We start from the raw sequence: 115,343 nt of genomic DNA on the forward strand, positions 1-115,343 counted from the left end.
TAATCAGCCGTCGGGAATCCGCGCGCAGATGGGGTTAGTGGCTGCGTACAAAGCAACCGGTAATGTGAAAGAGGCGATCGCCCTGTGCTCTTCCCTCGCCAAAAGTCCCAACTCTCAAGTCAAAACTTGGGCCGATCGCGCTTTAAAAGAATTAACCCCCCCTCGCCCCCCAAAACCACCGGCAAATAAACCAAAATCCGCAGAAACTCCCCCCGAAACAGGGTTTGTCGCCTTTGATGCAGGAACTAAATCAGCGAAAAAATCGATTGGGGGCGATCGACCAACCGTAGACAAAAAAACAGGATTTTTACCTTTGGAGTCGGCTGTAGAGCCAGAGAACGCCAAATCGCAACCGATTTCCCCGCCACCTCCACCCCCCAAACGCCCGACTTCTGAACCGGAAAACTCGACCGAAACCGCACCCGATACCGCAGAAATTAGCGGCGAAAATAGTTCCGGTTCCCCAACAGATATCCCCGGAGTCGCCAGCCCAGATACTTACCAACTCACTTGGCGCGAAGCAGGGCGCGCCAAAAGCCCGCGCCCCCTCAAACCGCTGAAGTTGCTGGAGTTCCGGGTGCAAGCCGTTGCAAGTGCGATCGCCCTATTTTTCCTAGCCCGGTTTGTCCTGCAATTCCTGCTGACAAACACTAATTCTCTGTTGGTTCAGCTTTACATATTCACTAGACTGCCTATTTTCGCGCCGATTCAGCTTTTTTACCGCGATCCAACTCCGTTTGTTCAGATGGTTTTTGGATTGCTTTTGGCTTCGTCTCCCTGGCTGATAGACGCGCTGCTGAAACTGTTTTGCGGCATCGAAACTCTGCGCGGGTCAGTTTTATCGAAGCACAGCAAGGAAGCTAGTCGGGTATTGCGAAGTTATTGTACCAAGCAAAATATGCCTGTGCCGGTGCTGAAACTCTTGCCGCTGAATGTTCCTGTAGCTTTCAGTTACGGCGGTTTGCCCCGTTTTGCTCGGATTGCTGTGAGTCGGGGGCTGTTGGAACAATTGACGGATGATGAAATTGCCACTATTTTTGCGCGGGAGTTGGGCCATATCTCTCACTGGGATTTTGCGCCGATGTCGCTGGCGCTGCTGGTGATTCAGATTCCTTACTTGATTTATTGGCAGGTGGCGCACTGGCAAGAGCGGTTGTGTGATTTAATGACGATCGAGTTTTTGCGTTCTGCTGTCAAATTTGTGGTCGCTGCAATTTCTGCTATTAGTTACGGGATTTATAAGTTGTTGCGCTGGCCGATGTTGTGGGTGTCGCGCCGCAGAGTGTATTTTAGCGATCGCACTGCTGCAGAAATTACGGGCAATCCTAACGGTTTGACGCGGGCACTGGCTAAAATTGCGATCGGCATTGCTGATAATATCGAACAGCAAAAACAAACTAGCTTTTTTCTGGAAAGTTTCGATCTATTGTTACCTGTAGGTGTTGGACAAGCTGTAAGCCTTGGTTCTGCTGCATTACACGCGCCGCTAGAACAGATTTTGCTGTGGGATGTCAGCAATCGGGAGCGCAACTGGTTGACGGTTAACAGCGCGCATCCTTTGCTGGGAGAGCGTTTGAAGCTGTTGGCTCTTTATGCTCAATTTTGGCAACTGGAGACAGAGTTAGATTTGGCAAACGCGGGAGTGCCAGAACAACCCAGGAAAGGAAAATTGTCTCTGTTTAAGTCAATACTGGAATTTAAAGATTCAAAACTATTTTTACAGGGTGCGCCGTTTTTTGGAATTCCGATGAGTTTGGCGATAGTCGGGGTGCTGTGGCTGATTGGCTGGATTTTTTCGAGGACGAGTTTTTGGCAGTTGGATTGGCTTTGGGGCGATCGATCGATTATCTGGGGCTGTTTGCCGATCGGATTTAGCATCGGTACTTTGATGCGGATCAATTATTTCTTCCCGGACATTACACCCCGAGAAACCGCTTCGCCGAGTTTGCCGGAAATTTTGTCAAATCCCGAGAGTTTGCCGCTGGATGCTGAACCGGTGCGGCTGGAAGGCCAACTTTTGGGTCGATCGGGTATGAATAATTGGCTGGGACAAGATTTGATTTTGCAAACGGCGACGGGTTTGGTGAGGTTGCACTATGTTTCCAGGTTTGGCTACATTGGCTCTTTGTGGCCATTTTTGTTCAAAGAGACTACTCGCCCCAGCGATTTGATCGGAACCTCTGTTGTCGCGACTGGTTGGCTGCGCCGGGGTGCTACTGTGGCGATCGACCTTGAAAGTCTCCGCAGTCAAGGAGGGAGGGTTAGTGACAGCGGACATCCGATTTGGTCTGCGATTTTGGCTTTTGCTGCTGCTATTTGGGGCGCATACATTATTATCCAGGGCCCAAGGTGAGGAATAGCGATCGGATTGCTGCACGAGTCGCGAACAACAACGCGCAGCCTCGATCTGTTTTGAATTAAACAGCGGAGGGGCGATGTTCTCGGTGCTGGTGGCGCACCCTACTATTCATTGGTGTCAACGTAACGTCAAACGTAGTACCCGTCTGCTGTTTGACGATTAGGGTTCGATCCCCCCTAGCCCCCCTTAATAAGGGGGGGACAAGAAATATGCTCAAAGTCCCCCTTATTAAGGGGGATTTAGGGGGATCTAGACGTAGGTAAAAGCGAGATTTGTTAGGGGTTTCAGGCGATTGTTGTCCCGAAAGCCTACACTCTTGTTCCTTGTTCATTTGTAAAGAAAAGTTGCTTTTTTGCCAGCCCTCTGTTACATTAGTTCACAGGAATTGGATTGAACCAAATTGCGCGATAACTTCAGTTGGCTAAAATCCCTTAAGGCATTGCGTAAAAATTGTCAACATCCCAACACAGCAAGTACAGCCAGCCGCTTGTCGGCTGTTTTTTTTCAACCGCTATTTTTGCTGTGGGGGATGAATTCTCAAAAGTGATTGAGATGTGGTTTCCGTTAAATTCAGACTGAAATCTTCCTAAATAACTAGCTCTGTTACCAAGGCTGTGATACCTTTAAAGAATGCTCGGACTCTGCCGGGCCTGATTTAAGGGATAGCGGGTAAGTGAGTAGTTCTCAGCATTAGGAGCGAGATTAGGAACGAGGTAAGATTACTGGCTGAAAAAATGTTAGCCATTTTATCCATCACTGTATTAAACTGAATACTGGCATTCCGATCGCTTGCAATTGACATCCTTGGACATAAATTTCTAGACGGCGCTGGCTATAAACATTCTGAATCAAAACCGGAAGCAAGTAATACAGAATAGCCAATAGCCTAAACATTTGAGTGATGACTAAAAGTTTACACAACAACCTGAGATTTAAAAGCTCTCTGCATCGGCGGTTAAGTTCCGGCCTTATCAGAGTAAATCATCTTTTTGTTCTAAAAGATGGGGGGAGCTGTCAAGGTTGGTGGGAGGAATGCGCCAATTCTCGGGTTATGTGGTGTTTGCCTGAAGTCGATATTCAGTTGACTTCAGGTAATTCTGTTCGAGCAAATTAATTAAAATCCAAGTCGGGAGGACTTTTTCATGTCTATTCGTCTTTATGTTGGCAATCTACCGAAGGAACTCGATCGCCTAGAATTGCAAGAAGTTTTTGCACCGGAGGGCGAATCTGTTACCACAAAGGTAATTACCGATCGCAAAACTGGTAAATGCAGAGGCTTCGGTTTTGTGACGGTGCTAACCGACGAACAAGCCGACCAAGTTATTGAGAAATACAATGGCTTGATGTTCAAAGAAAACCCCCTGAAAATAGAAAAGGCACTGCCCCGTTCTAAGGGTAAATCTGAGAAGGGCGAAGACGATCAGCAGCAGTCGCCGCAGTCACCGCAATTGGTGTCGGCATCGGCGTCTGTGCCTATGCCTGTGCCTGCGCCGCAGCAACAGCAGCGCTCGGCTTCGGCTCCTCCTACCCAAGGTGGAGGCGGTTCCAGCAAAAGCAATCGCCGTCGGGGTGACAACAACAAGTCTCGCCGCAATCAGTCAGCAACAACGGTGTCGAGCGCTGATGCCGGCTCGGTGCAGCCAGATCCGCGCTGGGCGAGTGCTCTGGAAGAACTCAAGCAAAGATTGGTGGAAGCTCAGACTACTAATTAGTCGCAAAGGGCCGCTAATTGCTGCTGTCTCTCGACTATGGTTGACTGAATGTATCTGGAAGTGCGATCGAGAATCGGTCAAAAAACCCTGTTCTCGATCGCACTCTTTTATGGTAAAAAACCTCTAATATCTAGCAGTGCGGTAAAATAAGCGCGATCGGGCAAGTAATGAAAACTCAAGTCTTCACTACCAACCAGTTGGATTTTGGTCGATCGACCGGACACGATGTTATATCCTGAGAATGGTTGACAAAAAAAACCGGTTTCTCTGAAAATAGAGGGTTGAGCAGCGAGACATCTAGAAAGAAACCAGGTTTTTAGCCCGTCTAAACAAGTCATCTTTATTCAATAGCCCCGAATTCGATTGTCTCAATAAACTCAAAAATCTTGTTCATAATTCCCTCAACTTCAGACTCCAGGGAACCCAATTCATTCCCCTCCTGATAAATTCGCTGACAGCTTACCGTGTAGCAAAAATCGTCAGCAATAAAAGCCATAAGTCCCCGATAAGCATCCAGTCGAGTCAGAGGGCCATCGTTTTTCTGCACGCTGAGAGTTGCACCCCCAGGCAAATCTAAAACCACGAAATAAGCTTCTTCATCTTCTAAATATTCTGCGTGGAGTAACTTAGAATTGGGAACATTAGCAAGAATTGCCTGAGAAACAAAATTGTCGAGAAAAGACTTGAGATAACCTTCTTCGCCAACCGACTCGATTGTTTCTTCCACTTCACCAGCAACAGGGAAATAATCAATTTTCAGCAAAACGCCAAAGTCGTCTGAAAATGCGACACAACCTTCTTGATCATCAATTTTACCGCCTCGTTGATCGTCAACTGGAATGGGTACGCTAAAATTGCCTTCAGGAGATACGTACCATGCCGTATCGAAATCAGACTCTTCGCCCTCTACTTCCGAGTAAGCAGCAATTACATCCTCAATAATTTCTGCTGCTTCCTCATCTTCCACACCTAATGCTTGCTGGAATTCTTGGAGAAAAGCCTCGTGCTTCTGGGATATTTCGCCATCTGCGACAAACATTGCTACAGTTATTGCAAAAGTATCCAAAACTAACTCATCTGGCATGGATTCCCAAGCAGTATTAAATAATGCTCCTAAACCGTCTTGGGCGACAATACCCTCGAATCTTTGAAACATTGCGGACATATCATCTTCCGAGTATTCAGCAAAGATTTCTGATTCCCAAAGTATGCTTTCTAAGATATCAGCATCCGTGTCAGGGGAATTTGCCTCCGCTGCCACAAGTGCTACCGCTGCTACGGATTCTTCTAAAGTTAAGCTTGCTTCGGATTGGTCTTCTGAATTGAATATTTTATCAAACTTGCCCACAGGTTTTGCCCCGCTAGTGTTTAGTTTTGCTATTCATAGCAAATTTATGACATAAAAAGATAGTAGTCAGGGATACATTTACTTTTTGCAAAATCCTACCAGTCAATGTAGGGTGCGTCTAGCCTTACACCTTACCACTGGTGAATATCAAATCTCCAATTAATTTACCAAGGACTGCCAATTATTGTGAATCCGGCCCAAAACTTCGGGTGTTAGAAATCTGCATTTGGTACTTGTGCCGATTGAGTAAGGTCGATCGCACCTTGAGTTCCCCGCAATTGACCGTTTTTAACTAAAATTTGTTTGTGGATCATTGCCAGTTGAGCTTTTCTGAGCGCTTCAGCTTTAATTGGGGCCGATCGCAAATTGCCATAAAACTCAGTCATCAGCGTTCCCGTGGCGACATCCTTAATGCTCTAAGGTCGATCGCCCTTAAATCCTATAGTCCTAGACGCATCCAAACCAAAAAAACCGGGTTTTTTGCAATGTTTGGTGTTAGTCAGCCAAATAACACGACTACCAAGCCAGCAAATCTCAGCTTACAACCATCAACCGCAGCGACTAATCCAGATAGTTTGACAGTAAATTCTGCCAATACTATCCCCGACGATATCTTGCTAAATGGCGGTGCAATCCCAACCATGATGACCTTTAGCGAAACCAAGGATGACATCCTCATCTACGACAAAAACAGCTTGTGGAGTTCTCTAACCAGCGCTCAAACTCAGCCAATTATTCCTTTCAACGCCACCACTGTTAATAGTGCGATTTCCCCAATAGCTAATACTTCTGCTAAGGACAACAGCCTCTTAATTAATCCGCCTGCCACTCCCAGCAACCTACTAACAATTAGTGATTCCCGTGGCATTCCTAGCTTGAATTAATCGCCGAGGGGTGGAAATCGAGCGAATACATAAAAACCCGGTTTATTCAAGCAACCGGGTTTTTGTTTGTGGATGTTTTTATTTAATATCAATTCCGGTTGCACTCATAGGTCGGAGACGCCAATGCCGTCTCCCTACCCAAAAAAATATTGTAGGGAAACGGCACTGCCATGTCCTGACTTTGGGTAACTGAATTACTCACCAATGTAAAATATTGTAACAAGTGACTTGACACCAGCAATCAAATCTATTCACCAATGACTATAATAATTGGGAAAACGTAATTCTGTCATTCGCAAGTGTTGCGAAGAATCTTAAACCCTTGCAAAACCCCCCTTGAGTGCGTCAGTCCTGACTATAAACAACTCAGAAAATTCCATGCAGAAACTAACTAGAATTTTATTCACTACAGCTTTAACCCTAACTATCTTATGTTCTCCCACAACAGCTTTCGCTAAAGCAAAAATTCAGATAGCCATCCTTTTAGATTCTAGTAATAGCATGGATGGACTTATTGACCAGACTCGTACTCAACTTTGGCAAATTGTTAATTTTTTAACTAAAGTAACCAAAGATGGCGAAGTACCCGAGTTAGAAGTTGCCCTTTACCATTATGGTAATGACACCTTACCTTCCTCAGAAGGTTTTGTCAGATTATTAACTGGATTTACTCCTGAATTAGATTTAGTTTCCGAAAAGCTATTTAGTATCAAAACCAACGGCGGTCAAGAATATGCTGGCTGGGTAATTCGCTCAGCAATGCAACAATTAAACTGGAGTAAAAATCAGGAAGATTTTCGCGTGATTTTTATTGCAGGTAATGAACCATTCGATCAAGGCCCAATAGTTTGGAATCAATCTGTCAATCTCGCTGTCAAAGGAGATACCCTCGTTAATACAATTTACTGTGGTTCAGCCGAAAGTCAGGAGCGACAACTTTGGGTATCAGGAGCTAATTTAGCAAAAGGCAGTAGCTTCAACATTAATCAAAACCAACAAACTGTGGTAATTAAGTCCCCTTACGACGACGAAATTTCTATTTGGAATACTAAACTCAATCAAACCTACATTCCCTACGGTAGAGAAGGAAGAATAGGACAACAACGTCAGGCTGTTGAAGATAGCAATTCTGGCACCAATTTTGCTTCGCGTAGTGCGTCCAAAGCTTCTGAATACTATGATAATGCTTCTTGGGACTTGCTGGATGCTCTCGAAAACGGAACAGTTAAACTAGAGGCAATATCAGATGATAGTTTACCAGAAATCATGCGAGGGATGACGCTAACAGAAAAAAGAGCATATGTAGCTGGAAAGAAAACCGAAAGAGAGGCGATTAAAAAGACGATTCGCGACTTATCTCAAAAGCGTACAGCATATATTGAACAACAGCGGAAATCTAGTACCAATAGTGGCGAAAATACTGTTGATTACGTAATGATTCAGAGTCTCCGCCAGCAATTAGCCGCTAAAGGATTCAAGCTTAATTAAAAGAACGCAGACGAAATTTCATCTGCGTTCATCTGTGTTTATCTGCTAATATCTGCGGTCAAAAAAACTCCAACTCCAACTACTTGGCCCTCGGCAAAGACAACTGAGGCGAAGTTTTAACATAGCTTCCATTCTCGGGAAGCGCTGCGGGTTCCTGCGAAAGCAAAAACTCACGAATTACCCTAGCAACTGCTCTTTGAGCTAAACCGCCGACTACTTTCTGCCCCATGTTCTGCACTTCCGGTTTCACCAACAACTGCGGAAGTAGCTGCAATACTTTCGTCCCGTCAAAACCGGGAGTTGATTGCAAAATATCCCAAATCCGTTTGATGTGTTCTAGATTATTTTTTTCTGTTTGTGAAACCACAGGTTGATTTGCCTTGACTCCAAACCATTCGCCGACGACTGCTTTGGCGTTAGCAAAAGCATTGCTGGAAAGTGTGTCGAGACTCTTGACTAATTCCAGGACAATACGATCGCGAATGAAATCTCCTCTTTCGGAAAATAAATATTCTAATGCTTGGTTCAAGATTTTGCTGACATCGTAATCGTCGCTCTCGCGGGCATTGTTGAGCAAGTTTTCTAAGCGGTTCCACCGGAATTCGCCTTGTTTGAACAGCAAATCTTGCAGCGATGCTCTCAGTTCCGGTGCAGGGTCGCTCAACAGCCGTTTTGCTACGTAAGGATAAGCTTTGCTCAGCACTTTGAATTCTGGATCGACATTAATTGCAATCCCTTCTAACGTGACGAGCGATCGAATAATCAAAGCGTAGTAAGCTGGAACCCGGAAAGGATATTCGTACATTACCGCCGAAAGCTCGTCAGTAATGCTTTTGAAATTGAGTTCCGCAACGCTAGCACCCAAAGCATTGTTAAATACGCCCGCCAAAGCTGGAATAATTGGCGTTAAATCGGTGTCGGGAGTTAAAAACTCCAACTTCACGTAATCTTTTGCTAAACCTTCAAAGTCGCGGTTCACCAAATGCACCACAGCTTCCAACAAGCCGTATCGCTGATAAGGTTTAACTTCGCTCATCATCCCGAAATCGAGATAAGCCAACTGACCGTCAAGAGTTGCCAAAAGATTGCCGGGATGCGGGTCAGCGTGAAAGAAACCGTGTTCTAGCAGTTGTCTGAGAGAACACTGCACCCCCACTTCAATTAAGTAAGGAGCGTCAATTCCTTGAGCCTTGACTGCTTCTAAATTAGTGAGTTTGACCCCGGTGATCCACTCCATTGTTAAGACTCGGCGACGGGTATATTCCCAGTAGATGCTGGGAACGTAAATGTCTTTGATGTGGCCGTATAGTTGGGCAAACCGTTCGGCATTTTGACCTTCGTGGGTGTAGTCCATTTCTTCGTAAATTCGCTCGCCCAACTCGTCCATAATGCTTGCGAGGTCACTGCGAATTATTTTGAAGTTGTTTTGTGCCCAAACTGCAACTCGCCGGAGGATGTAGATATCTAAGCCGATGTTCTCAGCTAAACCTGGTCGCTGCACTTTGATTGCGACTGTTTCCCCGGTTTTGAGTTTGCCTTTGTAGACTTGTCCGAGGGAAGCTGCGGCGATCGGATCGGGGGTGATTTCTGCGTAGATGTCTTTGGGGTGGGCGCCCAATTCTTCTTGGATGAATTGATATGCTACTTCGTTCGGAAATGCTGGCAATTGGTCTTGCAGCGTTGTTAGTTCTTCTAAATATACTGGCGGTACTAAGTCGGGCCGTGTTGAAAGTGCTTGTCCGATTTTGATGAAAGCTGGGCCGAGTTGGGCGAGAATTTCTGTCAGCCGGGCGGCGCGACGCTTTTGGTTCCTGACGGTGTTGCCTGTTTTGCCGTCCAACCACACACTGAAGGCAAAGCTAAAAAATGTCCAAACAACGCTCGACAGCCGTCCCCAGACTTGTAGAGGGCGATTTCGGTACAGGGCTGCGATCGCCACTGGATCGTACCGAACAGCATCTCCGGCCAACTCGAAAGCTATGTCTCTGGCTGATTTGAGCCGATCGTCCGTTACGACCTCCGTCTCTAGTGATACTGGTAGTGCTTGCAGGGGAATTGTATTTGCATCTTGGAGATTGCCGAGTACAGCCTGAGTCCCTGAATTCACATAAGTTTGCGGGGAGGCTGGCGATACTGTCTTGACATTCATAAATCAGACCTAGTGTGAAGCATTGTAAATATATTGTAACAATTTAAGGAAGAAGACCCTTCTTCCTTCTTATATACTTACTCGCTGCTGGAGCTTTTGAGTCGATCGCGAATCCCTGATAGTTGCGATTGGCTGCTGACGGGCGATCGGGGTTGGGGCATTTCGGTATCGGGCCAGTTCGGTAAGTCGTTACAGGGACAGAACTCCGGGGGCATCCCCGTTTGTTGGAACACTACGGGCATAGCGCAGCGCGCGCAGGGACTGATTTCCCAAGCTGGTGTCAGCAGTTGGGCAATTGTTTCGTTTGTGCCTTCGAGGTAACAGTCTCCGCTGTCGCGGGAGATGATTTTTTGCCAGCACTCTTCAAATTCCTGGCTGTAGCGATCGCCCGCATTTACCGATTTGGGCAGCAGCGCTTCGGAACCGTTGCGAATTAATACTTTTTTGCCTAACTGAAACCAGTAAGCAATATATTTTCTTACTTCACCCTCTGATGCCATAATTTTTAGTCAACCCTTCAACTAATTGGTGATTTTAGACTTTCACGTTGAAATTTGCACTCTCTCTCAAGAGACACTTTATATTTTACATTATTTTATAATTTGGCTACTTCCCGTATCAAATTGTTGTGCTGGTTGCCCGATGAAGTATTTTTTACGTATTTTTTACGTATTTTTTACGACTAATTTATGTGAGTTTTGAGGTTTCAATCTTAGTTAGGATTCTACCTGATTTTGAGTTAAAATTGTTCGTCGGGAAACCGATATTTTTTTCTCCCCAGTCGATCGCGACTCCGGCTGTTAATTTTTCGCAACAGGCGGCAGCGGCGTACCCAGATCGGTGAGATTCAAGGCGTAACCTCCGGTGACGAGATAAACATTATCGGCGATCGCCCCGATGTGGCGGACGAGAGTGCCGAGGCGATCGCGAAACAGCCGCCCCGCCGGATAAGCAGGCACAACGCCCCATCCGGTTTCTTCCCCTACCAAAATTACATCGGCCGCCGCCGACTTCAAACTAGCGAGCAAATCTTGCTGCGTAGTCGCCCAAACAGCAGATTCTTGCTCCAAAAGATTTGCCGTCCAAGTTCCCAGGGAATCAATCAACAAGCAATCTGAGGGCTTGCCTGCTCGAACAACTGCCGATAATTCGATCGGCACTTCTAGAGTTGTCCAATCAACAGGACGACGATTTCTGTGCTGATCGAGGCGACGAAGCCACTCCAAATCGGCTTCATCAACCTGGCCGGTAGCCACATAGATTACTTGTTTTCCCGAACCCGCCGCCAGAGTTTCGGCCCATTCACTTTTGCCGCTTCGGGCCGGCCCAGTTACTACGATTAATTGTCTAGATGTGGTGGGTTCTGAGTTAGTCATTAGTTATTAGTCAGCAGTCATTAGTCAGCAGTCACATACAAAGGATTAAACACAATTACCAATTACCAATTACCAATTACCCATTACCCACTATGATTTAAACTGCCAACTACCAAATGCTTTTTAAGCGATAATAGCATTGATGAGACAATATTAGAGTAAGTCGCTCGATCTCCCAGCATTTGCCAAGCTGTTATTTATGCCACAACATCCTCAGATATCAGCGATAATTTGCACCCACAATCGTCACACCTATCTAGGTGCAGCGATCGACAGCTTGCTGCTACAGGATTTTCCCGACAACTTTGAAGTAGTAGTAGTGGATAACGCTTCTAGCGATTATGCGAGCCCGGAAAGTCCCACTTCGCGCACCCGCGAGGTGGTAGAAGCAAGACAGGGCGATCGCCGCCTCAAGTACGTCTGGGAGCCTGAAATCGGTCTGTCAGTGGCGCGGAACACCGGCGCAAAGGAAGCTGGCAGCGAAATATTAGCTTATCTCGACGACGACGCTATTGCTGAGCCGAATTGGCTTAGGGTGCTGCACAGCGCTTATCAAAGCAATCAAAAACTCGCCGTAGCTGGTGGCAAAGTCAATTTGCTCTGGCCTTCTGGAGTCAGCCCGCCCGAATGGCTGTCACCCGGATTGGCCCAGAACCTGGGAGCATATAATTTAGGCGATACTTGGCTGTACGTGACTGCTCCCGGTTTGACTCCCAGGGGGGTAAACTACTCGATCCGGCGCGCTTTTCTCGAACAAATTGGCGGCTTCGATGTCAAACTCGGTAGAGTCGGCAAAAAGTTGCTGTCAAATGAAGAATTGCGCGCGACAGAATTAGCATTAGAGCTAGGTTGGCAAGTAGTTTATCTGCCCGATGCCCAGGTGCTGCACAATGTCGCCAGAGAACGGCTTAACAAAGCTTGGTTCTTAGAGCGCGGGTGGTGGCAAGGCATCAGCGAGTGTTATCGCGAACAATTGTCTGATCGAGCCGGTATTGCTCAGCTTGGGTGGGGGGGTGAAAGAATCTTGAGGGGTGTCTGGAAGTCTTTTAAATATATTAGAGATCCGGCGCTGCGCTTTGAAAATTTCGTTTTTGCCTGGGGTCAAATCGGTTATTTGAGCGCAGCCATCCGCGGCCTGATTTTTGCACCGAAATCGACCAGCAGGCATTAGGCTATAGGCAATATCCCTCGCAGCTCCAGTCGTCGGCCCTGCTGTGCCGATCGCATTTCATCCACCAAAACTCGACCGCATTCAGGTTCAAGCACTCGATTATGACATCTAGTTCATCCAAGATTCCGGTTTCAGTTCTCATTCCGGCAAAAGACGAAGAACTTAATCTACCTGCGTGTCTGGCCAGCATTGCCAGGGCGGATGAAGTTTTCATGGTTGATTCCCAAAGTAGCGATCGCACCGTAGAAATTGCCATCAGCACCGGCGCAAAAGTAGTACAGTTTTACTTTGACAACCGCTGGCCGAAAAAGAAAAATTGGTCTTTAGACAATCTGCCCTTTCGCAACGAATGGGTATTAATTGTCGATTGCGACGAGCGCATCCCGCCGGAACTTTGGGACGAAATCGCACAGGCGATCGAAGACCCCAATTTTGACGGCTACTACCTCAACCGCAAAGTCTTCTTTTTAGGTCAATGGCTGCGTTACGGCGGCAGATATCCAGACTGGAATTTGCGTTTGTTCAAGCATCAAAAAGGCCGTTATGAAAATCTCGGCACTGAATCCGTTCCCAATACTGGCGACAACGAAGTTCACGAACACGTCATTTTAGCCGGTCAAGTCGGCTACTTAAAAAATGACATGATCCACGAGGATTATCGCGATTTATTTCACTGGATAGAACGGCACAACCGCTATTCTAATTGGGAAGCTCGTGTTTATTACAATATTATTGAAGGGCGCGACGACAGTGGCACTATTGGCGCTCACCTATTTGGAGATGCAGTGCAGCGCAAACGCTTTCTCAAAAAAGTTTGGGTGTGGCTGCCTTTTAAACCAATGCTCAGATTTATGTTATTTTACTTTATTCAGCTAGGCTTTTTGGATGGAAAAGCTGGCTATATTTATGCAAGGTTATTGAGTCAATATGAGTATCAAATTAATGCAAAACTTTATGAGTTGCGTTGTTGTGGCGGTCAGTTGAATGTGGCAGAATCTGAGCCTACTCTGTCGCCACCAGTAGTTATCACTCAAGAGACAGAAGTGAAATTGCCGTGAGAGTCGCTCTTAGTCCGCGCACCCTCCGGACGAAAGTTTGTGTAGATAGGGTTTCAAACACCGACTCCTTCTTAGTCTTTTAGAGAGAGACTGCGTTTGACAAGAGGCGATTTTAATCGCCCGGTTTCTTGACCTAATTAATACTTAAGTTCATGCCACTAGCTAAGATACCTAAAATTTTACCTAAATCGTTGATAAAATATTCGACTAAATCAATTTCGAGCGTCTGGTTGGTTAATTTCATAAATTTCCAGTTAGTGCCGGTGGTAACAGTACCATAAATCACAGGAATTTCGTTGCCTTCATTTTCATTAAAAATTTGCGCTGCCAACATTTCCGCTACGCATTGTCCCAAGCCAGCCAAAATATTTTCTTTTTTAGCTTCGACGACGGTAATAACTGGCGCCGTCACAAATAAAAGTTCAGGTGATTGACTGATGATAAAATCACAACTGCCGTTTAATCCTTTACTGGCATCCACACTAAAGTCAATGCCGGAAAACCAGCTAATTTGATAATTTAATTGTTTTCTGAGTTCGACGAGAATGGGAGCAATAATTAATTCCGATCGCGCTTTTTCTGTATTGCTACCAAGGGCTAAAGCTAGATTATCCCGCAGGGTTTCTTGGAGAAAATCGCTTGGTGTTAATGCGGGAATTTCTGTGAAAATATTAGAGCGCTCTGAAATAGTTAAATTAAAGTCCTTGGTAACTCGACTTAAAGTAAAATCACTGTAGGACATTAGTTATCTATTTCTATGGTTGAGTTTTATTGTGGTTCGGGAGGATTCGTTAGGGAAGCTTGCCGTAGGCATCGCACTTCTTGCGGTTCGTGCAAAATATGATGAACTGGTTGACTTTGGAAAGTGGGTCAACAGAGTGGCACAATATCAGTCACTAATGTTGACCCCTTACCCCCTAGTTAAACAACGAGACAGCCTTCAGTTATTCGTCACCCTCAAGAAATTGTCTAGCCACCCGTCCCCAATCAACACGAGCATCCTGTGCCTTATTGCGTCGGGGGCCATCAGGTTGCTCATCTTCGTATCGCGCCCAAGCCATCAGTAACAATTTCAAACCTTCAAGAGAATTGGTTAGACGAGATCGAAGTGTTTCAGGATCTACGCCTTCTACCTCTTCTTCTAACACTTCGACAAGGTTTTTGTAGGCAGGATGGATTGTGTTTAAAGTTATAATAATTGTACCCGGTTTAGGATCAACAGAAAAGAAAGCAGATTTGTCTCCTAGAGATGCCTTAGCAAAAACATACTTTAAGCCATCGGATACTGTTTTAGCCGCCAACTCTTCAGCGGTAATTTGCATAACGCCTTTATCTATTAATGTGGTTTCAATGATTTCCTTTCGCTCTTCTGAAGGGAGTGACTCATCCTTGTCGCTTTGCCCGTAGTGTCCTTCCTTCTTTCGATCCTCTGTCACCTCAGTAGCCACTTTCTCGGCAGAGGAGACATTGTGCCGTTTCGGGGTACTTCGAGAGCCTTTGGTTTGTGCTTCCAGCAAGTTACGCATAATTTTCAGTTGAGTATTAATCTTGTGAGCAATTTCTATTAATGGCCCTCTAGGGTCTTCATCTTGGGTTAGTTCTTCTTTGAGCTGACTGATTGTTTTTCCATCTTTTAGCAGAGATTCGATATCTACATTCGCCAGTTCTGAGAAGTTACGAGCAGATTGCTTATTGTTAGTAACCCCAAACAAGTCATCAAGTGCCGGGGGAAATTCTATCTCGACCCCCCACCATCGCTCTGTAGCTTTCTTCTGTGCCCAAGACTGGTCTAGTTCCAATTCACGCCCTGCACGAACGACGGAAACTCCTACATTTTTTGCCGCGTGCTGTCCATGAGAAAGGCTGCCTGGGTTATTGCCAGGACGTGCTTCTTCTTTTGCATAAGAAAAGCGAATTTTTACCTCGTGTTTCTGGCCACGAAACTCAATAGTAAAGGTGGCTTCATAGTCATTTTCTCCATCCCACGGCCGAAACATTGGCGTTTTGTCGAAGGGAGAAGGGCAAGAAGTCTCTGTCATGAGATAACCCGGATCGTTCGGCTTTGCAAATTTCTCTACCATAATTTTGGTAGGTTCATCAATATCAAAAGCTGCCATACGAATCACAACTTTTTTAGTATCTAAAAATTTTCGATACATTCGCCCAATTACGAACTCTGAATTTTCGATAATTGTTTTGCCAGTCTTCCACATACAGCGATCGATATCTGACCAGACAACTAATGTTCCTGTCCTCCCAAAACCTGTTGTGACTTTTTCCCAAATCACAGGTATCTTGCGCTTCTCAGGTTCGGGAACTTCAGTAAGCTCCTGTTTTTTTATTGCATTCAAATCTAGGTATGTGTAAATTGCATTTTCTACACCACTCTGCCAAGTCCAAACCTCCACCCGCTGACACTGGGAAATAGAAGAGCATGGCAACCCCATACCAAACCGCCCCATTCCTGTATGTTTGTCTTCTGCTAGATAAGTTCCGTTGCCGAACTGTAAAGCCATTCGCAAAACAGTGGAATCCATTCCACTGCCATTATCTAAAACAGCGATTTGATGAATGCGAGAACGGCAACGCTGTTCTAGCTGAGTTTCTTTCTCAGCACAGAGAAGTTCTACCTCAGTAGCTCCCGCTTGAATGGAATTATCTATTAGTTCGGCTAGTGCATAGGCTGCGTTTTTATAACCGTTGTCACGCATTGCCTGAACAACTAAATGTACCGGAACGATCTCATGTGGTTTTGTCATTTTAATCTCCAAATGTCTTCCCAATTGTTAAAGGCATCGGCAACACTGCCAAAGCCTGGTAAATCTGTGTCTACTACAGTAACAATCTCAGCTTTTTCATTGCCACCTGCTTTAAGCCCACGAATAGTACGTCCAACCATCTGGCTGTATAAAACAAGCGACTTGGTGGGACGTGCAATCACGGTGGCACTGGTTCGCGGGGCATCAAATCCTGTTGTAAGAACGCCATAATTACAGATAATTTTAGTTTCGGGATTGTCATCTTTAAACCTCGCAATGATTCGCTCTCTTTCTGAAGCAGGAGTTTTGGCAGTTACAGCAGATGCTTGCCAACTTCTAGCTTGCAGCACAGCAGCTAGAAGTTTTGAGTGTTCTACAGATATGGCAAATACTAAAATACGCTTGTGATGCTTAGCTAAATCTTCAATTTCCAAAATAATGCGGAGATTGCGCTGTTCGTTTTCAGCTAGGCGAGTCAGGATATTTTTTGGTAGCTCTAACTCTTCTTCAATACGCTTCAAGTCGTTATTAGATAAATTCAATCCACTCTGGTGTAGCAAAGATCGGTATTTTACTCGTGCCAAGTATTGCTCTGATACTAGGTATTCTACTGGATTCTCGTAGCCAGGAACCTCCAAAGTAACCTTGCGCTGTGCAAAAAATTCCGCTAACTCTTCGTCAGCACTAATGTCGGCCCAAGTGCGGCCGGGTGTAGCTGTTAACCCAAGCAGTGCCGTGTTTTGGTATGGTAAAACAAGAACATCTAAGACTAGCTGGTAAGTTTCTGCAATTGCTTGATGGGCTTCATCAATAATAACAAGAGAAGAACGAGAGCCTAATTGGTTAATGAATTGGATGCTACGTTTAGCACGACTGTACAGCTTGGAAAGACCTGCAACTACTAAGCCGTCCCGCACCTGATCAAGATCGAGTTCGTGGTTTCCCCAGAAACGATAGATGGATAAATCTCGATCGCCTAAGTATTTCCAGGCGCGTTGAAACTCGGCGGCGGCTTGTTGGCAAAGTTCTTCACTGTATGCCAACCAGACGACTAAAGTAGGCTCTTGCGAGCGCAGGCGATCGGCGATAATGTGCATTGCCGTGCGTGTCTTTCCCGAACCGGTGGGCATATGAAGTAGAACACGCCGAGGTTCTTTTTGGAGCAACTGTTTGACTTTGGCTGCTGCACTACGCTGATGAGCAAACAAAGCGTATTGAGGTGCAGCCAGATCCGATGAGAATGTTTCTTCAGATTCCTCAGTTGATGGTACAACCAATTCAAAAAAGTCGAAAAGGTTACGTTCGCGTTCCGATCCGCGACGTATTTTGACTTCTTTTAGCGCTTGAAAGACATCTTCATGGTCTGAAGCTGACAAAATTGTAGCGAGAATTTTAGCTTGTTTGGGTAGTAATAATTCAAATAGGATAGTGCGAGTGTCTTTTGATAAAAGCAAGCTTTCACGAGAATAAATACTCACCAAAACTTCACGCAGATTAGTGGGAGTTGCTAGGCGACTATCTAGAAGCTTCACTAAACGGAAAGCTGAACTACCCAATAGAGTTTGTAGCGTTTCTTCATCTGCTCGTGACAGTAGATCATCAAAATTCAAAGGACGCACCCCTCGTATATAATCGTCATAGCTAACAAGCTAAGCAGGACAGCTCATCATCTTCGCTGTCAAGTAAGTTCTCTAGTGCTAGTTTGCAGAAACCCCCTATTCAGCAGTTCTGAGTTGCCTGTCAAATCTGGGTTTCTTCACCGTTGAGGCAATTCAGCCGAGTGTTAATTAATGGCAGATAGGCTTGAGCGCGGTTTTATTTTATTGTGAGGAGTTGTCAATAACACCAATGGTTATCTTATCATAATTAGGGGAAGGTTCTTCAGCTCACTTCACAAAACTTTGATTTTTACCGCAGATATACGCACATGGACGCAGATGAAGAGAGATCATTTGATCAGTTCTTCGAGGGATGGAAAGAGCAATTTTTCCGCGCTGAGTTTTTCGCAGTCGCAAAGTTGTTGAGTTGCGGATATTGCTGATACTTTTCCCAGCAGTAATTGGATGCTTTCGATTAGCAATGGTAGAGTTAATAAAATAATTGATGCCGACACCAGCAAGCTAATTAAGCCGTCAGCCCAATTCCAGTGCAGCCACGCCACCGCGATCGCCGCTAAAATTACTCCAACCGACGAAAATATGTCGGCAACTGCGTGCAGAAACGCGCTTTTGAGATTCAAGTCGCCGTGACAGCAGGAATGCAAGCAACAAGCATTAATCGAGTTGATGCTTAAACCGACTATGGCGGTAATTAACATCGGGAGCCCTTCTACTTCGGGGGTTGGGGACTGCAAACGGGCGATCGACTCTGCTGCAATCCAAAGGGCGATCGCAACTAAACTGATACTATTAATTAAAGCAGCAATGATTTCCCCTCGTTCAGGGATTGACGATTGTGCGATCGCACAATCTACAGGTTTACTTCTTTTTAGTGAGGAGTACCAAGTGGCGGTTAAAGTTATTGCTAAAGCTGCCACATCAGAAAAAACGTGACCCGCATCTGCTAATAAGGACAAACTATGAGAATTAAGTGCGGCGATTAACTCTGCTACAAAAAAGCTGCTCAGCAGTACCAATGCTGTTTGTAAAAGTCGAACTTTGCCAATTCTTGGATTTGAATTATCGCATTGTGCGATATCCTTGGCGTTTTCCGAGTCAAAATTTTCCCTAACTAGAAATGTCATGCAGCAGTCCTTAAGGTTAAACTCGATTTTAAATTAAACATTAAATTAACTATCAATGACCGATTATATACCACATCCGAACCAATATCCGGAAAATCCGATCGCCAATTCCCCAAATCCTGAAACAAACGATCGTCCAATTAGCGACAATCACGCAAATATTTTAGCAGGGGAATCTTTGGTTGATTTGCGGAAGTACGATCAATCAAAGTTTGATCGAGGAAAGCCTACTTGGGTAATTTTGGTTTGGTGGTTCGTGCAGGCGATCGCATTTCCCCTCACTCCACACCCTTTTAACGGCATCAGAAGCGGCTTGCTGCGGTTATTTGGAGCGAAAATAGGTCGCGCTGTGATCATTCGTCCCACGGCTCGTTTTACCTATCCTTGGAAAATTGAAATCGGAGACTACAGTTGGATCGGAGATGATGTTGTATTGTACAGTCTCGATCGAATTGCGATCGGCAAACACTGCGTCATTTCTCAAAAAAGCTACCTCTGCACGGGCACTCATAACCCTCAAGACCCAGCCTTTGGCTTAATCACAGCACCTGTGATCATTAATAACGGCGTTTGGATTGCCGCCGACTGCTTCATTGGCCCTGGTGTGGAAATCGGTGCTAACGCTTTAATCGGAGCTCGCAGCAGCGTCTTTAAAAATATGCCTGCAGGCTTTGTTTGTATTGGAACACCCTGTCGTCCCCGCTGTCCGCGAGAAATTAACCAAAGTTCGTAAGAGACATTGCACCGGGAAACTAAGCAGCTTTACAAGCTTGCTGCCGAATAGGAATTTCAATGACGAATTCTATTCCCTTTCCTAATCCAGGCTGGCAGTATAATCTGCCCCCATGCTTTTCAACGATAATTTGGTAACTGATAGATAACCCCAACCCAGTTCCTTTACCGATAGGTTTGGTAGTAAAAAAGGGGTCAAATAGCTTGGGTTGTAGAGTTTTGCCAACTCCCAGACCGTTGTCACTAATATGAATAGCCACCCAATTCTCGTCAATTAATTTTGTAGAAATTTGAATGCGGTTCGGGTGTTGCTTGATTTCTGCAAACGAACGCTGCTGATTAGATTCATCTAAAGCATCAATGGCATTGGAAAGAATATTCATGAACACTTGATTTAATTGTCCGGCATGGCATTCTACTGGTGGAATCTGACCGTAATTTTTTATTATTTCAATCTCAGGATGCTCTGGTTTTGATTTTAAACGATGATGCAGGATGGTGAGTGTACTATCAATTCCTTCATGAATATTTACTGCTTTCACGTCTGCCTCATCTAAGCGAGAAAAGATTCGCATAGACTTGACAATCTCTTGGATGCGCTGCGTTCCTAAGTTGATTGAGTTAAGAACTTTTATAAAATCTTCCTCCACAAATTCTAGTTCTATTTCATCCATTGCTGCTTGAATTCGAGGGGTAGGATTTACATAATCTTCTTGATAGAGGTGTATAATTTTTAGTAAGTTATGAGCGTACTCTTGGGCATAACCCAGATTGCCAGATATGAAATTTATAGGGTTATTTATTTCATGAGCAATCCCAGCAGCCATTTGCCCTAAGCCGGACATTTTCTCGCTTTGGATTAACTTAAGTTGCATTTGTTGTAAATCATCGTAGGCTTGGCTGACTTCTCTAACTTTTTCCTCCAATAAAATGTTTTTTTCTTCTAATTTATCAGCTAGAACATGAAGTTTTAAATGCAGCTTGACGCGAGCTAATACTTCCTCCTGTTGGAAGGGTTTGGTAATATAATCTACAGCCCCAAGCTTAAACCCTTCAACTTTATTAGCTGTATCCGATAGCGCAGTCATAAATATAATGGGAATCTGTTTAGTTTCTGGATTAGTCTGTAATCGACGACAGGTTTCAAATCCATCAATCTCTGGCATCATGACATCTAGTAAGATTAGATCTGGTAGAGCATATTTAACTCGCTCTAGTGCCATTTTTCCAGATTTCGCAACCCGAACTTCAAATCCTTCTTGGCTTAAGGCATCCGATAAGACACCTAAGTTAGCTGAATTGTCATCAACTATAAGAATCGTACCATGTGCTTGAATTTCTGAATTCATAAACCTTACTTGTAGGACTGAATAAACGTTAAAATCTCTTCGTCTTGAAAGTCCTTTGCCATCTGATGCAATATTTTAGCAAAGGGAATGTATTTGGGGTCTAGTGCTTCAAGTAATACCGCCTGCTTAACTATTTCTAGGAAATTTCCTTTCATAGCCAGCTCGTATAGGATGTCCATTTCTGTAGCAGGCGGGGCAATTAGCTCATTGGTGTCTGAACCGATCGCAAGTGCATCTTCATTAGCTTCATAAACCCATTCTAAATCAAGATACTGTTGTAATTTTTGCAGGAGTTCCGTGGCTTGAACAGGTTTGGGAATAAAAGTGTTGCCTCCTGCTTCTAAACTTCTGTATTGATCGGCTTCAAATACGCTGGCAGAAGAGACAATAATGATGATGTCTTTGAAGTTTTCCGATTCTCTAACCCGCTTAATTAGCTCGAAGCCATCTAGTTCGGGCATTAGTAAGTCGGTAACGATTAAATCTGGTTCTACCTCCAGAATTTTTTCCCAGCCTTCCTGCCCATCGTTGGCTTCAGACACCTCAAAGCCGATCGGACTGAGCAAATTGCTAACTACCGAACGGTTAGCCCATTTGTCATCAATAACCACAATCTTAGGTTGGCGGTCTTTGATGCCGATAATCTGCCCGCGATGGTCAACTTGAGAAGTTTTCACCCATTCATCGGCTTGAGATAGATTGACATCAAACCAGAAAATACTGCCAACATTCATCTCACTTTTAACCTGAATGGTACTGCCCATTAGTTCTACAATCCTTTGGCTAATTGCCAGTCCCAATCCGGTGCCCTCGGTCTGCCGTCGGCGATCTCCTACCTGCTCGAAGGGCTGAAAGATAGCTTGAAGTTGATCTTGGGCAATGCCGGTACCTGTATCGCGTATTTCAAAGCGAATTTTTTCTTCTGTGGCAAAACTGACTAAAAAAGTAACAGTGCCCTCATCCGTAAATTTAATAGCATTACTTAAAAGATTAATTAACACTTGTCGCAAGCGTTTTTCATCCGCACGAATACCGATCGGGAGTTCGGGGCTTGATGGAAAATGAAACTGAATTCCCTTAATTTCAGCTCGGATGCGACACATCTCTGCTACACCTTGCAGGAACGCTGGGAAATGAAAATCCGTGGGCTGGAGTTCCACTTTCTGTGCTTCAATCTTCGACAAATCGAGAATATCATTAATTAAGGTCAGTAAATGGGAACCGCACTGATAAATGATATCAATGCGCGATCGCTCTTCTTGATTCAAAACTTTGGAACGCTGAAGAATCTGTGCGTAGCCCATGATGCCATTAAGGGGAGTCCGCAACTCGTGGCTCATGTTGGCAAGGAATTCACTTTTAGCCCGACTAGCTGCTTCGGCTGCTTCCTTAGCTTTTGCCATTAGGAATTCTGCTTGTTTGCGATCGTGGATATCGATGCAAGTGCCAACCCACTCCCGGATGCTGCCATCTTCATTCAGAATGGGTACGCCTCTAGCTTGGAAATAACGATAGTTTCCATCCGCTCCGCGCATTCGATATTCCATCTCAAACAGGCTTCTCGTTTGCACTGCTTCCATCCACACCTGAACTGTTCGTTCGCGATCGTCTGAGTGGATTGTATCTAACCAGCCAAAACCAACCACCTCAGCTTCCGTTTGTCCAGTGTAAGCTCTCATACTCGGTGTATCCTGGCATCTTCCTTCAGCATCCGTTGTCCAGACAATTTGGGAGATGGCAAGGATTAGCGATCGATAGCGTTCTTCGCTTTGTTTGATAGCATCTTCGGCTTGTTTGCGATCGTGGATATCGCTACAAGTGCCAACCCACTCCCGGACGCTGCCATCTTCATTCAGAATGGGTACCCCTCTAACTTGAAAATAACGATAGTTTCCATCCGCTCCCCGGATTCGATATTCTATGTCATACAGGCTTCTCGTTTGCACTGCTTCCATCCACACCTGATTCGTTCGTTCGCGATCGTCCGGGTGAATAGCATCTAACCAGCCAAAACCAACTACCTCAGCTTCGGTTTGTCCGGTGTAAGCTCTCCAACTCGGTAGATCCGGGGCTCTTCCTTCAGCATCCGCTGTCCAGGCAATTTGGGATGTGGCAACTATTAGCGAACGATAGCGTTCTTCGCTTTGTTTTAGAGCATCTTCCGCTTGTTTGCGATCATGGATATCGCTACAAGTGCCAATCCACTCCCGGATGCTGCCATCTTCATCCAGAAGTGGTACCCCTCTAAGTTGAAAATAACGATAGTTTCCATCCGCTCCCCGGATTCGATATTCTGTCTCATACAGGCTTTTCGTTTGCACTGCTTCCATCCACACCTGAGCCGTTCGTTCGCGATCGTCCGGGTGAATTGCATCTAACCAGCCAAAACCATCAGCCATCTCAGCTTCGGTTTGTCCGGTGTAAGCTCTCCAACTCGGTTGATCCACGCATCTTCCCTCAGCATCCGCTGTCCAGACAAGTTGGGACGTAGCAGCGATTAGCGAACGATAGCGTTCTTCGCTTTGTTTTATCGCATCTTCGGCTTGTTTGCGATCGGTAATATCTCGTGTTGTGGCGATGACGCCGAGGATATTGCCATTAGCATCCCGCCAAGGAGCCTTGGTAGTGAAAAAGGTCCTAGTGGTTTCAGAATGAGAAGAGATATCTTCCTCGTAAGTGTCAATGATTCCGGCTGCCATGATTTGGCGATCTTTTTCCATAACTTCACGGCCAATGTTAGGCGGCAGTATTTCCAAATCATTTTTGCCGATGACTTCTTTAATTGGCTTGCCAAAGAAGTTTGCCAAATTGGAGTTAAGGGCAACATAACGCCCTTCCCGGTCTTTAACGAGAATGAAGTCTGGTGTACTTTCCAAAATAGAGTTTAGCAGTGCATTACGATCGCGTAACTCTGCTTCGATTTGTTTGCGATCGCCAATGTTTCGTGCTATGGCGATAAGGCCGATAATATTGCCCTGAGCGTCCCGCCAAGGGGCTTTTGTTGTTAAAAAAGAAGTGATGCCCTTACCATTAGAAACATCTTCTTCGTAGCTTTCAGTAGTGCCTGCTTCCATGATCTGGCGGTCTTTTGCCATTATTGGAACGGCAGCAGCAGGGGGAAGGAGTTCCGAATCATCTTTACCCAGGATCTCCTCAATGGGTTTACCGTAAAAGGAGGTTGCCCCATTGGAATTAAGGGCAACATAGCGGCCTTCCCGGTCTTTGACCACAATGATGTCTGGCGTACTTTCCAAAATAGAGGTCAGCAAGACGTTGCGATCACGCAGAGCTTCTTCAGCTTGTTTGCGATCGGTAATATCTGTATTAGCCCCAATCCATTCCCGAATTGAACCATCCGCGTTCAGAATTGGTACGCCACGACAACTCATGTACCGATATTCGCCGTCATAGCGGCGCATACGGGATTCAACTTCATAGAGCGAGCGATTGATCAAGGCAGCCGACCAGACGCTAGCAATATGAGCGCGATCGTCTGGGTGGCTCGTGTCTAGCCAGCCCCATCCCTTGTACTCATCAAATGTCTGTCCTGTAAATGCACCCAAAGTAGGTTGCTCGCTAACCACTTCGCCCTCGGCATTGCAGCTCCAAATAATTTGAGCGGTGGCTTCCATCAAAGAACGAAATCGTTCTTCACTTTGCTTGAGGACATCTTCTGCGTTTTTGCGATCGCGAATATCCCGCGTAATAGTGGCAATCCCTACCGGTTCATTAGTCTCTGGATGTCTAATCAAAAATAGGGTGTAATCTACCAGGATGGGTTGACCTGTCTGGAAATGTCTGAAGCGGAAATCACCCCGCCAACTTCCCTCTTGCATTATTGCCGGCATAATAGACTGCTGTACGAAGTCCAAATCTTCTGCCATAAAGAAGTCGGTCATGTGTTTGGTTCTGGCTTCCTCCAAACTACTGAGTCCCACCAAATCCAGACCCGCCTGATTCACCAGTATAGGGCGACCATCCATTGATGCCACGCCAATAAAGTCACGGCTATTCTCGATCGTTGTAGCAAGTAATTGCCGTTCTTCCTCTGCTTTTTTGCGATCGCTAATATCCCGCGCAATATTGGAAATAAACTCGACTTCACCCGCTTCGGTTTTGTGGACGATCAAAACCTGGGAGACGGGAATTTCTTCCCCATCGTGTGACAAAAATAGGATTTCACCAGCCCACCTACCCTCTCGCAAGGCGGTGGGAGTTATTTCGTTGTGGAACTTTGCTTTTGCCGAGGGAGCTAATACAGAATCTATAGTAAACGGCGATCGTGCTTCTTCTGGGGACATCCCCAGCATTTCCTGTCCGGCTTTGTTTAGGTAGACGTTATGTCCACTGGCATCCGCAACTCCTACTAAGTCGGAAGTTGCTTCCAAAATTGCCGTCAGTCGTGCCTGCTTTTGTTCTGCCCGCTTGCGATCGCTAATTTCAATCACCAGGCCACCAACACCAAAAACCAAGCCATTTTCATCCCGCAAAGGATAGTAAGATGCTTGCCAGTAGCGCAGGATGCCCGGTTGTTTCGGCGTTTCACCCATTACTTCATAGTCGAGAATGGGCTTACCCGTAGCCAGAATGCCTTGCAGAATTGGTCCCAGAGTCGCAGCCAATTCTGGCAGAACTTCACACAGCGACCTACCAATATGGTCGGCCACACAAATGCCATTGAGCTCTGCCATAGCTTGGTTAATTTGCACGTACCGGAGTTGGCTGTCTAAAATCATCAGTCCGGCATTCGCTGCCGCAAAAAAAGCCTCGAAGTGAGCCTGTCGCAGTGCCTGTGCTGTTGTGTTCTCTTGCTGTGGCGGTTGGGTTTTCTCTGGTGGGAATTTGGTCATGTTAAATCGTGCATTTCAGCTATAATTCTAGAACTTCTTTTCAATGGGGCGATCGCAAGGTTTTCGTTTTCACCTATTGGGGTACTTAATAAAACGTTCAGTAGGGCGACCATTCGGTTTTCAATTGGCGATATATGTATCCCTTGCGACAATATTTCCGTTAATTTTTCGGATGTATCGCCAAGCAGTTCTATTTCTCATCAATTCTATTCCTAATCAATCCTATTGGTAGAACATTGGTGACAACATAAGCTAGGGAAGCGTTTGTCAATCAGCAATTATGCTCAGAATTTACTCAGGTTTGGGGTGGAAAACTTAGATTTGGGCGATCGACCAATCATGCCTCGCGCCCTATTTATGCCCACTCACCCCCAAATCCCAAATTTTCCACTCGTCAACAAGCAGTGTTTTCAGTAATTTTACTGATTGACAAATGCAATTAAGTTTTGATTTGTCTGCAAGGTCGGTAGAATGCCAACTATTCTGGGAAGGTTCTCAATTTTAGCTATATCCGTTAAATTTTTAGTTAGATATTCTTAGATATACACAATACGGACTCAACTGGTACAGTAACTGGTACAGTAAGAGAAATATTTCTCCCAGCAGTTAAACTCATTGTAATATAGGCCTATTTGACTTGTCCACTTAAACAGTCATTTCATAATACCTGCTTAATTTTATAACGGGAAATTAAAAAACCTTTAGCGAAAAGTATGATAAAATCCCAGAGAGTTAACGTTGACTAAAGTTAGTAGGGGGGTTGACATTAATAATAGATGATTCCGCTATTGTGAAAAAGTGGCCCGCTAACCGCAGGCATGGGAAAAAAATATATCCGAAAAATTGGCCAGACTGATAACGGCCTAGTCTGAGTAACCACAGATATATGTCAGCAATTCAGTTTTTTTACCCTAAAAATAGGTCAAGAATTCGTAATAACGAGTTCAATATTATATTTTCTTACCGGGAAGCAATGACTTTATTTCTTACTGCCAACGGCTTAAAAAATGGAAACACAAACAATATTATTTACTGAATTTAAGTTGAACGCAATCCCAGAAGAATTATTAACAAGACTCTCCCAACTGTTTACAGCAACCCTATTTAAAATAGGTGATAATCCTGTATCCCTGCAGTCACTGGTGGAACTGATTGTATTGTTTATGGCTATCCTTGTCATAGCACGCTCTTTTACGAAGTTTCTTAAGGAAAGCTTGCTTGTCAGACTGGGAATTGACGAGGGAAATCGGGAAGCAATCGCAGTAATTATTGGGTATTTAATAGTAGCTTTGGGGGTGATACTCGCCATCCAAAGCATCGGCTTCAACCTCGCTTCTTTTGCAGTAGTTGCGGGGGGATTGGGCGTCGGAATTGGCTTCGGAATCCAGGATTTAACAACTAATTTTGTCAGCGGCTTAACGCTGCTTTTAGACAGGCCTGTGAAAGTCGGAGACTTTGTGGAATTAGAAGGAGTAATGGGAATAGTCAAAAAAATCTCGATTCGATCGACCATCATCGAAACAACTGAGGACTCCAGCGTCATAGTTCCCAACAGCAAAATGATTAGCAACAAAATTGTTAACTGGAGTTACGAAAACTCGCTACTATGTATGCGAGTTCCCGTAGAAGTAGCCGAGAATAGTAACCCGCTGTTAGTGACAGAAACTCTGTTAAATATTGCTTACGCGGAAGCGGGAGTTTTGTACGAACCGAATCCGAAAGTATTGTTTGTCGAGTTTGGCGATGATAGTTTTAAATTTGAACTTTTAGTGTGGACGGACAAGCCGACTGAAAGAGAATTAATTAACAGTTCTTTAAATTTTGCAATTGAATACAATTTCCGCCAGCAAAAAATCGACTTCCCCTTCAATGACCGAGAAATTTATTTGCAAAACCCCGAAGTTCTGTTGTCAATGTTCAACAAAAAAGAAACGGTAATTGACATCACGAACAGTTCGTCTGAAAGCAAGAAAAAAAGACCAATTTTTGCCGAGGAACTGAAAAAGCCGTCCTCCCTTAGCTGTTTGCTGCGAGAGGTGGAATACTTTGAAAATCTGACGGATCTCGAATTGCGGCAATTAATTGAAGTTGGATACCGCCAACGGCTGCGACCGCAAGAATTTTTATTTCACGAAAACGACCCGGGAGATGCTTTTTACATGATTCTTTCAGGTTCAGTCGAAGTTTTTGTGGAAGCTATTGACAAACACCTGAATAACCTCGGCACTGGTCAGTTTTTGGGGGAACTTTCTTTAATGTTGGGAATACCGAGAACTGCTTCGGTGAGAGCTTTAGAAGAAACAATTTTGTTTGCGATAAACAAAGAAGGTTTCCGAAAAGTTTTAACTGAACAACCTGATTTATCTGAACAGATTATTAAAGAAATAGTCAAGCACAAAGAAGAACTCAGCGAGAGACAGCAATTATTGCGAGAAATGGAATTAGTAGATGCAGCAGAAGAGGATGAAAATCCTGTAGAATGGGTAAGAAAACGGCTAAAAAATCTATTTAGTGTTTGAAATAATTTCTTATGACGCGATTTATTCACGATCTCTTTGCCAAAGAATACCTGGAGGAATTGCTGTCGCCGATCGGAACGGTTAATATCGGCCGCGATGTGACTTCCGAAGTCCGAGAAATCGATGTTTATTTCACTCCCAGCACCGCCATTCCCCAATACTCAGAAACCCTGGGCTTGTTGGGAAAAATGGCAAATACAACTGCAATTTTTGAACCGTTTCGCAATCCGGCCAACGTCAGCGAAATTTGTAGCTGTCTGGGCAAGTTATTGGACGTGCGAGGTGAGTTGGAGCGAAAATTCAGGAGAGAAAATACTCGTTATGATGACGCTCAGTTACCCAAACTGTGGATTTTGATGCCCACAGCATCGAAAGCATTGGTAGATAGCTTTAATGCGATACCAGACACAGAAAATTGGATGCAGGGAATTTATTTTTTGGGTGAATCTTTGCGAACTGCAATTGTGGCGATTCACCAGTTGCCAGAAACTCCAGACACCCTGTGGTTGAGGATTTTGGGCAAAGGGGGAGTGCAGCAAAGGGCTATTTCCCAATTAAGCGCTTTAGCTGCGGACGATCCGTTGCGGATTATCGCGCTAGAATTGCTGTATCGGTTACAGTCAAATTTAGTAACCGATGCGCCACAAGAATTAGAGCCAGAAGAGCGGGAGTTAATTATGGCCATTGCACCACTTTTTCAACAACAAATACAAGCAGCACAGCAACAAGCTAGAGAAGAAGGACTCGAACAAGGACTAGAACAGGGACTCGAACAAGGACTAGAACAAGGGCTAGAACAAGGACTCGAACGAGGCAGACAAGAACAACAGCGCTTAATCTTAGAAAACTTCCTGCGAGTTAGATTTGGAGAATTAAGCCCCAAAATGACAGTTTTTCTCTCTCCAATATCCAAGTTGGCTGCGGCGGAATTTACAGTGCTGTTGCTGGCAATATCGATGCTGACAGTCGATGAAGCGGGGCGGGAAGCAGCGGTTAAATTGTTAGTTGAAAGTGTGTTGCAAGCGCGATCGCCTGAATTGGGCGATATTATGCCTACAGCCGTTACTAATTTATTGGCATTGCCTGTGGCAGAATTGACATTGTTTGTAGAACAACTGCCACAGTTATCGGCTGATGAATTGAGGGACAGGTTAGGAAAAACACCTGACTAAAACCTGCGATCGCAGCCATAAAGGGAACTCGCTCTTTATGGCATTTAAATAATTATCAAAGAAAATTCCTAGATTCTGTCGATCGCACTTAGGAATTGGACTGCGGGGATAAAATCAAGTGGAGCAGACTGTCGATCAATCGATCGCGCTCCATTGGGATAATATCTTTGCCGTGCATCATATGCTGCGTTAACTGGAAATATACCAGCGAGCCAATAAAAATCCGCGCCGTTGCCTCCGCATCGGGCAATTTTAACTCTGGATGCGATGCGAAATATTGAGTAAGCCGCTCGATCCCCGGTTTAGCTAAGTTTTTCACAAAAGTCTGCGCTAGCTGGGGAAAACGCCCCGACTCCGCAATCACTAACCTCACAAAATTGAGATATTCTGGTTCGTGGCTCGCCTGATCCAATATAGTTATGGCAACGAATCGCAGCGCTACGGCCGGTTCTTCATCCAGAACTGGAAAATGAACTTTTTTTCGCGCCAGCCGCTGTACCAAGGCCACGAATAATCCTTCTTTATCTGCAAAATAGCTGTAAACCGTGGCTTTGGAAACTCCCCCCGTCTTCGCTACCTTGTCCATACTCGTGCCCGCGTAGCCGTGGGCTAAAAATTCTTGCATCGCACCTTGCAGGATTTGCTCGGTTTTGTCACTTCCTGCTGCGTCTGGTTCGCTGGGTTTTGTCCTGGCCATCGCTTGTCTTTGTAATTCTTGCTTCGGGTCTTGACATCATTATACTGAACGGTTTAGTATTTAAATTAGAACTAAACGGTTTAGTTTTAGCAACCTAAATGATGAGGTGTGTCATGGTACACCGAGCAACAGCAGACAGCTTATCCTCAACTCCATCCCTAGTTAAACAACTCCTAGTTGTGGCAGCAGTAGCAACCCTGGCTGCAGGGGGAACCACAGGCTACACGATCTGGCGATCGCGCATACCCGATCCCAACGCAGTAGCAGCAGCAGCAGCCGTCACAGCCTCCCAATTAACAACAGTTACAGCCTTGGGGCGACTGGAACCCAGAGGAGAAGTAATTAAAGTCTCCGCCTCCGGTGCAGCGGAAGGAAATCGGATCGATCGACTTTTGGTAAAAGAGGGAGACAGGGTGAAAACAGGCCAGGTGATCGCAATTTTGGACAGCCGCGATCGCCAGCAAGCCGCCCTCGACCAAGCTCAAGAACAGGTGCGCGTCGCCGAGGCAAACCTAGCACAAGTCAAAGCTGGAGCCAAAAACGGCGAAATTCAAGCCCAGAAAGCCACCATTGCCCGCTTACAAGCCGATCGCAGCACCGAAATCACAGCGCAACAGGCGATCGTCAGCCGCCTAGAAGTCGATCGCAGCACCGAAATTGCAGCACAACAAGCCACAATTGCCCGCATCAGGGCCGAACAGCAAGGTGAAATTCAAACCCAACAAGCCACAATTGCCCGTCTACAAGCCGAACTCCGCAACGCCATAAGCGAGGATCAGCGCTACTCCCAACTGTATGAACAGGGAGCAATTTCCGCCTCAACTAGCGACAGCAAAAGCCTCGCCGCCGAAACAACTCAACAGCAACTCAACGAAGGAAAGGCAAAACTCAATCAAATTCAGCAATCGCGCCAACAACAAATTAACGAAGCCCAAGCCAAATTAAATCAAATTCAGCAATCTCGCCAACAACAAATTAACGAAGCGCAAGCCAAACTCAGCCAAATTCAGGAATCTCGACAACAGCAGATTAATGAAGCCGCGGCAAATCTCGATCGCATCGCCGAAGTGCGTCCCGTTGACATAGCAGCAGCCGCTGCCGAAGTCAGTTCCGCCGCTTCTGGAGCCAAACAAGCCAAAGCCAATCTGGATCTAGCTTACATCCGTGCTCCCAGAGACGCCCAAGTCCTGAAAATTCACACGCATCCCGGGGAAAGGGTGGGAAACGACGGCATTGTCGAACTCGGACAAACTCACGAGATGCTGGCTGTTGCGGAAATCTACGAAAGCGATGTGGACAAAGTACGCCTCGGACAAACCGCCAAAATTACTAGCGATGCTTTGACAGGCCAATTGCGGGGAACTGTCGAACATATTGGTTTGCAAGTGCAGCGGCAAAACATTGTTAACACCGATCCTTCTGCGAATATTGATAGTCGAATTGTGGAAGTAAAAGTGCGCTTAGATGAAGCTTCCAGCCAGAAAGTAGCGGGATTAACGAATTTGCAAGTCAAAGTGGCGATCGGCGAAATTAAAGATTAAGTAAGCTGCTACGCATCTAAATTGTATTTTTGGGCGGGCGGGACGCCCACCCCACAAGAACTTGCTCTAATTTGATTGTCAAATTTAGATGAGCCTCAGCTTAAAAAATGTTACTCCATTCCCGGTAGAAAACTCTCTACTTCTTCCTTTCTCTTCCTTCGTGTCCTTCGCGTCTTCGCGGTTCAATAATCACATATTCTTTCAGTACGAATAGAGTAAACCATCAGTCCTATCTCTTCAATCCAAAATCCAAAATCCCAAATCTAAAATCCTATGATTGGACTCATAAAACCCTTACAACAATTAAGACGCAGAACTTCCCTCGGATGGCTGCAACTGAGTCACGACAAAGGGCGAATGGTCGTTGCAGTAGCAGGAATTGCCTTTGCTGACGTTTTGATGTTCATGCAGTTGGGCTTCCAAAATGCGCTTTACACCAGCAATACGCGCCTGCACCAAACTTTGCAAACAGACTTAGTTTTGATTCACCCCCAAGCGCGAAACTTGATTAATTTGTCTTCCTTCTCTAGGCGCAGATTGTATCAAGCAATGAACGTACCGGGTGTAAAATCGGCAGAGCCGCTTTACGTGAAAATTGCTAACTGGAAAAATCCCGAAACTCGGCGCGAAACGTCGCTGATGGTGGTGGGTTTCAATCCGAATCACCCTGCGTTTGCGCTTCCAGAAGTTAACCAAAATTTGAGCGCGATTAAATTGCCAGATACTGTGCTGTTCGATCGAGCTTCGAGGGGAGACTACCAAGGGACGATCGCGCAAATCGATCGAGGAAAAGCCGTTAAAGCTGAGGTCGAGCGGCGCACGATTAACGTCAGCGGTTTATTCACAGTTGGAGCATCTTTTGCCGCCGATGGTATTTTGATGACTAGCGATCAAAATTACCTGCGCCTGTTTCCCAGACAAAACGCCGCCAGTGTTAATGCCGGATTAATTCAACTGCAACCGGGTGCTGACCCCGTGGAAGTTCAACAAGTTTTGAAAGCATATTTACCGCCGGATGTCAAGGTACTAACCAAACAAGAATTTATCGATTTTGAGAAAAACTATTGGGCTAAGAATACTGCGATCGGCTTTGTGTTTAATTTAGGCGTCGCGATGGGTTTTGTAGTTGGTGTCATTATTGTTTATCAAGTTCTCTCAACCGATGTCAGCGACCACATGGGAGAATACGCTACTTTCAAAGCGATGGGCTACCGCAATGTTTATTTACTCGGTATCGTTTTTGAAGAAGCTCTAATTCTTTCCCTCCTCGGTTTTTTGCCCGGAGTAGGAGTTTCTTTCGGACTTTATTCTTTAACTCGCAAAGCCACAAATTTACCCCTTTATATGACGCTGCTTAGAGCAGTTATAGTATTACTTTTGAACGTGATTATGTGCACCATTTCGGGAGCAATTGCCACTCGTAAACTGCAAGCAGCCGACCCGGCAGATATGTTTTAAGGGAAAATGAATCAGAATGTTATAAACCTGTTTATAAGATTCGGCGGTTGAAACCGCTACTACACAAACGAAGTCCCTCTCTAAGAGACTAAAGAATAAACGGGGTATTAAAGCCAGATTTTGTATAAAGTCCTGACTACACACATATTTTTTGTAATCATTCTCTTGTTTCCCATCTGCATTATCGGCGGCAAAAGCGATTAATTTTAAAAGCTCAACCCTCAAACCAAAAAGTTATGAACTCTACTACTCTCTACCCAACAACCAACCCATTACAGATTCCTGCACCTGTAGTTTCCGCGCACCAACTAGACCACTACTTCGGTCAAGGTCAACTGCGAAAACAGGTACTTTTTGACATTAATCTCGAAATTAATGCAGGTGAAATCGTGCTGATGACGGGGCCTTCCGGTTCGGGAAAAACAACACTTTTAACTTTGATTGGCGGGTTGAGATCCGGTCAATCGGGTAGTCTCAAAATTCTCGGTCAAGAAATGTGCAAGGCGAGTTCAGACAAATTGGTAAAGGCGCGGCGCAAAATTGGCTATATTTTTCAGGCGCATAATTTACACCGCAGTTTGACGGCGCTGCAAAACGTGCAGATGGGTTTGGAAGTTCACGGAAATTTGTCGCGTTCTCAAATGCGCGATCGCTCTGCAAAAATGCTAGAGTTAGTAGGGCTGGAACAGCGGATTAACTATTATCCAGATGACTTGTCAGGCGGACAAAAACAAAGAGTTGCGATCGCCCGCGCTTTGGTCAGTCAACCGCAAATTGTTCTAGCTGACGAACCAACAGCCGCCCTGGACAGCAAATCCGGTCGCGAAGTGGTGAATTTGATGCAGCAACTAGCCAAAGAACAGGGTTGTACTATTTTGTTAGTAACCCACGATAACCGAATTTTGGATATTGCCGATCGCATCGTTCACATGGAAGATGGAAAATTAGCCTAATTTTTAAATTTCCGAAGAATAGACATCGCCCATAACTCCCTCATTTTCAATTTTGGATGTTAAAATTTAATCCAAAATTGCCAAACCCCAATCTAAACTCGTCCTGGGACTGTTCACTAATTTCTAACAACCAATCCTGGGCGGTCAATCCCCAAATTTTTCTGATACATGGCTTCGAGTGTGGGCATCGACGATTCCACAGAACCACCATAACGGCGAAAAGATGGCCAGATGTAAGCGAGTTTTCTCACTGCTGACTCTAATCGACCCGCTTCTATATCTTCTAAGGCACCTTTTTCTCGGATTAACTCTATAGCCATCAAATCTTGATTTTCTGGGCTGAAATCGCGGACGCCAAATTTTTTGGCAAATCTGTCCCACGTGGTGCTGAGAAACTGATATCGCCCCGCTGCATCGGAACAGAGTTTTTTGCGGTAACGGCGACCGCACCTCATTTGTCTGGGATGATCTTGAAAGCTGACAAATTTCGTGCCGGTGTACTGGATGCGGTAGCCGTCGGGGCTAGCGGTTCCTTCGGCGGCGGCTATGGTGTCGAGAAAGGCTTTGACTCGACGTTCGGGGCCGATGCTATCGACTCTGCTATTCTGTCTGGGCTCGGGTGAATTCAGGGTTGCAGTTTTGGGTGATCGATCGCGCTCAATGTTATCCTCTCCTTTGTCTGGTGAATCGAGGGCCGCAACTTCCTGGAGGCGTTTCGGGGCGGGCGAGCTTCCTGCCGAGAGCGATTGTCCCCACAGCAGTCTCGGCGTCATTCGACCTAAGAAAAAGCACAAACAGATTAAGAAACCCCAAGAGAGTTGAAAACGAAGGCGTTTGGAGCGATTCCGGCGCAGAACCGGCCACCGGTGAAGGGGGAGTGTTGCGGGCAAAATTTTCGTTTGCTGGCCGAAGGCGAACAGCGATTTCAGCGCTACCAAGGTTTGCTTGTAAAAACGTGGTGGAAGTTTCCGAGCTCTCATCGCTGCGGCGAAAGTCTCGACATCTGTCAGAGTAACTTGTGCCAGCGGTTTTGCGACAAACACTCGAAAATGGTGAGCCGCCTGCCAGCTAAAGTGCCGATTGCGGGGGGATTGGCGGTTTACCCACAGGCGAATTAGCTCCATGTCTGACATAGGGAGCAGGTGGCGTCCCAGATGTTTTGATGCGTACAAGAGTACCTCCTGATATCACTTATAGTTGAAGGTTCCCAGTTAGAACGGATGAGTGAAACAGGGATCAAGGGAAACTGGCTTCAACTATACTAAGTGATACTACTAAGCGCTCACGGGGTCAAGCTCAAGGGCCGATTGTTCGAGCAGTTGAGTGTAAAGTTGACCCAGTTGAGAGGCGATACCGTCCCAACTGAAATGGGTTTCGACGCGCTGGCGGCCTGTGTGTCCGAGTTGCTGGCGCCATACTGAGTCAAGTAACAAGCGATCGATCGCATCGGCAAAAACTGCTTCATTTTTCGGCGGCGCGAGCAAACCTGTTTTTTGTGGCACTACAGTATATTTCAGCCCTCCCACGTCGGAGGCGATTACGGGCGTGCCGCAGGCCATCGCTTCAATGGCGACTAAACCGAAGGGTTCGTAGTGGCTGGGAACGACGCACACATCGGCGGCGGCGTAGTAGCCGGGGAGAATGTCTCTGCTCAAGGCGCCGGGAAAACTGGTAATGTCGCTGAGCCCGAGTTCTTCAACGATGCGGCCGATACGATCGCGCTCTTTGCCATCGCTTTCCCCCGCACGCCACCCGCCACCAATTATGAGTTTTAAATCGGCTTTGGGCACCGTCGACCGACTGACGGCGCGGACTAAGGTTTCGATGCCTTTGCGACGGTCGAAACGGCCGACGTACAACACGACTTTGGTTTCGGGGGCTATTCCTAAGTGGCGGCGGGCGGTCGCTCGGGCGATCGAGCCGAACCGTTCAATGTCCGTACCGCAGGAAATGATGTCAATATTGCCTTTGGAGGAAACCAGAGACCTCATGTGTTCTTTTTCTTGGGGACTGGTAGCCACTACGCGATCGGCTGTTTCCAAAAGTGTTTTTTCGACTTGCAGCCTGGTTTTGGCAATCATCGGAATTGTCGAAACCGACTTGTATTTAATTGCTGCCAAAGAATGGTAAGTGTGAACTTGCAGAAGAGGTTGCGTTTTTTTCAACTCCATTCCCACCCAAGAAGACAGCCAGTAATTGGTGTGAACTAACGGATATTGAAAGCCTGACTCTAACTGAAACTTCTGAAATTCTTGAACAAAGATTGGTAAATATCCATAAATTTCGTCGCGGGAAATAAATTCTTGCGGCCCTGCTACTAGCCGAATAGTCCGGCAATTGGGACTGTGCTGTACAATTCTTGCTTGTTGGCGATCGGATGAACGGGTGAACATATCAACTTGCCACCCCTGTCTCGCCAGAGATTCCCCTACTTGACGCACGTAAACATTTTGCCCGCCCGCTTCTTCTTTGCCAATTTCCACAGCGGGATCACCGTGTACCGAGATGAGAGCGATCCGTTTTTTAGTTAATGAAATCATGATTGTTTACCAAAAATTAAAAATATTTCAGGAAAAGATTGAAAGTGCAATTTTGGCTGCTGCGCCGGGACTGGAATCTTTTAGCTAATTTGTATTAAAGTGAAAATGCGGGATCGAGAAATCATCCTTCAGGGATAAGTTGCAGGGAAAAATTCACAGACGACTTCCTTCTGCTGACAGAGACGTGCAGCAGCTCAAATTCTAGATAATCTAAATAGAAATGAATGAGGGTGAAGGGAATAATTTTCCGTATTCTGGCCGGTGTCAAGCTCGCACCTCTTAGCCCTCTCTAACTCGAGCCTCCTTTTAGCTTGCTGCTAGAGATGCGAGGTCAGCCGAAGGTAGAATTTTACCCCTCTAGATAAAAAAATAGGGCTTTCGAGAAAGCAGAATTCTGCCGTCCCGAAGACCGAAGGTTACAGGGCAAGGGAAAAAAAAGCAAAGTTATTGCATTCAAAATTTTTCTTTCGTTCCGCCTTGCACCTTCTGTCTTTTTCCCTCTTCCTTCTTGCTTCTTCTGTCAAACCCGGAGTGCGAGTTTAACCTCAAATTTCCCGTTTGTCTAAGGTTAAGAGTTCTTGCGAGGTTTGCGTGGAGAGGATTCACCGTTTTCGCTGTTGAGGGTATTGTTTCGCGAACCTTGCATTTTGGAGCCGTATCTGTTAGCCCAAACTTGGGTAAACTCGGCACCTAAGAAGAGAATTTGAGCGGAATAATTAATCCAAAGCAGGATAATCACGAACGATCCCGCAGCACCGTAGGTAGAGGCGATACCGCTACCTCCGAGGTAAACTCCAATTAGGGATTTGCCGATCGTAAACAGCACTGAGGTGATGGCGGCGCCGATCCAAACATCATTCCAGGCAAGATGGACATCGGGCAAAAGTTTGTAAATTAAGGCAAAAAGCAGCGTAACTACGCCAAAGGAGATACCAAAGTCCACAATCTGCCAAATGCCGACTGGCAAGTGCAGCAAGTCGTTCAACCAATAGCTGACGGCGGCTAAAATGCCGCTAATTACTAAAGATACTAGCAGTAGAAAGCCTATGCCTAAAATCATCGCAAAAGACAATACGCGATCTTTGAGGAATCCCCAGATGCCTCGTCCGGGCGGCGGTGAAACATTCCAAATAGTATTAAGGGCTTCTTTGAGATTAGTAAACACGTTGGAAGCGCCCCACAAAAGTGTAGCGATGCCGACTAAAGTAGCAATCATTCCCGACTTGGGTTCGGAGGCTTTGAGGATGAGTTCTTGGACAGTTTGGGCGCCATCTTTGCCGATTAAACTTTGGAGTTGGGCGACGATTTGACCTTGGGCTGCCTCTGCACCAAAGACTAAACCGACGATCGCAATTACGATAATTAGCAGCGGGGCGAGGGAGAAGACTGTGTAATAGGCTAGGGCGGCGGCTAGGGTTGGCGCTTTATCTTCTTGCCATTCAGTAAAAGTTTGTTTGAGCAGCGATATGACTGTTTTTAATTTCACGGCTTTTGGTTTCCTTATACTTAGCGTTCACCAAGGGATTTTAAGAGGTTAGGGGTTTTTTCGCGTCGGCCACAAGATAGATTTATCGATTAGCAAATTCGGAAGATTACTTTTATGTCAGATTCCTACACAACTGTTAACAGCACCGATATAAAATCGTCCAAAAAAGCAATTTCTTGGGCAAAAATGAGCGCATTAGTAGCGGTGGTCAATTTCTTGCTAGTGCTTTTTCATTTCAGTTACCTTCAGTTGCGTCCTGTTTATCAGAGCTATTTTCCGGGCTTAGTTAAAATTTACGACCCGATTAAAGGCATTGATTCGAGTTTGCCAAATCCCGAATATTTGACAAGCGCTGACCAGTTTTGGCGAATAGATACGTTTTTTATCGGTTTTTTTGGGGCGGAATTTTTGATTAAAAGTCTGTTCCATACCCGCCGCAAACCGGGGGTAACTTGGTTTGATTTTGTGCTGAGGCGCTGGTATGAGGTGTTTCTGGTGATACCGATTTGGCAGGGGTGGCGGATTCTGCCAGTATTGGTGCGGCTTCACAAGTCGGGTTTGGTGAATCTCGATCGCGTAGTTACTCAAGTTACCTACGAACCGATGGCTTATTTAGCCAATACGATATCGGAATACATGATGGTGCGGTTTATCAATCAAGCTAAAAGTTCGATCAAACAGGGCGACGCGGCGCAAATGTTGCTGGGGCAGCAGCCGTACCTTCACGTTAATCAGGACAATACGATCGAACAAATTACCAAGCGGATTTTGGATCTGACAATTTACAAAGTTTTGCCGCAGGTGCAACCGGATTTGGAAGAATTGCTGCACCACAATTTGGAAACAACAATCAAACAGTCGGATTTTTATCAAATCGTGCAAAATTTCTCTCCGATTAATATTTTGCCGACGGAGATGACGGAACAGGTAGCGAATTATTTGGCTCAAACTGCTGTGGATGTGTTAGCTACTACTTATGAAGACGATAAAAGTAGAAAAATTCTAGATAATTTCAGCCAAGAATTTAATCAAAGTTTGCGGCGGGAATTGCAAGATGAGAAAACTCTTGGGGAATTGCAGTCGCTGCTGTCGGATTTGTTAGAAGAAGTGAAGTTGAATTACATTCAAGGCGGGTTGAAGTCCGATCCGGTGCAGACTTTTACGGAAATTAACTCGCTCCGGGGAGGAAGGGAGAGTTGATACAGCAATGAGTTGCGGTGTTGTGAATTAGATTTTTTTTTACTCACATCTGGCATCATTGTCAAGAACAGGCAAGATGCCTGTTCCACAAGAGATGAATTTTCTTGTGGAACAGGCATCTTGCCTGTTTCTAAACAAGTAATTGAGAATGGTGCAATATCTCAGTTAAAACGAACCGCCAAGACGCCAAGGGCGCGAAGGAAGAGAAGAGAAAGAGTTTACAAGTTCCTACGGGTAAGGTGCGCCTCGGCGCACCTACAAATAAGGGTAGTGGGGATATCCGAAATCTCGCGGGGTAAAGCTATCTGAATCGCAAGCTAAAATAAAAGAATTAACCTAAAACATCTATCATATTAGATATCTATTTTGAACAACCTGACTTGCCTGGAAATAGAAGTCGCTCAAACAATGCTGAGGTTAGCAATGTTGCTGGGCTTAACACTTTTAATCGCCTTTTTTGTGGCGTCAGAACTAGCATTAGTATCAGCCGATCGCCATCAAATCCGCCAACTTGCCCACTTGGACGATCGCCCAACCGCTAAAACCGCCGAACTCGTCCACCAAGCTCAAAACAACATACCGCATTACCTGTCTGTGACTCAAACTGGCACAACAGCAGGGAGTTTGCTGTTGGGTTGGTTGGGTGAGGGAGCGACTGTACACTGGATCGAACCGTGGATCGACAAATTGCCGATCGGTCATTTGTCGGCCGTGCTGACTGCTCATTCGATCGCAGTTCCCGCAGCATTCATCTTAGTAACTTACGTCGAGATAGTATTAGGAGAACTAATCCCCAAAGTATTAGCAACCCACGCCCCAGAACGCACCGCTTTGCTGCTGATGCCCCCCCTCGAACTCTGCTCAAAATTACTGTGGCCGCTGCTAGCAATTCTCAACGGTACCGTCTGGCTGCTGACAGGTTGGATTACCAGTAAAGAGTCTCAACCGCTGCTGTCACCTTCCCAGCCCACTCTCGTCCAAAAAGATGCTCATTCGGCACTAATTTCGGGCGTATGGGAAGTGACAGCAGTTAACGAAAAACTAGGGTTAAACCTACCGACTGACCAAGCTTACCAAACAATCGCCGGATTCGTGATCCACAATTTAGGTAAAATGCCCAATCAAGGCGATCGGCTATTGTGGGGCGAGTTAGAAATAGAAGCAGAAAATGTAGTAGAAGGCAGTTTAGAAACAGTGCTACTGCGTCAGGTAACTCGCCCCTTATTTGCGACTCAGCAGCCAGAACTTGTGTTAAATTGAATTACCGTTTTTAACTTCCAGGCTCTTCCTGGAAGAAGCTACAGGAATCATTTAGGGTGGCTAGATCGCACCTGCCAATTTCATCATATTTAATAACTCAGCAATATTGACTAAAATATCTTCAAATACGTAGTGAATTTGTCCCCCTCCCTCCTGCTGGCTGTGCGAGTCAATATCGAGAACCCTTTCGCCGATAAATTCCCAGTATTCGAGACCAACTTGACTGCTAAGTTTGCGGTAACAAGGGTTTACATAATCAGGTGCAAATATTTCTATAACTTTAGTACCTGGACTGCAAAACACTGTGTTAGTCAGAGCCGCACCGTGAGATCCAATTACAACTTCAGCAGCAGCAAACAGCGATATTTGTTCCGCAACAGAGATTGATTCGGGCGCGATACTCTTAAAGCCAAACTTACTTAAAAATGCGACTACTTCATCTTCATTAATCACTCTGCGTCTTTCTTTGCGAGATATAAAAATTCGCTGTTTTTTCTGCAAGCCAATGATGGAATCATTCAAGAATTCTCTTCTGAGAAAATTGCAGGCCCATTTTGTACTTTCTCTGATGACACTGCTAACCAGTAATTGACGAGCTTGAATGTGATTATTTTTATAGGTTTCTACCATTTTTTCTAACGGAATACCTAACAAGCTGACTGTTTCTCTCTGAAACGGCAAGCAACACTGATTGACGGCAAATTTATCGATACTACTTATATCTATACCCGATCGGCGGAGCAATTCAATCTGCGGCAAAAACTCAAACATCCAGTGATAATAATTGTAACAGTAGTTTTTCGCTAAAAAAGCTACTGTTCCTTCAATTGCAACCGGGGGAGGCAACCGATCTGAAGAGATAATCAAACTCGGACTACCTGTAGATATATCCTCTAACAGCCGATCGTCTGAAGTAATGACGGCCCGAGTAAATTTATCTCCCCAAGCACGTCCGTTAGGGATAACAGCTACAAATGGTTGTGCGTTTTCGCCCTCACTTTCTCGGGAATTAGAGTCCCGGTTTTCGCTGGGTAGAAATTGCGGGGAGATAACAGATATTTTCGCCTTTAATGTAGAGGTAACTAACTGACTATGGACGGTGGAAGGACAAAATTCACGAATCAGGTGCAGAGGAATTGCGCTGTAGTAACAAGCGATCGCCTCATCTTTTCTACCTAAATTTGTGAATAATTTGAATAAATTGTAGTAAGCTTCATCCACATCCGGCAGAATTTGAAGGAGTTCAATGCAAGTAGCGATCGCTTCTGGGATTTTTCCTTGCTTTTTGAGGGTAACTCCTAAGTTTAAGTAACTAAACTTACAGTCTGGTTTCTGAGAAATCGACTGGCGGTAACAAGCGCTCGCCAGGTCTAACTTACCTTGAGTAAAATGAAAATTCCCTAACTCTAAGAATGACTCGGCACTAACGCTTGTCGGAGCGATTTGAGCCACCTTAAGCCAACAATCTAAAGCTTCCTCCCAGCGGTTTTGGTGACTCAATACCTTGCCCATTCTCAAATAAACATCAGCCAAATTCGGGTTTAACTGAAGGGCTTTTTGGTAATTAGTTATTGCTTCATCCAGTCGCCCCTCTGCAACCAAACAATAGCCTAATTTGGCAAGGATTGTTGCCGAGTTAGGGTTGATTGCTAGGGCTTGAGAAAACGAGCGAATAGCCGGGGCTGTTTTTTTCTGTGACATGAGAGCAGCACCCAGAATATCGTAGGCTAGAGCGCAATCCGGTTTGATGATGATGACTTGATGGCAAAGTGCGATCGCTTCTGCAAACTTCCCCTGAGTAAAATATACAGCAGCTTGGCGGTTGAGCGCTGAAATATCCTTGCGGGCGATCGCTCCTGCATCCGAATAGCGGTTGGAATTGGAGGATTGATCGCTGGTGCTGTTCATCTGTAGAAAATGGAAATTTTGGTAGTAATGTTAGATATTATACCAGTGAATAGTACCGATGTAAACAGCAGCGCGATCCTCTTCGAGGGCTTCGCTAACGCACTTTTTTACCCAACAACCACCTTAACCGCACCCCCAACCAACTGCTCGTAATCCTCCAACAACCACGGAGGCAAACAAGTATTTGCATCCTGAACCCGCAACTGTCCAGCGCGACAATACAGCATCGCCGCCAACAAATTATTCACAGCTTTAGGCGCTCCAAAACCTTTACTCAACTCAGCAACCAACGAGTTTAAAAACTCGCGCTCGCTCTCATTCAGCGGCTCGTTAATAAACCCGCTGCCCAGCATTGCTTTGTAACCCTTGCCAAAATCGCTCCGGTACAAAACTTCCAGTTTTTCGTCACCAACGCTCAGCCACAAATCGGCAATTTGCTTGCGAATATGCCGCAAATCTGCTATTACCAATTCAGCCGTCGGGTCGATTTCATAAAGATTGACGGCAGCAGTTAATTGATTGAGAAACTGCGGCAGATAATCTTGTTTGACAAGTGTTGGTTCTGTTGTCGCAAATGCGCTTTCAAACACCTTTTCGTAATCTTCAAGCAACCACTGCGGCAAGCGAGTGCGAGCATCGGGAACCCGCATTTTTCCCGGAACAAAGTACAGCATCGCCCCCAGCAGAGCATTGATAGCTTGAGGCTGCACCAACCCTTTACTAATTTCGGTCAATTGCTGCAAAAATTTTTGTTCTGCTTCAGTCATTGCTTCTGCTTGCAAGCCACATCCGAGTATGGCTTGATATCCCTTGCGAACTTCTCCTCGGTAAAAATTTTCTAGTTTCTCTGAAGGTACAGTCAGCCAAAAATCAGCCATTTGTTTTCTGATTTGGCGGAGTTCCAAAACTACCGATTCCTCAGACGGATCGATGCGGTAAAGATTGACGCATCCTAACAGTTGATTCGCGAATTGCGGCGATGGAATGTATTGAGCTAGCAAGTCAGAAGTGGAATCAGACTTGACAGCGGCTTCAGTCTCAAAAACTTGTTCGTAATCGCCAATTAACCAGTGCGGTAAACGGTTGCGAGCGTCGGGAATTCGCATGGTTTCCGGTGGGAAATATAGCATCGCCGCGAGTAAGGCGTTGACAGCTTTGGGATGCACTAATCCTTTGCTAATCTGGGTTAATTGCTGCAAAAATACTTGTTCGGTTTCGATCATCGGTTGACGTTGGAAACCGCTCTTGAGCAGGATTTGATAGCTGTTACCTGAAGCGCTTTTGTAGGCGGTTTCGAGGTTTTCGACGGGAACGTTCAGCCAAAAATCAGCGATTTGTTTGCGGATTTGACGCAGTTCGGATATTGCTGAGATGTTTGATGAGTTTCTTTGGTAAAGCTTGACGGCATTCGAGAGCATCTCGCCCAAATCTGCCTGTTTGGGAATGCTATCCTGTAAGCTGCGGGAGGCTTCCAGGTGGCTGGTTTGCCATTTGCCAAAGAGTTCTTGGAATAATTTGCCGATCGCCCCAGAGTATGCCACACTGTCAAAACAGCGCGGATTGCCTTGCATTTTTTGCTGAATTTCCTGCCGTTTTTGCTGCCGCAATTGCGGGTTAGTGCCGAGGGTAACTGCTAGTTGAATGTAAGATGCTTCGTCATAAGCAATTAAATCAGGCATTTGCAGTTCCCGCAGCATCGCCGAACCTTGGCGGAACCGCAAAGCATTTCCTTCCACAACCACCGCCGGCAATCCTACTTGCAAAGGATCAATTAACGATGTTGCCCCAGCATAAGGATAGGAATCGAGATAAACATCTGCTAGCTGCAAAAATTCTTTCACATCCGCGCGACTAGGCAGTTGTTTTACGAAGCGCAAGCGGTTATTATTGACGCCGTATTTAGCGCAGACAGCGTTCAGATTGTTGACAAAAGGTGTCGCTGGATAAGTGCGAGTCCAAGCCGGCCCGAAGGGATATAAAATCAAGATTGAATCGGGTACAGCAGCTAGAATTTTTACCCAACTCTCCCTCAATTCCGGCAAAATTTTGTAGAAGTTGGCGCCGGAGATAAAAACTGTTGTATTGTCTGAAATCCCCAGACTTTGGCGGGTAGGTTTAACTGTAGCTACTTCCGACTCTGTTGCGTATTTGAAACAAAAACCGCTGCCTTGGAGAACCGCCAACTGTTCGCGATATTGTTCTTGATAACTAGCATCCGGCGCGGTAAATTGGCCTGCGATGTAGTAATCCATGTGCCGGATTCCGGTGGTTGTCGGGGAACAGAAAGATGTAGTTTGTACCCGCGCTAAACGGTGAATTGCTAGTGAAGTCAGCGGTTTGTTAATAGCTGTTAAATTCGTACCGAAAAACAGGATATCTAAGTCGTCGGCGCGGATTGTTTGGACTTGCGATGCAAAGTCTTTCGGGAGTGCAACCAGTTTGTCGGCGCGACTTTGACAGTATTGTTCTAATTGGTGACCGCTGGTGTTGAGCGCGTACAGGTAAATCTCGAACTCGTTGCGGTTTAAATGCTCGAAAACCGGGATTGTGGCGAAGGTTTCGGTTTGCGGTGCGAAATGGTCGTTGATGATGCCTAGGCGGATTTTTGTCCGATTTGGCGATCGCGCCGGGAAGATACAATCAATTGAACTGCCGCGATTTTTGAGCGAAAACTCGATTATTTCCGCCCGTTTGGTGTAGATATCGCGCAGGTTTGCCGTGGTAAAATAAAGCGGGATAAAGTTCGCAACTTGCGCGAACAACAAAGCAATATTTTGCCACAGTGGCGAATCTGCATTTTTGAACAAATTAGTATGTAAGTAATCAATCCAGCCTTGGATGAATTGATAGTAAGTGTCTGCTTCTCCTCTGGTTTGAAATACGTTCGGACAAGTAAACATGAATTTGAGATATTCGTTGGCGAACCAATTAGGCACTGTAGCGCGATCGTACTTGAGCGGCAATTGGTCTGCCCGCCGGTACAGCATGGCTGCGAGCAGGTAATTGATGGCTTTTGGCTCGTTAAATCCTTTCGCCACATTGGCGACTAATTGGCTCACAAAAGTCTCTTCTGTATCCGTTAGCGGTTCATATCTAATGTCGCTAGCCAGCACCGCTTGGTGCTGTTTGCCGGCATCGCCTGCAAAGGTACTTGCAACTTGTTCCGCTGGTAAATTAAGCCAGATTTCAGCAATTTGTTTTCTAGCTTGGCGGACATTTGCTAGGGCGGATAAATCAGCGGAATTTTTCTGGTATTGCTCGATAATGCTTGACAATAAGATTGGATCTTCCGGCGATTTTGCCGGGATTTGCTGTCCGCTGCCGCAGGCTTGCATCAACGCTGAACTAACTGTTGTTGCCATTTTTGACCAAGAAAATTTGCGGGATTGTCCAAGTCCGGCAGCAATTAACGAGTTGCGAATATCCGGTTTCTGCACGTCAAGCAGGGAATTTCCCAGTCCATTAACATCATTTTCACCTACATACAATGCTGCTTCGCCTGCTACTTCGGGAATCGAGCTGTTGGGACAAGTGACGACGGGACAACCACAAGTCATTGCTTCCAATATTGGCAGTCCGAAACCTTCATACTTGGAGGGAAATATCAGCGCGATCGCACCCGAGTAAGCCGCTCTTAATTCAGCGTCGCCCAAATACAGCAGGTGGACGTTTACACCAGCAGTGTACGGTTGTAATTTAGGTTCTAGCGAAGGTTGACCGCTAGTACAAACAACATCAAATCCCGACTTGCTGCTGAGTCTCGATAAAGCTTGAAAAAAAGCGAGTGTATTTTTATAACCGTTGAATCCCAATCTTTCTCCGACTATTAAAAAGTAGGGTTTTTCAATCCGGTGTGCACTTTTAAATGCTTCTCTTTCTGGTAGACTAGAAGGATAAAAATGTTTTTGAATGCCGCAGTGAGCGACAGTAATTGATGCGGGAGATATTTGGGGGAAAAACTTTACTAAGTCGCGGGCAGTGCTTTGAGAAATGGCGATGTAGGAAGATGCTTGGCGGATAGCATGATGTTTTTCTCGCCACATGGGATTATTCAGGTCGCCTCCCGTAACTTCGGGTATCATATCGTAGGCGACAAATGCCGATCGCGTCGAAATCGGTGTTGTATAGTAGGTAGAAACAAATAAATCTGCATTTTCTCGATCGCACATTTGCTGCAACATTTGTTTGTCAGCATCGGTTTTGTTGTAATCGTAAACCGGAATCGAGCGATATTGAATGCCGGCAATCTTCGGTACTGTGCCTGCGCGATCCAGCATTACTATATTCTCAGCAAAACCGCTTTTTACCCATTCTTCCATCAAAGACTGCCAAACGCGAGCAATCCCGCTTTTTTGCTGGCTTTGAAAAAATATGCCGTCAATAACTATCTTCATGATTGGTGAGTTTCCTGTAAAATTACGATAAAGCAGTTCGATAAGCAGCGATAGTTTCGTCAGTGCACCTTTGCCAGCTAAAAAGTTTAGCTTGTGCCAAGGATTTTAAAGACATACTTTCTCGCAGCGATGATTTGTTGTAGATTTCCAGCATACTATGACAAAGCGCATCGGTATCTTTTGGATCTACCATAATTCCCGCTTCCCCAACTACCTCTGGAAGCGAAGATGTATTTGAGGTAATCACCGGTACTCCGCACTGCATCGCTTCCAGAGGCGGCAAACCAAAACCTTCATAAAACGACGGATAGACAAATGCTAAAGCACTGCTGTAAAGCGCTGCCAAATCCGATTCTGGGACGTATCCTGTAAAAATTATCCGCTCTTTTAGAAATTTTTGCTTAGAAACTTCTGCCATAATTTTATCGTATTTCCATCCTGGAGTACCCACTAAAACCAGATATAAATCTTTAATATGTTGTTCCTCAATTAGTTTAGCAAAACTGCGGATTGCACCGTCGAGATTTTTTCGAGGTTCCAATGTACCCAAACTCAAAATATAAGGAGCATCGGGAATGGCGTATTTGCGGCGAGTCGAAGCAAGTTTTTCCGCATCGCCGCAGGGGTAGAATACAGTCGGTTCCGCAGCGAGATGCGTGACGAAAACTCTCGAAGGGTCAATCTTGAGATAATTGCAAAGGTCGTTCTTAGTTGAATGCGATATGCACATCACCCAATCCTTTTGAGAGATGCTTGCTAAGGTTTTTTTGTAAAGTAAAGGGATTTGCTCGCTCAGCAGAAACTGCGGGTACAAAACAGGAATCAAGTCATAGATAGTCAAAAAAATCTGAGCTTTACTTGTTTGCTTTGCCGCAACAGGGATTTCATCGTAGGGCGAGTGAAATATATCTGCTGACTCTAAATTATTAGCATCTACCGGAACAAAGGAACCGCCCATGATTTGAACGGCATTTTGTAAATTGTTTTTCAAATGGTCAAAAACAGCTTTTTCCGTGACAGCATTGCCCGCATCATTTGCTTGCATTTGAAGACCCAGCATATTGTAAACATCGATTAGCTGCCTGTAAAAAACCCTGGCAAAGCTCGAATGCAGCAGGGGAATACCCGCTAATTTGGGATTGGTTTCCAGATAAGCGAAACTCGCCTCCAACAAATGCAAATACTGACTGACACAAAATAACAAATCGCATTCTTTCGCGTTTGCCAAATTCTCAGCAAGACTTTCAACTACTCTAAAAATGCCGGTTCTAGCGCGCTGGTGCAGGTGTCCCTGTCCGAGGACAGAGATATCGTAAATAACTTTAATTTGATGCTCCCGTTCAATTGACATACTCGGTTAACTCGCTTCTTACACTGACAGGACTTATGGACTCAATGGCGCTGTTGAAATGGTTTGAGATTCTTCGCTTCACTTGCGAATGACAGACAGGACTTACGCAGTCAACCTGCTGGGATTTCTCAACCAGACAAAGCTGTTTTGTAAGCAGCAATTGTCTCCTGAGTACACCTTTCCCAGCTAAATTTTTTCGCTTGTACTAGCGACTTTAAAGACATTTCTTGCCGCAAAGCAGGTGTACTGTACAGTTTTAGGATGCTGTGGCAAAGTCCGTCAGCATCTGTCGGAGCGAGCATAATCCCGGCATCGCCGACTACTTCGGGAAACGATGAATTATTCGAGGTGATGACAGGAATACCGCACTGCATTGCTTCCAAAGGCGGCAAACCGAAACCTTCATATAGCGACGGGTAAACAAAAACCATCGCACCGCTGTAGATGGCGGCTAAATCTTCATCAGCTACATAGCCAGTTATAATGATACGGTCTTTTGACAGACCGAATTTTGCAATTTCTTGAAAGATTTTTTCGTACTCCCAACCTTTGGCACCGACTAAAACTAAGCTGAGGTCTTTGATACCTTGTTGCTGCACGACTTTTGCGAAACAGCGGATGACGTGTTCGAGGTTTTTTCGAGGTTCTAATGTGCTGACACCCAAGATATACGGTGCGTCGGGAATGCCGTATTTGTGCTTGACCGATGCCATATTTTCCGCATCATTGCAGCGGTAAAATAAAGCCGTATTTGCAGCTAGATGAGTTACAAACACTCTTTCCGGGTTTAGTTTGACGTGATTTAGCAAATCGTTTTTGGTGGCTTGAGATATGCAGAGAATGTAATCCTCGGCCGTTAAGCTGTTTAAAGATGCCTGCATTCTCTGGTAGTCGTCATCATTTTTACCGATAAAGAACTGCGACAATAGGATGGGAATCAAATCGTAAACAGTGGCAATTTTTTTGACATTTTTGCACTCGCGTGCTTGGTTCGGAATCTGATAGAATGTCGCGTGGAAAATATCGGCTTGGCTCAAGCTCTCCTGGTCGATTAAATGGCTGCGCTGCTTTGAAATGCCGATCGAATTTGAAAGGTATTTTTTTAAGTTGTCTGTTAAAAGTTTGGATTGGGGTTCTTGGCTGTGCTCCGGGAAGATTTTTTCCCGGTTTTCTAACATCTTGTAAAGCTCCATTAATTTGCTTTCAAAATTTTTGAAAAAGCTGGAGTGAGCCAAAGGTATCCCGCGAAAATTGGGCTGAGTCTGCAAGTAATCCAGGCAAGACTTCACGGCGTACCAAGAATTAGTCGCGCAAAAAGATAAATCCAACTCTTTCGAGGCAATTAAACCCGATGCGATATTCTCTATGACTCTGGCAACACCGGTTCTAGAACGCGAATCGTAGTGTCCGTATCCCAGTACGGATATGTCATAAAAAATCTTGATCAACTCCTGCTGTTTTTCGCCATACGCATAGACTGGCGAATAAGATTCTGCATATATTTCCTGCGGTTTGTGGATGATTAAAAGCAAGGAAGTTGCAATGTAACCGCCCAATTGTATTTTCAGGTGCGGGGCCCATTGATTGCTAAGATCTTTCATCGCCGTCAAATCGTATTTGCTGTCGCCCATCCAGTAATCTGGAGGTTCTACGCGATATCCCTCGGCTGTTAGTTCACTGATTAAACGCTGAATGTCTCTGTGTCTGAAGAATACTAAATTGTCTGTGTTTAAGGTTCCTTCATTTGATGAACAGTTGAACTCTGTTGTATGAATTGCCATACCGCCGGGCTTTAAGCATTTCAGAGATTCTTTAACAAATCTGAGTCCGTGTTCGATCGATCCTATATGCTCAAAGGCACAAGAAGACCAAATAAAATCAAACTCACCTTGCTTTAAGTCTTCGGGGATATTGTTCATGTCAACTTCGCGGAAGCTGACAAGTTTTTCAAAGGTTTCTGGCGGGCAGATTTGCTTTTCGTTAAGTGCTTGTTTGCCGCGGCAAAGTTGATCGGTTGTGGCCCAGTGTTCCTTGGCTTCAGGAATGTCGTAATTTTGGTCGGTGGCGACAATTTCGCACCCTAAAGAAGCGAATGCTGACGGTAGCGGTTCGTTACCAACCGCAAAACCCATGCCTTTTTTTCCGGCTTTGAGAAATCCTCTTTCATTCAAAGCTTGAGACATGACAACCCACTCCCAATATTTGCGGTGAATAGTTTTGGAAGCTTGGAGTTTGTCTATCCAATGCTGATAGTAATCTGTCTGAAAGTCTCGGTTGACGCACAGCTTGCTTGTTACTCTCCTAAATACTGGCGGCTGTTTGTCGGCGGTTGGGGGTTGAGTCAATGCCGATCGAGTAGCAGGAATTTTGGTAATATCTAGGACGGCGATCGCATTTGCAAAAGGAAAAGGTGCATTATATTGGGCCCTAACAAGTTCTTCGGGATTGGCTTGTTGCCAAACTGAAGGCGCCGGCTGGGAGGCGTCCACTTTAACTAACTTTAAATAACTGGCACTGACTGCATTTTTAGGAATATTGTATATATCGAATAAGAGATTCAAGTAATCTTGACTGAACTGGATATACCATCCCCTTTCGAGGAATTTACCGAAGGGTACTGTAATCAGCGCTCTACCGTTATCTGACAGCAAATCGTAGATTTTGGCGATCGCCTTTAAAGGCCCTTGCCAATCATATTTTTCCAGCTCTTCACCGTAAGCTTCACTCGGGTCAGATCCTTGTCCGATGTGTTCTACTGTAGAGATGCAAATTATACCGCTATACTTTTCTTCAGGATCGGCATCCATTAAATCAATTTTGTCTACTCCCACAGCAGTTTCGTATTTGTCGATAATTCTTCTAGCTTGAATTTCGGCAATATCTGTCGGCATCAGTTCGGGGTAATATTGCAGCACATTACCCACTTCCAGCAGTCTGCTTTTATCCTTCAATCCGGCAAGAAAGTTCCAGGCTATGGGTATTTCTACCGCTCTCTCCGAGGCTGGATAGTTGTTGTGCTTGAGCCTGTTGTAGGCCAGCCGTTGACCGTTGAAAATGAAAGTATCTTGCGAATCTGACATTTTGAGTTTTCCTTGGGCTATTGGCGATCGGTGAATTGCGATCGGTGCATCTTAATTTATACGTCAAATTGTCGGTCTAAACAGAAGTTGCGTTTCAATGCCACGCGGTGCAAAGAGTGTGCAACTCCGAACAAGTTAATTTGTCAGTCGATCGAGAGACAATCTATTGACAAATTCTGTCTTATAGTGTATCCGGAAATTCAACGATTAAGACAGCACCCGCATCTCCTGACGAAGCCCAGGGCCGTTCGGTTTCCACAACCTCACCTCAGACCGCCGCAGCATGGCCGGGATTCCTCACCACACAAAAACAAGTTACAATTACGTTAAGATTGATGAACATAAATAAAAAATCCCAAATCAAAGGGACTAAAAATTAGGAGGATCGACCTCGGTGAATAAACGCTGGAGAAACGCTGGCCTGTACGCACTGCTGGCTATTGTAGTCATTGCCTTAGCAACGGCATTTTTTGACAAACAGCCCCCAAGTAGGGAAGTTTGGAAGTACAGTCAATTCATTCAGGAAGTCGAAGGCAAGAGAGTAGACAAAATAAATATCAGTTCCGATCGCAGCAAAGCCCTGGTCACAGCCCAGGACGGCAACAAGGTACTCGTTAACCTGCCGAACGACCCCGAACTGATCAACATCCTGACCAAAAATAACGTAGATATTTCCGTTCTGCCCCAAAGCGACGAAGGCTTCTGGGTAAAAGCCCTCAGCAGCCTGTTCTTCCCGATTCTGCTTTTGGTGGGACTGTTTTTCCTGGTGCGGCGCGCCCAAAACGGGCCCGGCAACCAAGCCATGAACTTCGGCAAATCCAAAGCTAGAGTCCAAATGGAGCCACAAACTCAGGTGACTTTCGGCGACGTGGCCGGCATCGAACAAGCCAAGCTAGAGCTCGCAGAAGTCGTGGACTTCCTGAAAAATGCCGATCGGTTCACCGCAGTCGGAGCAAAAATCCCCAAAGGCGTGCTGCTGGTCGGCCCTCCCGGAACTGGCAAAACCCTGCTGGCAAAAGCAGTGGCTGGAGAAGCAGGCGTTCCATTCTTCTCGATTTCCGGTTCAGAATTTGTGGAAATGTTCGTGGGTGTCGGTGCTTCCCGCGTCCGCGACTTGTTTGAACAAGCTAAAACGAACGCTCCTTGTATCGTATTTATCGATGAAATTGACGCCGTAGGCCGCCAGCGGGGCGCTGGTTTGGGCGGTGGTAACGACGAACGGGAACAAACCCTCAACCAGTTGCTGACTGAAATGGACGGCTTTGAGGGTAATACTGGCATCATTTTGATTGCTGCCACGAACCGCCCCGATGTACTCGATGCGGCGCTGCTGCGTCCGGGTCGTTTTGACCGCCAAGTTGTGGTCGATCGCCCCGACTTCGGAGGCCGCCTAGAAATTCTCAACGTTCACGCCCGTGGCAAAACTTTGTCGAAAGACGTGGACTTGGAAAAAATTGCCCGCCGGACACCTGGTTTCACAGGTGCGGATTTGGCCAACCTGCTCAACGAAGCAGCAATTTTGGCCGCCCGCCGCAACTTGACCGAAGTCTCGATGGATGAAGTCAATGATGCGATCGACCGCGTGCTCGCCGGCCCTGAAAAGAAAGACCGCGTGATGAGCGAAAAGCGCAAAACTTTGGTAGCTTACCACGAAGCCGGTCACGCTTTAGTCGGCGCGCTGATGCCCGATTATGACCCCGTGCAGAAAATTAGCATTATCCCCCGCGGCCGCGCTGGCGGTTTGACTTGGTTCACACCAAGCGAAGATCGGATGGATTCTGGCTTGTATTCTCGCTCTTACTTGCAAAATCAAATGGCGGTAGCTTTGGGCGGCCGCATTGCTGAAGAGATTGTCTTCGGCGAAGAAGAAGTAACAACCGGTGCGTCGAACGACTTGCAGCAAGTGGCAAGAGTAGCGCGACAAATGGTGACTCGCTTCGGAATGAGCGATCGGCTAGGCCCTGTAGCTCTCGGTCGCCAACAAGGCAATATGTTCATGGGTCGCGATATCATGGCCGAACGCGATTTCTCGGAAGAAACCGCAGCGACGATCGACGATGAAGTGCGTTTGTTGGTAGAGCAAGCTTACCGTCGCGCTAAAGAGGTACTCGTCGGCAACCGCCACGTCCTTAATGCTTTGGCAGATATGCTAGTTGAAAAGGAAACTGTGGATTCGGACGAATTGCAAAATTTGTTAGCTAATAGCGATGTGAAAATGGCGACGATCGCCTAATCAATTTTGGATTTTGGATTTTGGACTTTAGAGGAAATCTAAAGTTTGAAATCGATAATTGGGGTGATTCTGGGAATGTCTGGAATCGCCCCGATTTTTTTATGAGTGCGATCGATCGATTTTAGATTTTCAATTGGGGATTTTAGCTTGTATGTCAAGAATGACCAAGTGATATCAATTCCGGTTGCACTCAGACATGATGTTGACTGTTGACTGTTGACTGTTGACTGTGAATCGAACAACTGAAAATTGCGCCGAGATAGGTGCCGACTTGTAAAACTCATTCATGAATTGCCCTATAATTTATTACCTGACGATGCCGCCGGCAACGATATGATCAGACATTCAACCTACCTTTTCCCTCAAGCTGGCGCTTAACTTCTTCCCAGGGAAATCTTCTTTCATCTTTTCTATATTCAATAATCCGACAGTCCTCAACATCCTCCCAGAGTTCGTCTGGGTACTGGAAGTCAACCAGCACCGCGACTTTTTAGCCTTGAGAGTCAACTAAAAACTGAAAGTCGATCGGTTCGCCGCATTCAGCCAGAACCTCAGCCAAAAATTCGCTGTGTTCTTTGAGGTCAACAATTGCAGCGGTTTTGTTGCCTAGATTTTGAGTTCAAAATTGAACGTGGCGCATATTGTAATTTGGCATCTATCGAAGTTAGTAACCTGTATTAAAATTATATGCGAGTCAGAATGAGACGAGTTCCCAATTCGGGAGCATTCCCCAATCTAAAATCTACAATCTAAAATTTTCAATTGTATGAATCAATGATACAACTTCCCAATCCGGGAGCGTTCCCAATTCTAGAATCTAAAATCTAAAGTCTAAAATTGTATGAATCATCAATCTTGGTTAACAAAACTAAAAAAACACCGCGCGATCGCAGTTATCCGTTCCTCCGAAAAAGAACTCGCTCGGCACATGGCTTCATCGGTAGCAGCCGGAGGAATCCAGTTTATTGAAATTACTTGGAACACCCACAAAGCCGCTGAATTAATTGCCGAACTCCGCTCGGACTTCCCTACTTTTAGTATTGGCACCGGCACTTTATTAAACTTAGAACAGTTGCAACAAGCAATAGACTGCGGCGCTCAGTTTCTGTTTACTCCGCACACCGATTTAACTATGATTAAAACAGCAGTTGATGCCGGAGTGCCGATCGTCCCCGGTGCTTTTTCTCCCACGGAAATTGTGACGGCGTGGCAAGCAGGCGCTACCTGCGTTAAAGTCTTTCCGATATCGGCTTTGGGAGGCGCCGCCTACCTGAAAAGCCTGCAAGGCCCCCTGGGAGACATTCCTTTAATTCCCACGGGCGGGGTGACGCTGGAAAATGCGAAAGTATTTATTGACGCCGGGGCGATCGCCGTGGGTTTAGCCGGAGACTTATTTCCTAAACACTTAGTGGAAAATCGCGATTGGCGCGCGATCGTCCAAATTGCACGAGATCTTACCCAAAACTTAACAACTTGTTAAGCCCTGTTTCCCAATCCAACATTTCAAATCTACAATCTAAAATAGGACAAGCCAATCTAAAATCTAAAACCTAAAATCTAAAATACTACGAGGTGTGAGAAATGAACAGCATTATCAACTCAACTTACTTCCGCCGCGCTGGAACTTTCTGTGCCGGCTGCGCCCTCACTTTTGCTACATTCTGCGGCGGTTCAATGACCGCATTTGCCAGCGAACAGCACAACATAATTGCCAATAGAATTATGTTGTTGCAGCAATCCAGCGAACGCTGGATTGAAATAGATTTGTCAAGACAAAGGTTAATAGCTTGGGAAGGAAATACACCCGTTTACGCGGTGATTATTTCCAGCGGCAAATCATCGACTCCCACCCGCACGGGAACCTTTGCCGTTGAAACCAAACACCGCGTTACGAGGATGACTGGGGATGACTACGATGTGCCCGACGTTCCCTATACAATGTATTACGACGGAGGCATGGCAATTCACGGCGCTTACTGGCACAATTTGTTTGGCAATCCCGTTACTCACGGCTGCACAAATGTAGCTGTAAATCACGCTAAATGGCTATTTGAATGGGCCTCAGTGGGAACACCTGTGGTGGTGCACAAATCTCAGGTTTAGGGAATTGGGAATTGGGCATCGGGCATCGGGCATAGTCAAACACTATTCAATCTGTTAGAACCCCCACTTCTTAAAGAAGTCGGGGTTCTGGGTACTATGTTTTTTTAGGTGTGCTTACTTAACTGCTGCTTTTAACAACAATCCCAATTATATAAAACTTTACTAAAATCTAATTCTCTGAGTGCTGATTCATCAATAAAAAAGTTACCTACACCATTGTCTCCCCACATGATATCTACTGTCTCATTGCAATCGCTATCCATTTGGAATAGAAGAATGTCCGGCTTTTGTTTTTGATCGGAGTTACTACTATATTTTCTTACGTCGTCTTGTGTAAAATAAGGATAACCACCTATTTTATGACCCAAGGAATGCGATATTTCTCGGTACTCATCCTCAATTTCAGGGTTCATAAATAACTGGTTAATTTCTTCTGGTAATAGTTCAATAAATTGGTAGTCATTGGTACTAATCGGCGCATATTTTTTAGTAAATTGCAAGCTGCAACAGCCATTAACAGGAATAAATTCTAGTTCCGGCAAAAAATCATAATTGGTAATGATGTTTTCAACTCGGAAGTCGGGCTGAGGAAAATAGATTATTTTGAATCTGTCTTCGACTGTGGGATTATCTACATCGGCGGAAGTGCCCAAATCTAAACCATATAGGTAATCGTCGGCTATATAAAACTGCAAAATTCCCCGCTCGGGAAAACCATCTAAAGGCGGTACTTCAGAAAAGTTGATTTGTGCTAGCAAGAATAAATATTTACCGTCAGCAGTTTTTGGATACTCAAAGCCTTTAGGTAAATAGGGCAAACCCCCAAATTTACTCTGCCACCAATTAACGTCATCATTATTCTGGGTTTGAATTTCGATGTAAGGTTTAATGGTAGCTTCGATTCTGTCGCGATACTTTTCTAATTCGGGAGAGAGTGGAAATTCTAGTTTGTACTTCATCTGCTTTTAACAATTTGTTTTGAAGGCAATCCGTAGGATGCGCCGAAGCGCACCTTACCTGTAAAGTCTATCCTTAACTTAGCTGCACCACGGGTTTATCCTCTAACAATGTTTGATTTGTCAGCAAATCTTCCACGGTAATTCGCAAAAAGCGCTGTTCGTCAACGCGGAAGAAGATTTTGATGCGATCGCTCCCCGGATACCCAGGCGGAGTCAAGCGAAAGCCAGCGTCTCCCTCGCTTTCGCTACTTATAGCGACGGAGACGCTTGCACTGCAACTCGAACAATTATTTATGATTCCGATTCCAGCGGAAACGATATGACCTCTTCCTTTGATTAATGACTTACGGGACATCCTCCGGTCGTTAACCCTGTTAAGAAATTATTGGTGTCAAAGAAATGTTCTACAGACTCAATCTTTAAATCCTCTGTGACTTTAGCAATGCTAAGACCAATAATTTCAATAGTTTCTCCTGTCCCTTGATGATCTTTGTAAGATCCCCTAAAAGTACCCCAGTGTCTCCACTTAAACACGACGTTAGGAGGCCCTGCAACGACTTCGACTAATTCCCAGAGAAAGCCATCGGGAAAAGCTGTGTGAAAGAGGTTGTAGGAGGATTGAAAGGTTTCATCAGAGGCGCGGTAGTGCTCTGAGTTTTCTAGAAAGAGATTATAGGTTCCCTGATCTACAACTTCTTGGGCTGTGTATTCTTTTCCTCCATTAGTGCTCATACGGAATTTATCCGTAACTACAGAGATCCATTGTTGGGGATTGGTTTTGAAGGATGCTTCCATTTCAAATGTTCTCACCAAATTATAGGCGATCGCATTCAAAGACCCTTCGGCATGATTGTGTTTCTTTTCCTTTTCCAAGAAAGCATTAGTGCGAGAATAGTTGGGACGATTCCCGTCCCGCCATTCTACTCCATCATCCTGTTTCAGAACTTCTTCTCTATCTTGCACCCAGAGGGGTAAGCCGGGAGTTGTACTCATTGCTGTTAATCTCCTAGGATTTGGGTTAATAAAAATCTTGATACTACAATGAAAGACTGGTGGTTTTGAGGCGAGTGGATATCAAAAAATATACACGAAAATTGTCGCCCTGTCAAGCCTCCGCAGACATAAACTTAACTATAGGCATCCTAAATCATTTGTGAATTTCTTACTCCCTCCCCTTCTTAAGGGGAGGGTTGGGGTGGGGTCAAAAATTTACGACTCCTGCAAGGATTGCTATATCTGCATAGGTTGTCGTCTCCAATAGATATGTCCAAAAACTAACTGGTTCCTAGGAAGAGCCTCGGAACCAGTAATTTCTTAGTCCCCCTCTGCTCGGAGGAAAGTTTGACTCTATGCAGCGATTTCAAGCTCGGAATTATCAACCAAATTATCTAAAGTCTATCCTTAACTTAGCTGCACCACGGGTTTATCCTCTAACAAAGTTGCATTTGTCAGCAAATCTTCAACGGTAATTCGCAAAAAGCGCTGTTCGTCAACGCGGAAGAAGATTTTGATGCGATCGCTCCCCGGATACCCAGGCGGCGTCAATTGAGCGATGCTGCGTGCTCCTTCTTTATCATTTAAGGGCTGTACCGATGTTTGGCCGGCGAGTTGGCGAGTAATTAGCCTGTCGCCGTCAAAATATATCTCTGTGCCGCCAGTTTCCGCTCCCAATTCGCCGATAATTAATTCTATACTCGGCTGATTTTCTAAAGAAGCTCCCAAGACTAATTCTACCGGTTCGCTCATCGGATAAGACTGGCCGGATTTAATTAAACTGTGCCAACTGTGGCAATTTTCGCGGCGGTTCCAGTAGCGAATTCCGTAACTGTGATAGAGAAAATCTTGGATTTCTATGCCTTGACTCAGTTGCAGAGCACCTTGGGCGATCGCCTCAAAGGGTTTGTCGCAGCGAATTTTTGCCGGCTCGAAATATTGCTGCACCCAACGCCCGACGGCGGGAATTTGTACAGTACCGCCAACTAGCAAAACTGCATCGATATCGCCAATTTCTAAGCCTTGGCGGCGCGCTTGCTGCAATACTTGATTCATGCAGTCGTCGAGTTTGTCAAAAAACTGATGTTCCGCGAGGATAGATTCAAAACGAGATCGGTCTAATTCTAATTCGTAACTCTCAAAATTTTCGTCATCAAAATAAACCTCAACCGCCTGATTCACTAAAGACAATTGAATCTTTAACCGTTCTGCCAATCTCGTCGTTATCGGAGATTTTGCCAGCCCTTTTGTTTGAACAAAATAGTCAACCAGCCAATTATCAATATCAGATCCGCCTAAATTTTGTCCGGCTTTAGCCAAAACCCGCGCAACTTTTGTTTTTTGCGCTGAAGATTCAGCTAATAGCTTTTCGCCCCACTTAAGAATAAAACCAAGGGGCTTTTTGCCGGAGGAAGCGTCCAAACGCACCAAAGAAAGGTCTAGAGTTCCACCGCCGAAATCAATGACTAACAGATTTTCGCGATCGGCTAAACCGTAACCCAAAGCAGCCGCCGTAGGTTCGTCCAACATCCGCACCTGTTCTACTTCGAGAGATTGTGACACTTTGCCCAACCAATGGCGGTAAGCTTCAAAACTGTCTACCGGCACAGTAAAAATCAAAGAATCGATCGGCAAAGGCCGTTCGCGAATTGAGTTCACAATTTGGCTCAAATACCACTCACCTACTTGTTCAAAAGTAATAAGTTGCCCGTCAAGTTCTGGCACAAAACCCTGAACAGAAGTGCCAATTCCCCGCTTAAAATTGCGGAAAAACCGAGCATCTCCACTCAAATCAAGGCCTCTGTCGCGGACTTGCTGACCGACTATGACTTTACTTTGAGCAGCGTCCTCAACGTAGAGTAAACTAGGAATGAGGGGCGGGTTTTGAGCCGAGATTGCCGACAATCCCGGTAATTTCAAAGTTTCGGGCTGCTGGAGGACTTGATTCCAGCGAGCGACGACGGTGTTGCTAGTTCCAAAATCAATTGCGATCGTCATTCAGCCAAAATACACAGCTACTAGGGATTAAATTATATTATGGTATTTGGAGTCCCCAATGCCAACAGATTATCAAATTGTCCTGGAATAAAGACTTTGTTGCCACAAAAACTCCTTTAGGGGCGGAGTCTTCAATTTTGTGCAACTGCATATTTTTCGACGCCACAAATAAGCACCACTTTTATAAGCGACACAAAACTCATACCATTGTAGATTTTAAAATGGGGAATGAATTACTGCATAAAGGTTTGGATTACTGGTCTACAGTTACATTGTTTTTTGAAAGTGGTATCGCCTGTCCGCAGTGGCCCCGCTTTTACCTTTGATATCAATCCAATTTTCAAATGAAGCGTGAAAAATGTTAGATATGGGCGATCGCAAAAAAGCACTATTGGCTTTAACATTGCTTGTCCCCGCGGCTAGCATTGGTATCATAGCAGGCTTGTATATGGCCCCGGGAAGCTGGGGACAAACACTGTCAGTCTTGTGTCAAGTTTGGTTGCTGGTTTTTCCGATCGCGTGGTCTGTTTTTGTCGATCGCGAAAAGCTCAGTTTCTCCCTACCCAAGCGCCAAGAATTGCTGGCTGGATCTATTTGGGGAATATTCATGTTTGCGGTGATTGTGGGTATCTATAGCCTTTTTGGCCAGCAGTGGATCGATCCTGTAGTTGCTAAAGAAAAATCGCACCAATTAGGTATTACCAGCCCTACTATTTACTTGATTGTAGAAGCATATTTTGTACTGGTTAACTCGCTGATTGAAGAATTTACTTGGCGGTGGTTTATCTGCAAGAAATGCCAGATTCTCATACCGGGAACAAAAGCAATATTTCTGAGCTCGCTATTTTTCACGCTCCACCACATTTTTGTAATAGCAGCTTACAGCGACTGGCAGGCTGTGATCTTAGGTTCCTTAGCTGTGTTCACTGCCGGGATAATTTGGTCTCAGTCTTATCTGACTTACCGTTCACTTTGGCCTAGTTATATCAGCCACGCGATCGCAGATTTTGCCCTGGCAAGTATTGGTTGGCAAATCCTCTTTAACTAGCTGCTTTTTCAGCGACTATTCCTGGCAATTATACAGTAAAAATTGATCTTTGGCCCCACTCACTCTCCAGATTAATCTCTCCCCCCATCATCCGGGCGGCGTGCCACTGCCGCAGGCGATAATGTACCCTGATAAATTGTAAGCTTTTGCAAGGTATATGTGGCTGTAGCTGCGGGTGATGCCAACTAGCAGCGACAAGTGTTTGCTGGCATTCATGCTGATTGTACTGGGATCTTGAGTGATGCTGTGCAATAATCGAACCTTAATATCTTCCCACCGGAAGATGCTTTTCGCTAAGGCATCGGCTTTTAATTCTATGTTGGGTTTTGATTGCGATCGCATAATTTTAGCTGCATGAATACTGGCCAACATATCGCTGCAAAAATCGGCGGCACAACCCCCAAGAGCACACCGATTGTCATCCAAAATTGCAAAGTCAGGAAAAATGATGATTTCATAACATGAAATTTTTTGTACGCGAAATCGTTTGATACATACCACGAAGCCGCTGCTACTGCTTAGGAGTTAAGGCGTACACAGTATAGGCCGATTAACCTTGAGTGTCCTTTTGATCTTTATAGGATCATGTGATAATTTGCTACTGATTTTTTTTACGGTAATTACTTATACACGACTTGGGCAGGGATGCTACATATACTCGCCTCCGAAGTGGCAGCCTCTTTTGGGAACTTTTTCATGCGATCGCCTTTTATTAAAAAATTTAAAACTCCGGCAGCTAACTAAATTTATATCGGTGAAACTCTATCTTCTGTAGCACGATTGGGAAACCTATTTTTTCAAACAGTGGACGTATCAACCGGGTTGTTTCACAAACATACGACAAGTGAGGGTGAGGGATATCGCTTGAAAAACAGGGTTTCTTTACCCATTCGCACCTCCACGACGCTCATTCGCGTGATCGCCCCTGTAAGTATCTAAGAAAACTATTATGTCTGAATCCTGACCAAATAGGATATTGTCTCAAGCAATACCTAAAGGACTGTTACCAAAAAATTCAAGCTACCGATCGAAGTTTAGATCTATGGCAGCGATGGAGGACTCAACCTTCTCAAGGTAATTATCTCCCTCTTTAATTCAGTATAAAATTTTGCAAAAGGCGATGTCAATCTACTGAATTTTGTTGCAAATGCTACCTTTCTCCCCCACATTAAAACTTGGCTCATATTCGGTTTACCGTACATCCTTGTCAGTTGTATAGTAAATGATGTTATCTTTAACAGATGCTGTTGTCTAGCTTGGTTTGTGTAGCGAAAAAAGCTGCTAGTTGAGGAGGTATCTATCTTCAGGATGAAATTTCGCTAACCTACAAATTATCCCTAGGGGAACTGTTTCGCAATCGCATCCATGGTTATTATCAATGCAACGACAGTGAAGTTTTGGCAGATAGATATTGGGGTGTTACGAACAGTCTATCGGTTGGATTCTATGTAAACACCAGGAAAGGGGTAATTAATATTCACCCGCCCCTCTTTCCTTTTGGGCTATAACATCAGCGCTGGTAGCAGTGCCGAAAGCGAGTTAAAGTCTTCAGCGGGACTTAAAAATGAAAATCACCTTTGTTCTTCCTACTCTGTCTCTGACTGGTGGAATACGAGTAATATCTATTTTCGCAGAACTTTTGAGAAAACGAGGACACTCCGTGTTCGTCATCTCTGTAGCCCCTCCCCAGCCGAGTATGCGCCAGCAAGTCAAGTCGCTGCTGCGGGGAAGAGGTTGGATTTCCCCACCTGAAAAGGAACCCTCATTTTTCGATAACTTAGGTGTAGAACACAAAATTACCGATCGCTACCGCCCGGTAGAAGACAAAGATGTACCTGACGCTGACGTAGTAGTGGCCACCTGGTGGGAAACCGCCGAGTGGGTAGCCAAACTCTCTCCTAGCAAAGGAGCAAAAGCTTATTTTATCCAGCACCACGAAATTTTTGACTATCTACCTCAAGGAAGAGTAGAAGCAACCTGGATGCTGCCCATGCACAAAATTACGATCTCTGAGTGGTTAGTTGAGCTAGCTCGGACTAAATATGGCGATCGCCAAGTTTCCTTAGCTCCTCCTACCGTGGACACCAAGCAATTTTACGCCTGTCCTCGCAACAAACAATCGGTTCCTACAGTTGGCCTAATGTACTCTACAGTCTATTGGAAAGGAACCGACATCGCCATCAAAGCTTATTCCCTAGCGGCCGAAAAGATCCCCAACCTGCGTCTGGTTGCCTTCGGTACACAGGCCCCATCCCCGGAATTGCCGCTACCGCCAAATACCGAGTATGTAATTCAACCCGACCAAGACAAAATCAAAGACTATTACAGTAAATGCGATGCATGGCTGCTGGCGAGCCGCTCAGAAGGCTTCGGCTTGCCTATTATCGAAGCGATGGCGTGCCGCACTCCCGTCATCAGTACCCCAGCAGGCGCTGCTCCTGAAATTTTGAGCGGGGGTACTGGCATACTTGTAAGACCTGAAGATCCCGAAGAAATGGCAAAAGCCATAGAGTCTATGTGTCAGTTGCGAAATTCCAAGTGGCAAGCCCTGTCTGAAGCAGCTTATGCCAAGGTGAACAATTATACCTGGGAAGATGCCACGGATCATTTTGAAGCAGCCTTGAAAGTTGCTATAGACAAATCTAAACAGCGCGACGTTAAGATAGTTTCGTTTTCTCCCTATGGAAAAATTCCGGTTGGCTAACTGCTGCCCTTTTAAATTGTCGCTACCCGCGTTTTCGGCGCGGGATTCTCAGCCAAAACTCAATATGGTTTGATGGGGCGCTTCTGCCCCAACTAACATCACCTCTGTCCGGTTTTTAACCCAGCAGTCTCGACAAGAATTCTGACCGCACCGACGAGCGACTGCTGGGGTTATAAAGCGATCGGCAAAAATCTGAACCAGAGTGCAACGGAGGTTTTAAGGCTGGCTCCGTTACAGGTTAAACTTGTTTAGTCCTCAAACATCTCCCGATTTGTAATTGGGAAAAGTCCCTGAGGATCAAGTAAGATCGGCTCGACTATCGAGTTACGATCGCCTCCAGCACAGATCCGCACCCCGCAGAAAAGCCAAACAGAGGCTGGTAAGTGCCAACTTGCTTTAAGGAGGAGTTTTAACCATTATCACTCTTCAGCATTTATTCATGAAAATTACTTTTGTCCTGCCTACCCTTAGTCTTACAGGTGGCATGAGGGTGTTATCTATATACACAGAACTTCTCCAAAAACGGGGACACAAAATATTTATCGTCTCTATGCCCCTGCCGCAACCGACTTTAATCCAACAATTGCGATCGCTGCTGAGGGGTAGGGGTTGGCTGTCGGCTCCCAAAACACAAAAGTCTCACTTTGACAAGGTGGATGTCGAAAGCCGAGTTATCGAAACCAACCGTCCAATTACCGATCTTGACGTACCTGATGCCGATATTGTCATGGCTACTTGGTGGGAAACTGCTGAGTGGGTGGCAAAACTCTCTCCCAGCAAAGGAACGAAAGTATATTTTCTCCAACATTACGAGGCTTTTGACTACGTACCAAAAGCTCGGGTAGAGGCAACTTGGCGGTTGCCGATGCACAAAATCGCTGTGGCCCAGTGGCTGGCCGACATAGCTCGGAATGAATACGGCGATTTTTCTGTATCTCTCGTCCCTCCTACGGTGGACACCAAACAGTTTTACGACCCCCACTCGCGAGCGAAGCAGCCGCGAGGCAAGCAATTAGTTCCCACAGTCGGGATGTACTATACTACAACTCCTTGGAAAGGCTGCGAGCTTGCCCTGAAAGCTTTCTCTTTAGCTGCTAAAAAAATTCCCAACCTTCGTTTAGTTGCCTTTGGTTCCGGCCACGATAGTTCTAATCCCAATTTGCTGCCTGAGGGTACTGAATATAATAAGGAACCTACTCAAGACCAACTAAAAGAATTTTACAGCAAATGCGATGCTTGGCTGTTTTCCAGCAGCTCCGAAGGCTTCGGTTTGCCAATTTTAGAAGCTATGGCTTGCGGCACTCCAGTCATTGGCACTCCTGCTGGTGCGGCTCCGGAACTACTTGCTGGCGGGGGTGGCATACTTGTCAAGCCACAAGACCCAGAGGATATGGCAAAAGCGATCGAGCAGATTTGTCAGTTGTCTGATGCCGAATGGCGCGCAATGTCCGAGACTGCTTTGCAGACGGTGATAAATTATACTTGGGAGGATGCAACTAATCTCTTTGAGGCGGCACTCTACACGGCTGTGGAACGTCAGGCACAATTAACCAACAATACGTAAAATTGAGGTTGATTTACAAGATAGGGGTTGGGCGATCGGTTAATCGAGAATTTTTATCGGGCAATTTGAGCTGTCTTTCTATAATTTTACTGCCAAAAAAGACCTATGGTTGCATTAATCCCACTTGCTATGTTCGGCTTTATTCCAGTCGTTTTTTACCTGTTTGTGAGGTTTCCGGCTCAGCGGGCAGTAATTATAAGTTTTGTGGTAGCGTGGCTTTTTTTACCCCAAGCTTCTTATCCCATCCCCTCATTGCCACCGTATACCAAAATCTCCGCAGCTTGCTACGGCATTTTGCTGGGGACTCTGCTCTACGATACTGCGCGCCTCACATCTTTTAAGCCCGGTTGGCTGGACGTGCCAATGGTAATTTACTGTTTGTGTCCAATTGTTTCACAAGTTAGTAATGGCGGCAGCCCGATTTCTCCGACTGTCAACCAAATCGTTACTTGGGGTCTGCCTTATTTTTTAGGACGCTTGTATGTGGGCAATTTAGAGGGGCTGCGACAATTGGCGATCGGGATTTTTGCAGGTGGGTTAGCCTACATTCCTTTTACTTTAGTTGAAGGGGTTAAGGGCCCAATTCTCCACCAAATGATTTACGGCGTCAATGCCTTTGACGACTGGGGTCAAGCAAGGCGTTTGGGGGGGTGGAGGCCAGTAGTATTTATGCAGCACGGTTTGATGGTGGGCCTGTGGATGATGACAGCCGCCTTAATTGCTGTTTGGCTGTGGCAAACTGGGGCGCTTAAAAAGTTTATGGGCCGTAACATCAAGACTTTAGCAATTATATTAACTATCGCTTTTTTCCTGTGCCGTTCTACTGGCGCCTACAGTTTATTTGGAATAGCGTTGCTCATATTATTCTCTGCCAAATGGTTTCGCACCTCTTTGCCCTTGCTCTTGATAATTGGATATATAGTGTTTTATCTGTACATAGCTGCATCGGGTCAATTTTCGAGCAAAGACGTAGTTGAGTTCATCACTCAAATATTTGGCGAAGAACGAGCCAGCTCTTTGAAGTTTAGATTTGACAATGAAGAGATACTGGGGGAAAAGGCACGGCAAAGATTAATGTTTGGCTGGGGAGATTCCGGCGGCAACCGTGTGTATAACGAGTACGGAAAAGATATCTCGGTCACCGACAGCTTATGGATTATTGCATTTGGCGTCCACGGTCTAGTCGGTTTAGTTAGTTTATTTTCTTCATTGTTACTTCCTGTTATCGTCTTTTGCGTGTTTAAGTATCCCGCCAGAACCTGGTCTAATCCCAAAGTAGCACCTGCTGCCACCCTGGGAATAGCCTTAACTATGTACGTGTTTGACTGTGTTTTGAATGCTATGACTAACCCGATTTTTGCGTTGATTGCTGGAGGAATATCGGGTCTTGTCTTAAAAGCTCCAGAAAGTCTTAAGGCCAAGAAAACCAGTTCGCCACCAAGAAGACAGTCGCTGGTTCACCAAAAATCAGGATGATTTTCAGGGAGGCGATCGCTGCTTCACTTCAAGCTTGACACTATCTTGCCTTCCCTGGATACAAAAACTCAAAAATATACCATTTTTGGAGAAAATCAAGTTCGGACATTGCACGATATTTCTCACTCTGTTAAAATTTTAATCTCACCAATAAATTATCTTTTTCATTAATTTGCAATGCTTCTAGTATTAGCAAGGAAGGGCTTTTTTATTGAATTTCTCTTGCTGCGATTTGTAAACGAAAATGGGCTTCATACACTTTTTTATAAAAGGAGCTGATTCTTTACACAATCTTTAAACATCCTGACTGGACAGGTAGGGTGTACGAGGATATACTGAGAAAAGTATATTCACTGAAGTGTCCAATTAGTGAAAACCTCAGGCTGTAGCATGGGTTATAATAGTGTGAGTTGTAGTTTAATATAAGGCGGGAAGGGAATAATAAATGAAAACAGTTAATTTATTGAATGTCTCCATCGATAACTTCTCAATCACAGAGTTGTTTGAAAAACTAGACTACGAAGGTGGTGTCGTATTTACGCCAAATGTAGACCACTTGATTAAGTTGCAGTATGACCGGGACTTCTATGAAGCTTACAATACCTCTACTTATAGAGTCTGCGACAGTCAAATATTGATGTATGCCTCCAAGTTTTTGGGTACTCCTATCAAAGAAAAAATTTCTGGTTCTGACTTGTTCCCTGCATTTTATATGTATCACAAAGATAACGAGAAGATTAAAATATTTTTGCTAGGAGCAGCCGAAGGTATTGCGAAGAAAGCCCAAGAAAAAATCAACCAAAAAATTGGGAGAGAAATAGTAGTTGAAGCACTTTCTCCTTCTTTTGGCTTTGAAAAAAATGAGGAAGAGTGTGAAAAAATAATAGACACGATCAATAAATCAGGAGCTACAGTCCTAGCCATAGGAGTGGGAGCGCCCAAGCAAGAGAAGTGGCTGGTTAAATACAAGAGCAAATTAACACACGTTAAAATTTTCTTAGCAGTAGGTGCAACCATTGATTTTGAGGCGGGTTGCAAAGCCAGAGCTCCCAAATGGATGAGCGAAGTCGGCATAGAATGGGCGTACCGACTCTTAAGTGAACCGAGAAGGTTGTGGAAAAGATATTTGATTGAAGGTCTGCCTTTTTTCCGATTAATCTTAGAACAAAAATTAGGGTTTTATAAAATGCCTTTCGACAGCAAAACCCGGGAGCTAGAATGGAAAGGCGGCTCCTAAAAAGGGTAGCGACAAATCTCTAGCGTCAATTAAGCTGAGTATCAGAGAAAGTTCGTTTGACTTCAAGGTAAGACGGAAGCAAGCTGTGGATAGTCCGATCGCACTTTCTCTCAAAATTCTTCATTTTTGCTTTCAAGTCCAGGTAAAATCGGAGTGAAACCTTTTGTGGAAAATCCTAATTAGGGATACAACCGATGAATCTGCCTTCTTTCTTGTGGTTGTGGAAAATAGCGGCTTGGTCAATGGGTGTTTCCCTGTTAGCTTACCTGTTGCTGGCCGTTACGGGAACCTGGATGTTTGCGGCTCGCAGTACGAAACAGCCCCGCCCGAAATGGCTGCGTCCCTTTCATTTAGCGACTGGTGTGGGGATGGCAACTTTGGTAATTTTACTGCTGGGAATTGGTGTAGTCGGTACGCTGGGATACTACGGCAATTTGGGTCACTCGGCTCATTTACCGGCCGGGTTAGCTGTTGTGGCTTTGGTGTTGGTTTCTGTTGGAAGCGGGCTGCAAATTGGTCCTAAACATCCTTGGGCGCGTCCCCTCCATATCGGCACTAATTTGGCCTTGTTTGGGGGATTTGTGACTGTGTTGCTCACAGGATGGACGATCGTACAAAAGTATTTGCCGAAAGTTTGAAAGCTGTCTATTTGACCTCAAACTATACCAAATATGCAAGGGAAAACATATATGTAAGGTGCGCTGCGGCGCACCTTAAGTTTATTTTTTTTGCGTGAGTCCGCTTTTGGTGATGAATTCTAAAATATGCTGGGCGGTAATCTGTGGCTTTTCTAAGTGGGGAACGTGCCCGCAGTCGGGTATCCAAATTAGTTGAGAATTGGCGATCGCCCTTGCAAACTTTTCCGCATCCGCCGTCCCCAAAATCCGGTCTTGTTTTCCCCACAAAATCAGTGTTTCCTGCTGAATTTGCGATAAGTTTGCCCCAAAACCTCCGTAACCGCCGCTTTTGGTAAACGCAATTAAAGCTTGATTCCAGTTGGGCATTTCCAAGTGCAAAGCAGCACAAGTTTGAGCATCTAGAGAAGCCAAATTTTTATCGAAATAAGCATTGATGCTAATTCGCTGGCGGATTTTGGGATTTCGCAAAAATGAAGTTGCCAAATATCCTAAAGGAGGAACTAAAAACTTTCCCTTATTAGAACTGATTGCAAAACCTGCGCTATCTATTAACACTAATTGTTTTACAGCTTGGGGATAATTGAGGGTGAAATCAATTGCTGCTGCACCTCCCATTGAAGCACCGACTAAGATTACAGGCTGCGAAATTAGCGTTTTCCAGAAATAGTAGAGGTGAGTGGCGATCGCCTTTGGACTGAATGCCAAACCCGTCGCTCTTTCTGTAAAGCCAAAACCCAACAAATCAACCGCCCAAGTTTCATTTTCGGCAGCCAGCAGCGGCAACAGGCGGCGGAATTCAAACAGGGAACTGTCGAACCCGTGAATTAGCAAAATAGGGGTGTTTCCGCTGCCTTGGCGCGCGTAGGTTGTGGCAATTGGCTGCTGGCTGAGGGGAGTTGTAATGGCTGCTTGTTGAATGCTTTGGGCTAAGGCAATTGAGGTAGATTCTGTGAGTTGTGCGATCGATTTTGGCAGAAAACTTGCTGGCATAATTCTTGATAAATTGTGAATCGGTAGGGGCGGCGCCACTGTGTTCGCCCTAACATTTAAGTATATATGCTTGCCCGATCGCTATTTTAGGAGTTGGGGCGATCAGTCCCTTAAAATTCGCTCGATACTCAGTATCCTTCAGCCCCGGCTTAGGTTTGTCGTGCGATCGCCAATATAGCAATTCTCAATTGCCCGCAATACAGTAAGGATACGGCGTCGTGCTGTGTCCCCACGGAATATCTGTATGCACTCCACAGGATAAGGTGTACCGCGACCTGCGTACCCTAAAAAATGCAATAGAGGCGGGTTTTAGCCGGATTTGTCGATCGCAAAAATCCGTCTCCAACTCGCCCCTAATGACAACAGTTAACAATTAACTGACTAATTCTTCGCCCCTACGCCAACATACATAATCGACTTATCCTCATTAATTTGGATTTTAAACAACCCTGATTTTTTGTAATCCATATAGTTAGCTAGATTAGATGTTAGAGTTTGAGATACTTGTTTTAAAATACTCGCCGAAGGAAAGACCTGCTTTCCGCGTGTAAAATCTTCCCAAAAACCGTGCATCTCGGCTAACATAGCGCCAATTTCGCCAAACATATCAAAACCTTTAATTTGAATATTGCCAAAACCAATATCCTGCATTACCACAGATAGTTCCTCCGGGGTAATAAACTTCTCCCAATCGTGAACGCCCCGCCTAATTTCCTGCAAAAAATTTTCCATCAGCCCAATCATCACAACTTGCGAGGAAAAAGTTCTGTTGATTGTGTCAAAAAAGAACAATCCCCCAGGCTTAAGAATCCTGTGAACCTCAGACACAACTTTTTTGTAATCGGCCACGTGTTCCAAAACATCGACGCAGATTACAACATCAAAGGTATTGTCAGGGTAGGGCATATTTTCGGCAAAACCTTGCCTGTAGTCAATCTCAAAACCGCTGGTAACTGCGTGATTTTGAGCTGCTACAATACATTTATCTGAGCGATCTATTCCAGAAACAATAGCGCCTCTCTCGGCCATAAACTCGCAAGAAAAGCCGCCGCCACACCCGACATCTAAGGTTTTCAGCCCTTGCCAGTTAGTCGCGTGTCTGTCGAAAAACTCAAATCTCGGTTTGTTGAGATGGTATAAGGCATAAATTTTAGCATTTTTGTCCCACCAATTATCGGCACTTTCATCATAAAATTCTAAATCATTTTTTACTTCTGTTTTCTGCACGATCTTCTCAGTCCTGATTAGTGGAAAATATAGATGGCGATTGTACTTTTGCGTGATTTTATAGGACTGACGCCAAAAAAACCAATTTCTGTAGAAAATCGGATGTTTCGTGACGAGTTCACAGGCAGACACCGGGTTTTTGAATCCGCGCGCGTAAGTTCTATTTTCTCGTGAGTTGTGAATTGCCACAGTTGTTTATTATAATATCTCTGGCATAAATTTCAACCAGATGGATCGCGTTTCTATTATCATCCCAGCCCTCAACGAAGCGACTTGCCTGGAACGCACCCTCCGCCAACTCAGCATTCTCAATCCTCCCGCTTGGGAAGTGTTGGTGGTAGACGGCGGCAGTCAAGACGAAACAGTGGCGATCGCACTTTCCGCCGCTACCCGCGTTATTTCTAGCAGTATAGCCGGACGATCCCTGCAAATGAACTTAGGTGCTCAAGTCGCCAGCGGTGAAATTCTGTGCTTTCTCCACGCCGATACTTTAGTTCCCGACGACATTGTAGCAGTCATCCAGAAAACATTGTCCGATGCCGAAATTGCCGGCGGCGGGTTTATCTCCCTGATGGCTGGTTCGCAGCAAACAAGATGGGGTTTTTCCCTCCACAATTACCTGAAAACTTATTACGCGCCACTGTTATTTCGACCTCATTTATTTTTCAAAGGATTACGCCTGCTGTTTGGCGACCAAGTTATTTTTTGCCGCCGTACCGATTTTTGGGAATGCGCTGGTTTCGATGCCGCGCTGCCAATTATGGAGGAAGCGGATTTGTGTTTGAAGTTAGTGCGACGGGGAAGACTTAAGTTAGTCAATCGGGTAGTGGAAAGTAGCGATCGTCGAGTTGCGAGTTGGGGCGAATTTAAAGCTATTGCCATCTATCTTGCGATTGGTTTTTTGTGGGGCTTTGGCGTTTCCCCAAGGTATCTCAAGCAGTTTTATGAAGACATCCGCTGAAACACAAAATCCGATTAAATTCCCAAAATGTACTGCCTGTAATTTTTAGGCAAAAGTTTTTCCAACAGATAAATAATCGCCCAACAACCTAACAGAGTCCCGGCAACTAAAAAGCCGAGCTTCAGCAGCGGATTTACCGGGTCAATAAACTTATAAAACACTAACAACACATATTTCACTACTGTCGAATCAAGGAGATATATAGGGAATGAGTAAGCAGCCAATATTTTGACTAACCCAGATACTCTACTGGGAAGTGCGATAGTCTTAGAAAATGCGAGGATCGATAATACGAACAAAATTGCGTATCCTTGAGCAGATAGTTTAAAAAACGATCGCAGAAACCATGCCTCCGAATTAACTCCACTTTTCAGGTAAAATTCCCCAATGCTAGCTAGATAAAAAAGGATCGTTGCCCCTAAAATTTGCATTTTTTTCCGTTCGAGAACGGGTTGAATTCTGTCGTACGAGCCACCCAACAATAGACCAGTTGAAAAGGGCAAAATCCAACTAAAAATCCAGCGCTCCATCAAAGGTAGAGGTATTGATAGGTATTGGAAAGCGGTTAAGTAGAAGAAGATTGTAAAAATTGTTTGAATTGTTAAGCCCAAAGCCAAAACTTTTCTGGGTTCTAAAAATCTTAATTTCACCAGAAGCCACCACCAGCCGTAGCATTGAACAATCACCACGATGAAGTAATAGGGAGGCATCACTGAACCCGTCAAGATATCTCTGAGTAATGAAAGGAAATCAAATTTTTGGATGTCTCCCAAATTATTTAAGATGTACACAGCTACTGACCAAAACAGATAAGGCGGTAGAATTTTTGACAGTCTTTTTTTGACTACCAGGGCGGGATTATTTTGATTTTCCCGTTTATTGGTGAGAAAAAAACCGCTCAACAGTAAAAATGCAGGTACGCAAAATAGTTGAAATGTATCGATCGCCACAAATAAAATTCTGCGATCGCGAAATGCGAAGAACCCAGCATGAGTAATCACAACACTGACGATCGCTAAAGCTCGGATCAAATCAAATTCAGCAAATCGATTAGAAACTTTTTGCATGGTTCAAATGAGATTGCCACAATTTGAATCAAATTAGGAATGTTTTGTCTGATCCAAAATCCGGGTTGGCTATCCCTTTTATCATTCGGCGGTTGAAATCGCTCAAGAGTCAAGGGAACTCCCCCCGCGCGCACTAGCGAGATAAAGGGGGTAATTAAGCCGGATTTGGTATGAAGATTAGGATACCATAAAATGTTATACTTGCTTTGATATTCACAAAAGTTATGTCGGCAAAAATAAGTCACCGACTGCTGGGATTGAGGAATAAAAACTATAGAGACTATTGCGAAAAAAAATCTACCTAAATTAGGTAGACTTTTAGAAATGTTCAAGGAATGAGTTCACTGTTGGCTAACCGTTGCTGTGAGGAATGTGCGACGCAGAAACACTATCCAACTGATCGCGTCCGTTGCGGATCACGCGCAGCATATCGCTCAACTTGTGCTCGATATTATCGAGCACTTGGTCAGCATAATCATCGGCTCCGTTTTGAATTTCCTCGCATTCAGCCATCGCCCTGACTCTCATCTCTTCCAATTCCTCTTGAGCCTGGTAGCGAATTTGTTCAACTTCCGCCAGCGTGGCCTGCTGAATTGCCTCGCAGTCGAGCAAAACTTGCTGTCGTAACTGATCGGCTTCTATCTTCGCCTGCTGGAGCAGGCCCATATCATTTAAAAGTTCTGCAGCTCGCTGTTCTGCTGCTTCTATCACTTCCTGAGCGTAAAGTTCCGCCTCTTGAAGCAAGTCGTCCTTGTGCCGGATGATTGTCTCGGCTTCCTGAAAGGCGATCGGCAAATTTAGCCTCACCAAGTCTAACTGATCGAGCAACTGTTCTTCATCCACCAGAGTGCGTCTGGTCATGGGAATTCGTGGACTGTCGAGAACGATTTCCTCAAGCCGGTTCAATTCCCGCTGGATGTCTACTCCTGCGGTTCGGGTGGGGTCTCCGAAGGCGGATGTGTTCTGAGGTGATTCGTTATCAGTGCCGCGTCCGGTACTGTCGGGTTCGATGCGAGTTGGTTCCTGCTGGCGTAACATTTGTAAATATCTAGGGCGACGTGTTTCGGAACAAGATGATCTACGGAGCCACCAAACTTGGCTATTTCTTTAACTACACTACTACTTAAAAAGCTGTACTCGTTAGAAGTTGCCAAAAAAACTGTTTCAATTTCACCCAGAAGGGTTTTATTGGTGTGGGCCATCTGGAGTTCCATTTCAAAATCTGTTAGTACCCGGAGCCCCCGCAGCAGCACTTTGGCTTGTCGAATCTTAGCATAGTTTACTGTCAAACCCTCAAAACTGTCTACTTCAACATTCGGCAAATGTTGGGTAGAGCGCAGGATCTGCTCGATCCGTTCCTCTACGGTGAAGAGAGGGGTTTTGCTGGGGTTTCTGACTACGGTAACAATTACCCGGTCAAACAGTTTAGATCCCCGCTCGATAATGTCTGCGTGACCGAAGGTAATGGGATCAAAGCTGCCTGGATAGATTGCAATCACGAGTTTGGCCCAACGGAGTGGGGGAGTGGGGGGAAGTGGGGGAATGGGAGAGTGGGTAGAGTGGGGCAGTAGGAGAGTGGGAGAGTGGCAAAGCCGGAGATGTGGAAAATCTTCCTTCTTCCTTCTTCCTTCTTCCTTCTTCCCTCTTCCTTCTTCCTTCTTGCCTCTACTTTTTCATGGAATGAGCTTTGTAGAAAGTTTCGAGGCTTTGCTTGTCGCCCACAAACCGCCAATGCCAAGGCTCGTAACTGACGCCTTGGCGATTGTTTTTGGGGAAGGACATTTCAAAGCTGAAGGCGACGGCGTTGGCTTCTAACCACTCGAATGCTTGGGTATTTTCAAAACTGGGGCTGAGGTTGTGTTCCGGGGCGCTGCCGTCGCCAATGTCGATCGCGTAACCGGTGTGGTGTTCGCTGTAACCTGGAGGGGCGCTGACTTCGGCTCGCTTGCTGGCGTTTTGCCTGCGTTCGGCTTTCACGTCAAAAAATACGTGCTGTTGGTCTTGCAGGGAGCGAAAGCCAGATATGGGAGCGAAATAGACGCCTGATGCGGCAGCGGCGTTGGCCATTTCCTGATATTTTGCTGCTGCTGAGGAGCGGAGTTTGACGCTACCGTCGGAAGTGACGCTTACCAAGTCTTTGGCTGGTGCTTCTGGGTACGGCAAGTGTCCCAGCAGGTTTTCTGGGACTGCGGGGACTTTTGGAGTGGTAGCTGGACTCGGGACAGACGGAGACGCGGAACTGGTCGGCGCTGGGTTTTGTTGAGTTTGCTCTGCCTGACTCGTGGCTGGGAACAAGTTAAAGTTGAGGTGCAGCCAGATGCTGACCCCAAAGGCTAATGCGGCCAACCCTAGCAGTTTCCAAATCAGCCCTTTTTTCTTAGACTGACTCTGCCCTGCTTCTGGGTATGGGTGATCTCGCACTGCTTCTGGAATTTCGTCGGCGACAAGCTCCGAGGCTTGCGGGGGTTTTCTTGACAGACTAGCGTTATCCAAGCCAGCTCCACTCCTGCACTTCAATAAGGCTCAACGTTAAAAATTGTAGACTGATATGGGCGATCGAACAGCTACAATTGCCGCTGAGAATATATCATCTCTTTCACACTTCGCCCTGTCCCATCCGCCAACTCTCGAATCTGTTGCTTGGGCGATCGTAATTGCCGATCGTCCTGCGAGGCCGAACTGGTTGGCGCTGGTAGCGCTGGTTTATTTTAAGTGTAATTTGTTACTGTTCCACAAAATCCAACAATTCTTCGATCGACACATCAAGCGTCCGGGTCAATTTTAGCAGATCACCGATGTCAGCCATTGCCATACCGGGCGATCGGGCATAACTTTTCAGCGCACTCCCATCTTAAAGCCGCGCCCGATCGGCCCTTGACTCAATGCGCTACAATTATTAAGAAATCTTTAGTTAGATCCGTTTAACGTTCCAGACGCATTATGAGTCTTCCCATTCGCAACGTCGCCATCATTGCTCACGTCGATCACGGCAAAACCACCCTTGTGGACGCTCTCCTCAGACAGTCCGGGATCTTCCGCGAAGGGGAAGAAATCCCAGATTGCGTCATGGACTCCAACGACATCGAGCGCGAGCGTGGCATTACCATCCTTTCCAAAAACACCGCTGTCAGGTACGGAGAAACCCTGATCAACATCGTCGATACCCCCGGACACGCGGACTTCGGCGGAGAAGTCGAACGAGTTCTCGGCATGGTTGACGGCTGTCTGCTGATCGTAGACGCCAACGAAGGCCCGATGCCGCAAACGCGGTTCGTGCTCAAAAAAGCCCTAGAAAAAGGACTACGCCCGATCGTCTTTGTGAATAAGATCGATCGCGAGCGAGCCGACCCCCACAAAGCCGTCGATAAAGTTTTGGATCTGTTCCTCGAACTAGGCGCTGACGACGATCAGTGCGAATTTCCCTATCTCTTCGGTTCCGGCTTAAGCGGTTACGCCAAAAAACACCTCGAAGACGAAGGGGTAGATATGAAGCCCCTCTTTGAAGAAATCCTCGACCACGTACCACCCCCCGTAGGCGACCCCAATAAGCCACTACAACTGCAAGTAACCACCTTAGATTACTCAGAATACGTCGGTCGCATCGTCATCGGCCGCATCCACAACGGCACGATTAGAATCGGTCAACAAGCAGTCTTAATCACCGAAAGTGGCGCGATTGTCAAATCAAAAATTACCAAACTGATGGGCTTTGAAGGCCTGAAGCGGATTGATATCCCAGAATCTTCTGCTGGTAATCTTGTCGCCGTTGCTGGTTTTGCTGATGCGTATATTGGCGAGACAATTACCTGCCCCAACGACCCGCAAGCGCTACCTTTAATCAAAGTAGACGAACCAACTTTGCAGATGACTTTCTCTGTGAACGATTCGCCGTTCTGCGGTCAAGAAGGTAGTTTGGTAACATCGCGTCAAATTCGCGATCGGCTAATGCGAGAACTCCAAACCAACGTCGCCTTGCGCGTCGAAGAAACCGAATCTCCCGACAAATTCCTCGTATCCGGCCGTGGCGAACTCCACCTGGGAATCCTGATCGAAAATATGCGTCGCGAAGGATACGAATTCCAAGTATCTCAACCGCAAGTAATCTTCCGCGAAGTCGGCGGTCGTCCCTGCGAACCTTTTGAATGTTTGGTGTTAGACGTACCCGAAGAAGCAGTCGGCGGCTGCATCGAACGCCTCGGTCAGCGGAAAGCAGAAATGCAAGATATGCACGTCAGCAGCACCGGTCGCACCCAAATCGAATTTTCAGTCCCCGCTCGCGGTTTGATTGGATTCCGAGGCGAGTTTATGCGCTTAACTCGCGGCGCTGGAATTATGAACCACAGCTTCCTCGACTATCGCCCCCTCGGTGGAGAAATTGTCGCCCGTCGCAACGGAGTATTGATTTCCTTTGAAGAAGGAGTTGCAACTACTTATTCACTGAAAAATGCTGAAGACCGTGGCGTATTTTTCATTACCCCCGGAACCAAGGTTTACAGAGGGATGATTATCGGAGAAAACAACCGAGATGAAGACATGGAGCTGAATATTTGCAAGTCGAAGCAGTTGACAAACCACCGCGCATCTGGCGGTGAAGAATTGGCGCAATTGCAAGCACCAGTCGATATGAGTTTGGAACGCGCTTTGGAGTACATCGGCCAGGATGAATTGGTGGAAGTAACGCCAAAATCTATTCGCCTGCGGAAGGTTTCTAAGAAGTTGGTGAAACGCTAAAAAAAATATTTTTAGGGTGGGGTATAAATCCCCATCCTAAAAATCTCACTGGCCACTGTCAACTGTTTAAGAAGGTTAGTTGGAGGAAACAAGAGCTCGTGGGAGGGGTTCTGAGAATTCAATTGGATTTAGGGGAGTTGATTGAGGTTGAGGTTTAGGTGGTGGCTATGCTATATTTACATAGCAAGTCATCAGACTAAAAACGCTATAATTATCGCAATCAAAAATAGGTAAAAACGATGTCAACAGTTTATCGTTTAAAAGCCAGCGAACTAGATCGTAAATTTTTAGAACAAATCAAAGCGATTTTTGGAGATAAAGAGATTGAAATAATTGTCTCAGAATGCGATGAAACCGAATATCTTTTGAAATCGGAAGCCAATAAAAACAAACTGTTGAAAGCTATTGAAAATCTTAAAGATAGACAAAATTTAGTTGAAGTCGATCTACAGGATTTGTAATGAGCAGAAGAATTATTTTTGAATCTTCTGCTTTTGCAGATTTTAATGAATGGTCAAAATTAGACAAAAAGATTTATCGCAAAATTGTAGAACTGATTAAAGATATAGATCGATCGCCCTTTGAAGGATTGGGCAAACCTGAACCTCTGAAATACGAGTTAAGTGGTTTTTGGTCGAGGCGCATTGATAACGAACACCGTTTGGTTTACCAAGTTACCGAGGTCGAAATTGCGATCGCAGCTTGTAGGAATCATTACAGTGAATAGTATATTTGAAGCTTTAAGCAATGTAGCGATCGCTCTTTTTATCAATTTACTGAATGCGGTCGCTCTCAATCTTCTTGCTGAAGTTCTTCTATTAGATTAAGTACCTTTTGGTAATTTTCTTGTTTTCCCTGCACCCGATATAAATTTTTAGCAGTGTGAAAATCCTCATCTCCTCTGTGGGAATCGCCCAGTTCATAGTGGACAATGCCTCGGTTGTAATAAGCTTCAGCAAAGTCTCGTTTAAGCTCAATTGCCTGGTTATAATCCTCAAGCGCTTTCTCTTTGTTCCCCAAGCTATAGTGAATAACCCCCAGGTTGTAGAATATTTTAGGATTATTAAGATTCAGCTGAGCTGCCAGGGTATAATCTTCAAGCGCTCTTTCCAGATTTCCGGATTCCAAGTAGACATGACCTCGATTATTCCAAGCAAGGGCATAATCAGGATTTAGTTCAATTGCTTGGGTGAAATCTTTAAGTGCCCCTGGCACATCCCCCATTTGTAAACGAGCAAAACCTCGGCTATTGTAGGCTTGATGATTGTTAGGATCTAGTTGAATTGCTCGGCTGTGATCTGCCTGTGCTCCTCGGTAATCACGTAATTCACAAGAAATAATACCCCCGTTTTGGTGAAAATCTGAACACTTAGGATTGAGCAATATCGCCTCTGTGTAATCTTCAATTGCTCCCGGAAAGTCTCCTAGTTCATAGCGAACATTAGCCCGGTTATTGTAGGCATCTGCATAATTAGGATTGAGCTTAATTGCTCGATTGAAATTTTCAAGAGCTCCCTCAAAATCTCTTTCCTTAGCCTTGTTTATTCCCAGTTCATCGAAATCCTCAGCAGAGATCGGAGAGTGCGATCGCACCCTCTCGACCACAACCTCGTCACAAAAGTTGTCCAGCACTTCCTCAATTTGCTCAGGTTCAGCATTTGCAGGTTGTGTGTTCCTTGATTCTTTCTGTTCTAGCTTCGATTCAGGTGGACTGATAGGAGAATCGACTATTTTTATTGTTTGCCAATCTAAGTCTAACTTTTTACAAATATTAACAAAAATTTTGCGGTCAACGGTCTTGCCATTAAAAAAATTTACAACAGGCTGACGACTTATGGTTAATTCCTCTTCCAAATTATCATAAGTCCAAACCTTGTGTGTCAAAGCTATTCTGGCTTGTTCGATGCCTGCTACAGATGCTATGAGCGATCTCTTTGCCCGCGGTCTGTTTGCCATAGTCTCACTACCCTATTTGTGACCATTTTAGCTGATGCTATTAAAAATTATATCCAACTCATACCAAAGTCATCCCTTACTTAGGCTGAACTTTAAAAGTGTGACTGCGAAGCTAGGGATGTAGTGATTCACTACTCAAAACTTAGCTGACGGAATTAATCATGTACAACAATAATCAGCACAACGAAGCCGAATACTCCCAGCCACTACCCCCGCTTTCCCAAAAACAGGAATACGACTTCCAAACTCAAAAGAAAGTAGGAAAGACAGGAGAGGCGATCGTAGACCAGTGGTTGCAGATTCATGGCTATCGCATTGAAGATGTCTCAGATTTGCCACAGTACCAGAAAGCAGGTATTGACCGCGTACTAATTCGCCCAAACGGTTCAACTGCAACTGCTGAGTACAAGACTGATATAAAAGCCAAGCAAACTGGAAACTTGTTTTTTGAAGCTTGTGACGATCGCAACCGTCCCTGTTGGGGATGGACCTCGCAAGCCGATCTCTGGATATTTTTCATTCCTCAACAGGAGATATTGGTCGTCGAACCGGGTAAATTCAGGTTGTTAGTTTCGCAACAACAGCCAGAACTCCCGCAGAAAGTAGTACCAAATCGAGGCTACAGTGTAACTGGATTACCTGTTCCATTAGTAAAGGTGCGGAATATTGCTAGTCACGTTTTCAAGTTTCCTGACGTTCTTTTCTAAAAAGAGACTCGCTGTTAATCTGGCGATCGCCTTGAGTAGGCGATCGCCATTATTCGAGTAATAATACTTAGCAAACGCTAATTGGGCGATCGTTATGTTTTAATAAAAAATTGAGCAAAATCCAAACAAAGCCAGCCATGAGTCCTAAATCAATAGCCGTAATCAACTTCAAAGGCGGTGTCGGAAAGACTACCGTCACTTGGAGTCTGGGAAATATTATATCCCAAGGAACCGACTTAGAAGTCTTGATGTTAGACTTAGATCCGCAAATGTCGCTCACGGAGGCGATCGGACTTAACGAAAATACAGGTCATTTAGATGACAAATTTGGTAAGTGGTACGAAAAATCTCTCAAGCATAGACTTACAATTTACGACGCTCTAGAAGTCTTTAAAAAAGCCGGACAAAACTTTAAATTTCCCGTTGGTTTCGACACCATTTATCAGATTGACGAACAGTTGCATTTTGTCCCTTCAGTTGAAGAATTGTATTGGTTAGATATCGATGGATTTGAGGGGAAAAGTGTTAAAGACTTCATCCGGAGATTCATCGGCAAAATCGCCAACTCTGCCAATCTACCCAAATATGACTTGATGCTTTTTGACTGTTCACCTTCCTTCAGCCTCCTCACCTACAGCGTACTCTCTTGCTGCGACTTAATATTAATTCCCGTCAATCCCGATTATTTTGGTTCTAGGGGATTGAGTTTAGTTTTAAACTCGCTTCAGAAGCGGATTGAGCCTTATCCGTTTCCCAAGATTGCAGTGTTTATGAATAAAGCTAAAATCTATGGAGGATTGCTAACAAATGAAGTTCAGTTTTACATGAGAGAAGTAAAGAGACTTTGCGATGAGATATCAAAAGATAATAACATAGAAGTTAGATTTTTAGAATCGACGATTCGCGAAAGCGTCGGGCTAAAACGGGCGATTAATGAGGGAGAACTGCCGCGAGAATTAGTTAGAGAATTTGAAAAACTATGGCGCGAGTGTGAGGAGTATCTGAAATGAGTAAAAAAGAAATTTTGGCTGCTTCCGAACAAGAAAGCGGGGGGTTAGTTGAGGAAATTGGCGAACTTAAGGAAATCTTGCGGGACGTTGCTCGAAAATTAACCCGGCTTGAGACTCAAGTCAAGCGGGGAGTGATTTCTGCTGGCTCAAAAACTTCGGATATTTCCAGTGGTGCTGAGGTTAATAAACCTGCTAATTTATCGGCGAGAAATGTTCTAGAAGTTTATGAAGAACTGCGTTTACAAGCTAAGAATGGTAATGAAGAAGAGGTGAGGAAAAAATTGTTGGCAATGAGTGCAACTGACTTGAACTTGATGTGTTGCGAGTTAGGGATGCCACCCAGCAGCAAGAATCCGTCCCGCAAAAAAATGTTAGAGCTAATTATTGGCAGAATTAAACAGAGTTTGAGGCTGTCGAGACATATAGACCGACAAACACTTTGAAAATTAGCAGATGAATCGATAAAATGCGTTTTAACTTGCATTTTCCGCTGCGATATGGAACAGGCAAGATGCCCGTTCCACAAATGCCGGTTCCACAAGAGTTGAAGTTTAGTGTGGTGTGGGCATCTTGCCCGCCCCTGAAAAACTTGTTGCAAATTCTGCAACTTTTCAGCTTCCAGCGGGAGAGTTCAACAATCAAAAACTCTACACACTTAATTCTGACGGGAACCAGCTAAATCAACTAGATTCTCGGCTAAAACCGTCGGAAGTTTCAGAATTAGCTTGGTCTAGTGACAGCCAGCAAATCGCTTTTATATTTAACGAAATCCAAGGAGAAAAAAGCAACTTGTATGTAATTAATCGCGATGGTTCGGTCTTGAATAAATTGACAAACGACCAGGATTTGAATGCTAGCCATCCGGTTTGGCAACCGCAGTAAAGTTAAGATCCACAATATGCTGTAGGGGTGGGTTTTAGCACAGATAAACCCAGAACGGCGGGCTACATTTGCACCGCCTTGGAGCGAAAGCAGGTTACGGGACAAGAAAGCATCCACCAAACTCAACACACAAAACTATTCTCAAATTGGGGAAGATGCAATAATTTTTTTCTCCTTTAATGGCTGGTGAACTTGCAATTCATTTGACTCAACTTCCTGGTGTTTTTCATCCTGCACCTGTTTATCAATTTTGGGCAACTTTAAAATCGCCCCAGCTAAAACCCAATAATACACGGACACTGGATCTACATCCAGCGGATAGTATTGAGTATTGATCGTAATAAATGCAACAAACACCCAAAAACTAGCTCCGTAACTCCGCAAACTTTTATCCTTGACAGATCGGTAAGCTCTAAAAGTTAGAAAAGCTAAGTGTAAAAGCATGAGCTGAAAACTAATCATTCCCGGATAACCGAGTTCGTAGATCAACTTAGGTTGGAAAGTTTCAATTAGCTGCGTGGTTCCAAATATTCTCGTTGAATTAGTCGCTCGTCCCACACCTCTACCGAGAGGTTTGTCAATGATAAAATTGTTGCTCTGCTCGAACTGATTAAAGAGAAACTGCTGGGGCGGTGCAGCATTCCAGCGACTCACAAAACTCTCCCAGCGCTGCTCCATAATTCCCGGGTTAATGGCTGCACCGACAAACAGCAGAATCGCCAGTCCTGCACCGATGGGAATAAATCGTTTTAAATTAACTAATTGACCGGTCAGGACTAGCAGGATTGCGGTAGCAACTGGAACCATAACTAAAGCAGCTCTTTGACCGGAAATAACTGCATTGGCAAATACTAAAGCCATGCCAAATAAACCGATAAGTCGCCACCAGAATGAAGGATCGCAAAAGGCAGAAGCAAAGGTTAAAAAAGCATTAGAAATTAAAAACCACGCCCACTGCCAAGGCGCGACAAAAGTTCCCGGCAAGCGCACAAACTTGACTTCTGGACTAAACACCAAAGAACCGCCGACAAAACATCTAGCTTCCAGCGTTGCTTTATATAATTCTGCTCCGGTCATTCCTCTGGTTCCCGCACACTTTCCACTTTGCAGCAACAGGTACTGAATCAAACCGAGGAGGCAGCAAACGATCGCCAAAACGATGTGCATTCGACTAAAAAATACCAAATCCTTCTTAGTGCGGAGCAGATAATAGGTACAGGCCATCAGCGGTATGTAACCTATCAATACTTTTAAGCCGAGAATTCCTTGCAGAATTGGTTTGTCGCCCTTCATAGGGTTGAGCTGCATCTCCCCGTTCACAAAAATCAAAGTCAGCATTGCCATCATCAACAGGATGCTGAAGGTAGAAACCATTTCTTTGGGAATGAAGACGGGCAACTGTTTCTTTTTGCAGCTTTGAATTAGGGCGATGAGAGCTGGTATGTAGAAAGCATCTTTGGCTACTTGAAATGCAGCATTCCCGCCACCAATTGCGTAAGTAATTGTGCCACTGAAAGGCAGGTAAATTAGAAAAGTCCACAAAGCTTGACGGGGGTATTTGTAGGAAAGCAGCAAGATGGCTGCGGCTGCGCCTCCTGCAATAGCAATCTTAGGGCCGGCTACGAACAACAGGGGAATGCTGAGAGCAACGGTGACTAAGCAGCTTATGGCGATCGCCTGCACCAGTTCATTGCGCTTTTCGGAAATTTTGCGTTTTTGTGCAGCTACTTCTTTTTTGCTTAGCGCTGTTGTTTTTTCGCTGTGCTTGTGTTTGGATTTCTTGGATTTGCGCTTGGTTTTCAACATATAGCAGAAGCAAGAAGGAAGAGGGAAGAAGGAAGATGGAAGAGGGAAGATGGAAGAGGGAAGAAGGAAGATGGAAGATGGAAGAGGAAGAGGGAAGAAGGAAGATGTAAGAGGGAAGAAGGAAGATGGAAGAGGGAAGAAGGAAGATGGAGGGAAGAAGGAAGATGGATTTAGTTGCCTAAGAGAGAAAGAAGAAGCAATCGAGCCCTTATGTTTGTGCAATTAAGAACGTCCTCCCGTGAGGGCAGTTCCTATAATTTTTATAAGGCACTTATTATGTAAAAGGCGGAAGACACTCTGATGTAGAAGGCAGGAGATGTAGAAGGTAGAAGGCAGAAGGAATAGAAGCGAACAGATTTCGGCAGATGTGGTTACTTATTCTTAAAGTCAAGATGAGAAAAAGTCTCGATCGAGATTGTGGGTGCGAGGCTGGCACAACTTACGCTCGCGAACTTGTAGAATATAACTGCTGCATCTATAATGTACAAATCTAGAAAAAATAATTTTAATCGATCGGTGAAACAGAATATGAAATTAACAAAATTTGTATCGATCGGCATTGCCATATTTTTAGGAGCAAGCGCGAGCGTATTATCTAGCAGCAGTAGAGCATTAGGGGCCGAAAAAGTTGTCCTCACATTTGGCCCGATCAGACAAGCCATCGATATCAGCGACTTAGAAGAATTTGCTAAAAACGGCACGACGACGCCAACCATCCAACAAATTATCCGGTTCTCCAAAATGGACGCGCAAATACTACGGGGGTTCATGGGTTTAGAAATTGGTTTAAAGCCTGCTAATCTGGCTAGGGTAGTTTACAGCACCCCGGGAGAAAAAATCACTGACGACATCGGTCAAGCCATTCGGACTCAGCGTCGCACAGAAAGCGGGAAAGCTCTGCGGGCAGCGGTGATGCTGGCATCCGGTGATGACGGTAAGGTATCGCTGCTGGAAATCCTGAAAAAGTATCCTCTCAACGAGGTTTACGTAGATGTGGCCAGCGTTCGCACCGCTGTTGGGAGAGTTCAGAGTATAGCCGGAACTCTGCAAAGCCTGCTTCAAGATGTGAGGCGATCGACAACTCGCACCACTGAAACAAATCCCACCGAAAGTCCGATCGAACCTCGCCGCAGCGTGCAGCCAACCACTCCGCCTCCAGCGCCGCGCCGCGCCGCCCCCTTGCCAGCACCCGCACCGCAGCCTGTGGCGCCGGTCAGAGGTCTTTGGTAAAAAAAATCATAAATGTGTCCCAAAGGCGGGTTGAAGCGGCTGCTGTGGCATTCTGCCCACACTTTTGAGACTACACCCGCCCCCGCCCTAGTCCTATCCCAACCCCCAAAAGGGTTAGGACTTTTGTGAAAACTCCCAAAGCAATCAATTTTTCTTTAGCAATTTTTTGAGCAACTTAGGAATCTCTGAAGGTCGAGCCGCCACAGGTATGTCCGCCTCTTCAAAGGCAGCCATTTTGTTTGGGGCCGTAACTCCAAAGGCTTTCTGGGCAGCCGCCCGAGAACTGATCAGGATGCCGGCGTGGCCCAAAGACGGCCCCTTGGGAGCGTAGCGGCCGGCCAGATAAGCAACCACGGGTTTGTCGATCGCCGAGGCGATGTAAGAAGCAGCAGCTTGTTCACTCCACCCGTCAACTTCCCCCACCAAAACCATCGCTTCCGTACTGTCGTCTTCGTCCAAAATTTGCAGCCACTGCATAAAAGAAGAACCGACAATCGCGTCGCAGCCAATACAAACCGCCATCGACTGTCCCAACCCAGCCTCCGTCAGTTCTAGGGCAACTTCGTAAGTCAAAGTGCTGCTGCGGCTGATCACTCCCACCGGGCCGGGAGTGTAAAATTCCTTGGGGTGAGTTCCCAGCAGGAGTTTGTCGGGCACAATAATCCCCGGACCGTTGGGCCCGATTACCAAAGTTTCGGTGGCCTCTGCTTTTCTGACTAAGTGCACCATATCCAGAGGAGGCACTCCCCCAGTCACGATCGCGATTTGCCGAATTCCTCCGGCGATCGCTTCTAGAGCCGCATCCAGCACCGAGTAAGCATCTACCAAAATTACCGCAGTGTCAACGTGACCCACTGCCGCCACTGCTTGTTCTACCAAATCAAAAATCGGAATTCCCTCCACTTCCAGCCCCCCCGACCGGGACTGACACCGGCGACTACATTCGTGCCGTATGCTTTCATCATCAGGGCGGCGCGGGTGGACGCGGGAGATTCTGTAATGCCCTGTACTAGGACTTTGCTTTCAGGAGTTAAATTCATTTTTTCCCACTTGACACTCGATCTGTAAAAAGCAGAAGGCCTTCATCTGTACAGAAATCTCATTGTTTGCCGATCAACTGCCGCTACTTGACGGAGGATACAGAAGCGGCCGCGGCCTCATCCAAAGTGCTAGCTAGCTGCACCGGCAACTGTCCCAAACGCTTTTTAACAGCATCAGCATCGATCTCTACCAGCCGCAGCACAACTTGGATGTGGCGGTTAGCGCGAGCTTTCCGTTCCAAATAGCCGGTTACTGCGGCGATTATTTCCTCCGTCTTGGAGGCGCTGCCCAAAATATTTACAAGTATCACCTTAACGCTTTTATCCTGAGCGACTAACTCCAGACCCAAATCCACGCGATCGCGCAGGGCATTTGCTGCATCGTAGCGGTCTAGGGAACCAATATTCACAAAATTAGCTGGTTTTCCTCCTTGGTGGGTTACAGCATCTAGAGTTGCCATTGTCAGGCCCACTCCGTTGCACAAAATCGCGATATTCCCGTCTAGTTCTATTAATTGCAGGGATTCGGAATGCGAGAGTGGGGATTTAGATTTGGGGTCAAACTCCGGCGACTGCTGAGGCTTCGAGTGCGAATGGGAGCGATCGCCAGGGGCATGGAGACTTCTCCTTTCCCGTCCCAGCCCGCTGCTTTGCCTCTTCTCCGAGAGTGTGGCCAAATCTGGATGTCGCCCCAAGGCATCGTTGTTGGCGGTGACTTTACCGTCTAAAGCCATTACCTCTCCCGTCGGACTGATGCCGAGAGGATTGATTTCTACTAAATCTAAATCTTTTTCGACAAACAGCCGGTACATTTTTTCGACAATGGTGCTCACCGATTGAATCAAGTCTCCCTGCAATCCCATTTTCAGCGTGAGACGCCTCGCGTAGAATGGGGAAAATTCTTGATCTACGGCAACTTGCTGCATTTGCTCGATCGACCCTTCGACATCCATACCTCCTTGTCTCGATCCCAGAAGCACCGGGCGGCGGGCTACGGGGTCTAGGAGTACCGCTAAGTACAATTCTTGGTCGGCGTTGTACTTTGCTTCTGCCAGCAGGACTTGGGGATATTCATCCTCGATCGGCAAATTAAAAATTGTTTGAGCCGCTGCTACTGCATCGATCGTATTTTCCACAAACTTGATACCGCCCGCCCTGCCCCGTCCCCCAGCCCGCACTTGCGATTTTAGTACAACTGGGTAGGGAATTTTCAGTCCTTTGAGGTCGGCGGGATTGTCAATCCGCTGCGACGGCAAAATCGGTATTGCCATCTGTCGAAATAAAGATTTAGCTTGGTACTCTAACAAATCCATTATCAATTACGGGTGACGGGTAGTTGGCAACAAGCAATTCGTCCTAATTGGCAATTCATAATTAATAGATAGTAATTGGTTTTTTGTCAAGTTAAAAGTTAAAAATTATCGCTTTTGTCTTTTAATTTTTGACTTTTGTATTGCCGATTACTTATTCCCTATTAGCGCTCGCCGCTCACCTATTACCTAAGCTGTTTCAAAGTGTTTTTTTCTCGGAATTGCCAAATTTTACTCTTAGGGTCTGGCGGGGAGATATTGGGCGAGCGTTGGTGTTTTTTTGTCGGGGAAAATCTTCGGACGTTCGGCGATAATGTGCCGAGATATTTCGGCGAATTGTTTACTGGATGCTATTAACAGCGCCTTGATGGACGGTTTTGACCCATTTGAGCCGCTTGGGCCGTAGCGCAATCCGAGCCGTCACAGTCCCTACCAGCAGCCAGTGGAACATATACACAGTACCCCGCAGCGTTTGCAGCAAGGTGACAAAAACTCGCCTTACGTCAAATTTGGTCTCTTTGCGAGTGCGGCGCAAACCGACAAACATTCCCACCACCGACAATGTAAGGGTCATAAAAGTTATGGGACTGGCGATCGGCATCCGGCGCAGCGCAATTGACATCACAAAGTCGGGTAGCGCTACTGTGGGTAAGAAATATTGAGATACCCAAAATCCAAATAAATCCCAAGTTTTCCCAGTTCCCATGCGGTTCCGCAAAATTAGCCGCCAGTAGTCAAGATAACGCTGATAGCCACCTTCTGCCCAGCGATTGCGCTGGTGCCACAGAGCGCGAGGGTTAGTGACTCCTTCTTCTGACACGGCTGGGAAAGCGAGAAATTCAATGTCCCATCGGTCTAGGTGCAGCCTCACAGTCAAATCCAGGTCGTCGGTAATCGTCTCCTCGTTCCAGCCTCCGCAGCTTTCCAAGGCGGTGCGACGCATGAATTGGCCGTTACCGCGCAATTCTCCAATGCCGCCGATCGCAATCCGCTGCTGCTGGAAAAAACTGTCGAGAGCCATTTCTGCTTCTTGGCCACGAGTCCAAAAATTTACCGAAGCATTGGCGATGGCTTTTCTGACTTGCACAGCTCCTACTTTTTCTCTATCGAACATCGGCAGCACCCGGCGCAGCAAATCCGGCGTTACCGTCGCGTCGGCGTCAAATATGCCGACAAATTCCCCGCAAGTCAGCGGCAACACTTGATTCAGTGCTCCCGACTTGCCGCCGCTGGCATTTGCTCCTCTGCGAAATATTTTGAGCTGGGGGTACTTTTTGGTTAGCTGTTCCAATACTAGCGGCGTGGCGTCGCTGCTGTGATCGTCGATCGCCCAAACTTCGTAGCGGTCGATCGGATAATCTACATTGCAGATGGATTCTACGAATCGGGCAATCACCGCTTCCTCATTTTTCGCTGCCACCAGCAGCGACACGTAAGGCCAATCCTCTCGACTTTCATCGGCAAGAGGCGGCAGTGCGGGCTTGGGTTCCGCAAACAACACTCGAAATGCTTGCATCCACAGCAGTCCCGTCAACCCCCACACTACCCACGCACCCCAAGAAATCAAGTGCAGGGCGATCGTGCCGGCCCAAATCGCAGTCAGCACTGCGGCGGCTTTTCCGCGGCGTCCCCGGTACAGATTTTGAGGAAAAGAGGGAGTTCCCGGCACAGGCACCGCCACCGGGAGATCTGCTTTTGTTTCCGCGTCAAACACCCTGTCGCCAATGTCTGGTATAGCAAATACTTTGCTGAGCTTCGAGTTCGAGGTCAAACTCTTGAGCTCTTCTTGAGCTAAATCAGAGATGTCCAAGTTAAGCTCGCTGCGAGCGTCGTTTTCTGGCCAAGAACTCTCCTGCATAGGTTACTTGATTCAACCACCAATAGTTTTTGATTTTAGATATAAGCATCTACTGTATCAGTTTCTGGACTTTTGTCGAAAGCGGACGGGAGGACAACCAGCGGGTTCGGTGCTTCTACGACCCTGGTAAACGGGCACTGCATAGAGTATTTGGATTGACTTTTGCTTGCGATCGACCAGGAATATCTGTTAGTTTTTTCTGGGGATATAAACTATCTGTTAGTAATAATTGTCTGAGGTGGAAATATGTCTATTCCTCAACTCAAGCCAGCCGATGATAAAGAAGTGAAAGTCTACGCGCCTTTCTGTCAAGAGCCCAGGCGCAAGTTTTTACCGCACGCTATTGGCCTCTACAAGCTCAAAAGCTTGGAGGGGGCAAGAAAAATTGACGGCGGGGAGAGCGTGCCGTTTGTCGCTAGTTGGAATATCTCGTCGCTGCCGATCGATTTAACCCGCTGTCGGGTGTTGTTTGACGGCAATGCTGAACTCAGCTACGAAGTGACTATGCAAAGCTCTGAGTTTGTTAGTTGCTTAATTGAGGTTCTCCTGACTTTTCAGCGGACTCGTACTGTCGATTTTTCTAAAACGTTTTACCGCAAGCTGATGCGAATGGATGAATAACTTTCACCGCAGCCGCACTCCCAAAAGTCCGCAATTGACAATCAAGTAATTTAATCCGGGGCACCGGGATTGATTCGTGGATCGAGAAAAAAGCTCCTCGCTCGCGATCGCCAGCCCCCGGATTTACCAGTGGGGTCGCTTTCTTCAATCTAAAATCTAAAATCTAAAATCTAAAATCGATTGACGGGCGCTATAACTGGCGCACCAATAGTGTAACGCCACGACGGCAACATTACATGATTGGTGCGCCAGCCCTATTTGAGAAGCGGAAATAGTAAGTGAGTGGTGGGATCATTCTCAATAATCCCTTTGGGGGTCAGCACTTATCCCGATTGCTAAAGTAAATCTACAGCAATTTTCTATTGAGCGTGATACAGATTTCGCGTAGGGACTCAGGCAAAGCCTGAGTCCCTATTTGTATTTCATCCAATTGAAAACTGCTGTATTTGTTGTGGGACAAGCCCAACAGCCTATTTCGGACATGGGTGCTGTGCGAATGCGTTCGCGCCGTCCGATTTCGTTCAAATTTTGCGACTCGGTAGCTGAGAGGAAAGCGCTGTAGAGCCACCCAAGCAAAATCAATCTACAGCCCTTGAAGTGCGATCGGGCTAGCATCGCAATCAGCCTTTGGGCTGCGGAAATTCCAGCCCAGGCCGCCCGACAATTTAGGTGTTTAGAAGCTAGAAGCCCGCTCCTAAGCAGCTTATTGCTCGCAGTCCCACCGCTCAGTTTGAACGCGGGCGATCGCACTAATAATTAATAACTAATAATACAACGTATCGATTTTCAATTATATGCAAAAATGAGCAGGCAAGCACCGGGCTTTATTCCTACAAAATACCTGTATGATAGCAATCCTAAATGAGTGGGATTTTTTTGACGCCACCCCAACCCTCTCCTTATGAAGGGGAGGGGGTAAGAAATTCACAAATGATTTAGGATTGCTATATACCAAATACAAACTGCACCAAGCCCTGTCAATAGGTGTTTCTAGTGAAATCACCACTTCTACCCGGTTATTTTTATTTTATAAAAGTCGGTAGTAAACTCTAAGTTTAGTAATAAAAATGGCTAAAGATTTTATAATTAAAATCTGTTTTCCAAGGAATTATGGGCGATAAAAACTTATCAAAAACTGCGGGTAAAACAAACAATTTAAAAACTGCTTTCCCCAAATCAAGTAAAAAGAATGGGAAAAAAAGGGTTGCGAACAGGTGAATAAAAGTTTACCAAAAAAAAACAATCTGCCCAAAAGCGACAAAATCGAGTATAATATTGCCAACTTGAGTCGCAGTTCAGAAATACTGTAGAAAAAACTAAATTTATTGAAATAGACAGGTGCAAATTGAGGATTGAAGGCGTACCCAAATTGACTAAATACTTACTGATCGGTTCCACAAAAGCTTACAGTGGCAAGTCTGCCATCGCCCTAGGGATGGCACTCGGACTCCGGGAAAAAGGACTGGCCGTCGCCTACGGCAAACCTCTGGGAACCTGTTTCAGCTCCGAGGGAGCTGGGATCGAGGAGGAAGACGTGCGGTTTGCGGTAGAGACGCTGAAGCTCTCAGAAAGTCAGATGCCGTCAACACTGCTGTATTTGGATGAAGAGACGGTTCACAAGCGTTTGCGGAGAGAAGACAAGACAGATTACCGCCAGTCTTTAGCGCAATATTTGCAAGCTCCCAGCGGAGACTTGGTGCTGTTAGAAGGCCCAGCTAATTTGGAGGAAGGCAGTCTGTTTGACTTGTCTTTGGCTCAAGTGGCTGAGGCGGTTGATGCCTCTGTGCTGTTGGTAGCCCGCCCGATCGATCTGTATGTAGACGATTTGCTGTCTGCTAAACAGCGTTTGGGTTCGCGGTTGCTGGGCGTGGTACTCAATGACGTTCCCTCGGACAAACTCGAATCCGTAACGGCGACTGTGCGGCCTTTTCTGGAGGGTGCGGGTATTCCAGTTTTGGGAATGCTGCCGAGAAGTGCTTTGCTGCGAAGTGTCAGCGTCAAAGAATTGGTGCACCAATTGAAAGCTGATGTGCTGTGCCGTCGAGACCGTTTGGACTTGATGGTGGAAACCTTGACAATTGGCGCGATGAATGTTAGTTCTGCTCTGAAGTATTTCCGCAAAGCGAGAAATATGGCGGTGGTGACGGGGGGCGATCGCACAGACATTCAGCTAGCGGCTCTGGAGAGCTCGACTCAGTGCTTAATTTTGACAGGCCACTTGCCTCCTTCTCCCCTAGTGATCGGGAGGGCAGAAGAAATGGAAATTCCGGTTTTGTCTGTTGATTTGGATACCTTAACCACGGTAGAAATTATCGACAGCACCTTTGGTAACGTGCGCCTGCACGAACCGATCAAGGTGGAATGCGTTACTCAGCTAATGGCAGAACATTTTGACCTTGATGGCATGATGGCATCCTTGGGCCTGAGCGATCAAGTCCATTAAGAAGGCCGCCGGAGCTGAGGGACGAAGGTATTCGGCAGAGAGAACTTTTTGTTTAAATAAATAAAAAGCCAAAATTCTTAAATTCTCAATTTTTCTTGAATTCTATTTTGAGCTGCGGCTGCCGAATGTCTTCAGACCTTCTGCCTTCTGGCTTCCCCAAACCTCCAGATCCTCTAGTCTGAGTCCGTCAATCAGCAATTCTTAACTTCTTTTTGGCGGCAATGGCTAGTGAGTCTGCTAAAATCCACAACGTAGTTTTATTTAATTTAATAAATTCTTTGAGTCAATCAATTGAGCTACCCAGAGTAGATGATTTTTTACAAGAACTTGCGGCGATCCAGCAAACCAGCTCCAAGCGGATTGCTCTTTTGGGTTCTCGCCACGTTCCTATTACCCACCAGCAGCTAATTGAGATGCTGAGCTATGCCATAGTTCTGGGAGGCAATCAGCTCATCACTTCTGGCGCTACAGGCACCAATTCAGCCGCAATTCGGGGGGCCATGCGAGCAGATCCTAATCTGCTAACGGTGATTTTGCCGCAAAGCATGAGTCGCCAGCCTAGGGAGTCTCGCGACCAACTCGAACAAGTGATACATTTGGTAGAAAATCCCAAAAATGACAGTTTGTCTCTCCCGGAAGCAAGCGCCATGTGCAATCAGGAGATTATTTCTCGCTGTCAGCAACTGATCTGTTTTGCTTTTCACGAAAGCCACACTTTGCTGAAAACTTGCCAGGATGCGGAGGAACAGCGCAAGGTGGTTACTCTGTTCTATTTTGATTGAACTGCGAGGCGGATGATGGTGTTGGGATTGCCTGTGTCGGTTATTCTCCTGGATTGTATTGCTGCTGCTGCGGCGCTGGTTTACGCACCGTTTTTGGTGGTTGCGTTCGCCCGCTTGCAGCTAGGCTACGACCAAGCAGCCCCCCGCGCTATGTTTGAGAGGTTGCCTGCTTACGCTCAGCGCGCAACTTGGGCTCACCAAAATTCGTTTGAGACGTTTATGCTGTTTTCAGCGGCGGCTTTGATGGCTTTTGTGACGGGGGTAGATTCGGAAGCGGCGGGTTGGGCTGCGATCGCTTTTACGATCGCCCGGTTGTTGTTTTCGGTTTTCTATATTCTGAATGTGCCGCTGGGGCGATCGCTCATGTTTGCGATTAGTTCTTCTTGCACAGCTACTTTATTCTATTTCAGTTTAATGGCTGTTAATGGCTAATTATTATTAGTCAGTAATCAGTAGTCATGAGTCATTAGTCATTAGTTAAGAGACGCTTAAGTAATGACTAATTACCATTACCCTTTACCAATTACCCATTACCAATTACTAATTTATGGCTGCTAGTTATTCATTTGATATTGTCAGCGATTTCGATCGGCAAGAATTAGTCAATGCTGTTGACCAAACAACGCGAGAAATTCAAAGCCGTTACGACTTGAAAGATACCAAAACCACTGTAGAATTGGGCGCTGAAGCAATTACTGTCAATACTGACAGTGAATTTACTCTCGACGCGATTCACACTGTTTTGCAAACTAAAGCCGCCAAGCGCAATTTGTCTCTGAAAATTTTTGATTATGGGAAAATTGAAGCTGCTAGTGGTACTAGAGTACGCCAAGAAATCAAACTGAAAAAAGGGATTGACCAGGAAATTGCCAAGAAAATCACTAAATTAATTCGAGATGAGTTTAAAAAGATTCAAGGCTCGATTCAAGGTGATGCAGTGCGCGTTTCGGCTAAGGATAAGGATGATTTGCAGTTGGTAATTCAACGGTTGAAGCAAGAAGATTATCCGATGGCTTTGCAGTTTACCAATTACAGGTAAATTTTTGAAAGCTAAGTATTGGATGGTCGGTTGGGCGATCGCATCTTTCAGTGCGGTAGAACTTGCCTTGCGCTTGCTCGGATTCGGAAATCCTGCCTTGCTGCAAGCTGATGCGAATGCTGGCTATATATTTGCACCAAATCAACTTGTATATCGCTTTGGCAATAGAGTTGAGTACAATCAATTTTCTCAGCGTTCTGAACAAATCGATTCAGCCAAGCCTGAAGGTACTCTCAGAATTTTGATGATAGGAGATTCGGTTCTCAACGGTAATAATACCACCGATCAGATAGAAACTATTCCAGAATTGTTTGAAGCGCGTTTGTTGGGCATAAAAAAGCAAGTTGAGGTGCTGAATGCTTCTGCCGGTTCTTGGGGAATTGGCAATCAATTGGGATATATTCGCAAGTTTGGCACTTTTGAAAGCGATGCTGTGATTTTGCAAATTGGTACTCACGATTTGCTACAACCTCCAAGCAGCAGCGCGGGGGTGGGAAAGGACCCGTTGATGCCGAATCGCAAACCGTTATTGGCAATTCAAGAAGTGTTTCAAAGACACATTATGCCGCCATTGTCAAGAGTTTTTGTATCGAATTCTCCTGCGGCGGGAGTGCCGGTGTCGGAATCACAACGGTTTAGGGAAAATATGCAGCGATTTGAGCAAATAGTTGCTTTGGTGCGGGCTAAGAATATTCCGTTGTTTGTGTTGTATACTTGCGATCGAGCGGATTTACTGCCCGTACCGAATCAGCCGAAGTTTAAATCCGAGTTTGTCGATCGGCTAAAAGCTTTAAAAATTCCAGTCATAGACACTCATGCAGCCTGGTCAAAATTGCCGAAAACGAGGGTAGAAAGTTATTTTCGGGATGGCGTACACCCCACAGCCCCAGCTTATGAATCAATAGCAGATTTAATGTTTCAACAGTTGTGTATACAGAAAAAATTGGTAGCCTGTGGCGGGAAGAAATAAGCTGCTTTATAGCCGAAGGAAGAAATCCGATGGAATTCGGAAGAAGGAAGATGTAATTCCTGAGAACAGGCATCTGACAACTGACAACTGATGGGTATTAAATATCTAAACCCGTGACTGTTAACTCGGGAGGATGTTCGACAACAAACTGGTAATATAACTCTTGCTTTGCTTGCGGCGGCAGAGACATTATCCATTCTAGCAGTCCCATTTCACCTGCTACTATCTTCGGATTAGTGAGAGTCGATCGCACTTTGATTTGTTCATTACGGCTGACTGGCAATTGCTCTTTTAGTGTCAGGTGTACCTGCACCTGATGCAAGTTAGTCACATTTAAGCGATAAGCGTAACTCGTGCGCCTCTGCTGACCGATCAGTTTTTTATCTACTTGTCTTTCTACTAACTCGCGCTCAATTTTTAATCCTTCGTCTATTCCTAAATTCAGTGTAAATTCTTGTCCTGGGGAAACATTTTCTAACGGCACACTGCCGACAAAAGTGTTGTCGCGGAAAATATTTGCTTTACCGGGCAGCAGGGTTGCACCTGTCAGCGGATTCACAACAACTGCTTGCAAATAGGCAAAACTGACTAATCGCGGGACGACTATATATTCAGGTTTAAACGGATAATTTTCGCTGAAAATAGTGACTTTGTGCGGCGTGCCGTCGCTAGGAATCTTGGTATTTCCCCCTACTTGAAAAGAGACAGTGCCTCCTTCTCTTGATACTTTGGCTGTGGCTGTTGTAGCGTCTATGGGTTCGGGTGCGGCAGCCGCAGGGGGCATAACCATCATTGCTAATGGTGCCGCGTCTGCCATATCTAATTCAGAGTATGTCGCCATCTCTGCTGCCGCCGTCTGTCGGCTGCGTTTCATCGAAAAGTCTTGGTGTTGAGCAGATATTGGGCGAACAATATCGATAAACCAGGGTTTGAGTTGGGGCGGTAGAGTTCCCATTCCCGGTTTGGCTGTGGATAAAGTCAGCGCTACTCCCGTCCAATCTTCGCCTGTATTTTGATTGACTTCGGCTAGGTAATTGAGATTAATTTGGTTGTTGGTAGTGTTTACTCGCAAGTCGTAAAGGGGAACCCAGCGAGATCCCATGACTACATAGGAAACTTCTAGTTCAAAATTGCCGGTGCCGCTGGGTTCTATGGCAACAATGATGTTAAAACTTTGCTGAGAATGGGGAGCTTGTACTTGTCGCAACTGCAGCAGCAAAGCTTCTATTTGCTTGTCTAATTCGCGCTGCTGTTTTTCGTGCTGGGCGATCGCACTTACATATTTTAGGTAATTAGTTCCTACAAAGTTGAGCAATTCGCCTGTTTCGTTTAAACCTACCTGCTGTTGGGCGATGCTGCTGGAAAAGAAACCGACGCTTTTTTCGCTTAAACCTTCGACAAATTTGAGCTGAATTTTTCGGGCGGTTATTTTGTCGTTAATTCCCCGTCTTTGGGTTTGTAATTCCTGAATTTGTTGGGTTAATTCGGCCGTGCGATCGCCCACTGGTTCGCTGCTAAACACTGTTTCGGTTCGCACTCCCAGCAATCGCACAGCAACTGTACCCGCACCCGTGGCCCTAACTGACTCTGTTTCGAGGGTTGCGGGAACAGAGGCGATCGCCAATTCTCGCTCGTTTCCCGTCAATGTCACTGTGCCACGGCGCGTCACCAAAGCGCGATCGGTATAAACTGTAACTTCAGATATGCTAGTATTTAGTGTTTTAATGGTATCAGAATTAAGTATTTCTGAGTCAGTCATTGCCAGTTGCTCCTATTTAATAACCGTTTAGTCGATCGAGCTATTTCAAAATTAGTTTATTGGTCAATTTTCCCGATCGCCCATTCCTCTAGAAAACTCCTCAAGCGCATCCAAAGGTGAAGCAAACAAAATGCAGCGTTTAAGCAAAGACAAGTCTAAGTCGGGCAGCACTTCGCTGCTAGTAATGCGATCGTAACCTTCCTCTCGCAGATGGTAAAGCTCTAAAGTGCCGTCTTCCCAAAACCAGACTTCCGGGACTCCCATCAGTCGGTATTTATGAAGTTTAATCGGACTACCGCTAGTGATAACAATCTCAATACATAAATCTGGAACATCTTTAATAGTTCCGAAACAATAAGACAAATCTGCTTGATACTCGACTTGATCTTCGACAATCTGACTATAAGTACCGCTGGGAAAAAATACAATTCTTCTTTGCAGAAAATACTGTCCCATTAGCAAGCCCATCAAACACCTAATCGCTTCATGCAACCTTCCAGTACCCACAATTTCTAGAACTCCATCACAATAAAATAAGCGTACATTCGGCACGCCTTCAAAGGCAGCTTGAATGGCCTTGAATTGATGCCATGTCAAACCGCGCCAAGTGAAACGTTGTTCGACTGCGGGAGAAGTGGTGGGATTGCCTACAGTTTGAAGCATGATTGTTTTATTGATGTTCAAAATGGTAGCGCCGGAGTGGGCGGGTTTACGAGTTTACGAAAGCCTTCATTTTAGGCCTTTATAGTTGCTAAAACCCGCCCCTACGTTTAATCTTAGCTCAGTGGCTCGATTCCGGCCAAATCCAAAATTTGAGGAATTAAATCTTCTCGTTTGACGGCCATCATGTGAACTCCTTGACAAATCTGCCGCGCTAGCTTGACTTGTTCGGCAGCAATTTTTATGCCTTCCTGCAAAGGTTCTGGAGCTTTTGCTAAACGATCGATAGTCTCTTGTGGGATGTGAACTCCCGGCACGTATTTTTTAATAAATTCAGCATTTTTAGCTGATTTAAACAAAAATATTCCTGCTAAAACTGGCTTGTTGTAGCCCGCTGCAACGTGGTGCATAAACTTATCCAACACTTCAAAATCTGTAATTAATTGACTTTGAAAAAACTGTGCCCCAGCCTCTACTTTTTTCTCAAATCGACTTTGCAAACCTGACCAACTGGGGGATTGCGGATCGACTGCTGCACCTACAAATAAATCAGTAACTCCGTCGGTTAAAGGTTTGTCATTCCAGTCTTGGCCGCCGTTCATTTTTTGAATAACTTGCAATAGCCGAACTGATTCCAAATCGAATACACTTTTTGCTTTAGGATGGTCGCCCGCTTTGACGGGATCGCCTGTAAGTGCTAATACATTGCGAATGCCTAAAGCGTGGGCTCCCATGAGATCAGCTTGCAGGCCAATTAGATTGCGATCGCGACAAGCAACTTGACAAATTGGCTCAATTCCGTGCTGCACTAAAATCGCCGAAACTGCTAGCGGGCACATTCGCAAAACTGCGCGACTCCCGTCTGTGACATTAATTGCGTGAACTCTGTTTTTGAGGCGTTCAGCCATTTGAATTGTGTGAGTTATGTCGCCGCCTTTTGGTGGGGCAACTTCGGCGGTAATTATAAATTCTCCGGGGGTGGTGCAGGCTGTGCGAAAACGGTTCATGATTATTTGTCTGTTATTGGTTGTTTGTTATTTGACTGTTGACGGTTGGCAGTTGACTGTTGGCAGTTGTTAGTGGGCAGTTGGCAGTTGTCATTCTTAACAAGTAACCAAGAACAACTAACAACTAACAACTAACAACTAAACAGGTAAAGAATAACCCAAAGCTGTCTTCACCTTGGTTAGAGTTTGATTAGCAATAGCTTCGGCTTGTTCTCTTCCTCGACGTAGTACAGACTCTAAATATCCCGGATCGTCCATTATTTCCTTGTATTTATCCTGAATTGGTTTGAGGGCATTAATTGCCGTCTCTGTCAGCAAGGGTTTAAAATCTCCCCAACCCATGTTTTCACACTCCGTGGCTACTTCTTCCTTAGATTTGCCGGAAAGCAGGAGATAAAGTGTCAGCAAATTTCTAGCTTCGGGGCGATCGGGGTCGTCAAAAGTCAAACCCCGCACGGCATCTGTTTTACAGCGCTTGATTTTTTTGGCGATCGTATCTGGCGAATCCAATAAATTAATTCGACTTTGTTCGGAAGGGTCAGATTTCGACATCTTGCGCGTGCCATCTGTCAAACTCATTACCCTCGCACCGTCAGTCCGAATTAACGGTTCGGGAAGTTTCAATACTGGCTTTTCGGGTGTGCCGAATTGGTGATTTAATCTGATGACAATATCGCGGGTGAGTTCCAAATGCTGTTTTTGGTCTTCTCCTACTGGCACTTTGTCGGCATCGTAAAGCAAGATGTCGGCTGCCATTAACACGGGATAATTTAGCAAGCCTGCATTGACATTTTCACCTTGTTTAACTGCTTTTTCTTTAAACTGAATCATATCTTCGAGCCAGTTAATCGGCGTAATGCAGTTGAGCAGCCATGCTAGTTCTGTGTGCGCCGAGACGTGGGATTGCACGAAAATAGTAGAATATTCTAAATCGATCCCGCAAGCTAAATAGAGTGCGGCGATCGTGTAAGTGTCGGAGGCTAGAGTTGCGGGATTGTGCGGTGCGGTAATTGCGTGCAAATCGACTACGCAAAAGTAATTTTCGTACTGACTTTGACCTTCTACCCAGTTGCGAATGGCACCGAGATAATTGCCGAGGTGAAGATTGCCTGTTGGCTGAACTCCTGAAAGAACGCGCTGTTTGCCCATGAGGAAAGAATAGAATTAAACTCACATTTCTATATTGACACGTTATTTCAATTTCAGAGCCTCTAATTTTCTGGCGGTGGACTGCTGACTGCTGACTGTTGACTGCTGACTGTTGACAACTAACACCTGACAACTGACAACTGACTAATTACCAATCTGTCAGCAACCTTGCTTTCCGCAAAATAAATGTTAGAACAGTTTCTTCGCCGGTAATAATATCGGCTCTACCTTCCATTCCCGATTGAATCGAATACTGGCGGGGGACATTAGCCGGGGGTTTTCCGAAGAATTGACCGTTGGCGGATTCGAGTTTGGTTAAATAAGTTTGTTCAGGCTTAATTGCCACTTCGTAATAAGCTGTACCTAAATTATTAGCGGGATTTTGAGTGGCGATCGCATCTGGGGCGATTTCGCTGACAGTTCCTTTTAATGTGCCGTAATCGGGGAAAGGCAAAGCAGAAATCCTGATCTGTACCGGTTGGCCGATTTGGATGCGGGCGATGTCTTGGGATGTCACCTTGGCTTTGACTACCAGGGGTACGTCGCTGGGGACGATTTGGGCGATCGCGCTGTTGGCTTGTACGGTTTGACCAGTATTTCGTACTTCCAATCTGAGAATTGTACCATCAGCCGGCGCGCGGATCACGCTATTTTCGAGTTTTAAGTCAATTTGATTTAGTTGTTTTTTAGCTTGAATCAATTGTTGTTGAATTGACGATCGCTTAACGAGCAAAACCCGCCGACTTCGGCCCAGTCTCTCAGCGACATCTGGTAGCGATGTGGCGAATTTTACTAAAGCGGATTCGATTAATTCCTGTTGGGCGGAAGTTTCACTTTGGATGCTTTTAAATTGGGCGCTGGCCAAAATTTGATTTTCTAAGTCGCGCAGTTGCTGGGTGATTTGCTGTGCTGCTGTTTGAGACTGATTAATTATTTCTTGTAACTGCTGTTGTTGAGCACCCAAACGCGAAGCGTCTACAACGGCGATCGCATCTCCTTCTTTTACTGTCTGATTCTCGCTGACAGCAATGCTTTCGACGGTTCCTTCGGTTGCTGCTTGCACGACGCGCACTTCTCCCGCCGGACGGACGATCGCGTCTGCTTTGACTGTAGCGCTGTATTTGGTGACGCTAGCGAGGGCGATCGCCCCGCCAAAGGTCGCCACCATCAAAATGCCCCCCAAAGTCGTCCAGCGGCTGACTGGGGGCAAAAACTGGTCGTTATCAAAGGTTTCAGCGGGTGGGGCTTCGGGAGTGAGAGACATGGCGGCTGGGGGAGAGGGGAATAGTTTTGAGTGTTGAGTTTTGAGTTCGCACAGAGGGAGAGATCGATCGCTGATTTCTTTTGTCACTTTTATTATCAGCTTTCCGGAAACCAAGAATAGGTTTAGAAGTCTAAATCAAAATTCACAGGCTCAACGTAAAAATCCGCACAGCTTTGCCGTTGTCACCCACAAACTTCGCCAAATATCAAGACGAGTGAAGCCAGCGGCCTACAGTCAGGAAAATATGGGGTTTTTGCAATGACTTTTGGCGCTGTTGCCGGGTTTTTACTCTATGCGTAGGTAGTAAGTAAGTACATAGGTATTAATAGGAGTTTTTTATGTCAGAAAATCAACCAAATTCACTCTTCATGGAACTAACCGATGGAGAATCTGTTACTGTCAGTGGTGGCAGCATTACCAGCGGTGTTAGCGGCGCTAACAGCAATAGCGAGGCTGATAACAGCAGCCGCCCTGGCCTCACTCTGCTGTTTTTCCTGCCGCAACCCAGTCAGTTTTATCTGTACAATCCGAACGAGCGCCCTTACAAAACCGTAGTAGTTTAGATAGCTGACTCAAGTTGTGCGATCGGCTAATTTTTTTAAATTTATCCGTAATATTCCTGGACTCGCACAGCACTACCAGAAGTATGGGTCACTATTTAAACGAGGCTATAGAAATTAGATAAGATTTCTCGTTCACCTTCAATTTTATTAAGTTAAACGGAGTTTTATCATGAAATAAACAAACGACAATTCACTGTATTCTGCACTCACTTCTGAAGAATGAGCTAGCGTCAACGACGGTCACTATTATTCTAATCAATACAACTGTTACCGTCCGACGTGTCACGTCGTGTACCGCCGGAATTGCGACGGATTCTTCAGAGTAGTGTACCGCTACTGGTAAAGTTGAGTGCTGTCTATTGAGATTGATCGATCCGAATCAATCAAGCACCCATAAGTTTATGGGTGCTTTGTTCTGATTGGCTAGTCGGTGAGGGGTAATGTTCATTAGGCTCTACTCATTATTCATTGTGCCAAATGTTAAAGAACATTCCTTTTATCCGAGAAATGCCTTTTTTCGGACAGGTAAACAGGTTGATGAAATATCAGGTTGTTCTCCAGCAAAGCGAAGAAGATTGCGGTGCAGCTTGTCTGGCTTCGATCGCCAAATTTTACGGACTAAATTTTACAATTAGTCGCTTGCGAGAATTTGTCGGCACCGGCCAACAAGGGACGACTTTACTAGGTTTGAAACAAGGAGCTGAGGCGATCGGCTTTAATGCTCGATCGGTGCGAGCAGCCGCTGCAATTTTAGACCAAATTGAGCAAGCGCCTTTACCGGCAATTATTCACTGGAACGGCTATCACTGGGCTGTTTTGTACGGTAAACAGGGCAACAAATATGCGATCGGCGATCCGGCTGTCGGTATGCGCTATGTTTCTAAAGCAGAATTAGCAGCAGCTTGGACAGATTGGCTGTGCTTGCTAGTAGAACCCGATGCGGAGCGGTTTTTTGCGGCCGCAGAGGGCCAACCGCCCGCCAATTCCTTACAAAAATGGATGCGCCGGATTGGGATTTACCGCCCGATTCTAATGGAAGCATTTTTGCTGAATGTGGTGTTGGGTTTGCTGTCGATTTCTTCGCCTTTTCTCGTTCAACTGCTCACCGACGACATTCTGGTGCGGGGCGACAGACAACTTTTGGCGAGTGTGGCGATCGCAGTTATAGTTATGAACCTTTTTAGCAGCAGTTTAGGATTAGTACAGTCGAACTTAATTGCTCAGTTTTCCCAGCGTTTAGAGTTAGGATTGGTGATGGAGTTCGCGCGCAAATTTCTGCGATTGCCTTTGAGTTTTTACGAAACCAGACGCAGCGGCGAAATCGTCAGTAGATTACAAGATATCCAAGAAATAAATAAATTAGTTTCTCAAGTCGCTATCAGCTTGCCTAGTCAATTTTTTATCGCTGTAGTTTCTTTTACTTTTATGCTATTTTACAGCAAAGAACTGACGCTAGCCGCTACAGTGATTGCTCTGTTAATGACTGCATCTACAGTGGTATTTTTGCCCGCATTGCAGCAAAAAACGCGCAGTTTATTTGTGTTAGAAGCCGAAACTCAAGGCGTTTTAGTAGAAACTTTTAAAGGCGCGCTGACTGTCAAAACTACTAGCAGCGGTCAGCAACTTTGGGAAGAATTTCAAACCCGCTTCGGTCGGTTAGCAAATATCACTTTCCGCACTACACAAATTGGCATACTCAACAATATATTTTCCGGGTTTATTGCCTCGGCGGGCAGCATTAGCCTGCTGTGGTTGGGCAGCGGTTTGGTGATTGACAAGGTATTGAGTATCGGCCAATTGCTAGCGTTTATTAGCATGAATCAAAACGTTACTACTTGGGTGACTTCCTTAGTCGGATTTTCGGATGAAATAACTCGCGTCCAGACAGCAACTCAACGGCTTTCGGAAGTTATCGATGCTGAACCGGAAACAAAAAATGATAGTAATAAACCTTTTGTAACTATTCAGGATCGCGAGGGTATTGTTTGCAAGGGTGTTAGTTTTCACTACCCCGGCAGACTTGACTTGCTGGAAAATTTTTCGGTGACGTTTCCCGGCGGTCAAGCAATTGCTTTAATCGGCTCTTCTGGCTGCGGAAAAAGTACGTTGGCAAAAGTAATTGCTGGTCTGTACCCGCTGCAATCTGGTAATATTAAAATAGGCGGTTACAACTTGCAGGATTTGTCTCTTGACAGTCTCAGACAGCAGGTGGTTCTTGTTCCTCAAGAAGCGCATTTTTGGAGCCGTTCGATTCTCGAAAATTTTCGTTTGGGGAGCCCAGATATCAGCTTTGAACAGATTGTGAAAGCGTGTAAAATTGCGGGGGCGGATGAATTTATCAGCCAATTGCCGGATAAATATCAAACTGTTTTAGGGGAGTTTGGAGCAAATATTTCTGGCGGACAAAGACAAAGATTGGCGATCGCCCGCGCCATTCTCAACAACCCGCCCGTATTGATTTTAGACGAATCTACCGCAGGGCTTGACCCCGCAAGCGAAGCGGAAGTTTTAGAACAATTGTTGATGTACCGGCACGGGAAAACGACGATTTTTATCAGTCACAGGCCGCGAGTGATCGATCGCGCCGATTGGATTATCATGTTAGAACGCGGTCGCTTGAAAATGCAAGGCTCGGCTGCAAAATTGCGATCGATTCCAGGAGACCATTTAGAGTTTTTGCATCCTTAAACAAGTGAGAACTTATTAAATCCCCGACTTCTTGAAGAAGTCGGGGATTTGAGTATTCTGTTGTCCTCAATCAATCTGACATATACCATTGTGTAATCCAGTCCTCCACCTCACCCGTGCGAGGATTACGCACACAGATTGCTTGAGTCATGGGATTAAACTCTGCCTTCCTATGGCATTATCCTTTCAGCAAACCGATATTCTTTGCCTTCCTTAAAGGCGGTAAAACTTTGCCCGTCAGGGCTAAACATTACAGAGAAACTCTCTGTACCACCCCCTGGGTACACAATGTGAACTTCAATTGATCGTGCCCTAACATTGCTTTTTCTCCAAACACCCCCCCACAAATTACTTGCACTCACAGTTCCGTCGGCGGAAAATCTCCAGGGAACTGGATGGTAAAATCCAGGTTCTTCCCCCACTCGCCACAGGGTGTTGTTCACCATGGAAAATATTTCGTCTGTGTATCTAGTCATAGGAGCTTGTTGAGCCACAATCAGTGTTCCAAGCGATCCCATGATTCCAAAAATGACTAGGCTGCCAAATATAACCTTTGTTGGTTTGGAATTTGTGAAATTCAACGCTTTTCCCAGGATACCGTTTTCACGACCAATGTCAATTGGCTGAAGTTCCTTCAACGCAATAGCGGCATTAGGATAGCGGGTTTTAATGCTGGTAGATACCATTTTCTCTAGCCAGTTAACAAACTGATTATTCAATCTAGGTAGCTTCTTTTTAAATTGAATCTGACTATGCTCATCGAGTAAATTTCCAATCTCCGTTGATTTTGTTTTTGTCAATAAACAAATTAGTGTCATTCCTAAACTATAGAGATCGGATGATTCTGTCAGTTCACGATTGAATAGTTGTTCTGGTGGCATAAATCCCATTGTGCCTTTAACAACACTGCTAACTGTTGTATCGTCACTTGTGCGGGCAAAGCCAAAGTCTATGAGATAAGCTGCGATCTGTCGTGAACGATTAACCAGAATATTTTCTGGCTTAATATCTCTATGTACAATAGAGGGAGAGTGCTGCTGTAAATAGACAATAATATTCAATATCTCAATAGCAATTTGCTTAATTTCCTGTGGTTCAAAATGTTGAGACTGAGACAAAGGAACAGCTCTTTTGTATTCCTGAATTAAGCAAAAGCCGTTCGCAGTTTCAAATGAATTAAGATATAGGGGGATGTTAGGATGATTAAGTGATTTTAAGATATTAAGTTCTGCTTGATAAGCATGATACCCAGCCCAAGAGGTTGTGCTGGCTGCAAATTGAAATTGCTTGATCGCAACAGCTTTTTGATCTTTTATTTGAATGGCTTTGTAAGTAACTCGACCTCCAGAGCGATTTTCCCCTAGAACTCGGTCAACCTGATATCCTTGAGAACTAAAGTCTGGATACTCATTTGTTGATTGCATATCTATAAAAGTAGGGTAGTATTATGATGGCACACTTGAATTTTCAGATGCTTTCACGATTCAGCGTAGTCGAACCAAAATCATTCGCCTCCATCCCCAACTCCATTTCCAGCATTGTAATGATTTTTGCCAGCAGCCGATTGACGAGTTCGTGAGGTTCTCCTGGCATCCCGATCTCCACTACTCCCTGGTCATAGGCAATGCGAGTTGGGCGATTATCTCCCAAGTCTTGCAGCAAGGCTTCATAGGTTTTCCAGGTTAGCCCTGAAACGATCGTGGCACTACCAGGAGTCCACGATCACTGGGGGCATGGATTAGCTCTCTAGCGGATGATACTTCTGTTTCTGAGGTACTCGCATTATAGTGTTAATCTGTAGGGTGCGGATCTGCGAAATATTGGTGGATAAAACTTAAAGATTGACGGGTGGCGACGCACCTTACACGGGCGATCGCAAGATTGTGTGTACCACATCTACATGGAATATGCTATAGCCTTTCTCAGAAAGATGAGGCCCTATAGGGTATAGGGCATAGGGCATACCTCACTTTTTTGAGAACCGCTGGAGTTCTTTTGCGATGATTATGGGATATTTGGTTTTACCTTTTTTAATTCGCCAACAGTTTCTTGAAATCGCCTGGTATCTAATGACTAATAACTTCTCTAAGATTCTTGAGCCAAAGTACATCGATCGCACAATCCGAAAAACTCTAAAGTGTGATAATAAATTTTGAAAGAATGAGATTGTTGTAGTTGGCTTTCTAAGTGGTGGACGGGGCATTCGTCGATCGTAATTGACGCGCCACATTCCAGACAAGTTAAGTGATGTTGATCTTGGTGGGCGGCACCGTACAGAGACTCGCCACTAGCAAGCGTTCTGACGTGAACGAACCCCTCTCGCTTTAAACCGTCGAGCGAGCGGTAAACGGTTGCTAGGCCCATGCTTTGGTCGCTGTTACGCAGTTCTAAGTAGATATCTTGTGCTGAGAGCGCTCGATTCAGGACTTTGAGCAAGTTTAAAATACGCTCCTGACTGCGGGTGCGGTTGGTTCTCATAATTTTTTTGTGTAATCTGCTAGAGTCAAATCTGTCCCTATTTCTAGGCTATCTTACTTGGGCTAACCGAATGGCGATCGGCGCGCAGCTCGGTTGTAGAATACAATGGGGCTAACTTTCACATCACCTACCGCAACATTCCCGTGACTCAGAAATATCTTGCCCAAATCTATGTTACCCTCCGCCCTTCTGTTTTAGATCCCGCGGGCACTGCCGTACAGTCTGGTTTGCAACACATGGGATACGACAATGTTGAGCGTGTGCGAATCGGGAAGTACGTTGAATTGACGGTGACTGCTGCTGCTGAGTCGGAAGCCCGCGAACAACTCGATCGCGTTTGCGACCAACTTTTGGCCAATCCAGTGATTGAAAATTATCGCTTTGATTTGACTGAAATTCCTGTTGCTGTGGAGACAGCGGCGGCATAAATTCGATCGTCCCTAGCTCTTCGATCCCCCCTAACCCCCCTTAATAAGGGGGAGATAAGAGGTTCTCAAAGTCTCTGTTAACAATACAAGAACTAGAACGACTCAAAGTCCCCCTTTTTAAGGGGGATTTAGGGGGATCGAGACTTCGATACAAGGGAGAAAAACATAAGATTTTAGTCTTATGTTGACACCTCTTCCTTCTTCCTGACATCCGTTACATCCGTTACATAATCCGTTGCCGAACTTCCTTCTTCCTTCTTCCTTAAGCTTATGAAATTTGGAGTTATTGTTTTTCCGGGTTCAAATTGCGATCGCGATGTGGTGTGGGTGACTCAAGGGTTACTCCACCAACCGACGCGGATGATTTGGCACGAAGATACCGATATTTCGGATATTGATATCATTGTAATTCCCGGCGGTTTCAGTTACGGAGATTATTTGCGGTGCGGCGCGATCGCCCGTTTTTCTCCGGCGATGCGGGCTACTGCGGAACACGCGAAACAAGGAAAGCTTGTATTAGGCATCTGCAACGGTTTTCAGGTGTTAACTGAAGCTGGTTTATTGCCCGGGGCTCTGGTGCGGAATGCGGGATTGAATTTTATTTGCGATCGCGCTTCTTTGAAAGTCGAGCGCGGTAATACTCGTTGGACTGCGGCTTATACTTCGGGTGAAATCATTGATTTGCCGATCGCCCACGGGGAAGGCAGTTATTATGCCGATGCCGATACTTTAGCAGAGTTAGAGGAGCACAAGCAAGTGCTGTTTCGCTACTGCACAGAGGCGGGCAAAATTAGCGATGCTGGCAATCCCAACGGTTCGTTAAATAATATTGCCGGCATTTGCAATCGCCAAGGCAATGTATTAGGAATGATGCCGCATCCTGAGAGGGCTTCCGATCCGATGTTGGGCGAAACTGATGGGGTGAAATTGTTTCAAGGGTTGTTAATGGCAAGTGTTGCTGCTGTTTTGTAGTTGATATTTGTCTCTGATTTTATGAACAGGCAAGATGCCTGTTCCACAGTAGATTAAATTGATTGTGGGGTGGGCATCTTGCCCGCCCAAAATCAACAGGCAAGATGCCTGTTCCACAGTAGATTAAATTGATTGTGGGGTGGGCATCTTGCCCGCCCAAAATCAACAGGCAAGATGCCTGTTCCACAGTAGATTAAATTGATTGTGGGGTGGGCATCTTGCCCGCCCAAAGAAACAGGCAAGATGCCTGTTCCACAAAACATCAAGTTTGTTGTGGGGTGGGCATCTTGCCCCCCCAAACAAATACAATTTAGATGCGGGACAGCTTACCAAATTTTAAAAAGAAGAATATTTATTTTATGCCACTAATGGACTTAGCTAATTTTAAAACTAGGGTAATTGGATGCAGTGCGGTGATGGCTGTTGGACAAGTTATTTCAAATGCGATCGCCAATCCGGCAACTCAAGCAGCAGCGGGTATGATGGGTGGCCCGATCGCAGTTGGGGGAGTTTCGATTTTGGCGGCGATGGCTAGTGGTATAGCGGGGAATATCGCGGCTAATGACCTCGGAAATCGGATGACGGAACGGTTGAGCAAAAATCCGAGGATTCTCGATAATCACGATTTGATTAAGGCTGCGGGTGAGGCGATCGGCTATATTTTGAGAGAGGTTGCGAAGTCCGATCGCTTAATTGCGATCGCCGAAACCAAAAAATTGCCTTATCCAGAAACAGCACTCACTCAATTAGCCGAGAAAACTCCTGAATACTGGCTGGATATTAACACGAATACAGCCGATGTGTCAAGGGGTTTAAATATTTCCGAAGACCAGTTAACCCTGATTTTTTCTGCGGATGCCGAGGAGTTCGATCGAGTTACCGGATTGACTACGGCAGATTGGGCAACTTTCGTCAACGAATTCGCGGCCAGCGAAGGCAAATCCTTCGATGCGGAAATTGTGGAATTTGTCGCGGACAAACTGTACGCAACTTTCCCGAAAGCGTACCGCAAAGTGCTGAAACTCGATGCGGCGAAGGGAGGAGAAAAGTTTGCCGCGATGCTGTTGAATCTGCACCAAATTGCTTTGGCAGAACTGAGAGATTTGGGGCTGCAAAATGGGGAAATCCTGCACAAATTGGAGGCCGTGGCAACTGGGCAGCAGATTTGTCAAGTGATGGGGAAATTGTCAGCCATAGAAATTGGCATCCGGGACGATTTGGCGCAAGTTCGGGAATTGCTGCAAACATTTATCGATACTTCCGCGCCCCGATTGCCGATTTCTTTGAAGTCCGAGACGATTATTGAAGACCGGACTAAAGACTTTACCGGGCGCAAGTTTGTATTTGACGAAATTGGCCGTTTCTTGCAAACAAATCGGAAAGGCTATTTTGTTTTAGAAGCAGAACCGGGTGTCGGGAAAAGTTCAATTATGGCCCAGTCCGTGTTGATGATGAGACGCCGCTGCGTTACTCATTTTAACTCGCGATCCGACGGGATTGTTGATGCCAAAACTTTTCTGGAAAATGCCTGCCTTCAGTTAATAGAAGGCTTTAAACTCAGTTATAACTATCCGCAAGTGCAGGAAAATGCGACGGCAAACGGCAATTTTTTAGGGCGGCTGTTGGGGGAAGTCAGCGCTACATTGGGCGGGAAAAAGTTGATTTTTGTAGTAGATGCCCTCGATGAAGTCGATTTGAGTTTGCAAAGCAGCGGCAGCAACGTTCTCTATTTGCCGGAAGTTTTGCCGGATAACGTTTACTTTATTGTTTCCAAGCGGCCGGAATCTTTGCCTTTGCCGATGAATCATCGGGTGTTTGATTTGATGCAGTACGATGCAGAAAGTCTGGCAGATACCAAGGCTTATATTGCAAAACGCACCAGCAATAGCGCGTCGATTCAGAATTGGATTGCCAGTCATGATTTGAGCCTGGAACTGTTTGTGGGGGCGGTGGCCCAAAAAAGCCAGAACAATTTTATGTATCTCCGCTACGTGCTGAATGATATCGAAAACGGCGAGTACAGGGATGTTTCTTTGGAAGATTTGCCTAGGAAGTTGACAGGATATTATCGGAAGCATTGGGCACAGATGATCGGCAGGGAAGACGATCCGCTGTTGGAGATGAAAGTTAAGATTATCTACGTCATCTCGAAAGCGCGCGAAGCTGTTTCTCGCCGCTGGATTGCTAAATCCGTAGGCGAGACAGATTTAAAAGTACAGCAGGTACTCAAGAAATGGGATTCATTTTTGCGGCAGCAGCAAGTCAGCGGCGAAATTCGCTACAGCATTTATCACAACAGTTTTCGCGAGTTTCTGGCAAAAGATGAAACCGTGCAATCTGCGGGAGTTAATGTTGAAGAACTTAACCGCCAAGGTATGAATAACAGGATAGAAGGGGCGCCTCTATGAGCGATTTGGGTGTGTGGTTGGCGGAGCAAAGTAAATCGGAGCGAGAATATTTGTTGAAGCATCAACCCAGGGATTTCATTGAGATTGGGCGAGATTTTAACCGTTATTATCGTTGGGTGACGGATTTTGGTTTTATTGAGGCGAAGTTAAAATTGTTGGGGGTGCAGCCGCTAATTGAGGATTACGATTTGGCGAGAAATCCAGATGTGTTCCTGTCGCAGGAGCAAACTGAAACGCTGAAGTTGATTCAAGGGGCAATTCGCAAGTCGGCGCACATTTTGGAAAAGGATAAAAGTGAATTAGCAGGGCAATTATTGGGGAGGTTGCTAGATTTTGAAAAGACTGATATTCAGGGGTTGCTGGAACAAGCCAAGCAGCCGAAAAATAGTCTTTGGCTGCGGCCTTTGAAGGCTAATTTAGAACGGCCGGGAGAAGGATGTCTGCGAACTCTTAGCGGTCATACTCACTCGGTATTTGCAGTGGCGATCGCACCAGACGGCAAACGAGCGATTTCCGCTTCAGAGGATAAAACCCTGAAAATCTGGGACACCGAGACAGGTACCGAAGTTAGAACCCTCACCGGTCATACTTACTCGGTAAATGCAGTGGCCCTCGCACCCTCAGGCCTCACCGCGATTTCCGCTTCACGGGATAAAACCCTGAAAATCTGGGACACCGAGACAGGTACCGAAGTTAGAACCCTCACGGGTCATACTAGCTATGTAACAGCAGTGGCGATCGCACCAGACAGTAAGAGAGCGATTTCCGCTTCAGGGGATAAAACCCTGAAAATCTGGGACACCGAGACAGGTACCGAAGTTAGAACCCTCACCGGTCATACTTACTCGGTAAATGCAGTGGCCCTCGCACCCTCAGGCCTCACCGCGATTTCTGCTTCAGGGGATAACACCCTGAAAATCTGGGACACCGAGACAGGAACCGAATTGCGAACCCTCACGGGTCATACTAGCTATGTAACAGCAGTGGCGATCGCACCAGACGGCAAAACCGCGATTTCCGCTTCAGGGGATAAAACCCTGAAAATCTGGGACACCGAGACAGGTACCGAAGTTAGAACCCTCATCGGTCATACTGACTCGGTAAATGCAGTGGCCATCGCACCCTCAGGCCTCACCGCGATTTCCGCTTCATGGGATAACACCCTGAAAATCTGGGACACGGAGAGAGGTACGGAAGTTAGAACCCTCATCGGTCATACTAGCGGGGTAAACGCAGTGGCGATCGCACCAGACGGCAAAACCGCGATTTCCGCTTCATACGCTAACACCCTGAAAATCTGGGACACGGAGAGAGGTACGGAAGTTAGAACCCTCATCGGTCATACTAGCTATGTAAATGCAGTGGCGCTCGCACCAGACGGCAAGAGAGCGATTTCCGCTTCATGGGATGAAACTGTGAAAATCTGGGACACCGAGACAGGTACCGAACTTAGAACCCTCATCGGTCATACTAACTCGGTAAATGCAGTGGCGCTTGCATCAGACGGCAAGAGAGCGATTTCCGCTTCATGGGATGAAACTGTGAAAATCTGGGACACCGAGACAGGTACCGAACTTAGAACCCTCATCGGTCATACTAACTCGGTAAATGCAGTGGCGCTCGCACCAGACGGCAAAACCGCGATTTCCGCCTCATGGGATGAAACTCTGAAAATCTGGGACACCGAGACAGGTACCGAAGTTAGAACCCTCACCGGTCATACTAGCTATATAAATGCAGTGGCGATCGCACCAGACGGCAAAACCGCGATTTCCGCTTCACGGGATTACACCCTGAAAATCTGGGACACCGAGACAGGTACCGAAGTTAGAACCCTCATCGGTCATACTAGCTATGTAAATGCAGTGGCGATCGCACCAGACGGCAAAACCGCGATTTCCGCTTCACCGGATAAAACCCTGAAAATCTGGGATACCGAGACAGGTACGGAAGTTAGAACCCTCACCGGTCATACTGACTCGGTATATGCAGTGGCGATCGCACCCGACGGCAAACGAGCGATTTCCGCTTCACGGGATAACACTCTCAAAATCTGGGATTTGCTTAGTGGCAAAGAAGTTGCTAGTTTCAGCGGAGATGCTGAGTTCTATTGCTGTGCGATCGCCCCTGATGGAGTGACAGTTGTAGCGGGCGATCGATCGAACCGGGTGCATTTCCTGCGATTGGAGGGAGTTAGCGGCGGGCGATAATCCAAGAAACCGGGTTTTTGCCCGAATCTTTCGGTTGTAACGAAGTATTTCGGTAAAAACCCGGTTTCTGGGCCACCCGCCGATCCAAGAAACCGGGTTTTTGTCCGAATCTGTGGGTTATAACGAGGTATTGTCGTAAAAACCCGGTTTCTGGGGCCCCGCGATCGGGTTTTTTGGTGATGGGCGATTCCCTACGGGATAGCTACGCTTCACGGGTTTTTTGGTGATGGGCGATCGAATTTGAGAGAAATGTGCGATCGAATTCGATTTGTTAGTCCGTTAGTTTGTCCGCGCAGGGAAGGCCAGTTTGTTCGTCCGCGAGTCCGCCAGGGGTTGAAACCCCTGTCTCATAGCGAAAGTCCTCTGAAAGAGGACTGAAGAGTTAGTTGATGTGTATCGGTTTCATGCAAATTTTCAGTCGGTTTCAACCGACTTTAGCTATGAGACGGGGGTTTCAACCCCCGGCGGGCTGTGTCACAAAGCAGACAAATTTTCACTCGGTTTCAGGGCGAGCGAATTTGAGAGAAATGTGCGATCGGGCAATAAGTTGTTAACCAATAATTGATTAATAGGAACCCGATTAGTGCGATCGTTACTTGTTTCTCGGATTCTATCAAGTTCAAAAAGATTGTGAGCAAAATAACCTGGGTTTGCGTCATTTGTTTTTGTAAGTGACTCTGGTCAAATGTTGGTAACATATTTTTTTGGATAGGCAAGCGTGTAACAATTATGCGGCCTATCTTTTTTTACCACCACACAGATCAATCCTTACCCCGTCTGGATTTAGGGCGGGTTGTCACCCCCCCAGCACACTACCAATCCTATTTTTTAACAGTAACTTGCAAATAAAGCAGCGGGTCTTCAGCAACCCAACCCAAACCCGAATTGTAGCGAACTTCAAAATGCAAATGAGATGGCGGAATGTCCCGTTTTCCCGTCATCCCGACAGTTCCCAAAACTTCTCCAGACTGCACTTTTTGACCGACTTTTACTGCAATATCTTTCAAATGAGCGTAGCGCGTTTGCTTCCCCGCTTGATGGTTCACCACCACTAAATTCCCGTAATCCCCCTGCGGCCCAGCAAAGGCGACAGTCCCCTCGCCCGCCGCCAAAACCTGCGTACCCTCCGACGCCAAAAAATCTACGCCGCTGTGGAAAAAAAATTCGCGCCGCGCCGGATGCAATTGCCGCCCGTAACCCAAAGCTTCCACTGCTGGGGCGGGCAGCGGAAATCCTTGCACCGATGGCCTGGCATCGGGATTTATAGAAGGCCCGATCGACCTATTCACCGCTGGCACAAACACCGTTTTCCCCAAAGGCCTGCACCCGTTCGCCTCAAATAGCAAATCTGCGGGCACTTTGTAAGCTTCTGCCAGTTTTTGCCAATTCCAGCCCGCAGGCACTTCTACCTCGATGCCACTGTACGGAGGAATGACGATCGCACTTCCAGCAGATACTTCACCGCCCCGCAACGTCGGATTTATCCCGATCAGCGCCGCAGGAATCACTTTGTACTGCCGCGCGATGCTTTCTATGGTTTCGCCCTGGGCCACCGTGTGGCGGCGCAACCGAGACATAGCCGGACTCGGGCAATCGCGGGCGGGGTCGGGGTTTTCTACAGGTGTACCTGAAGGAAGATTTGCAGGTGGGATCTCGGTATTTGCCGCCGTTTGCCCAACGGGTGCGATCGACCAAATTAGTGCAGAAATCACCGGAAATAAGCGTTTAAACCTCATTATCTACAGAAAAAAGTATTCATTGGGGACAGTTGACAATTTTAAAATCCTGTGAAGCTTCATATTTACAAGCTCTAGCCACCCCCCAGACTGTAAATCCCAGGCTAAGCCAAGTTAGGATGAGAATTATTAGTTTGAGTCGCTCTTGGCAAATCCGGCAAAATTGCCTGTGATGCCCATCAGCGCCTGCCTGTTAACAGCTATGTTCTTGAGGAAGCGGTACGCCCCGCCCCGCTTTCTTCCCGTCACCAAGACAAAAATGCTTGATTCGGAACGTGTCTGCGGGGATGAGGTATCTAGCGGGAGTTATTAAATGAGTTTATCTTTTAAGCAAACGACCCTTTATGTGACTTTGCTGTCAATCGGCGGAGGTATGGGATGGTTGGGAAATCGCTATCTGCAAGGCTCAAACAATCTGGAAACCGGATTGGTTTTGCCAGTAGTGCGCCAGCAAATCCCCCCCTATGCGTCTCCTCCAGTTCTGGAAAATCGGGCGGTCGATCGCAGCAATCCCAATTTTATTGCTGAAGCAGCCGAAAAAGTCGGCCCGGCTGTAGTGCGGATTGACGCATCAAGCAAGGTGGCGAATCAAGTACCGGAAGCTTTCAAAAATCCTTTGTTTCGTCGGTTTTTTGGGGAGAATTTGCCGCAGCCGGAAGAACGAGTCAAGAGAGGTACGGGCTCCGGGTTTATTCTCACTTCTGATGGCCGCATCGTTACTAATGCTCACGTTGTCTCCGGGACTGATACTGTCAAAGTGACGCTCAAAGACGGCCGCGAGTTTGAGGGTAAGGTGCAGGGAGTCGATCCGCTGACGGATGTGGCTGTGGTTAAGATTAATGCTAAGGAACTGCCGCAGGTGGCTTTGGGCCGATCGGACAATATTGTACCGGGACAGTGG

At 45.8% G+C, this 115,343-nt stretch carries 94 protein-coding genes and 1 pseudogene (2 of these 95 running past the window's edge); 48 read left to right on the plus strand and 47 right to left on the minus strand.

Annotated features, from left to right (window positions below; genetic code table 11):
* Together D0A37_RS14200 and D0A37_RS14205 are read left to right on the plus strand one after the other, a co-directional pair.
* Positions 1 to 2,353 carry the 3' portion of a M48 family metalloprotease gene (locus tag D0A37_RS14200; protein WP_242725094.1) on the plus strand. Its footprint begins 200 nt before the window's first position, so the window shows 2,353 of its 2,553 coding nt (coding positions 201–2,553); its start codon lies beyond the left edge, outside the window; the stop codon is at positions 2,351 to 2,353.
* A 1,148-nt stretch (positions 2,354 to 3,501) separates the two neighbouring features.
* Entirely contained in the window at positions 3,502 to 4,071 is a 570-nt protein-coding gene (locus D0A37_RS14205) for an RNA recognition motif domain-containing protein (protein WP_242725097.1), read from the plus strand.
* Positions 4,072 to 4,411: 340 nt separating this feature from the next.
* Here D0A37_RS14205 and D0A37_RS14210 read toward each other — a convergent pair whose 3' ends face one another.
* Together D0A37_RS14210 and D0A37_RS14215 are read right to left on the minus strand one after the other, a co-directional pair.
* Positions 4,412 to 5,419, minus strand: a complete 1,008-nt coding sequence (locus D0A37_RS14210) for a tellurite resistance TerB family protein (protein WP_242725100.1) — start codon at positions 5,417 to 5,419, stop codon at positions 4,412 to 4,414.
* A 212-nt stretch (positions 5,420 to 5,631) separates the two neighbouring features.
* Positions 5,632 to 5,805 (minus strand): CHAT domain-containing protein, encoded by a 174-nt coding sequence (locus D0A37_RS14215; RefSeq protein ID WP_242725103.1) that lies wholly within the window; start codon positions 5,803 to 5,805, stop codon positions 5,632 to 5,634.
* A gap of 99 nt (positions 5,806 to 5,904) precedes the next feature.
* On the opposite strand from D0A37_RS14215, the gene D0A37_RS14220 reads away from it, so the two are divergent.
* Both D0A37_RS14220 and D0A37_RS14225 read left to right on the plus strand, forming a co-directional pair.
* On the plus strand, positions 5,905 to 6,303 hold the full coding sequence (locus D0A37_RS14220; RefSeq protein ID WP_242725106.1) for a hypothetical protein: 399 nt from the start codon (positions 5,905 to 5,907) through the stop codon (positions 6,301 to 6,303).
* Between the two features lie 378 nt (positions 6,304 to 6,681).
* Positions 6,682 to 7,791, plus strand: a complete 1,110-nt coding sequence (locus D0A37_RS14225) for a vWA domain-containing protein (RefSeq protein WP_242725109.1) — start codon at positions 6,682 to 6,684, stop codon at positions 7,789 to 7,791.
* A 79-nt stretch (positions 7,792 to 7,870) separates the two neighbouring features.
* Here the strand turns inward: D0A37_RS14225 and D0A37_RS14230 are convergent, their stop codons facing one another.
* From D0A37_RS14230 to cobU, 3 genes are all read right to left on the minus strand, one after another.
* Positions 7,871 to 9,940 carry an ABC1 kinase family protein gene (locus tag D0A37_RS14230; protein WP_242725112.1) on the minus strand — a complete coding sequence of 690 codons (2,070 nt, stop codon included), beginning with the start codon at positions 9,938 to 9,940 and terminating at the stop codon, positions 7,871 to 7,873.
* A 77-nt stretch (positions 9,941 to 10,017) separates the two neighbouring features.
* On the minus strand, positions 10,018 to 10,440 hold the full coding sequence (locus tag D0A37_RS14235; RefSeq protein ID WP_242725117.1) for a hypothetical protein: 423 nt from the start codon (positions 10,438 to 10,440) through the stop codon (positions 10,018 to 10,020).
* Positions 10,441 to 10,740: 300 nt separating this feature from the next.
* Positions 10,741 to 11,316 (minus strand): bifunctional adenosylcobinamide kinase/adenosylcobinamide-phosphate guanylyltransferase, encoded by a 576-nt coding sequence (gene cobU, locus D0A37_RS14240; protein WP_242725120.1) that lies wholly within the window; start codon positions 11,314 to 11,316, stop codon positions 10,741 to 10,743.
* Between the two features lie 199 nt (positions 11,317 to 11,515).
* Here cobU and D0A37_RS14245 point away from each other — a divergent pair, with 199 nt between their 5' ends.
* On the plus strand, positions 11,516 to 12,487 hold the full coding sequence (locus tag D0A37_RS14245) for a glycosyltransferase family 2 protein (RefSeq protein WP_242725122.1): 972 nt from the start codon (positions 11,516 to 11,518) through the stop codon (positions 12,485 to 12,487).
* A gap of 101 nt (positions 12,488 to 12,588) precedes the next feature.
* Positions 12,589 to 13,545 carry a glycosyltransferase family 2 protein gene (locus D0A37_RS14250; RefSeq protein ID WP_242725125.1) on the plus strand — a complete coding sequence of 319 codons (957 nt, stop codon included), beginning with the start codon at positions 12,589 to 12,591 and terminating at the stop codon, positions 13,543 to 13,545.
* Between the two features lie 133 nt (positions 13,546 to 13,678).
* Here D0A37_RS14250 and D0A37_RS14255 read toward each other — a convergent pair whose 3' ends face one another.
* From D0A37_RS14255 to D0A37_RS14270, 4 genes are all read right to left on the minus strand, one after another.
* The gene (locus D0A37_RS14255) at positions 13,679 to 14,287 is read right to left on the minus strand and encodes a hypothetical protein (RefSeq protein WP_242725129.1); all 609 of its coding nucleotides are present in this window, start codon (positions 14,285 to 14,287) and stop codon (positions 13,679 to 13,681) included.
* Positions 14,288 to 14,489: 202 nt separating this feature from the next.
* Complete coding sequence (locus D0A37_RS14260; RefSeq protein WP_242725134.1) at positions 14,490 to 16,304, minus strand: ATP-binding protein; 1,815 nt, start codon at positions 16,302 to 16,304, stop codon at positions 14,490 to 14,492.
* A complete protein-coding gene (locus D0A37_RS14265) occupies positions 16,301 to 17,914 on the minus strand; it encodes a DEAD/DEAH box helicase (RefSeq protein WP_242725137.1) in 1,614 nt (537 codons plus the stop codon). The genes D0A37_RS14260 and D0A37_RS14265 overlap by 4 nt, the downstream gene beginning before the upstream one ends.
* Positions 17,915 to 18,252: 338 nt before the next feature.
* Complete coding sequence (locus D0A37_RS14270; RefSeq protein ID WP_242725140.1) at positions 18,253 to 19,047, minus strand: cation diffusion facilitator family transporter; 795 nt, start codon at positions 19,045 to 19,047, stop codon at positions 18,253 to 18,255.
* Positions 19,048 to 19,102: 55 nt separating this feature from the next.
* Here D0A37_RS14270 and hpsU point away from each other — a divergent pair, with 55 nt between their 5' ends.
* Positions 19,103 to 19,780 carry a hormogonium polysaccharide biosynthesis acetyltransferase HpsU gene (gene hpsU, locus D0A37_RS14275; protein WP_242725143.1) on the plus strand — a complete coding sequence of 226 codons (678 nt, stop codon included), beginning with the start codon at positions 19,103 to 19,105 and terminating at the stop codon, positions 19,778 to 19,780.
* A 19-nt stretch (positions 19,781 to 19,799) separates the two neighbouring features.
* Here the strand turns inward: hpsU and D0A37_RS14280 are convergent, their stop codons facing one another.
* The gene (locus D0A37_RS14280) at positions 19,800 to 21,128 is read right to left on the minus strand and encodes a hybrid sensor histidine kinase/response regulator (RefSeq protein ID WP_242725147.1); all 1,329 of its coding nucleotides are present in this window, start codon (positions 21,126 to 21,128) and stop codon (positions 19,800 to 19,802) included.
* A 5-nt stretch (positions 21,129 to 21,133) separates the two neighbouring features.
* A complete protein-coding gene (locus tag D0A37_RS14285) occupies positions 21,134 to 25,978 on the minus strand; it encodes a PAS domain S-box protein (RefSeq protein WP_242725150.1) in 4,845 nt (1,614 codons plus the stop codon).
* Positions 25,979 to 26,985: 1,007 nt separating this feature from the next.
* Between D0A37_RS14285 and D0A37_RS14290 the strand changes: the two genes are divergently transcribed.
* Both D0A37_RS14290 and D0A37_RS14295 read left to right on the plus strand, forming a co-directional pair.
* Positions 26,986 to 28,497, plus strand: a complete 1,512-nt coding sequence (locus tag D0A37_RS14290; protein WP_242725152.1) for a mechanosensitive ion channel domain-containing protein — start codon at positions 26,986 to 26,988, stop codon at positions 28,495 to 28,497.
* 11 nt (positions 28,498 to 28,508) lie between these two features.
* Positions 28,509 to 29,669, plus strand: coding sequence for a FliH/SctL family protein (locus tag D0A37_RS14295; protein ID WP_242725155.1), 1,161 nt, complete (start codon positions 28,509 to 28,511; stop codon positions 29,667 to 29,669).
* 88 nt (positions 29,670 to 29,757) lie between these two features.
* On the opposite strand, the gene D0A37_RS14300 is transcribed toward D0A37_RS14295, so the two are convergent.
* Positions 29,758 to 30,366: a TetR/AcrR family transcriptional regulator gene (locus D0A37_RS14300; RefSeq protein ID WP_278187204.1), complete on the minus strand. Its 609-nt coding sequence runs from the start codon at positions 30,364 to 30,366 to the stop codon at positions 29,758 to 29,760.
* A gap of 113 nt (positions 30,367 to 30,479) precedes the next feature.
* On the opposite strand from D0A37_RS14300, the gene D0A37_RS14305 reads away from it, so the two are divergent.
* From D0A37_RS14305 to D0A37_RS14315, 3 genes are all read left to right on the plus strand, one after another.
* Complete coding sequence (locus D0A37_RS14305; protein WP_242725536.1) at positions 30,480 to 31,907, plus strand: HlyD family efflux transporter periplasmic adaptor subunit; 1,428 nt, start codon at positions 30,480 to 30,482, stop codon at positions 31,905 to 31,907.
* A gap of 273 nt (positions 31,908 to 32,180) precedes the next feature.
* A complete protein-coding gene (gene devC / locus D0A37_RS14310) occupies positions 32,181 to 33,365 on the plus strand; it encodes an ABC transporter permease DevC (RefSeq protein WP_242725157.1) in 1,185 nt (394 codons plus the stop codon).
* A gap of 236 nt (positions 33,366 to 33,601) precedes the next feature.
* The gene (locus D0A37_RS14315) at positions 33,602 to 34,318 is read left to right on the plus strand and encodes a DevA family ABC transporter ATP-binding protein (RefSeq protein WP_242725160.1); all 717 of its coding nucleotides are present in this window, start codon (positions 33,602 to 33,604) and stop codon (positions 34,316 to 34,318) included.
* A 116-nt stretch (positions 34,319 to 34,434) separates the two neighbouring features.
* Here D0A37_RS14315 and D0A37_RS14320 read toward each other — a convergent pair whose 3' ends face one another.
* The 3 genes from D0A37_RS14320 to D0A37_RS14330 form a co-directional block, all read right to left on the minus strand.
* The gene (locus D0A37_RS14320) at positions 34,435 to 35,490 is read right to left on the minus strand and encodes a glycoside hydrolase family 24 protein (RefSeq protein ID WP_242725163.1); all 1,056 of its coding nucleotides are present in this window, start codon (positions 35,488 to 35,490) and stop codon (positions 34,435 to 34,437) included.
* 102 nt (positions 35,491 to 35,592) lie between these two features.
* Positions 35,593 to 36,858 (minus strand): glycosyltransferase family 4 protein, encoded by a 1,266-nt coding sequence (locus D0A37_RS14325; RefSeq protein WP_242725166.1) that lies wholly within the window; start codon positions 36,856 to 36,858, stop codon positions 35,593 to 35,595.
* 568 nt (positions 36,859 to 37,426) lie between these two features.
* Positions 37,427 to 38,344 carry a YihY/virulence factor BrkB family protein gene (locus tag D0A37_RS14330; protein ID WP_242725169.1) on the minus strand — a complete coding sequence of 306 codons (918 nt, stop codon included), beginning with the start codon at positions 38,342 to 38,344 and terminating at the stop codon, positions 37,427 to 37,429.
* Positions 38,345 to 38,458: 114 nt separating this feature from the next.
* Between D0A37_RS14330 and D0A37_RS14335 the strand changes: the two genes are divergently transcribed.
* Together D0A37_RS14335 and D0A37_RS14340 are read left to right on the plus strand one after the other, a co-directional pair.
* A complete protein-coding gene (locus tag D0A37_RS14335) occupies positions 38,459 to 39,544 on the plus strand; it encodes a hypothetical protein (protein WP_242725172.1) in 1,086 nt (361 codons plus the stop codon).
* Positions 39,545 to 39,910: 366 nt separating this feature from the next.
* Entirely contained in the window at positions 39,911 to 40,804 is an 894-nt protein-coding gene (locus D0A37_RS14340; protein WP_242725175.1) for a CNNM domain-containing protein, read from the plus strand.
* A gap of 60 nt (positions 40,805 to 40,864) precedes the next feature.
* Here D0A37_RS14340 and D0A37_RS14345 read toward each other — a convergent pair whose 3' ends face one another.
* The 4 genes from D0A37_RS14345 to D0A37_RS14360 all read right to left on the minus strand — a co-directional run bounded on the left by D0A37_RS14345 (position 40,865) and on the right by D0A37_RS14360 (position 51,537).
* Complete coding sequence (locus tag D0A37_RS14345) at positions 40,865 to 42,712, minus strand: tetratricopeptide repeat protein (RefSeq protein ID WP_242725178.1); 1,848 nt, start codon at positions 42,710 to 42,712, stop codon at positions 40,865 to 40,867.
* Positions 42,713 to 42,819: 107 nt separating this feature from the next.
* Positions 42,820 to 47,106, minus strand: a complete 4,287-nt coding sequence (locus D0A37_RS14350; RefSeq protein ID WP_445242531.1) for an O-linked N-acetylglucosamine transferase family protein — start codon at positions 47,104 to 47,106, stop codon at positions 42,820 to 42,822.
* Positions 47,107 to 47,128: 22 nt separating this feature from the next.
* Positions 47,129 to 48,457: a glycosyltransferase family 4 protein gene (locus D0A37_RS14355; protein WP_242725181.1), complete on the minus strand. Its 1,329-nt coding sequence runs from the start codon at positions 48,455 to 48,457 to the stop codon at positions 47,129 to 47,131.
* A 128-nt stretch (positions 48,458 to 48,585) separates the two neighbouring features.
* The gene (locus tag D0A37_RS14360) at positions 48,586 to 51,537 is read right to left on the minus strand and encodes a glycosyltransferase (protein ID WP_242725182.1); all 2,952 of its coding nucleotides are present in this window, start codon (positions 51,535 to 51,537) and stop codon (positions 48,586 to 48,588) included.
* 394 nt (positions 51,538 to 51,931) lie between these two features.
* On the opposite strand from D0A37_RS14360, the gene ftsH3 reads away from it, so the two are divergent.
* The gene (ftsH3, locus tag D0A37_RS14365; protein WP_242725185.1) at positions 51,932 to 53,770 is read left to right on the plus strand and encodes an ATP-dependent zinc metalloprotease FtsH3; all 1,839 of its coding nucleotides are present in this window, start codon (positions 51,932 to 51,934) and stop codon (positions 53,768 to 53,770) included.
* A 38-nt stretch (positions 53,771 to 53,808) separates the two neighbouring features.
* Here the strand turns inward: ftsH3 and D0A37_RS14370 are convergent, their stop codons facing one another.
* On the minus strand, positions 53,809 to 54,054 hold the full coding sequence (locus tag D0A37_RS14370; protein WP_242725188.1) for a hypothetical protein: 246 nt from the start codon (positions 54,052 to 54,054) through the stop codon (positions 53,809 to 53,811).
* A gap of 53 nt (positions 54,055 to 54,107) precedes the next feature.
* On the minus strand, positions 54,108 to 54,251 hold the full coding sequence (locus D0A37_RS14375; protein WP_242725191.1) for a hypothetical protein: 144 nt from the start codon (positions 54,249 to 54,251) through the stop codon (positions 54,108 to 54,110).
* 360 nt (positions 54,252 to 54,611) lie between these two features.
* On the opposite strand from D0A37_RS14375, the gene D0A37_RS14380 reads away from it, so the two are divergent.
* A complete protein-coding gene (locus D0A37_RS14380) occupies positions 54,612 to 55,250 on the plus strand; it encodes a bifunctional 4-hydroxy-2-oxoglutarate aldolase/2-dehydro-3-deoxy-phosphogluconate aldolase (protein WP_242725194.1) in 639 nt (212 codons plus the stop codon).
* A gap of 101 nt (positions 55,251 to 55,351) precedes the next feature.
* The gene (locus tag D0A37_RS14385; protein WP_242725197.1) at positions 55,352 to 55,873 is read left to right on the plus strand and encodes a L,D-transpeptidase; all 522 of its coding nucleotides are present in this window, start codon (positions 55,352 to 55,354) and stop codon (positions 55,871 to 55,873) included.
* A gap of 131 nt (positions 55,874 to 56,004) precedes the next feature.
* On the opposite strand, the gene D0A37_RS14390 is transcribed toward D0A37_RS14385, so the two are convergent.
* From D0A37_RS14390 to D0A37_RS14405, 4 genes are all read right to left on the minus strand, one after another.
* Positions 56,005 to 56,832, minus strand: a complete 828-nt coding sequence (locus D0A37_RS14390; protein ID WP_242725199.1) for a YwqG family protein — start codon at positions 56,830 to 56,832, stop codon at positions 56,005 to 56,007.
* A 73-nt stretch (positions 56,833 to 56,905) separates the two neighbouring features.
* Complete coding sequence (locus D0A37_RS14395; protein ID WP_242725202.1) at positions 56,906 to 57,187, minus strand: hypothetical protein; 282 nt, start codon at positions 57,185 to 57,187, stop codon at positions 56,906 to 56,908.
* A complete protein-coding gene (locus D0A37_RS14400; RefSeq protein WP_242725205.1) occupies positions 57,169 to 57,825 on the minus strand; it encodes an ester cyclase in 657 nt (218 codons plus the stop codon). The genes D0A37_RS14395 and D0A37_RS14400 overlap by 19 nt, the downstream gene beginning before the upstream one ends.
* A 408-nt stretch (positions 57,826 to 58,233) precedes the next feature.
* On the minus strand, positions 58,234 to 59,823 hold the full coding sequence (locus tag D0A37_RS14405) for an Hsp70 family protein (protein WP_242725208.1): 1,590 nt from the start codon (positions 59,821 to 59,823) through the stop codon (positions 58,234 to 58,236).
* Between the two features lie 358 nt (positions 59,824 to 60,181).
* On the opposite strand from D0A37_RS14405, the gene D0A37_RS14410 reads away from it, so the two are divergent.
* Entirely contained in the window at positions 60,182 to 60,871 is a 690-nt protein-coding gene (locus tag D0A37_RS14410) for a CPBP family intramembrane glutamic endopeptidase (protein ID WP_242725211.1), read from the plus strand.
* An 87-nt stretch (positions 60,872 to 60,958) separates the two neighbouring features.
* On the opposite strand, the gene D0A37_RS14415 is transcribed toward D0A37_RS14410, so the two are convergent.
* Positions 60,959 to 61,213, minus strand: coding sequence for a hypothetical protein (locus D0A37_RS14415; protein ID WP_242725214.1), 255 nt, complete (start codon positions 61,211 to 61,213; stop codon positions 60,959 to 60,961).
* Between the two features lie 1,222 nt (positions 61,214 to 62,435).
* Here D0A37_RS14415 and D0A37_RS14420 point away from each other — a divergent pair.
* The 5 genes from D0A37_RS14420 to D0A37_RS14440 all read left to right on the plus strand — a co-directional run bounded on the left by D0A37_RS14420 (position 62,436) and on the right by D0A37_RS14440 (position 68,490).
* Positions 62,436 to 63,575: a glycosyltransferase family 4 protein gene (locus D0A37_RS14420; RefSeq protein WP_242725216.1), complete on the plus strand. Its 1,140-nt coding sequence runs from the start codon at positions 62,436 to 62,438 to the stop codon at positions 63,573 to 63,575.
* A 439-nt stretch (positions 63,576 to 64,014) separates the two neighbouring features.
* Positions 64,015 to 65,139, plus strand: a complete 1,125-nt coding sequence (locus D0A37_RS14425) for a glycosyltransferase family 4 protein (RefSeq protein ID WP_242725219.1) — start codon at positions 64,015 to 64,017, stop codon at positions 65,137 to 65,139.
* A gap of 105 nt (positions 65,140 to 65,244) precedes the next feature.
* Positions 65,245 to 66,615: an O-antigen ligase domain-containing protein gene (locus D0A37_RS14430; RefSeq protein ID WP_242725222.1), complete on the plus strand. Its 1,371-nt coding sequence runs from the start codon at positions 65,245 to 65,247 to the stop codon at positions 66,613 to 66,615.
* A gap of 445 nt (positions 66,616 to 67,060) precedes the next feature.
* Complete coding sequence (locus D0A37_RS14435) at positions 67,061 to 67,852, plus strand: WecB/TagA/CpsF family glycosyltransferase (protein WP_242725224.1); 792 nt, start codon at positions 67,061 to 67,063, stop codon at positions 67,850 to 67,852.
* 194 nt (positions 67,853 to 68,046) lie between these two features.
* Positions 68,047 to 68,490: a DUF4079 domain-containing protein gene (locus D0A37_RS14440; protein WP_242725227.1), complete on the plus strand. Its 444-nt coding sequence runs from the start codon at positions 68,047 to 68,049 to the stop codon at positions 68,488 to 68,490.
* Between the two features lie 81 nt (positions 68,491 to 68,571).
* Here D0A37_RS14440 and D0A37_RS14445 read toward each other — a convergent pair whose 3' ends face one another.
* The gene (locus D0A37_RS14445; protein WP_242725230.1) at positions 68,572 to 69,480 is read right to left on the minus strand and encodes an alpha/beta fold hydrolase; all 909 of its coding nucleotides are present in this window, start codon (positions 69,478 to 69,480) and stop codon (positions 68,572 to 68,574) included.
* 381 nt (positions 69,481 to 69,861) lie between these two features.
* Entirely contained in the window at positions 69,862 to 70,707 is an 846-nt protein-coding gene (gene ubiG, locus D0A37_RS14450) for a bifunctional 2-polyprenyl-6-hydroxyphenol methylase/3-demethylubiquinol 3-O-methyltransferase UbiG (protein ID WP_242725233.1), read from the minus strand.
* 229 nt (positions 70,708 to 70,936) lie between these two features.
* Here ubiG and D0A37_RS14455 point away from each other — a divergent pair, with 229 nt between their 5' ends.
* A complete protein-coding gene (locus D0A37_RS14455; RefSeq protein WP_242725236.1) occupies positions 70,937 to 71,668 on the plus strand; it encodes a TIGR04283 family arsenosugar biosynthesis glycosyltransferase in 732 nt (243 codons plus the stop codon).
* A 14-nt stretch (positions 71,669 to 71,682) separates the two neighbouring features.
* Here D0A37_RS14455 and D0A37_RS14460 read toward each other — a convergent pair whose 3' ends face one another.
* The 4 genes from D0A37_RS14460 to D0A37_RS14475 form a co-directional block, all read right to left on the minus strand.
* Complete coding sequence (locus D0A37_RS14460; protein WP_242725239.1) at positions 71,683 to 72,735, minus strand: acyltransferase; 1,053 nt, start codon at positions 72,733 to 72,735, stop codon at positions 71,683 to 71,685.
* A gap of 351 nt (positions 72,736 to 73,086) precedes the next feature.
* Positions 73,087 to 73,773, minus strand: a complete 687-nt coding sequence (locus D0A37_RS14465) for a TraB/GumN family protein (RefSeq protein WP_242725242.1) — start codon at positions 73,771 to 73,773, stop codon at positions 73,087 to 73,089.
* Positions 73,656 to 74,234, minus strand: a complete 579-nt coding sequence (gene coaD / locus D0A37_RS14470; RefSeq protein ID WP_242725245.1) for a pantetheine-phosphate adenylyltransferase — start codon at positions 74,232 to 74,234, stop codon at positions 73,656 to 73,658. The genes D0A37_RS14465 and coaD overlap by 118 nt, the downstream gene beginning before the upstream one ends.
* A 166-nt stretch (positions 74,235 to 74,400) precedes the next feature.
* Positions 74,401 to 75,228 carry a M15 family metallopeptidase gene (locus D0A37_RS14475; protein WP_242725248.1) on the minus strand — a complete coding sequence of 276 codons (828 nt, stop codon included), beginning with the start codon at positions 75,226 to 75,228 and terminating at the stop codon, positions 74,401 to 74,403.
* 55 nt (positions 75,229 to 75,283) lie between these two features.
* Between D0A37_RS14475 and D0A37_RS14480 the strand changes: the two genes are divergently transcribed.
* The 4 genes from D0A37_RS14480 (at position 75,284) to D0A37_RS14495 (ending at position 78,193) form a co-directional block, all read left to right on the plus strand.
* Positions 75,284 to 75,520, plus strand: coding sequence for a hypothetical protein (locus D0A37_RS14480; RefSeq protein WP_242725250.1), 237 nt, complete (start codon positions 75,284 to 75,286; stop codon positions 75,518 to 75,520).
* Between the two features lie 155 nt (positions 75,521 to 75,675).
* The gene (gene typA, locus D0A37_RS14485; protein ID WP_242725252.1) at positions 75,676 to 77,466 is read left to right on the plus strand and encodes a translational GTPase TypA; all 1,791 of its coding nucleotides are present in this window, start codon (positions 75,676 to 75,678) and stop codon (positions 77,464 to 77,466) included.
* Positions 77,467 to 77,705: 239 nt separating this feature from the next.
* Entirely contained in the window at positions 77,706 to 77,927 is a 222-nt protein-coding gene (locus tag D0A37_RS14490) for a hypothetical protein (protein WP_242725254.1), read from the plus strand.
* Positions 77,927 to 78,193: a Txe/YoeB family addiction module toxin gene (locus tag D0A37_RS14495; protein WP_242725256.1), complete on the plus strand. Its 267-nt coding sequence runs from the start codon at positions 77,927 to 77,929 to the stop codon at positions 78,191 to 78,193. Before D0A37_RS14490 ends, D0A37_RS14495 begins: the two co-directional genes overlap by 1 nt.
* Before the next feature lie 65 nt (positions 78,194 to 78,258).
* Here the strand turns inward: D0A37_RS14495 and D0A37_RS14500 are convergent, their stop codons facing one another.
* Entirely contained in the window at positions 78,259 to 79,422 is a 1,164-nt protein-coding gene (locus D0A37_RS14500; RefSeq protein WP_242725257.1) for a tetratricopeptide repeat protein, read from the minus strand.
* 161 nt (positions 79,423 to 79,583) lie between these two features.
* On the opposite strand from D0A37_RS14500, the gene D0A37_RS14505 reads away from it, so the two are divergent.
* The 4 genes from D0A37_RS14505 (at position 79,584) to D0A37_RS14520 (ending at position 81,818) form a co-directional block, all read left to right on the plus strand.
* Complete coding sequence (locus D0A37_RS14505; RefSeq protein WP_242725260.1) at positions 79,584 to 80,129, plus strand: hypothetical protein; 546 nt, start codon at positions 79,584 to 79,586, stop codon at positions 80,127 to 80,129.
* 137 nt (positions 80,130 to 80,266) lie between these two features.
* The gene (locus D0A37_RS14510) at positions 80,267 to 81,139 is read left to right on the plus strand and encodes a ParA family protein (protein ID WP_242725262.1); all 873 of its coding nucleotides are present in this window, start codon (positions 80,267 to 80,269) and stop codon (positions 81,137 to 81,139) included.
* Complete coding sequence (locus tag D0A37_RS14515) at positions 81,136 to 81,582, plus strand: hypothetical protein (protein WP_242725264.1); 447 nt, start codon at positions 81,136 to 81,138, stop codon at positions 81,580 to 81,582. Before D0A37_RS14510 ends, D0A37_RS14515 begins: the two co-directional genes overlap by 4 nt.
* A 68-nt stretch (positions 81,583 to 81,650) precedes the next feature.
* Positions 81,651 to 81,818 (plus strand): hypothetical protein, encoded by a 168-nt coding sequence (locus D0A37_RS14520; protein WP_242725266.1) that lies wholly within the window; start codon positions 81,651 to 81,653, stop codon positions 81,816 to 81,818.
* A gap of 41 nt (positions 81,819 to 81,859) precedes the next feature.
* On the opposite strand, the gene D0A37_RS14525 is transcribed toward D0A37_RS14520, so the two are convergent.
* Positions 81,860 to 82,126 (minus strand): hypothetical protein, encoded by a 267-nt coding sequence (locus tag D0A37_RS14525; protein ID WP_242725267.1) that lies wholly within the window; start codon positions 82,124 to 82,126, stop codon positions 81,860 to 81,862.
* 36 nt (positions 82,127 to 82,162) lie between these two features.
* Positions 82,163 to 83,827 carry a hormogonium polysaccharide biosynthesis protein HpsL gene (gene hpsL / locus D0A37_RS14530; RefSeq protein ID WP_242725269.1) on the minus strand — a complete coding sequence of 555 codons (1,665 nt, stop codon included), beginning with the start codon at positions 83,825 to 83,827 and terminating at the stop codon, positions 82,163 to 82,165.
* Positions 83,828 to 83,876: 49 nt separating this feature from the next.
* On the opposite strand from hpsL, the gene D0A37_RS14535 reads away from it, so the two are divergent.
* Together D0A37_RS14535 and D0A37_RS14540 are read left to right on the plus strand one after the other, a co-directional pair.
* Positions 83,877 to 84,053, plus strand: a complete 177-nt coding sequence (locus tag D0A37_RS14535; protein WP_242725271.1) for a hypothetical protein — start codon at positions 83,877 to 83,879, stop codon at positions 84,051 to 84,053.
* A 302-nt stretch (positions 84,054 to 84,355) separates the two neighbouring features.
* The gene (locus D0A37_RS14540; protein WP_242725273.1) at positions 84,356 to 85,057 is read left to right on the plus strand and encodes an alpha/beta hydrolase; all 702 of its coding nucleotides are present in this window, start codon (positions 84,356 to 84,358) and stop codon (positions 85,055 to 85,057) included.
* Positions 85,058 to 85,201: 144 nt separating this feature from the next.
* On the opposite strand, the pseudogene D0A37_RS14545 reads toward D0A37_RS14540, so the two are convergent.
* From D0A37_RS14545 to D0A37_RS14555, 3 genes and pseudogenes are all read right to left on the minus strand, one after another.
* A pseudogene (locus tag D0A37_RS14545) lies at positions 85,202 to 86,097 on the minus strand (succinate--CoA ligase subunit alpha).
* An 83-nt stretch (positions 86,098 to 86,180) separates the two neighbouring features.
* On the minus strand, positions 86,181 to 87,410 hold the full coding sequence (locus D0A37_RS14550; RefSeq protein WP_242725274.1) for a succinate--CoA ligase subunit beta: 1,230 nt from the start codon (positions 87,408 to 87,410) through the stop codon (positions 86,181 to 86,183).
* 337 nt (positions 87,411 to 87,747) lie between these two features.
* Positions 87,748 to 89,265 (minus strand): glycosyltransferase family 2 protein, encoded by a 1,518-nt coding sequence (locus D0A37_RS14555; RefSeq protein ID WP_242725278.1) that lies wholly within the window; start codon positions 89,263 to 89,265, stop codon positions 87,748 to 87,750.
* A 246-nt stretch (positions 89,266 to 89,511) separates the two neighbouring features.
* On the opposite strand from D0A37_RS14555, the gene ebsA reads away from it, so the two are divergent.
* From ebsA to D0A37_RS14585, 6 genes are all read left to right on the plus strand, one after another.
* Positions 89,512 to 89,886 (plus strand): type IV pilus biogenesis protein EbsA, encoded by a 375-nt coding sequence (ebsA, locus tag D0A37_RS14560; RefSeq protein ID WP_006634686.1) that lies wholly within the window; start codon positions 89,512 to 89,514, stop codon positions 89,884 to 89,886.
* 1,345 nt (positions 89,887 to 91,231) lie between these two features.
* The gene (locus D0A37_RS14565) at positions 91,232 to 92,329 is read left to right on the plus strand and encodes a phosphotransacetylase family protein (RefSeq protein ID WP_242725281.1); all 1,098 of its coding nucleotides are present in this window, start codon (positions 91,232 to 91,234) and stop codon (positions 92,327 to 92,329) included.
* A 278-nt stretch (positions 92,330 to 92,607) separates the two neighbouring features.
* On the plus strand, positions 92,608 to 93,111 hold the full coding sequence (locus tag D0A37_RS14570; RefSeq protein ID WP_039887610.1) for a hypothetical protein: 504 nt from the start codon (positions 92,608 to 92,610) through the stop codon (positions 93,109 to 93,111).
* 15 nt (positions 93,112 to 93,126) lie between these two features.
* Positions 93,127 to 93,543, plus strand: a complete 417-nt coding sequence (locus tag D0A37_RS14575) for an MAPEG family protein (RefSeq protein ID WP_242725538.1) — start codon at positions 93,127 to 93,129, stop codon at positions 93,541 to 93,543.
* A gap of 115 nt (positions 93,544 to 93,658) precedes the next feature.
* A complete protein-coding gene (locus D0A37_RS14580; protein ID WP_242725284.1) occupies positions 93,659 to 94,150 on the plus strand; it encodes a YajQ family cyclic di-GMP-binding protein in 492 nt (163 codons plus the stop codon).
* A gap of 4 nt (positions 94,151 to 94,154) precedes the next feature.
* On the plus strand, positions 94,155 to 95,120 hold the full coding sequence (locus D0A37_RS14585) for an SGNH/GDSL hydrolase family protein (protein ID WP_242725287.1): 966 nt from the start codon (positions 94,155 to 94,157) through the stop codon (positions 95,118 to 95,120).
* A gap of 97 nt (positions 95,121 to 95,217) precedes the next feature.
* Here the strand turns inward: D0A37_RS14585 and D0A37_RS14590 are convergent, their stop codons facing one another.
* The 5 genes from D0A37_RS14590 to D0A37_RS14610 form a co-directional block, all read right to left on the minus strand.
* Positions 95,218 to 96,879: a mucoidy inhibitor MuiA family protein gene (locus D0A37_RS14590; RefSeq protein ID WP_242725290.1), complete on the minus strand. Its 1,662-nt coding sequence runs from the start codon at positions 96,877 to 96,879 to the stop codon at positions 95,218 to 95,220.
* A 63-nt stretch (positions 96,880 to 96,942) separates the two neighbouring features.
* Entirely contained in the window at positions 96,943 to 97,542 is a 600-nt protein-coding gene (locus D0A37_RS14595) for a Uma2 family endonuclease (protein WP_242725291.1), read from the minus strand.
* A gap of 113 nt (positions 97,543 to 97,655) precedes the next feature.
* The gene (locus tag D0A37_RS14600) at positions 97,656 to 98,546 is read right to left on the minus strand and encodes a methylenetetrahydrofolate reductase (RefSeq protein ID WP_242725294.1); all 891 of its coding nucleotides are present in this window, start codon (positions 98,544 to 98,546) and stop codon (positions 97,656 to 97,658) included.
* Positions 98,547 to 98,684: 138 nt separating this feature from the next.
* Complete coding sequence (gene trpS, locus D0A37_RS14605) at positions 98,685 to 99,695, minus strand: tryptophan--tRNA ligase (RefSeq protein WP_242725297.1); 1,011 nt, start codon at positions 99,693 to 99,695, stop codon at positions 98,685 to 98,687.
* Between the two features lie 148 nt (positions 99,696 to 99,843).
* A complete protein-coding gene (locus D0A37_RS14610) occupies positions 99,844 to 101,046 on the minus strand; it encodes an HlyD family secretion protein (RefSeq protein ID WP_445242532.1) in 1,203 nt (400 codons plus the stop codon).
* A gap of 251 nt (positions 101,047 to 101,297) precedes the next feature.
* Here D0A37_RS14610 and D0A37_RS14615 point away from each other — a divergent pair, with 251 nt between their 5' ends.
* Both D0A37_RS14615 and D0A37_RS14620 read left to right on the plus strand, forming a co-directional pair.
* The gene (locus tag D0A37_RS14615) at positions 101,298 to 101,522 is read left to right on the plus strand and encodes a secretion protein HlyD (RefSeq protein WP_242715397.1); all 225 of its coding nucleotides are present in this window, start codon (positions 101,298 to 101,300) and stop codon (positions 101,520 to 101,522) included.
* Positions 101,523 to 101,999: 477 nt separating this feature from the next.
* On the plus strand, positions 102,000 to 104,210 hold the full coding sequence (locus D0A37_RS14620) for a peptidase domain-containing ABC transporter (RefSeq protein WP_242715398.1): 2,211 nt from the start codon (positions 102,000 to 102,002) through the stop codon (positions 104,208 to 104,210).
* Positions 104,211 to 104,380: 170 nt separating this feature from the next.
* Here D0A37_RS14620 and D0A37_RS14625 read toward each other — a convergent pair whose 3' ends face one another.
* The 3 genes from D0A37_RS14625 to D0A37_RS14635 all read right to left on the minus strand — a co-directional run bounded on the left by D0A37_RS14625 (position 104,381) and on the right by D0A37_RS14635 (position 106,688).
* On the minus strand, positions 104,381 to 105,634 hold the full coding sequence (locus D0A37_RS14625; protein ID WP_242715399.1) for a serine/threonine protein kinase: 1,254 nt from the start codon (positions 105,632 to 105,634) through the stop codon (positions 104,381 to 104,383).
* 43 nt (positions 105,635 to 105,677) lie between these two features.
* A complete protein-coding gene (locus tag D0A37_RS14630) occupies positions 105,678 to 105,872 on the minus strand; it encodes a hypothetical protein (RefSeq protein WP_242715400.1) in 195 nt (64 codons plus the stop codon).
* A 423-nt stretch (positions 105,873 to 106,295) separates the two neighbouring features.
* Entirely contained in the window at positions 106,296 to 106,688 is a 393-nt protein-coding gene (locus tag D0A37_RS14635; RefSeq protein WP_242715401.1) for a Fur family transcriptional regulator, read from the minus strand.
* A 143-nt stretch (positions 106,689 to 106,831) separates the two neighbouring features.
* Between D0A37_RS14635 and purS the strand changes: the two genes are divergently transcribed.
* From purS to D0A37_RS14655, 5 genes are all read left to right on the plus strand, one after another.
* Positions 106,832 to 107,116 carry a phosphoribosylformylglycinamidine synthase subunit PurS gene (purS, locus tag D0A37_RS14640; protein ID WP_242715403.1) on the plus strand — a complete coding sequence of 95 codons (285 nt, stop codon included), beginning with the start codon at positions 106,832 to 106,834 and terminating at the stop codon, positions 107,114 to 107,116.
* Positions 107,117 to 107,386: 270 nt separating this feature from the next.
* Positions 107,387 to 108,088, plus strand: coding sequence for a phosphoribosylformylglycinamidine synthase subunit PurQ (purQ, locus tag D0A37_RS14645; RefSeq protein WP_242715405.1), 702 nt, complete (start codon positions 107,387 to 107,389; stop codon positions 108,086 to 108,088).
* 243 nt (positions 108,089 to 108,331) lie between these two features.
* Positions 108,332 to 108,457: a hypothetical protein gene (locus D0A37_RS29035; RefSeq protein ID WP_278187068.1), complete on the plus strand. Its 126-nt coding sequence runs from the start codon at positions 108,332 to 108,334 to the stop codon at positions 108,455 to 108,457.
* A complete protein-coding gene (locus D0A37_RS14650) occupies positions 108,448 to 110,496 on the plus strand; it encodes an ATP-binding protein (protein WP_242715407.1) in 2,049 nt (682 codons plus the stop codon). Before D0A37_RS29035 ends, D0A37_RS14650 begins: the two co-directional genes overlap by 10 nt.
* A complete protein-coding gene (locus D0A37_RS14655; protein WP_242715409.1) occupies positions 110,493 to 112,706 on the plus strand; it encodes a beta-propeller domain-containing protein in 2,214 nt (737 codons plus the stop codon). The genes D0A37_RS14650 and D0A37_RS14655 overlap by 4 nt, the downstream gene beginning before the upstream one ends.
* 821 nt (positions 112,707 to 113,527) lie before the next feature.
* On the opposite strand, the gene D0A37_RS14660 is transcribed toward D0A37_RS14655, so the two are convergent.
* Complete coding sequence (locus D0A37_RS14660; protein ID WP_242715411.1) at positions 113,528 to 114,442, minus strand: peptidoglycan DD-metalloendopeptidase family protein; 915 nt, start codon at positions 114,440 to 114,442, stop codon at positions 113,528 to 113,530.
* A gap of 313 nt (positions 114,443 to 114,755) precedes the next feature.
* On the opposite strand from D0A37_RS14660, the gene D0A37_RS14665 reads away from it, so the two are divergent.
* A protein-coding gene (locus D0A37_RS14665) for an HhoA/HhoB/HtrA family serine endopeptidase (protein ID WP_242715413.1) crosses the window boundary here: on the plus strand, positions 114,756 to 115,343 show its start. 633 nt of this gene lie beyond the right edge of the window; the window shows 588 of its 1,221 coding nt (coding positions 1–588); it begins with the start codon at positions 114,756 to 114,758; the stop codon falls past the right edge of the window.

The sequence above is a fragment of the Microcoleus vaginatus HSN003 genome (assembly GCF_022701255.1).
In the GTDB taxonomy this organism is placed as follows: domain Bacteria; phylum Cyanobacteriota; class Cyanobacteriia; order Cyanobacteriales; family Microcoleaceae; genus Microcoleus; species Microcoleus vaginatus_B.

What these genes read in the sequence shown, in the direction of transcription:
- D0A37_RS14205 (WP_242725097.1), top strand. Translation starts at nt 3,502, where the DNA reads ATGTCTATTCGTCTTTATGTTGGCAATCTACCGAAGGAACTCGATCGC.
- D0A37_RS14215 (WP_242725103.1), bottom strand. Translation starts at nt 5,805, where the DNA reads ATGACTGAGTTTTATGGCAATTTGCGATCGGCCCCAATTAAAGCTGAA.
- D0A37_RS14220 (WP_242725106.1), top strand. Translation starts at nt 5,905, where the DNA reads ATGTTTGGTGTTAGTCAGCCAAATAACACGACTACCAAGCCAGCAAAT.
- D0A37_RS14225 (WP_242725109.1), top strand. Translation starts at nt 6,682, where the DNA reads ATGCAGAAACTAACTAGAATTTTATTCACTACAGCTTTAACCCTAACT.
- D0A37_RS14230 (WP_242725112.1), bottom strand. Translation starts at nt 9,940, where the DNA reads ATGAATGTCAAGACAGTATCGCCAGCCTCCCCGCAAACTTATGTGAAT.
- D0A37_RS14235 (WP_242725117.1), bottom strand. Translation starts at nt 10,440, where the DNA reads ATGGCATCAGAGGGTGAAGTAAGAAAATATATTGCTTACTGGTTTCAG.
- cobU (WP_242725120.1), bottom strand. Translation starts at nt 11,316, where the DNA reads ATGACTAACTCAGAACCCACCACATCTAGACAATTAATCGTAGTAACT.
- D0A37_RS14245 (WP_242725122.1), top strand. Translation starts at nt 11,516, where the DNA reads ATGCCACAACATCCTCAGATATCAGCGATAATTTGCACCCACAATCGT.
- D0A37_RS14250 (WP_242725125.1), top strand. Translation starts at nt 12,589, where the DNA reads ATGACATCTAGTTCATCCAAGATTCCGGTTTCAGTTCTCATTCCGGCA.
- D0A37_RS14255 (WP_242725129.1), bottom strand. Translation starts at nt 14,287, where the DNA reads ATGTCCTACAGTGATTTTACTTTAAGTCGAGTTACCAAGGACTTTAAT.
- D0A37_RS14260 (WP_242725134.1), bottom strand. Translation starts at nt 16,304, where the DNA reads ATGACAAAACCACATGAGATCGTTCCGGTACATTTAGTTGTTCAGGCA.
- D0A37_RS14270 (WP_242725140.1), bottom strand. Translation starts at nt 19,047, where the DNA reads ATGACATTTCTAGTTAGGGAAAATTTTGACTCGGAAAACGCCAAGGAT.
- hpsU (WP_242725143.1), top strand. Translation starts at nt 19,103, where the DNA reads ATGACCGATTATATACCACATCCGAACCAATATCCGGAAAATCCGATC.
- D0A37_RS14280 (WP_242725147.1), bottom strand. Translation starts at nt 21,128, where the DNA reads ATGAATTCAGAAATTCAAGCACATGGTACGATTCTTATAGTTGATGAC.
- D0A37_RS14285 (WP_242725150.1), bottom strand. Translation starts at nt 25,978, where the DNA reads ATGACCAAATTCCCACCAGAGAAAACCCAACCGCCACAGCAAGAGAAC.
- D0A37_RS14290 (WP_242725152.1), top strand. Translation starts at nt 26,986, where the DNA reads ATGGAAACACAAACAATATTATTTACTGAATTTAAGTTGAACGCAATC.
- D0A37_RS14295 (WP_242725155.1), top strand. Translation starts at nt 28,509, where the DNA reads ATGACGCGATTTATTCACGATCTCTTTGCCAAAGAATACCTGGAGGAA.
- D0A37_RS14300 (WP_278187204.1), bottom strand. Translation starts at nt 30,366, where the DNA reads ATGGCCAGGACAAAACCCAGCGAACCAGACGCAGCAGGAAGTGACAAA.
- D0A37_RS14305 (WP_242725536.1), top strand. Translation starts at nt 30,480, where the DNA reads ATGGTACACCGAGCAACAGCAGACAGCTTATCCTCAACTCCATCCCTA.
- devC (WP_242725157.1), top strand. Translation starts at nt 32,181, where the DNA reads ATGATTGGACTCATAAAACCCTTACAACAATTAAGACGCAGAACTTCC.
- D0A37_RS14315 (WP_242725160.1), top strand. Translation starts at nt 33,602, where the DNA reads ATGAACTCTACTACTCTCTACCCAACAACCAACCCATTACAGATTCCT.
- D0A37_RS14325 (WP_242725166.1), bottom strand. Translation starts at nt 36,858, where the DNA reads ATGATTTCATTAACTAAAAAACGGATCGCTCTCATCTCGGTACACGGT.
- D0A37_RS14335 (WP_242725172.1), top strand. Translation starts at nt 38,459, where the DNA reads ATGTCAGATTCCTACACAACTGTTAACAGCACCGATATAAAATCGTCC.
- D0A37_RS14345 (WP_242725178.1), bottom strand. Translation starts at nt 42,712, where the DNA reads ATGAACAGCACCAGCGATCAATCCTCCAATTCCAACCGCTATTCGGAT.
- D0A37_RS14350 (WP_445242531.1), bottom strand. Translation starts at nt 47,106, where the DNA reads ATGAAGATAGTTATTGACGGCATATTTTTTCAAAGCCAGCAAAAAAGC.
- D0A37_RS14355 (WP_242725181.1), bottom strand. Translation starts at nt 48,457, where the DNA reads ATGTCAATTGAACGGGAGCATCAAATTAAAGTTATTTACGATATCTCT.
- D0A37_RS14360 (WP_242725182.1), bottom strand. Translation starts at nt 51,537, where the DNA reads ATGTCAGATTCGCAAGATACTTTCATTTTCAACGGTCAACGGCTGGCC.
- D0A37_RS14370 (WP_242725188.1), bottom strand. Translation starts at nt 54,054, where the DNA reads ATGAGTTTTACAAGTCGGCACCTATCTCGGCGCAATTTTCAGTTGTTC.
- D0A37_RS14380 (WP_242725194.1), top strand. Translation starts at nt 54,612, where the DNA reads ATGAATCATCAATCTTGGTTAACAAAACTAAAAAAACACCGCGCGATC.
- D0A37_RS14385 (WP_242725197.1), top strand. Translation starts at nt 55,352, where the DNA reads ATGAACAGCATTATCAACTCAACTTACTTCCGCCGCGCTGGAACTTTC.
- D0A37_RS14390 (WP_242725199.1), bottom strand. Translation starts at nt 56,832, where the DNA reads ATGAAGTACAAACTAGAATTTCCACTCTCTCCCGAATTAGAAAAGTAT.
- D0A37_RS14395 (WP_242725202.1), bottom strand. Translation starts at nt 57,187, where the DNA reads ATGTCCCGTAAGTCATTAATCAAAGGAAGAGGTCATATCGTTTCCGCT.
- D0A37_RS14400 (WP_242725205.1), bottom strand. Translation starts at nt 57,825, where the DNA reads ATGAGTACAACTCCCGGCTTACCCCTCTGGGTGCAAGATAGAGAAGAA.
- D0A37_RS14405 (WP_242725208.1), bottom strand. Translation starts at nt 59,823, where the DNA reads ATGACGATCGCAATTGATTTTGGAACTAGCAACACCGTCGTCGCTCGC.
- D0A37_RS14410 (WP_242725211.1), top strand. Translation starts at nt 60,182, where the DNA reads ATGTTAGATATGGGCGATCGCAAAAAAGCACTATTGGCTTTAACATTG.
- D0A37_RS14415 (WP_242725214.1), bottom strand. Translation starts at nt 61,213, where the DNA reads ATGCGATCGCAATCAAAACCCAACATAGAATTAAAAGCCGATGCCTTA.
- D0A37_RS14420 (WP_242725216.1), top strand. Translation starts at nt 62,436, where the DNA reads ATGAAAATCACCTTTGTTCTTCCTACTCTGTCTCTGACTGGTGGAATA.
- D0A37_RS14425 (WP_242725219.1), top strand. Translation starts at nt 64,015, where the DNA reads ATGAAAATTACTTTTGTCCTGCCTACCCTTAGTCTTACAGGTGGCATG.
- D0A37_RS14430 (WP_242725222.1), top strand. Translation starts at nt 65,245, where the DNA reads ATGGTTGCATTAATCCCACTTGCTATGTTCGGCTTTATTCCAGTCGTT.
- D0A37_RS14435 (WP_242725224.1), top strand. Translation starts at nt 67,061, where the DNA reads ATGAAAACAGTTAATTTATTGAATGTCTCCATCGATAACTTCTCAATC.
- D0A37_RS14440 (WP_242725227.1), top strand. Translation starts at nt 68,047, where the DNA reads ATGAATCTGCCTTCTTTCTTGTGGTTGTGGAAAATAGCGGCTTGGTCA.
- D0A37_RS14445 (WP_242725230.1), bottom strand. Translation starts at nt 69,480, where the DNA reads ATGCCAGCAAGTTTTCTGCCAAAATCGATCGCACAACTCACAGAATCT.
- D0A37_RS14455 (WP_242725236.1), top strand. Translation starts at nt 70,937, where the DNA reads ATGGATCGCGTTTCTATTATCATCCCAGCCCTCAACGAAGCGACTTGC.
- D0A37_RS14460 (WP_242725239.1), bottom strand. Translation starts at nt 72,735, where the DNA reads ATGCAAAAAGTTTCTAATCGATTTGCTGAATTTGATTTGATCCGAGCT.
- D0A37_RS14465 (WP_242725242.1), bottom strand. Translation starts at nt 73,773, where the DNA reads ATGTTACGCCAGCAGGAACCAACTCGCATCGAACCCGACAGTACCGGA.
- D0A37_RS14480 (WP_242725250.1), top strand. Translation starts at nt 75,284, where the DNA reads ATGGGCGATCGAACAGCTACAATTGCCGCTGAGAATATATCATCTCTT.
- typA (WP_242725252.1), top strand. Translation starts at nt 75,676, where the DNA reads ATGAGTCTTCCCATTCGCAACGTCGCCATCATTGCTCACGTCGATCAC.
- D0A37_RS14490 (WP_242725254.1), top strand. Translation starts at nt 77,706, where the DNA reads ATGTCAACAGTTTATCGTTTAAAAGCCAGCGAACTAGATCGTAAATTT.
- D0A37_RS14495 (WP_242725256.1), top strand. Translation starts at nt 77,927, where the DNA reads ATGAGCAGAAGAATTATTTTTGAATCTTCTGCTTTTGCAGATTTTAAT.
- D0A37_RS14500 (WP_242725257.1), bottom strand. Translation starts at nt 79,422, where the DNA reads ATGGCAAACAGACCGCGGGCAAAGAGATCGCTCATAGCATCTGTAGCA.
- D0A37_RS14505 (WP_242725260.1), top strand. Translation starts at nt 79,584, where the DNA reads ATGTACAACAATAATCAGCACAACGAAGCCGAATACTCCCAGCCACTA.
- D0A37_RS14510 (WP_242725262.1), top strand. Translation starts at nt 80,267, where the DNA reads ATGAGTCCTAAATCAATAGCCGTAATCAACTTCAAAGGCGGTGTCGGA.
- D0A37_RS14515 (WP_242725264.1), top strand. Translation starts at nt 81,136, where the DNA reads ATGAGTAAAAAAGAAATTTTGGCTGCTTCCGAACAAGAAAGCGGGGGG.
- D0A37_RS14520 (WP_242725266.1), top strand. Translation starts at nt 81,651, where the DNA reads ATGCCCGTTCCACAAATGCCGGTTCCACAAGAGTTGAAGTTTAGTGTG.
- hpsL (WP_242725269.1), bottom strand. Translation starts at nt 83,827, where the DNA reads ATGTTGAAAACCAAGCGCAAATCCAAGAAATCCAAACACAAGCACAGC.
- D0A37_RS14535 (WP_242725271.1), top strand. Translation starts at nt 83,877, where the DNA reads ATGGAAGAGGGAAGAAGGAAGATGGAAGATGGAAGAGGAAGAGGGAAG.
- D0A37_RS14540 (WP_242725273.1), top strand. Translation starts at nt 84,356, where the DNA reads ATGAAATTAACAAAATTTGTATCGATCGGCATTGCCATATTTTTAGGA.
- D0A37_RS14550 (WP_242725274.1), bottom strand. Translation starts at nt 87,410, where the DNA reads ATGGATTTGTTAGAGTACCAAGCTAAATCTTTATTTCGACAGATGGCA.
- D0A37_RS14555 (WP_242725278.1), bottom strand. Translation starts at nt 89,265, where the DNA reads ATGCAGGAGAGTTCTTGGCCAGAAAACGACGCTCGCAGCGAGCTTAAC.
- ebsA (WP_006634686.1), top strand. Translation starts at nt 89,512, where the DNA reads ATGTCTATTCCTCAACTCAAGCCAGCCGATGATAAAGAAGTGAAAGTC.
- D0A37_RS14575 (WP_242725538.1), top strand. Translation starts at nt 93,127, where the DNA reads ATGGTGTTGGGATTGCCTGTGTCGGTTATTCTCCTGGATTGTATTGCT.
- D0A37_RS14580 (WP_242725284.1), top strand. Translation starts at nt 93,659, where the DNA reads ATGGCTGCTAGTTATTCATTTGATATTGTCAGCGATTTCGATCGGCAA.
- D0A37_RS14590 (WP_242725290.1), bottom strand. Translation starts at nt 96,879, where the DNA reads ATGACTGACTCAGAAATACTTAATTCTGATACCATTAAAACACTAAAT.
- D0A37_RS14595 (WP_242725291.1), bottom strand. Translation starts at nt 97,542, where the DNA reads ATGCTTCAAACTGTAGGCAATCCCACCACTTCTCCCGCAGTCGAACAA.
- D0A37_RS14600 (WP_242725294.1), bottom strand. Translation starts at nt 98,546, where the DNA reads ATGAACCGTTTTCGCACAGCCTGCACCACCCCCGGAGAATTTATAATT.
- trpS (WP_242725297.1), bottom strand. Translation starts at nt 99,695, where the DNA reads ATGGGCAAACAGCGCGTTCTTTCAGGAGTTCAGCCAACAGGCAATCTT.
- D0A37_RS14615 (WP_242715397.1), top strand. Translation starts at nt 101,298, where the DNA reads ATGTCAGAAAATCAACCAAATTCACTCTTCATGGAACTAACCGATGGA.
- D0A37_RS14620 (WP_242715398.1), top strand. Translation starts at nt 102,000, where the DNA reads ATGTTAAAGAACATTCCTTTTATCCGAGAAATGCCTTTTTTCGGACAG.
- D0A37_RS14625 (WP_242715399.1), bottom strand. Translation starts at nt 105,634, where the DNA reads ATGCAATCAACAAATGAGTATCCAGACTTTAGTTCTCAAGGATATCAG.
- D0A37_RS14635 (WP_242715401.1), bottom strand. Translation starts at nt 106,688, where the DNA reads ATGAGAACCAACCGCACCCGCAGTCAGGAGCGTATTTTAAACTTGCTC.
- purQ (WP_242715405.1), top strand. Translation starts at nt 107,387, where the DNA reads ATGAAATTTGGAGTTATTGTTTTTCCGGGTTCAAATTGCGATCGCGAT.
- D0A37_RS29035 (WP_278187068.1), top strand. Translation starts at nt 108,332, where the DNA reads ATGCCTGTTCCACAAAACATCAAGTTTGTTGTGGGGTGGGCATCTTGC.
- D0A37_RS14650 (WP_242715407.1), top strand. Translation starts at nt 108,448, where the DNA reads ATGCCACTAATGGACTTAGCTAATTTTAAAACTAGGGTAATTGGATGC.
- D0A37_RS14655 (WP_242715409.1), top strand. Translation starts at nt 110,493, where the DNA reads ATGAGCGATTTGGGTGTGTGGTTGGCGGAGCAAAGTAAATCGGAGCGA.
- D0A37_RS14660 (WP_242715411.1), bottom strand. Translation starts at nt 114,442, where the DNA reads ATGAGGTTTAAACGCTTATTTCCGGTGATTTCTGCACTAATTTGGTCG.